Here is a 113,912-nt window from a genome sequence, read left to right as displayed (position 1 = left end):
GCAGCATCGACGGACTGGTGAATAACGCCGGTGCCAACGACAGTGTCGGGCTGGAAGCGGGTCGCGAAGCCTTTGTGAAATCACTCGAACAGAATCTCATCCACTATTACCTGATGACGCATCTGAGCCTTGACGCCCTGCGCGCCAGCCGGGGAGCGATTGTGAATATCAGTTCAAAAACCGCATTAACCGGACAGGGCAATACCAGCGGTTATGCCTCAGCAAAAGGCGGCATTCTGGCGCTGACCCGCGAATGGGCGGCAGCGTTGCTCGGCGACGGCATCCGCGTAAACGCCGTGATCCCTGCAGAAGTGATGACGCCGCTGTACGAACGCTGGATCAAAAGCTTCGATCACCCTGAAGAAAAGCTGCAACAAATCACCTCGCACATCCCGCTGGGGCAGCGTATGACCACGCCGCAGGAAATCGCCAATACCGTGGTGTTTCTGCTCTCTTCACGCGCGTCTCACACCACCGGCCAGTGGCTGACCGTGGACGGCGGCTATATGCATCTCGACCGGGCGCTGACATGAAGCGCCGCTATTGTCAGGCGCTGGATCTGGCGGACGATCCGGCACTTATCGAAGAATATCAGCGTTATCACCGCGAAATCTGGCCGGAAATTACCGCGCATCTGCGTCGTTATGGCATCGCAGAGATGGAAATTTACCGGCTGGGCAACCGGCTGATGATGGTGATGGAAACCACGGAAGATTTTGACAGCGGGCTGTTTGAACGCCGCAGTCTGGAGGATCCCAAAGTCTGCGAGTGGGAAGCCCTGATGTGGAAATATCAGCGCCCCACGCCGTGGACACCCGCCGGTGCAAAGTGGGTGGAAATGGAGAAGATTTTTTCGCTGGCTGAACAGAAATAGCAAAAACCTCCCTGCTATGAGGGAGTTAATCACGTTTTTCACGATATCTGACATAAAAAAATCAGCCACCTGAGCTGAACCCCTACATGCGTTACCAGATACTGAGGAATACACTATGCTCGCCGATAAAACTGCCGCTCCTGCTTATGCGCAGCGCAACACGACGTCCGGTTTCCGACTGGCGTTCATTCTGGTCACCACGCTGTTTTTCCTGTGGGGTTTATCCTACGGGCTGCTGGATGTCCTGAATAAGCATTTCCAGGAAGTATTGCACGTCAATAAAGCCCAGTCCGGCCTGTTACAGGCCGCGTATTTCGGGGCGTATTTCATCATCGCCCTGCCCGCCGGTTTCTTCATGGACAGGTTCGGCTATAAAGCCGGGATCCTCGTCGGGTTATGCCTGTATGCGCTGGGTGCGCTGTTGTTCGTCCCCGCCGCGTCTGCAGGCAGTTTCGGCATGTTCCTGTTTGCGCTGTTCGTGATTGCCCTGGGTCTGGGTTGTCTGGAAACCGCCGCTAACCCGTTCGCTACCGTCCTGGGTGACCCTGCCGGTGCGGAACGTCGCCTGAATCTTTCTCAGTCATTTAACGGGTTAGGTCAGTTTATCGGCCCGATCATCGGTGGCTCGCTGTTCTTCTCCGCCACGCAGGGCACCACGGCAGATGGCCTGTCCTCGGTCAAAACCACTTACGTCGCTATCGCGGTGTTAGTGCTGCTGATAGCTTTCCTGTTCGGGCGCACCAAATTGCCGGACATCCGCGAGCAAAGTACGTCGGAAGATCACGGCATCGCGAAAGGATTGTGGCAGCACGGGCATTTCACCGGCGGCGTAATCGCACAATTTTTCTATGTCGCTGCACAGGTTGGCGTCGGCGCGTTCTTCATTAACTACACCACCGAACACTGGCACACGCTGTCGAACCAGAATGCGTCATACCTGCTTTCGGTCGGCATGATCAGCTTCATGGTCGGGCGCTTCTTCAGCACCTGGTTGATGGGCTTTGTCCGCCCTGCCACGCTGCTGGTAGTCTACGCCATTATCAATATTGTGCTGTGTGGCGTGGTGGTGGCGGGAATTGATAATGTCTCGGTGATTGCGCTGGTGGCGATTTTCTTCTTCATGTCGATCATGTTCCCGACCATTTTCGCCATGGGCGTCAAGAACATGGGCAAACAAACCAAGCGCGCCAGCTCAGTGATGATCATGGCGATTGTCGGCGGCGCGGTGATGCCGTATCTGATGGGTGCGATTGCTGACCACTACAACACCGCCGTTTCCTACGCCCTGCCAATGGTGTGCTTCGCCGTGGTACTGATTTATGCCGTGAAACAGCGGGCAAAAGCGGCTATCTGAGGACGACTGCTGCACCTCACTCCATCCCCTTCCCGACACCTTTCTGGTGTTAAGAAGGGGATGCAATTCTGAAAGCCACGTCCTGAGTTTTAACATTCCTGTCATCCCGGATGAAAAAAACCTGCTTATACTTCATCGCGTATGAAACTGGTTACTAACGCTGAAGGGTAAAAATATGTCGATTCGTTCATTGCAGGCACTGTGTTTAACCAGTTTTTTTATTGCGGATGTTCGTGACGGGCTGGGGCCTTTTCTGGGGATATTTCTGACGCAACGTCACTGGCAGCCCGATGATATCGGATTGCTGATGACTGCCGGCGGTGTGGCAGGTTTGCTGGCGACGCTGCCTGCGGGGTTCATTACTGACGCATCGAAAAACAAGCGTCTGATTCTGGCGCTGCTGTGCGTGCTGATCACCGGCACGACGCTCCTGCTATGGCTCAGTCAGGCCAATGCCGTGGTGGCGTTTTCGCAGATCGTGAGCGGAATATGTGCTGCTTTTGTCGGTCCGCTGATAACCGGCATCACGCTGGGTCTCACAGGGCAACAAGGCTTCAGCGCGCAGATGGGCAAAAATGAGGCGTTTAATCACGGCGGGAATTTTATCACCGCGCTGATTGCCGGAGGGATCGCCTGGTACTGGGGCATCGGCGGTATTTTCATCCTCATGACCTGCACCATGCTGTTAACGCTCATTGCACTGACGGGCATTCGCAATAGCGATATAGATGACAATGCGGCTCGCGGGCTGGAGTCCGGCGCATCTGCGCAAGTTCCCGACTTCTCGGTGCTGGCTAAAAATAAACCGCTTCTGATAACGGGTCTGACACTTCTGCTGTTTCATCTGGCGAATGCGGCGCTGTTGCCGATGCTCAGCATGAGAGTTGCCGCGGCACCCGGCGCAGTCAATCCCGGCCTGTATGCCGCGGCAACAGTAATTATTTCTCAGATGGTGATGATCCCGGTGGCAATCTGGACCGCAGGGCGCATCGACAGAGTCGGCTACTGGCGGCTGATTATGCTCGCTCTGCTGATCATGCCCGTCAGGGCAGCGCTGGCGGCGAGTTCTGCCGCGCCTTTAATGATGGTGCCGGTGCAAATCCTGGATGGTTGCGCCGCTGGCGTGCTGGGAGTGGTCGTGCCGAGTTTCATTGTCGTGCTGCTGCGCGGAAATGGTCACGTTAATGCGGGACAAAGCGTGGTGATGCTGATGCAGGGCGTCGGTGCGGCTATGAGCCCGGCCCTGACCGGTATGATTGCGGGACATTACTCTTTTGCTACGGCGTTTAGCGTTTTGAGCGTGATCGCACTGACGGCGCTGCTGATCTGGTGGCGGTACGCCCCGTTACTTTCACCACCATCTTGTATGGAGACCCGCTGAATCTTCCGTCGTGCCGGGCAAATAAAACGGGATCATAACCGGCGGGATCAGGTCAGATTCACACCAAACAGGCGGCTCAGAGCCACTCTGCCGCCGCCTGTCACGGTCACTTCGCGGTAGCCCGGCGTACGGGTGATCCACTCTTTTTGCAGTAACAGCGTCATCAATGCCTGCCCTGCATCCCCGCCCAGATGAAAACGTCTTTCGCTCCAGTCCAGGCAGGGACAACAAGGCTTGCGGCGCGGACGCGGATCAAGCACTGCGCCAATCCGTTGAAAATGCGCTTTTCCCTCGAATGTCAGCGCATTGCCGTCAGGCTCAAGCCATCGCTCACGCAGCATAAAATCATAGATTTTTACCGCCAGTTCTCCTGCCAGATGGTCATAACAGGTGCGTGCATAACGCAAAACGACCGGCGTGCTCGGCGTAAAAGAACGCTGACTGCGCATGGAAACGCCCATCAGGTTTTCCAGCAGTCCGGCGATATGATGTCCCGCCAGACTGTAATACCGGTGACGTCCCTGCGTCAGGCAAATCACCAGCCCGTTGCTGAGCAGCCGGGTAAGATGCCCGCTGGTCGTGGAGGCAGCGATGCCCGCTACCGCACTGAGCTCGGTCGCCGTCCACGCGCGCCCGTCCATCAGCGCGCACAAAATACTGACCCTCGACGGGTCAGATATCGCAGAAGCCACCAGTGACATGGACTTTTCCAGAGAATCGTCCGGCTCACTGTCGTATTTGGTATTAAGAAAATTCATGCAGAGAGTATTGCCCATTGTTGGGTGACTTCTGCCGCCCGGATATCGTCATCGGTGAGCAGAATAAGCCGGTTATCGTGATCGCTGTACTGTACCAGAATGTTAATGCCATTCCGGGCGAGTGTCTGTGCGATTTCGCCGAGTTCGCCCGGTTGTTTCTGAGGTAATTTCCTGATCAGCGGGCGGGACAGGTTTCTCACGTCAAAGCCTGCATCAGTCAGAACCTGACGGGCTTTCTCGCCGTCTTCTATCAGGAAATGCGCATGCGCGGCATCCGGCGTGGTAAATACCCCACCGCCTTCCAGGCCCACGCCGTTGAGACCCAGAACGCGTCCGAATGAAGCCAGCGAACCTGCAGTATTATCGAGAACAACGTGAATGTCATACATGCGGATGCGCTCCTTTAGCGGAAGACTGATGGGAAGATTTGTCGGAAGAATAGTCACGAAAGACACGGGCAACGCGAATTCTGTAGTATGAAAAAATCGACTGTTTACCCTCTTTCTGGGCGGCCAGATGCATCAGATTTTGTTTCCATCCGGCGACCGACTCTTCATCTTCCCACCATGACAAAGAGAGAATTTTTCCTGGCGTGCTCAGGCTCTGGAAGCGTTCAATAGAGATAAACCCCGGCGTTTCCGACAAAAACGGCTTCAGCTCTGCCGCCAGCTCAAGGTAGCGCTCACGCGCTTCGGATACTGCGTCTGCCTCAAAAAGTACTGCGATCATCTTTCTGCTCCCTCATGAATTTCACTCAGCTTATTACCGGCAAAAAGGGGATGCTTCGGTCAGCGCCGAAGTATGTCGGTGACGCACATTCAGGATCATGAACTTTGCTCATGTTCAGTGAATTTAAATCACTTTTTTTCACTCAATGACTCAGGCATAAAAGAGTCATCGCGATTCACTCTTAAAATATGAAGACTACTGAAATAATGTAGGTTTTTCAGCAGCCGGGACACCTGATAAAAATGAAAAAAGAAATTACATTCACTATTAAGAGCATTCGTTTCGACGAAGATTATAACCCCTCGGAAAATACGCGTATTACCACCAACTTTGCCAATCTGGCGAGGGGCGAGAAACGTCAGGAAAACCTGCGCAACACCTTAGTGATGATTAATAATCGCTTCAATTCTCTCGCGCACTGGGACAACCCAACCAGTGACCGCTACGCCGTTGAACTGGACATCATCACCGCTCAGTTAAATATCAATATTGAAGATAAATCCGACGCGTTCCCGGTGATTGAAATATTAAAAACCAATATCGTCGATAAAAAAACCAACGAACGTTTTGAGGGCATTCTGGGAAATAACTTTTCCTCTTATGTCCGTGATTATGATTTCAGCGTTGTACTGCCTGAGCATAATAAGGACAAAGCCGGATTCAGCCTGCCGGAGAATTTTGGCGTATTACACGGTGATATCTTTAAGCGTTTTATTACTTCAGACATTTATAAAGAGTGCTTTAACAAAACACCGGTTATCTGCCTGAGTGTTTCAAGTAAGAATACCTATTACCGTACCGGCAATCAGCACCCTGTGTTAGGCATTGAATATCAGCAGGATGAGCCTTCCCTGACGGATGAATATTTCGCCAAAATGGGACTGCGCGCCCGCTACTTTATGCCCGAAAACAGCGTTGCGCCGCTGGCGTTTTACTTCAGTGGCGATTTGCTGAGTGACTACACCAATCTTGAGCTGATCAGCACCATCAGCACAATGGAAACATTCCAGAAGATTTATCGCCCTGAAATTTACAACGCGAATTCACCGGCTGGAAAACAGTATCAGCCAAGTTTGAATTTCCAGGATTATTCATTAACCCGGATTGTTTATGACCGGGAAGAACGTAGCCAGCTGGCTGTTGAACAGGGCAAGTTTACAGAAGAGCAATTTATTAAACCTTACCAAACTGTTCTTAAACAATGGTCTGCCGAACCCGTTCTCTGATTTACCCATAAAAATATAAGGTCACCTGTGATGAAAAAATTATTACCGACATCGACTGCGGGCAGTTTACCCAAGCCCTCCTGGATTGCGCAGCCAGAGACACTCTGGTCGCCATGGAAACTGGAAGGTCAGGAATTAGTTGATGGCAAACTCGATGCGCTGCGTTTATGTCTGGAAGACCAACAGCAGGCAGGGATTGATATTGTCAGCGATGGCGAGCAAACGCGTCAGCATTTTGTCACCACGTTTATTGAACATCTCGAGGGCGTGGATTTCGAGAAGCGGGAAATCGTTAAAATCCGCAACCGCTATGAGGCGAGCGTGCCGACAGTTGTAGGTCCGGTGAGCCGCAAGAAGTCCGTTTTTGTCGAAGATGCGAAGTTTTTACGCAAGCAAACCACGCAGCCGATCAAATGGGCCCTGCCGGGACCAATGACCATGATCGACACGCTCTATGACAATCACTATAAGAGCCGCGAAAAACTCGCCTGGGAATTCGCCAAAATTCTCAATGAAGAAGCCAAAGAATTAGAGGCGGCGGGTGTGGATATCATCCAGTTTGATGAACCGGCCTTTAACGTGTTTTTCGACGAAGTGAACGACTGGGGCATTGCCACGTTAGAAAGAGCCATCGAAGGGCTGAAATGCGAAACGGCTGTCCACATCTGCTATGGCTACGGCATTAAAGCCAATACCGACTGGAAGAAAACGCTGGGTACGGAGTGGAGACAATACGAAGAGATCTTCCCGAAACTGCAGAAATCTAATATCGATATTATCTCGCTGGAATGCCATCACTCACATGTTCCGATGGAGCTGATGGAGCTGATCCGTGGAAAGAAAGTGATGGTCGGTGCCATTGATGTAGCCACCAATACTATCGAAACACCGGAAGAAGTTGCCGCAACGCTGCGTAAAGCACTCCAATTTGTCGATGCGGACAAACTCTATCCGTGCACCAACTGCGGCATGATCCCGTTACCGCGCGGCGTTGCGCGTGGCAAGCTGGATGCGTTAAGCGCCGGTGCAGAAATCGTGCGTAAGGAACTGCTGGCGAAATAACGTGGTCAGCCAGCACAAAGCTGAAGAGAACATAGTCTGAGTTGAGCGATCAAAACGGTCGCCAACTCACTACCTCGCTATCGCTCCCCTCCGTTTAATTTTCTTTAAATTCAGGACACCGGCAATTTGTCCAGAATCGCCTGGGCGGTATTCACATCTGTCACCAGCGAATTGATCATTCCTGAGCGCACCGCGCCAATGATCCCCGCGGCTTTTTCAGGCGTGGCGGCCACACCAATTGTTAGCGGCGTTTTGCGCAGCTGTTCTGCCGAAGCGGCAATCATTCTTTCTTCCCCTTCCCAATGCAGTAAATCGCCGGATTCGGTGAAGTAATGACGCAGCACATCACCCGCTGCATCACTCAGCGCCTGCTCACCCGGTGTTGCCGTGGTGGATTCACTCGGTTTTGGGGTATGAGTCAGGCCGATGCCCACAATTGCCGCATCCAGTTTGTCCCACAGGGAAATAATTTCCTGTACGCTGCGGTCGGCAAGAAACGCATCACGTAATTCCGCCGATGAAAGATAAGGGGCATGCAGAAAATACGGCGTGCCTTCCATCTGTTCTGCCGCACGGCGCACGAACTCGGTGATCTGAAAATGCGGAGCAGACTGCTGCATGCCACCGTTGAGCGCCACGGTCAGGATACCGGGCAAACGCGGCATACCGGCCAGCGTCACTTCGCGTACTGCCCTTCCCCAGCCAATGCCCAGTACCGAGCCGGCACCTAATCCGGCTTGCTGTAACAACGCAGCCAGCGGGGTCGACAGCGCGCCAAGCACATTTCCCGGCGGCGCATCAACCACGTAGGCCTGTTTCAGACCGAGGCGTTTCATCAGGTCAGATGTCATGTCTTCCGGCGACGATAATCCCACCACTTCAATACGCACAATGCCTGCCGCACGGGCTTTATTCAGTAGCCGGGAGATGGTCGCCGTGGAAACATCCAGCTTGCGTGCGATCTCCACCTGAGACATATCAGACTCGTAATGCAACTTCGCCACCAGATGCATCATGGCACGCGTTGCTGCAATATCTTGCAAAATTGGCTCTTTCAGCTTGAAATTCCTTTCAGTAATGAATTACACTCAAATCGTCGATTGAGGGATTATTGCGCAACACCTGTAAAAATGCAATGTGCCGCAGCGGGCTTCACCCCTTGTAAAACGGCGTGTTACGCGATTTTCCACCCCCTTTCAGTTCGGGGGTATAGACAGAACGTCCAGTGTAATCGAGATTTTTTCATCTGTAATAAATTTCACGCAAAGGAGAGTTCCATGTCAAAAATGTCTACTTCAGAATTACGCAGTTATCAGCAGATTTGTGGCAAGAACGGCGCGATGCTGGTGATCGCCTGTGACCAGCGCGGCGCCATGCGCAGTCTGCTGGCCAGTGACCCGCAACAACAATCCGCCATTTCTGAACACGAACTCGGGCTTATCAAAGCCGACATCACCCAATATCTCGCCAGTAAAGCCTCCTGTGTGCTGGTCGATCCGGTCTGCGCCGTCCCGCAACTGGTGGATAACGGGATTATTGCCCGCGACACCGCGTTGCTCATTGGCCTTGATGCTTCTGGCTGGGATAACTCGCCGGAAGGTTATCGTCTGTCACGCCTGGTCGCTAACGTAGATGCACGCCGCGTACGTGAACTGGGGGCGACCGGCGGCAAAATCATGGTCTATCTGCGCTCAGATCAGGAAGCCGCTAACCGACATAACATTGATATTCTGCGTCAGTGCATTGAGGACTTCGCCCGCGAAGACCTGCTGCTGGTGGTGGAGTTTCTGACCTATAAACTCGACAACGAAACCGAGGAAGAATATAAAGAAAAAGTCCCTTCCCTGGTTTATGGCGGCACGAAGATTTGCCTGGAATGCGGTGCGAAGGTACTGAAACTGCCTTATCCTGGCTCGAAACAAGCCTGCGCCGACATCACTAAACTTGCAGGAGACGTGCCCTGGGCAGTGCTTTCAGCGGGTGTAGACCATGCCACTTTCCTCAAACAAGTAGCGGATGCCATGAGTGAGGGCGCGTCAGGCGTTATCGCAGGCCGTTCATTGTGGAAAGACTGCATTTCGCTGGATCGCAACGCAACGAAATCCCGTCTGGAATCGCTGGCGGTACCGCGTCTGAACGAACTGCAGGCCGTTATTCAGCAATATTTTCATGCTCCGGCACACAACCAAACTGAACAGGTGGAACATGTCTGAAAACAGAAGCACCTCACGAAATGGCTTTACCGGCAAACGCGTTATCCTGGTGAACGGGATCCCGGCGTCAGGTAAAAGCCGGCTCGCCGTTGAGCTTTCTGCATACAGCGGCTGGCTGCAACTGTCGCTTGATGGCATTAAAAACCCGTTTCTTCAGCGTCTGGAAAATGTCGATCGTCCGTTTAACCGCGTGCTCGGTCAGGCCAGCTATCAGGTTATCTGGGACATCATCGGCGGCGCACCACAGGGCAGCACTTTTATTGTCGATGCGTGGTTTGGTTTTCAGCCCCAGGAAGTCTTGCAGGATTATCTGCAACGGGCGGGCGTCACGCAGGTCGTGGAAATCTGGTGCCAGATTGATGCTGAACTGGTTGCCGGACGTTTTGCCTCACGACTGGGCGAACGTTTACCGGGACATGTCGGGGCAGAATATATTCCCGAATTAAAAATTCTCGCAGGAAATGCACGGCCAATAACATCAGGACCAGTTTATTCTGTTGATCAGAATGTTATTGGACAAAATAAGCCTGTAAATATTGTTGATATTCATCAGTGGATAATGAATTCATTCGACACACAAATTCAATGAAAGCTGACCAAAGGAAATATTCGTTTACCGAAAAGTAAGTTAATTCTGATATCAGGACGTTGTTAAACCTCTGCTATCATTCATTCTTTCAGGTCGCCTGAAATTATTATCTTTCATTGATGGCTAACAGGACTGGATAGATCACAGTTTTTATTTTAATAAAATATCATACTGAGAAAATACCCTACTCTTATGAAGAGGCATTATGTTAAGCGACTGGATTAATGAAAATAACACGCAAATCATCAGTAAAATAGAAGACTGGAAAAGTGCAGTGGCATTTGCCGTGCAACCGTTAATTGATTCGGGTGCAGCGGAAAGTCGCTATCTTCAGGCTATATATGATATGCACCGGGAGATTGGTCCTTATTATGTTTTGGGTGAAGGTATTGCCATGCCACACGCCCGGCCAGAAGAAGGGGTTAACCATACGGCACTGTCCCTGGTGATTGTTTCAGAAGGCGTTGAGTTTGGCAGTGAAGATAACGATCCGGTTTACGTCATCTTCGCGCTGGCCGCTGTGGACAGCCATTCGCACATAGAAATGATTGCCAGCCTTTCCCATCTGTTCTGTGATGACGAGGCGGCAGAGCGGTTAAAACGCAGTAAAAACAGACAGGAAGCTTTAGATATTATCCGGCAGTTTTAAACGTGAAGTGAAAAGAGATAAACATAACCCTTTATGAACACCTACAAAGAACGTAAGGAAAAATGATGAAAAAGCTATCAATCCTGGCGGTATGCGGTGCGGGTCTGGGCAGCAGTTTTGCCTGTGAAATGAGTATCGAAGCAGCGTTAAAAGATTTGGGTGTGGAAGCCGATTTATCACATTGTGATATTTCCAGTGCCACGTCATCGAGAGCCGACATTATTATGACCGGCGAAAACTTCAGATCGCAATTCCAGCATTACACAATCAACGCCAACATTATTTATCTGAAGCGTCTGGTTGATAAAAATGAAATAAAGACCAAGTTGACTCCTATCCTTCAGGAAATGGGACATCTGGCCATTTAATAAATTATTATTTAAATTAAAAACACTTATAAATCGACAGAACAATTACCGTGAACTCTACAGGGGACGCTTATGTCTTTCCTTCACTTTATTGTCAATGATGTATTAGGCCAGGCATCAATATTAATATCACTGATCGCCATGATTGGTCTGATTGCGTTAAAGAAAAGTGCCGGGCAAGTTATTACCGGTACGTTAAAAACGCTTCTGGGCTTTTTAGTGCTGCTTTCCGGCGCAAGCATTATTGTTAATGCCCTAACCTTTCTGGGAGAAATATTCCAGAAAGGGTTCCATATGCGCGGGATTGTCACCGATGTCGGTTCCATTGCCGGGATTGCACAACAAACACTCGGCCGTGAAACCGCATTAATTATGGTGCTGGCATTTATCGTCAATATTCTTATTGCCCGTCTGACCCGGTTCAAATATATCTTCCTGACCGGCCAGGCTTCCCTGTGGATGGCGACGGTATGTTCGGTCATCGGCTATATGGGTGGACTGCGAGGTACAGAGCTGATCCTCACCGGCGGGATTATTGCCGGGGTGATGGCGGTGGGTATGCCGGTTCTGGCGCAGCCGATTGTGCGCAAAATTACCGGTTCTGATGACATTGCCCTCGGGCATTTCTGCACCATTGGCTACCTGGTGCAGGCCGGCGTGGCGAAAGTCACCGGGGATGTCAGTAAAAGCACCGAAGACTTCGAACTGCCTCAGTCTTTCTCTTTTCTGCAGGATACCTACCTGTCGATGATGGTGGTAATGATCCCAATTTACCTGATCCCCGCCATTGCCGCAGGCCCTGAGGTGGTCGCGCCTTACGCTAACAGCGTCAACTATCTGGTCTATTCCTTCCTGCAGTCGATTCAGTTTGTGGTCGGGGTATACGTACTGTTGTCCGGCGTACGCCTGCTGCTGGCGGAAATCGTGCCGGCATTTCGCGGCATCGCCCTGCGCATTGTCCCGAATGCTATCCCGGCGCTCGATTGCCCGGTGCTTTTCCCCTATGCACCGAACGCCGTCATCATCGGTTTCATCTCCACGACGATCGGTTCGGTGATCGGCATGTTCCTGTTCCCGAGTCTCGGGCTGGCGATGATTTTACCGGGCATGCTGACGAACTTCTTCGCGGGAGGTACGGCGGGCATCTTCGGTAATGCTGTCGGCGGACGTCGTGGCGCGATTATCGGCGGGATCTTCCATGGCCTGTTTATCACCCTGCTTCCGGCGCTGCTGCTGCCACTGTTGGGCAAGTTCGGCTTCTCGAACGTGACGTTCAGTGACTCTGATGTCATCAGCGTCGGGCTGGTATTTGGTCATATCCTCAACTTCTTCCACTAAGCGAGCCGGAGGTCATCTTTATGGATACACGTATTGAGCAGATTTTGGCGCAACATCTGCCGCCGCAGGAGTCGGCGAAAGCGCTTAATGAGCTGGGAAAACAGTATCAGGAGCAACAGGATCTGGATGCCGCCATCACCTGCTGGGAGCAGAGTATGGCGTGCTATGGCAAGCCGGGCTTTGCACAAGCACAGTTGATGAAAGCCTACAACGCGCGGCGTCGTCAGTGCTCAGAGGCGGGTGACGGCAAAGGGCTGGAAGCCTATTCAGAAAAAATTGATGCGCTGATGCAGCAAAGCAAAGATGCTATCCGTTACGGATTTTAAGCCACGGTAAATCCGGGATATCTGGTCAGATAACCCCTTAAGAAGCCGCCGCGGATAACGCCGCGGCTTCTTTATTTTTTCCTAGGGGTTAACGCCCTTCACCAGCTCCGGCTGTTCACGATAATCGGCCGGGAAATGCTGTTTCAAGTCTTTAATTTTCGGCAGATCGTTCACCACAATGTACGGGTAGTCCGGATTATCGTTCAAAAAATTCTGGTGATAAGCCTCTGCCGGATAAAAGTGTGCATTGTTTTCCACTTTTGTCACCAGCGGTTCACTGTAACTGTGGCTGGCATCGAGCTGGGCAATGTACGCTTTCGCCACGTCAGCCTGCGCCTGATTGAGCGGGAAAACCGCCGAGCGATACTGACTGCCGGTATCCGGTCCCTGACGGTTTAACTCCGTCGGGTTATGCCCTACCGAGAAGAAAATGTGCAGCAGTTCGCCGTAAGTCACCTGCGTCGGGTCAAAGGTGACTTTGACCGATTCTGCATGGCCTGTATCGCCGTTGCTCACCTGCTCATAGCTGGCCGTTTGCGCCTCGCCTCCGGCATATCCCGACACCGCGCTGGTCACGCCTTTCACATGCTGGAATACGCCCTGAATCCCCCAGAAACAGCCGCCGGCAAACAGCGCCGTTTCGCTGTGCGACGTTCCTGCAGGCTCATCTTTTGCCGGTGCCGGGATCACCACCGCCGGTTCCGCGCCACCGCCCCACGACCAGGCGTTATTTTGAAAGGCAAGGGCCGAAGCCAGCATCAGTCCGGCGATCAGGCTGTAATTACGCAAGCTGCGCACTTTTTTGGCTGCATTTTTCATTATGAATGTCCTGACTGATTAAGCTTTCGGAGTGAACGTCATTGCCAGCCCGTTCATGCAATAACGCAGGCCGGTCGGCTGCGGGCCGTCATCAAATACGTGTCCCAGATGCCCGCCGCAGCGGCGGCAATGCACCTCATCGCGCACCATGCCAAACGAGGTATCCCGGCTGGTCAGCGCGGCATTGGGTAACGGCTTCCAGAAACTCGGCCAGCCTGTATGGCTGTCGAATTTGGTCGCTGAGGAAAAGAGAGGAAGATTGCACCCCGCACAGGCAAACTCGCCCGCCCGATGTTCGTTATTTAGCGGGCTGGAATAAGGCCGTTCGGTACCTGCCTCGCGCAAAATGTGGTACTGGTCATCGTTCAGCTTCTGATGCCATTGCTCATCGGTCAGGGTAAATTCAAACGTTTCGGCTTTCGCCTGTGCATCCGCTTTACGCGGGAAAAACGTCGGGAGCAGCCCCATCACAGCGACCGCGGAAACCGCACTGCTGCCCAGCAGGAAATTGCGTCTGTTAATCATTATTGCCACCGGTCCGGTTACTGTCGATGGCATCAGACTACAAGGGGAGGGATTACGGAATCCTCGCGGAGAGTTAACAGTTTTGTGATAACTGGGGGATTGGGTTAACTCCCTCCCCTGCGAAGGGGAGGGTTGGGGTGGGGTGGGGTATTAAGGTCAAAAACTAAGGTCAGAGTGTATACGAAGATGGGTGTTGTCTGCTAAACCCCCTCCCCGCCTCCCCCTTCGCAGGGAGAGGAGCAGGTCAAATACCAAGTTCTGCTTTCACCTTCGTACCCTCCCGCACAAACACCGGGATTTCACTCATTGGCGCGGCGACCGTAATCGCCCTTCCACCTTCATAGCGTTCACCATTGAGCGCCACCCAAATGTCCCCTGCCGGTAACCACACTTCCCTCTCCCGCAGACCCGCGTAGAGGACCGGCGCAACCAGAATGTCGGCGCCAAGCATGTACTGGTCTTCAACCTGCCAGCTTTCGGGCTGATGCGGATACTGGTAGAACATCGTGCGCATCGCCGGATCGCCATTTTCGTGGGCTTGCTGCATGACGCGGCTGATGTAAGGACGCAGTTTTTCGCGCAGGAACAGGCCGCTTTTCATCAGCTGGTAATTCTCTTCGCCGTAGCTCCAGACCTCATTCGGTGCGCCGCTGTTGCACTGCGCGATACCGTCACGCCACGGTTCTGAGGGCTGGATCTGCGGCTCACGGTAGCCGTGCAGACGCATCACCGGACAGAATACGCCCCACTGGAACCAGCGGATCAGCAGTTCCTGAAACGCCGGATCGTTCACATTACCACCCTGGAAACCGCCGATATCTGTCGTCCACCACGGGATCCCCGCCAGCCCCATGTTCAGTCCGGCGGCGATCTGATTACGCAGCGCGTGGAAGGAAGAATGGATATCACCCGACCACGCCAGCACGCCGTAACGCTGACTGCCAGCCCAGGCGCAGCGCACCAGATTGACGATTTCGTGTTCGCCTTCCTGTTGCAGGCCGTCGTAAAAACCTTGTGCAAACTTCTGCGGATAGATGTTCCCAACCTCCAGCACCGGTCCTAAATGATAGCGATAGTTATCAAAATCATAGGCGCGGTATTCCGGCTCGGCTTCGTCCAGCCAGAAGGTGCGGATCCCCAGGTCGTAATAGTTTTGCTTCACTTTTTCCCAGACAAACTGACGCGCACCGGGATGGGTCGCATCGAAGAACGTGCAGTTGCCGAGGAAATCCAGATTCACTGACACCCCGCGATCGGTATTCACCAGATAACCTTTGGATTTCATCTCTTTATAGTTGTCTGTACGGCTGTCCACCGTCGGCCACACGGACACCATCGTTTCGATGCCCAGCGATTTAAGCTCCGCGACCATCGCTTTCGGATCCGGCCAGTCCACGGGATCAAAACACCAGGTGCCCTGATTCGGCCAGTGGAAGAAATCGATGACAATCACTGAAATTGGCAAATTACGGCGTTTGTATTCCCGCGCCACGTCCAGCACTTCCTGCTGGGTGCGGTAACGCAGTTTGCACTGCCAGAAACCGGTGGCGTATTCCGGCATTAACGGCGCAGTACCGGTCGCGCAACCGTACTGATGCATGATGTCAGCCGGTGTGTCACCGGCGGTTATCCAGTAATCCATCTGCTCAGTAACCTGCGCTTCCCAGCGGGTGATGTTCTTACCGAACGTCGCCTCGCCAATTGCCGGATTGTTCCACAGCATCCCGTAGCCAAGGCTCGAGAGCATAAAGGGTACGCTGGCCTGCGAGTTGCGCTGCGCCAGTTCCAGCGTGCAGCCTTTCAGATCCAGACAGCTCTGCTGATACTGGCCCATGCCGTAGATTTTCTCGTCGGGGCGCGACTCAAAACGCACGGTGAGCTGATGCTTGCCGCCCGGAATGGCCTTGAATTCGCGGGCATCCATCTTCAGCGCGCTGATGTATTTGTCCTGACTTTTCTCCGTCGCGCCGATACCGACCGTCGAACGCTGACGCCAGAACTCCTCGAGGATCAGCTCACCGCGCTGGTTATAAAACGCCAGCTGCCCTTTGATATTCACCGTCGCCGTGATGTTGCCGTTGCGGATACTCAGCGTTTCGGTGCCGCGGCTGATGTCGGTTTGCGGCTGTTCGGTTTGCGGCAGCAACGCCCAGAGATGTTCATTCAGTTCAGGGCGGCAGGTGGCGCGCACGCGCAGACTGTTTTCACCCCAGGGTTCAATCACCAGCGTTTGCTGATCAAAATGCCAGAGGATGCGGTTTTTTTCGGCGATTAATTCGCTCATGCGGACTCCTGTGTATGCAAGGTGGCCTGAGGGACAGGCTCGTGTTCCCGTGAAATTTTGGACTGATTAATCTGTTTCATGGTCGCGTCGTTAAGCTTGTACCAGCGCATCGACAGCGCGCTGAACATCGACAACACGCCCGGCACCAGTGAGAACAGCGCGATAATGGACAGCATCGCGGCGGTATTTTGTTGCGCGGCGTGCGGCACGTAACCGCTCATGCCGAGCGTCCAGCCAACGACGGCCCCGCTCACCGCCATCCCCATTTTCAGGATCGCCAGCAAGGTCGAGAACACCGTGCCGTCCATGCGTTTGCCCTGTTTGTATTCGCCGTAATCCACCACGTCGGACATCATCACCCACATCAGCGTGGTCGTGACCTGATAGAACGTGGACACCAGCAACGTCATGCCGACCAGCAGGGAAATCCACGCCGGAACGAAGAATATCGCCATGCTCAGCACGCCTGTCAGAATGGCGCACAGCGTGAACGCCGCCAGTTTGCTGCGGTTGCGCGTCAGCGGTTTGACCAGCAAACTGCCGAGGCTTTTACCGATAATGTGCGCAGCCAGCAGCCACATAAAGTAGCTGGCATTGCCGAGATAATAGGTGACGTAATACATCATCGCGCCGAGGCGCACGACGCCGAATGAGATGTTGAAGAAGATCAGGGCCGCGACCACACGCCACTGATCGTTTCGTAGTAAATCGCGCAGATCGGAGAGGAAATTCTCGTGCGTTGGCGGTGCGCTGATACGTTCTTTCGTATTGAGAAAACACAGCAGGAACATCACCACGGCAATCGACGCCATGATGGCCATCGCGCCGAAATAGCCGTCGAGTTTATTGCCGCCGCCCATCATTTCTGCCAGCGGCATCATCAGGAAAGTGGACATCGCGCCGCCAAGTGTGGCGAGGAAAAACCGGTAAGATTGCAGAGAAATACGCTGGGTATTATCGGGCGTAATGATCGCCCCCATCGAGCAGTAAGGAATGTTGATGGCGGTATACATCAGCATCATCACGCAATAGGTGACGCTGGCGTAAACCATTTTGCCGCCCAAAGACAGCGATTCAGGCACCGCATAAACCAGTAAACAACTGGCACCAAACGGCAGCGCAAGCCACAGAATATAGGGGCGAAACTTACCAAAACGGGTCTGCGTGCGGTCGGCAATCAGCCCCATTGCGGGGTCAACAATCGCATCCGCAACGCGTGCGACCAGAAACATTGTCCCGACGAAAACCGCCGGTAATCCCACAACATCGGTGTAATAAAACGTCAAAAATATAATCACGTTATCCAGGCCAATATGGCTCGCCATATCCCCCAGACCGTAGCTGATTTTTTCTTTTACGGATAACTTCGCAGTCATTTTTCGTCCTGCCTTTTGTAGGGTTAAACACAAAAAAGTCAGTCCGTCCGTGGCCCGAGGACTTGTTATAGAATGGTTAAAAGGCCGTCACAATTGCGAGATGTTATAAATTTCTTATGTTTTTTGATTAATGTGATACCGGTAACATGGATATGATCAAAAAAAAATGAGGCAGTCCGAAGACCACCTCATTTCTGTTGACTGCACCGACCGGTTAAGGGTCGATAATCACATCACTTTCCGTCAGGCGTGAGTGACAGGTTTCTGTTCTGAACTGGCCTGTGCGTTTTCCAGCATTCTGCGGACAGGAATAATCAGCACGAACAGCACTGCGGCACAGATAAGCAACGCGATGGAACAACGCGCGAAGAGATCAGGCAGCATGTCCAGCTGATCGGCTTTCACGTGACCGCCGATCAGACCCGCCGCCAGGTTACCCAGTGCACTGGCACAGAACCACAGCCCCATCATCTGACCGCGCATTCTTTCGGGTGCCAGTAATGTCATGGTCGCAAGCCCAATCGGGCTCAGGCAGAGTTCGCCGAGCGTTAGCATCAGAATACTGCCCACCAGCCAGAACGGTGAAACACCTGCGCCGCCGCTGTTCAGCACGTTCTGCGCCGCCAGCATCATCAGGCCAAAGCCTGCCGCTGCGCACAAAATACCGATAATGAACTTGGTGATGCTGCTCGGACGGATGTTTTTACGTGCCATCATCGGCCACGCCCAGCTGAATACCGGTGCCAGCAGGATGATAAACAATGCATTGATAGACTGGAACCAGACCGCCGGGATTTCAAAATCGCCGATCATACGGTTGGTGTAGTCATTCGCAAACAGGTTGAACGAGGTCGGTTTTTGCTCGAACGCAGACCAGAAGAACGCGGCGGAAACCAGCAGGATAAAGCAGACCAGCAGTCTGGCGCGCTCTTTGCGGTTAAGTCCGGCGAACAGGAACAGGTAGATAAAGTACAGAGCGACGGAAGCCGCAATCACATAAACCAGCACGCTGGCGACAGCGACCGGATTGATGACGATCACGCCCTGCGCAATCAGCGTCACGACAATAGCTACACCGACGGCCAGCGCCAGTAACCAGGCACCCACACCGTTTTTCTTCGCCACCGGATTATTCCAGGTGGAATCCAGACCGACTTCGCTGTCATAGCGTTTCATTGCCGGTACGGCATACACACGGAAGATAATCAGTGCCACCAGCATACCGATACCACCGATACCAAAGCCCCAGTGCCAGCCATGCGATTTTATCAGCCAGCCGGAAATCAGCGGTGCAATAAACGACCCCATGTTGATGCCCATATAGAACAGCGAGAAACCGCCGTCACGGCGTGCGTCGCCCTTCTTATACAGCGTGCCCACCATGACCGAGATACAGGTCTTGAACAGGCCGGAACCCAGTACGATAAACATCAGGCCGATGAAGAACAGGTTGTCGCCCATAAAAGCCGACAAGGCAATCGACAGGTGACCCAGTGCAATCAGGATCGAGCCGTACCAGACTGCTCTTTGCTGTCCCAGCCAGTTATCTGCCAGCCATCCGCCCGGCAACGCCGCCAGATACATACAGCCAGCAAAGATACCGACGATGGCCGATGCGTTTTCACGCGCCAGTCCCATGCCGCCGTCATACACCGTCGCTGCCATAAACAGGATCAGTAAAGGACGGATACCGTAAAACGAGAACCGCTCCCACATTTCTGTGAAGAACAGAGAACCCAGCGGATAAGGATGACCGAAGAACGTCCGGCTCTCGTTTTTGTGATCAGAGGAATGCATAAACTCTCCAAAAGGTGTGTCGTAGTGTTTGTAAAATCTCAATGCCTGGCGGTTATCATTTCGCCGCTCTTTAACATTCAGAAATTATTATTTGCCATTCGAAACTAGTTTTGTCTGGCGAGAACTGCAGAACTTTTAGAGGAAAAGTCGACAACTGTCTACCTTTACAGAGTTTATGTTGGCAAAAATGCGCAACTATTGAGGAGAAAAAAGAAGGAGGTTTTCAGGGAAATAGAATTTTAACTGATTGATTTCAGGAATTTTCTTAGAGATTACCTAAACTGTTTTTACGCAGAAAATTTATGTTCAGATGAATTCCCGTAAAAACGGCTTATGAAGCTTCTCACCCCCCCTTTTCAGAGGGAGGAGAACGTCACATTACTCCGCCAGAAGTGGCGGGATTGACGGCACCATCGGCGCGTTGTCGATATCGGCCTGCGTCATCTTAAACGCTTCGGGATAATGTTCGCGGCTGGTGCGGCGTAACGGCTCGGTGGAACGCCAGGTGTATAAACAACGCTGGCACTGATGCACGGTCCAGACACCTTTTACCGGGGACACGGCCATCAGTTCGATATGCTCATCGGCACAACGTGGACAAATCATAATCACTCCTTACTATCTTTAATGAATGTTCAGGCTTTGCGCCCGTCCAGCATGGAATTGAGTTTGGCGACCCAGTCTTTGGTTTCCGGTAAATCGCGTACCGGCTGGCTGTAATGACCGCGGTTATCCGGCGCGACCGGCGTGGTGGCATCAATAATCAGTTTGTCAGTGATCCCCGCCGGAGATGACCCCGGATCCAGTTCCAGCACGGACATATTCGGCAACTGAACCAGGTCGCCCGCCGGATTCACCTTGGCAGAAAGCGCCCACATCACCTGCGGCAGGTTAAACGGATCCACGTCCTCATCGACCATAATCACCATTTTCACGTACCCCAGACCGTGCGGAGTGGTCATTGCGCGCAGCCCCACGGCACGGGCAAAACCGCCGTAACGTTTTTTCGTGGAGATAATCGCCAGCAGACCGTGGGTGTACATAGCGTTGACTGCCTGCACTTCCGGGAATTCGGCTTTAAGTTGCTGATACAGCGGCACGCAGGTGGCCGGCCCCATCAGATAGTCGATTTCGGTCCACGGCATGCCGAGATAGAGGGATTCAAAAATGGGATTGTTGCGGTACGACACTTTATCAATACGCACCACGGTCATGTTGCGGCCACCGGAATAATGGCCGGTGAATTCGCCGAACGGCCCTTCGATTTCGCGTTTACGTCCTTCAATCACCCCTTCGAGGATCACTTCTGAACCCCATGGCACGTCAAAACCAGTCAGCGGTGCCGTCGCGATCGGATACGGTGCCTGACGCAATGCGCCCGCCATTTCATATTCCGACTGGTCATATTTCAGCGGCGTTGCGCCCATCAGCGTAATGATCGGGTCATTACCCAGCGTGATGACTATCGGTAAATCTTCGCCGCGTTCTTCCGCTTTATGTAAGTGCAGCGCAATGTCGTGCATCGGTACCGGTTGCAGCCCGAGTTTACGTTTGCCCTTCACTTCCATACGATAAATGCCGACATTCTGTTTATCGAAGCTGTCCGGGTCGGTCGGGTCGCGGGACACTACACAGGCTTTGTCGAGATAGAAACCACCATCGCCATCGTTCAGGCGGAACAGCGGAAGAATGTCGAACAGGTTGATGTCTTCACCGTCGACGGTATTTTCTGCCCACGCCGGATTTTCACGGCGCTCAGGTGTGATCGGAAATGTATCCCAGCGGCGGATGTATTCGGCAATCTGTTCGTTGGTCGACGTGGAAGGCGGCAGTCCCATTGCAATGGCGTGATTAGGCCAGGATCCCAGCGTATTTAGAGCAATACGCGCGTCGGTAAACCCTTCCACATTGTCAAAATACAGCGCAGGTGCGCCCTCGCCGATACGGCCCGTGGCGTTCGCCGCCGCGGCCAGATCCGGCTCCGCTTTCACCTGTTCGGTGATTTTCAGCAGTTGTCCGTTCTCATCCAGTGCGCGCATAAAGCTGCGCAGATCATCAAAAGCCATCTCGATTCTCCTGTACGTAGTAGATTTAACACGTTTTAGAAATTAATTAGTGACACCGTCACTTTTTGCCGATAACCCTGCCCAACGCTTAGCCCGATGATATTCAAGGCCGAACTGGTCGAGCACGCGGGTCACAATGTGGTCTGTCACGTCCTGAATGGTTTCAGGATGGTTGTAGTAAGCCGGCATCGGCAGCACGATTGCGGCCCCCATGCGGGAAAGTGCGAGCAGGTTTTCAAGGTGAATGGTGCTGAGAGGGGTTTCACGCGGAACCAGCACCAGTTTGCGGTTTTCTTTGAGCACAACATCTGCCGCGCGACCGACCAGCCCTTCGGCATAGCCGGCGCGGATACCCGCCAGCGTTTTCATACTGCACGGAATGATAATCATGCCGTCCGTTTTGAATGAGCCTGAAGAAATCGTGGCTGCCTGATCGGCGCAATTGTGCGTGAAGTCGGCCATCGCACTGACTTCCCGTGCGGTGTACGGCGTTTCAAGTTCAATCGTGGTTTTCGCCCATTTCGACATCACAAGATGCGTTTCCACCCCGTCCATATCCCGTAACGCCTGCAACAGCGTCACCGCCAGCGGCGCACCCGTCGCGCCCGTCATCCCTACAATCAGTCTCATTTCAGCCTCACACAGATCATGACTTTGAACATTTTGTTCGTATACGAATGATTTTTACCTTATACTCCTTTTCAAATCACCGCAATGGTCTGTCGCATTCATTCCTCAGTGGTTGCTAAAATAGCCGGAAACCTATAAGAACAGCGGAAACTGATAATGAGCACACAATTGAGACAGGAAGCCTTTCACATAATGCGTAAGGTATTCCAGCAGCACACCGCACGCTGGCAGCAATGCATCCCGGAACTGACCAAACCGCAGTACGCCGTGTTGCGCTCGATTGCTGAAAATCCGGGTATTGAACAGGTACAACTAACCGGTGTGGCGATCAGCAGCAAGGCTACACTGGCAGAAATGTTGTCACGGCTGGAATCACGCGGGCTGTTAGTGCGTCAGGCCGATCCGGCAGATAAGCGCCGGCGTTTTATTACGCTGACCGCAGAGGGAAAAACCGTTCTGGCGAATACACAGCCGGTCGGTGAGCAGGTGGATACCGAGTTTTTAGCAAGATTATCTCCTGACGATCAGCAACATCTGGTGCGTTTACTTAAGCAAATGCTGGAAGCTGAGGATTGAAGGCAGAGGAGTCACGGGAGTTTGTATGATTGAAGAAGTCGTGTTGCTGGATGGACAACATCAGCCATCGGGAACCATGGACAAAGCGCTGGTGCATTCCGGACATACTCCGCTGCATCTGGCGTTTTCCTGTTACATCCGCAATGATCGTGGCGAGATTTTGCTGACGCGCCGCGCTCTGGGCAAAGTCGCGTGGCCGGGAGTCTGGACGAATTCCGTGTGCGGGCATCCGCTGCCCGGCGAGTCCCTGCAGGCGGCGGTTCTGCGCCGTTGTCAGTATGAAATTGGATTATCCGTTGAAAACATCGCCTCGCTGGTTGATGAATTTCAGTATCACGCCACCGATGCTTCCGGCATTGTCGAAAATGAATTCTGCCCGATTTTTACCGCCTTCACCGGCCAGACACCGGTACCGCGCGAGTCTGAAGTGATGGATTATCAGTGGGTGAAACCGGAAGATTTGCTGAGCAGCGTGCGCACGACTCCGTGGGCCTTCAGCCCGTGGATGGTGTTACAGCTCGGTCAGATCACTGAGAAAAACCTCAGTCTGCTGGGGTGAGCGTAAACGCACGAAGCGGACATGCTGCCATGCAGGGTCACGAAGTAATGCCTCATACTGGCGGCGGTTTTTTCTGTAAGTTTTCAGCGTCCACAGAATTATCGACTCCCGGCTGAAAAAGCTTTTGCGAAACGTCTCGTAGTTACCTGTCCCCGGCCAGATTTCCTGTCCGCCCCACGCACGCGTAGCCGCCCGTTTGACTGCCTGAAACAACGTGCGCCCGAACGAATAATCCACCCAAACGATCAGATCAATATTGCGCCATTTGACGGGTTGCGTCCGTTTGTAATTGCCGTCAATCACCCAGCTGTCGCTGGCTGCCATTTTTTCTTCAAGGCGGGCAAAGAATTGTTCGTCAGGCGTACCCTGCCAGTCAGCCCGCCAGAACAACGCATCCAGTTCAATATAGGGAATATTCAGTTTCTGAGAAATGCCGCGTGCCAGTGTTGATTTGCCGCTGCCGCTGGTGCCAATGACGTTAACTTTCACCGCAAGACTCCTGATCTGCTGTTGCAGAATTCGCCGGATAGCGAAAAAAGGGCGCTTATTCTGCCGCACAGGCGGACTGTTGTACAGACGCAAAGAGACAACCGCAGAAGTCACCTTATTTACCATTACATATGAAACTAACGCGTCCTGTGAATGTAACCGCTTTAGAATAAATTGAGCATTTCGTGCTTTTTGAGACATTGCTAGCAACACTATTTAAGATTTTTCGCATCCATACCTGTACAAAATTGTAATCATTGTATAACTTTATTGTACCCCCTGCTTCATCATTAGTCCGTCTTTTACGGGCAATTTCAGCCTGGCCTTTGGAAGAAAAAATTGGATTTCCCTTCTTCCAAAGGTTTTTTTCACGGCTGAATTTATTTTTGTACAAAATAATCACGGGATGAACAGGGAAGGCAATTGTGAAGAAACGCTTCACAATATTCTCTTTTCTGACTGGCAATAGGCACTTTTCCGGCGAGGGTAATTCGCAGAAAAGTTTGAGGAGGTCTACATGCAACTCGAAGCAGAACAAACAGTTACAGAAATCAGTGATTATTTCAAATCCCGTGAAACGCCAACATTAAGCGAAGTCGAGATCCTCGGCACCATCGTTTCAGGGCTGTTAAACAACGGCTATCCGGTAAGCAACAAAGCGATTATTGAAGGGCTGCTGCGCCAGCTGGAGCAGGAGTCTAACGTCAGCAACCAGCAGGGTTGCCGTAATTTGCTGGAGCTGGTGTTGCTCTCCACGCAAGATGACGTAATTTAACAAATACACCGGCCTGTTAAGCCACAGTGCTAGCAGGCCGGTGATCACTTCTTCCGTAAGTTTTTGTGCATTACAGCGATTTTAGTGTCGCAGCAATCACGTCTTTCACCGGCGTTGTCGGACGACCAATCAGTTTGCTCAATGTATGAGAATCATCAAACAGACCGCCCTTTTCTGCGCCCGCGTCAGAATCTGCCAGCATATTCGCCAGACCTTCCGGTAAACCTGCACCCAGTAACGCTTTAGCAAATTCCGCTTCCGGCAGATTCACGTAATCCACTTTCTTGCCGGACTGATGCGCGATTTCCGCCGAGAACTCTGCCAGCGTATAGGATTCGTCGCCCGCCAGTTCGTAGATTTTCCCGCCCTGATCCTCGAGCACCAGAACGGCAGCCGCTGCTTCGGCATAATCCTGACGCGCAGCGGAAGAAATCCGCCCTTCGCCGACAGAACCTATAAAGGCGTTATGCGCCAAAGCCGGTGCAATGCTCGCGGCATAGTTTTCGGTATACCAGCCGTTACGCAGCAGGACAAAAGGAATGCCGGCTTCACTTAACGCTTTTTCGGTCGCGCGATGTTCAACGCCCAGACCGAGCGGGGATTTATCCGCGTGCAGCAGGCTGGTGTAAGCCAGAAGTTTCACGCCTGCGCGTTTCGCCGCCGCGATCACCGCGTTGTGCTGCGCTTCACGCTGACCGACTTCACTTGAAGAAATCAGCAGCAGTTTCTCTGCGCCTTTAAACGCTGAATCGAGCGTCTCAGGCTGACTGTAATCCGCCTGACGCACCTGAACACCTAAATCTGCCAGATCTTTGGCTTTTTCAGGGCTGCGCACAGCGGCGATAATCTGATTAGCGGGCACTTTTTTCAGAAGTGCGGCAATAACAAGGCGGCCTAACTGGCCGGTAGCACCGGTAACTGCGATCATATTTATTCTCCTGAAAGGTTCGACACAATGTTCATGTTCTGGATTTATGTTCTGGAAGACGCGAAATGCGTCGCCGTGAAGACATCCTATGCGATACACTTACTTTTCGTAAGTACGCACCAAAAGGTAAGTATGAAAATAATTCCGTCAGACCAATTTGAATCGCACCTGCCGCTGTCAGAACAAATCCGTCAGGGGAAAATCCTCGATCCGAATTGTCCTTCCCGCGAAATACTGCGCCATGTCACCAGCCGCTGGGGTTTACTGATACTCATTGCCCTGTGCGACGAAACGCTGCGCTTTAGCGAACTGCGGCGCAAAGTCGGTGGCATCAGCGAAAAAATGCTGGCGCAAACCCTGCAGACATTAGAAGAAGATGGTTTTGTGGACCGGCATTCGTTTCCGGTGGTGCCGCCGCATGTTGAGTATAGCCTCTCGCCTCTCGGGCTTGAGATGAAAGACCAGGTTGCCGGGCTGGCCGACTGGCTGGAGTTTAATTTGCATCGCATTCTCAGACAGCGCGAACTGCGCGTAGTCGGTGAAGAATAACCCGCAAAAAAACTTAACAAGAACGCAAAAATTCTCACCTATCATTGATTCAAACTGCCGACTAACATCATTTCATTGATTCGATAAATGCTTTTATTTAAATCAGCTGAGGTGATGTATGTCCCAGTCCCACAAGCAACACGTTACGCTCGTCATTACACATAAAATTGCCCCCGCCAGTGAGGCGCAGTACGAAGCCTGGCTGAACAAAATCATGCCGCAGGCGAGCACGTTCCCGGGACATCTGGGTGTCAACGTCATCCGTCCAAGCCGCAGCGGCGATCCGTACACCATTCTGGTGCGCTTCGACACGCTGGAAAATCTCAACGCCTGGCACAACTCTGAACTGCGTAAACAGCTGGTGGCAGAAGTCAGCCCGTTGCTGTTACAGGATGACAGCACCGAGGTGCGTCCCGGCGCGGAATTCTGGTTTACCCCACCGAGCGCGACCGTTCGCCCGCCTGCCCGCTGGAAACAATATCTGCTGACTTTGCTGGTGATTTACCCTTCAACCCACATTGTGCCCTGGTTTTGGGGGCAATTTTTGCCACAGCTCAAAGGCACGGAAGGCGGTCATTTGCTCAATGACGCCTCCGTGGTTGCGCTGGTGGTTTTCCTCTGGATGCCAATCATTACCCGAGTTTTCCATTCATGGCTGACGCGCACTTCCGCGCACTGACAGGAGCTTTTCCAATGACAAGTTTTGCATCCCTGATCCTGATTAATGGCAAATTTCACACCGTTGACCGGGAGAAACCACTGGCGAACGCCGTGGCGATTAAAGACGGCAAATTTCTTGCTGTCGGTACTGAAAATGAAGTGATGCAGTTCGCGGATGCGTCCACCCAGGTGGTGGATCTGCACGGTCACACGGCGGTTCCCGGTCTGAACGATTCCCACCTGCACCTGATCCGCGGCGGGCTGAACTACAATCTGGAACTGCGCTGGGAAGGCGTGCCTTCTCTGGCCGATGCGCTGAGGATGCTGAAAGAACAGGCGCTGCGCACGCCATCACCACAATGGGTGCGCGTGGTGGGTGGCTGGACGGAATTTCAGTTCGCCGAGCGCCGGATGCCGACGCTGGAAGAGATCAATCAGGCAGCACCCGACACACCGGTATTTATCCTGCATTTATATGACCGTGCCCTGCTCAACCGCGCCGCGCTTAAAGTGGTCGGTTACACCAAAGACACACCAAATCCACCGGGCGGAGAAATTCAGCGCGACAGCAACGGCAATCCGACCGGTATGTTAATCGCCAAACCCAATGCGATGATCCTCTATTCGACACTGGCGAAAGGCCCGAAACTGCCGCTGGAACAGCAGGTCAATTCCACCCGCCAGTTTATGCGCGAACTGAACCGTCTCGGCCTGACCAGCGCGATTGATGCGGGCGGCGGTTTCCAGAACTATCCTGAGGATTATCAGATCATTGATGAACTTCATCAGAAAAATCAGCTTACGGTACGCATCGCCTACAACCTGTTTACCCAGCGTCCGCAGCATGAGCTGGAAGATTTTGAACTGTGGACGGACATGCTGAAACCGGGTCAGGGCACCGATTTCTACCGTCACAACGGCGCGGGCGAGATGCTGGTGTTCTCCGCCGCTGACTTTGAAGACTTCCTGCAACCACGCCCGGATCTACCGCCGGGAACAGAAGTCGAGCTGGAACGCGTGGTGCGTCATCTGGTGGAGCACCGCTGGCCATTCCGCCTGCATGCCACTTATGATGAGTCGATCAGCCGTATGCTCGATGTCTTCGAAAAGGTGAACAAAGACATTCCGTTCAACGGATTGCACTGGTTCTTTGACCATGCGGAAACCATCACCGAGCGGAATATTGAACGTGTGAAAGCGCTGGGCGGTGGCATTGCGGTTCAGCATCGCATGGCGTTTCAGGGGGAATATTTCGCTGACCGTTACGGCATCGAAGCCACCAAACATACGCCGCCAGTAGCGAAAATGCTTTCCGCCGGTTTACCGGTCGGGCTGGGCACCGACGCCACGCGCGTTGCCAGTTACAACCCTTGGACAGCGCTGTACTGGCTGGTTTCCGGCCGCACCGTCGGCGGCATGGCGATGTACGATGACGATGCACGCATCGACCGCGAAACCGCGCTGATGCTGTGGACGCAGGGCAGTTCGTGGTTCTCCAGCGAGCAGGGCAAAAAAGGTCAGATCAAAGCCGGACAACTGGCCGATCTGGCGGTGCTTTCTGAAGATTTCTTCAGCGTGCAGGAAGAACGCATCAAGGGCATCGAATCAGTGATGACTGTGGTGGACGGCAAAGTGGTTTACGCGGCAGGCAGTTTCTCACCGCTCGCGCCTCCTGCAATCCCGGTCTTACCAGACTGGTCACCGGTCACTAAAGTGCCGGGCCACTACCGCTCTGCCCCGCCAGAGGGTGCGGCGCGCGTCGGTTTGGTTCGTCAGGCACATCAGTGCGCCGGTCCGTGTGGCGTGCATAAACACAGCCATGACATCGCCCGTGGATCGGATGTCCCGGTGTCCAACGACAACGCTTTCTGGGGCGCGCTGGGATGTTCGTGCTTCTCGTTCTGATCATGAGTAACTGAATGACAAAAATTAGCGCCCGATAACATTTCGGGCGCTGTACCCGCGCTTCAGCAACACTGCACATAATATTGATGATGCATTTCGATAAACGATCCGGCTCTGTTGCGTCTTGCTCAGTAAACGACGTTATTTTTCCGAGAATCCTGCCCAATTAACACCCCCGGAGAAATATCCCTCAATTGTGTATATATATACGTTCTGTTTAATATTGCCCTGATAGTATCCGCTTGCAATTAATAATAAATCCAGAGAGGACGTGTATGTTAAACGATGAACCCCCGTCGGGTATTCCGACCAACACCTGATTATCCACAGCGCCTGTCAGTGTCTGTAAGGATAATCAGAGCCTCAAGCCCGATTAATTAAGGGCGAAGATTATCTTTATATCGATACTGTTATATCGAGGTGCTTTATGCTGTTAAAAAAATTTGTCTTTCCATTGATGCTGAAGACTACAGGTTCTTCATCTTTCAGCGATACGCTTGCCACTACAGGCATTACGGCGCCGGCCGCCCGGCCGTCACGCGCCCTTCCTTTCGTTCAGACCCTGAAGCAATACTTCTCAACGCATTACCACCGCGCGGTTAAATCGCACATAGACAGTCTTCTCCCCTGAGAGGGCGAGGTTCATCAGGGTAACGGCGTCTTAAAATTGTTACCGTGATGGACATTATTCTAAATTGAATACGGCGTAAAAAATAACTCCATTTATCCGGAGGGATTAATTACGCCCTATTCTCTCTGCTTATCGGTTTTTATCGATATAAAAATTCCCACTGAGAATTAACGTTATGCAGAAGAACACCCCAGTTATAAGCCGGAACAGATTCGGCCTGGATGATCTGATTATCATCTCAATATTGTGTCTGTTAGCGGGATTATTGATTTATGGCTGGCAAGGCATGCACACTCCTTTTGACGGGAGCACGCTGCCGCCAGTCACTCAAGATTATAAAGATTTACCTTATTACGCATTACGTACCACCATGCGCCTGCTGTTTGGGTTAGCGTTCTCACTCATTTTCACCGTGGTATTCGGTGTACTTGCTGCGAAATATGCCGCGATGCGCCGCATTATTTTGCCCTTCGTCAACTTTATGGAATCCGTTCCTCTGCTTGGATTCCTGACCTTTACGACCGCCTTCTTCCTGGGGCTGTATCCTCACAGCGTGATGGGGCTTGAGGGGCTCGCCATCTTTGCCGTATTCACCGGACAGGCGTGGAATATGATGCTGACGATGTATCAGACTTTACGCGTGGTGCCTAACGAACTCACCGAAGTCTCCTGCGCGTTTCAGTGCAATCCGTGGCAACGGTTCTGGCGGCTGGGATTCCTCTACTCTTTCCCTGGTTTACTCTGGAATACCATGGTGTCGCAGTCGGCGGCATGGTTTGCGCTGATTGCCTCCGAGATGCTGACCATAGGTGACAAAAACGTCAATCTGCCCGGTATCGGATCCTGGTTGGGTCAGGCTATTGATGCCGGGAGCATCCACGGTGTGCTGTGGGGTGTGCTGGCTCTCGTCATCACCATCGTGCTGTTTGACCAGTTACTTTTTCGCCCGTTAGTGCGCTATGCCAGTCAGTTTAAATATGAAGATATCTCTTATGCTGAACGGCCAACCTCCTGGTTTTATAACTGCCTGCAGCGGTCATTCACCGGGCATCAGCTGGGAAAACTGGGCAGCCGCTTCTGCCAGTTCTGGCTGTTCACATTGCCTAAGGCGTGGTACCTGCTCGGGTTGCATCGTCTGTTTAATTTCCTGGGGATACTCAACTGGCTATGGGCGAGTCTGTGGTATCTGGCGATTGCCGTCGCCTGCTTGTACTACGGCCATATTTTATGGGGCTATCTGCCCTTCCAGTACCTGTCACAGCTTCCTGAATGGATGGGACTGACGGCGGCGCGGGTGATCATCGCCATGCTGTTAAGCATTGTCATCTTTACGCCGCTCGGCGTATGGATCGGCCTGCGTCCGCGGCTGGTGCGCATTTTCCAGCCGGTGATTCAGATCATGGCCGCCATTCCGTCTAACGTTTTCTATCCGATTGTGACCGTCATTCTGATCACCTGGCACCAAAGTCTGAATGCCTGGACGATTCCGATGATCATGCTGGGCACCCAGTGGTATGTGTTGTTTAACGTGATTGCCGGGGCATCTGTTATCCCAAGTCAGATGGTGGATGTAAGCCGTGTCTTTGGTGTGAAAGGCTGGATGTGGTGGAGCCGGTATATCTTGCCCGCCATTTTCCCTTACATCGTGACAGGCATTATTTCTGCCGCCGGCGGAGCCTGGAACGCTGCCATTGCTGCCGAAGTACTGAACTGGGGCGACGTCACGCTCAAAACCAACGGACTGGGCGCATTCATTTCCACCACCACCGAGGCCGGGCAAAACCCTGAGGCTGCATTGGGCTGCATTGCGATGTGCTTTATGGTTGCCCTTTGCGTGATATTCATCTGGCAGCCACTTTATCGCTTTGCAGAAACGCGGTTTAAATTCGACTAATTCCATGAATTCTAATACGTCGCTCAGAAACCTATTAATACCGGGAAAATGACATGAAACATACTCGTACTGTTTTAGAAATTAAAAATGTGTCCAAGTCCTTTCAAAAAGGACAAAAACATACGCAATGCGTACTGGATAATATCAATCTGGAGGTCAGAGAAAATGAAATTGTGGCTTTGCTGGGAAGGTCTGGCTCAGGGAAATCGACCTTACTGCGGATGATTGCCGGGCTGGTTGACAGCAGTTTTGGCTCCATTGTGTGTAATGATCAACCCGTCACCGGCCCCTGCCCGGATACCAGTATGGTCTTTCAGACATTTGCGCTTTTCCCATGGCTCACCGTGTTTGGCAATGTCTCCTTTGGCCTGCAGGCATTAGGGTTACCCGCAAATGAGGTGAACCGCAGAACGGTAGATATGATCGACCTTATCGGTCTGTCGGGTTACGCGGATGCCTATCCAAAAGAGTTATCCGGCGGAATGCGGCAGAGGATTGGATTTGCACGTGCGCTGGCGGTTGAACCCCAGCTATTGTTGCTTGATGAACCCTTCTCTGCACTCGACATTTATACCGGCAATAAGCTGCGTCAGGATCTGATGGAACTGTGGGAGAAGCATTACATCAAAACGAAGTCGATGATTCTGGTGACGCATGATATTGAAGAGGCGGTGATGCTGTGCGATCGCGTTCTGTTACTGACAGGTTCACCCGGCACCATCACGGATGAATTCAGTATCGATATTCCGCGCAAAACCCGCACGCAGGAAAATACCAAAGTCTGGGTCGATACAATCAGTGATACGTTGAATCACAAGATTGCGCTGACGGCCACGCAGCTTTGAAGCCGCCGGTGATGCTGTAGGTTCATCACCGTCAGACTCTTCATGCTCATATGACCCCCGTTCCTTATTATCAGGGGATAGGGGTCATACCGCGTGTTTACAAAAAGTAATCTCTGGCGATCAGTCGCCAATCTTAATAACGATTTTACCGAATGCGCCACGGGAAAGGTGTCTGAACGCTTCAACCGCGTCGCTAAAGCTGTATACCTGCTCAATGACGGGCCTGATATTATGTTCAGTGAGGAAAGGATTCATGCGATCAAAGGATGAACGTGGTGCAACAGCAATGCCGCGTATCGTTGTCTGCCGGAAAATCAAAGGCATCAGATCAAGCTGTGAGGTCTGACCGGTGAGAAAGCCAACCTGAGCAATCGTCCCGGCCACTTTAGTGGCAGCAACTGACTGATTAACCCCGTTACCTCCCGCAACTTCCACCGTAATATCGGCTCCTTTACCCCCGGTTAATTCAAGAACTTTGTTCTCCCAGTCAGGCGTGTTTTTATAGTTAATTCCCTCATCAGCGCCCAGCGCCTTGATTCGCTCAAGATTGGCATCATTGCTTGAAGTGGCGATGACTTTCGCACCGTACGCATGTGCAATCTGAGCAGCAAAAACAGATACCCCGCCTGTACCTTGTACCAAAACTGTCTGGCCGGGTTGAAGACGACCAATATCCATCAGCGAATACCAGGCGGTCAGCGCGGCGATAGGCAATGTTGACGCTTCCTCATCAGTCATGTTGTCCGGCGCTCTGACGGCGCTGTCTTCGTGAATAATCATATATTCAGCCAGTCCTCCCGGCAGGGGCATACCCATACACCAGGCTGGTTCATCTGCTGCGGGTTCGCCATCCAGCCAGCGCGAATAGAGATGTGAATTGACGCGTTCACCGGTGTGAAAACGTGTTACCCCCTCTCCTACGGCCACAATGGTTCCCGCAGCGTCGGAGACAGGAATAAGAGGTTTGGGAACCAAATGGGGCTCATAAAAACCTTCAACAATCGCTTTATCACGAAAATTCAGGGAGACCGCGCCTACCTTAACCAGAAGTTCACCTGGCCCCGGCGTCGGGGTTTCAACGTCTTCGAGATGCAAATTTTCAAGACCAAAATCTTTCAATAACCATGCTTTCATTTTGTTGCTTCCACTTTGTCTGCATAAGATAAAGTCATGTTAGAGCGTGAAAGAGAGGGGAAAAAGTCATCGCAAAGGATTTCAGTGTTATTGCAGGGGAAACAATTCGGGTAAGGTACCTTCCGCGTTGATGGTCATAGATGTGTAGAATTTACCGGAGGAGGAGAAAACGATGCGCTCTGATATGCTTGAGTTAATGAGTATTTTTGTTCAGGTTGTCGAACTGGGCAGTTTCACCAAAGCCGCAGATGCCTTGCAATTACATCGTCCTGCTGTCAGTAAATCCATTCAACACCTTGAAGATGATTTAGGTGTAAAACTTCTGCACCGCACCACGCGCCGCCTGAGTATGACGGCTGAAGGGGAGGAAATTTATCAGCGCGCCAAAGGTCTTTTAACCGACGTCAATGACATGATGGCGGTTTTTTCTCCCAGTCAGCCGCCGCGCGGGCGCTTGCGCATTGATGCTCCGCTTGCATTGACACACGCTATCCTTATTCCTTCTTTAAGTGAGTTTCAAAACCTTTATCCGCAAATTGACATTGTACTCACCGCATCTGACCGCCTGACTGATCTGATTACAGAGGGTGTTGACTGCGTCATTCGTCTGGGAGAGTTAGTCGATTCCGGTTTTAGCGCGCGCCATGTGGGCAGAGTCAGTATGGCCACCTGTGCTGCGCCGTCATATCTGGATAAACACGGTATTCCGCTGACGCCGGATGAGCTTGTGCATCATAAAGCGGTGAATTTTTTCAGTGAACACAGCCGCGAAGTGATGGACTGGAAGTACGTGATGAACGGAGAAATTATTTCACGGCGACCGGGGAGTAATATGCTGGTTAATAATTCTGATGTACTTCTTTCCTGCGGGCTGGAAGGTCTGGGGATAGTGCATGCGTTACGCACAGCGCTGGAACCTCACATTCAGTCTGGCAGACTCACGGAAGTGCTCACCGATTATGCGCCTGTCACGAAATCTGTGTCTGTTCTGTATCCCGATCGCCGCTACCTTCCTTCAAAGGTCCGCGTTTTTATCGACTGGTTCTGCGATGTCTTTGCCAGAAAGTATCAGGAATAACAGTGACACCGTCACAAAAAGTTCATTCTATCCTGTTCCGACTCATTAGGATGCTTCCCGCAGACTGCGGGTTTCGCCACCCCCTCCGGCTTCGTTTGCGCGCAATCCAGGAAAGCCCGTGCGCAAGGAGACAGGTGACGATGGCCGAGAACGAGTTCGAATTCGGGCTCAGTACCGAACAAGGGATGATAGCTGATTTGATCCCCGCGAAAGCCACTCATACTTTGTGGCACGACGGACACCCCGCCCCCGACAGACACCAGTGACAGCACAGCGTGCATCCCGTGCGCTTCCTGAGTAATCATCGGCACAAAACCTGCGCTGGCACACAGGCGGATCACCTGCAGATGAAAGCTTCGCCCTTCATCCATTGGCCACAGAATAAAGGGCTCAGCGGCCAGATCGGCGAGCGTCAGATTTGACCGCTGACTCAGGGGATGATCTTCAGGCAACGCCATACAGAGACGGTCCTGGTCAAAGCGGGTCTTCACGACGTCTTCCGCGTTTTCAAGAGGCGGGATCAGTATCCCGATATCCAGCATCCCATCGCGTAAAGCAGCAATCTGAGAAGCGGTTGTCGCTTCACGCAGTTCAAGACGCACCTGCGGATGGCTTGCCCTGAATTCACGTATCACATCAGGCAGGCGACCATAAAGCGCACTGCCGACATACCCCAGCCGTAAAACCCCTGTTCGTCCCTCAGCCACATCAACCGTTGCGATAAGGGTTTTTTCGGCCTGCCGGAGCGTTTCACGTGCCTCACGCACAAACATCTCCCCTGCCGGCGTCAGGCCAAGTACGCGGTTACCGCGCTCAATCAGCGTGACGCCCAAATCCTCTTCCAGTTTTCTTATCGCATGGGTCAGCGGCGGCTGAGACATATTCAGGCGCTGTGCAGCACGATGAAAATGCAATTCCTCCGCGACGGCGATGAATTGCTCCATCATCCGTAAAGTTATGCGGGCCTGCTTCTCTGTCGCCATGTCCGGCTCTCCCTGTATTCATTGCGCTGGCTGACTGCCGATACAATTAAAGTATCACAGAGCATCATAGTCAGTATTTTATCTATCGTAAGCGTGACTTTATGCTCTCTTCCCAATGAAAGCGTGTTAACGGGAGAAATGAGATGGTGACGTTTAAAGATCAGGTCGTACTTATCACCGGCGCAGCTCGCGGACTGGGCCTGGCGTATGCCCGGTGTATCGGTCAGCTTGGCGCAACGGTTCTGATATATGACATCGGTACCAACTCAGAGGGCGAAGGCGCCGATCCGCAGGTAGCAGAGCGCACGGCTGATACGTTGCGCTCAGAAGGACTGGACGTACGGGTTATCACGGGAGACCTTGGCACACGTGATGGCTGCCATAAACTGTGCGCAGACGCACTGCGTGTTGCCGGGCGGCTGGATGCCGTGATCCATAATGCGGGCTGGGTGGCTTACGAAAAAATCGGGATGATTGAGGAGCGCTCTTTTGACCGCATGATGACTGTCGCGGCAAAGGCGCCTCTCTGGCTTGCCCAGGCGGCCTGGCCCGCAATGAAAGCGGCGGGCTATGGGCGCATCGTGATGACCACCTCTTGCCGGGCGCTTTATCCACAATATGTTCATCAGGGACTGGCCTCGTACGCGGCAGCCAAAATGGCGGTAGTTGGGCTCATGAATGTCCTGGCGGAGGAAGGCAAAGGTGACGGCATTATCGTGAATGCCGTTTCCCCCGTGGCCAAAACACGTATGTGGGGTGCAGAAGAAGAACCTGATGAACTCCTGCCATCGGCAGTGGCTCCGGGCGTGGCATATCTTGCCAGCGCACAATGTACTGAGGGCGGGTGGATCCTGCGTGCGGCGAACGGGCAATTCCATGCCACCAAAGTGGCGGAGGCCGCGGGGGTAGATTACCCCCGAAATCTTCGGGCGGTTCAGGCATCCACCGCTCTGGAGGTTGCGCAAAACTGGGCGTCAATCGCCATTGCCGCAGTGGAACCGCGCTCGTGAATGGCGGTTCGGTGATAGCTGCAGGCCAGGCCATACTGGGGGAATCTCCTATCTGGAGCCGTTCAAGAGCCAGACTCTTATGGGTCGATACGCTGGGGGCCTCTCTGAACTTTTTCGATCCCGCCACGGGCAGAAATTTCAGCCACCCGATGCCCGCGCCGCTCGGTTTTGTTGCAGAAAAAAGTTCGGGTGAGTTACTCCTTGGCATGGGTTGTCATGTTGAGCAAATTGACGCAGCAGGAAACAGATACCGAATCGCCACCGCGCCACACGCACAAGAAGGCTTTCGGCTTAATGACGCGTGTATGGACAGCGCAGACCGCCTGTGGGTCGGACTGATAGATGAAGAACTGAAGGACGGAACAGGTTATCTGTATCGTCTGGATCCTGATGGTCACTGGCACACCCTGGATTCAGGTTTCACACTTATCAATGGCATGCGGTTCAGCCGCGACGGCAAAATACTCTATGTGACGGATTCCCGGCGTGGAGAAATTTATCGCTATGAGTGCGATCCGACATCGGGCGACGTCAGCCATCGGCGCGTCGTTATCAGTATTGATCCCGGCAAAGGCAAGCCTGACGGACTGATCGTCGATCAGAATGGATTTCTGCTCAGTACGCTCTTCGATGGCGCGGCCATCGCGCGGATATCTCCGGAAGGAGAAATTGCCCACCTGATCCCCCTTCCCGTTCAGCGGCCGACAAGCTGTGCGTTTGGTCATAATGAACAATCACTGTATGTCACCTCGGCACGACTTGGGTTTTCGGAAAGGCAGTTAGAACATATGCCATTTGCAGGGGCACTGCTGAAAATTGACTACCAACGCGAAATACAACAACAGGCGATACGGGGGATGAGCCTGCGGTAAATCCATCACAGCGGATGCGAGTGTCATCATATAACACCAATTAAACAAGTAAACGCTTGTTTAATTGCTGGAGGATCGTATAAGTTAGGTGTTCATTCACTTCAGGAAGGACACTGACATGGCTGTTTTACCTACGCATCATGGGGATATTGATTATCTGGATATCGGTCAGGGCGACACGACGCTGTTCCTCATGCCGGGCTGGTGTCAGCCAAAAACCGTCTTCAATGACTTCGCTGAACTGGCCGCCGAATTCTTCCGTGTCGTCATCATTGACTGGCGTGGCCATGGTAAGTCATCGACCGATGGTCAGGATTTTGACGGTGCGGCGTTATTAACCGATGCGTTGACCCTGATTGACCATCTTGGCCTGACCCGCGTTGTGCCTGTTTCCGTCGCGCATGCCAGCTGGATAGCGGTTGATTTAGCAGAAAGTTTGGCGGATCGCGTGCCTCAAGTCATATTTCTTGACTGGATCATGAATGAACCTGCGCCGGCGTTCTTCACGTCGATCAAAGAGATGCAGCGTGAAGACAGCTGGCAATCTGCGCGGGATGAACTGTACGATTTTTGGTTAGCGGGCAGCGACTCGGCCATTATGAATGATCATCTAAAAATCGGGATGTCTGAGTCTGGTTACACACTGTGGCGCCTTGCAGGACAGGTGATTAGCGACGCCTATCATCAATATGGCTCACCGCTCCAGCGTCTGGAAAAACTCAAAAATCCCCCCATGGCTACCCATATCTATTCCCTCAACAGAGATGACGGTTATTTAGCCTTACAGCAGCGTTTTGCTCAGGCGCATGATTTCTTTGATGTGAAACGTCTTGAAGATGCGAGAACTCATCTGGCTGTGCTTGAAAAACCGGGCGATGTGCTGGCGGCGATAATGAATAAGTAAGGGCAAACGTCCCACTTTTAAGAAACAAGACCGTTGATAGTGATCACGGTCTTATCCGACGCTGGGTTCAGTGCTGTATGAACAGGAGAATTCAGGTCAGTTATCGCGTATATCCGTACAAATTAATCCTGCCCGAAAGATATTCACCTAAGTAGACTTCACTGATTTTTTTGAAACCTTGCTCCGCGATCCTGGCTTCTAACCATTCCGCGTCTTTATTAATTATCTCAAGCAGATCGAAGTTTGCTGATCCATCCACGATGATGGGATAACGAATATTCTCGTCGCCGATTTGGATAATCGTTAACTGACCATTCTGTTCGAGGACCACGCGTTTAAGCTGCTCAACTTCATAGATGCCATTAGATCTTAACTTAAACATCAGATCATTAGCTGAAACGCCATTTCTCAAACATTCTTTAACATCCACATTGCCGTTATGTACCAGCGTAATGGGTTTACCATCAATAATCCGCTTCACAAACCGGTTATTTTCTTTCAGAAATTTAAGAATGAAGACCAGCAACGTCCAGATAATTAAGACCAGCACAAATTGCAGTACCGTTATTGATTCATTGTAGATGACACCCCCGATGATACCGCCCAAAACGTAGTTCTGAACCTGATCCATTGCAGATGTCGGGGCAAGATTGCCTTTACCCATAAGGTTGATTTGGACAATCAGGCACAGTATCCCCAGTCCCAATTTGATGATGATAGGTGTGTATATAGGCATTTGATTTCTCGTTATTTTATGATGTTAACTTCCGGGTTTGTTAACCAGACGTCTGTTAAGTTATAGGTGTTTTGATCTGAACTTAAGTTAACCCGGTAATAGCCGTCGTTAACTTTAACGATCACGCCATCGGATAACTGCACTGAGCTGGAATAAATATCATTTATGCTGACATTCTTCTGCCTTGATAATAACGTGACAAAATTAACCATTTGCGACGACTGGGAGTGAATATTTTCACTGTCTGCATAATCTGCATACTGAACACCTGAAACGAACAGCAAAAACAAAAAAGCAATAATCGTTAAATCCCGATATCGGGTCTGCAGGCGATGACGCATATACAAGCTGAAAACGACAATCAAAACAAACAATGTACTAAAAATAATCACATACTTCAGATAATCATTTATATTTGACTGCGTTTGCAGGTAACTTATCCCATAAAAATTCATAGTAAAACCATTCCTTGTTGATTAAGGCTCTCTGCTTTTTATAATTATAGCTATGTATTGTCAATTATCTTGATGATGATTTGGTTTTTTGTTAAAATTAAAGAGTAATTGTCAAATACCTTGAGTGTTACACGGACGTTATTTATACATTAATTTCACAAATTCAAGTAATACAACGACATTCTCTTCTGACTGCCCCGCCTGACAGGATTGAATAAAGGGGCATAACGCATTAACTCTCTTTGCGTACAATTGAATTACAGAATGCTCTTCTCTTTTTTCTCTAATCTGATATCAGCATCATTAATAGCCGTTTCATTACCCCAACCGAGATGTCTGTAAAATTTCGCAGCACGGCTGTTCTTATCGGTTTCCAGCCAGACTACATCATGGTGTTTAAATAACTCTTGCTCAGCAGCCATGACAAGCTTACGCCCTGCCCCTTTATTTTCATATTCCGGGCGAATAAATGCCGCAAAGAGGCAGCCTTCATCCTGTAAAATCATCGAGAAACCGATAATTTTTTCATTATCAACTGCGACCCAGGCACAGGGGTTTTTCAGGATCATATCTGCCACAACGCTTTCAGTGATCCCCATCAGCCGCATTTCCTCACGACTGAGATGATTTTCAATCACCGACGTTCTCACATCGAAAATACTCCCGACATCAGAAACAAGTGCCGGTCTTATGTTTATACCCATCAGATAAGGTCTCAGGCATGATTTAAAATGTGATGATACCAAATATATCAACCAGATACTCACCCGACAGGTTCGTGGCAGAAACGAAAATGGATTTTTCAGCCGCCCTGCGGACGGCTCTCCGCTCAAACTCAATCGTCAGGAGCAAATCTCAAGTTATCGGCAGTTGCCAGAGTCACAAACGGCCCGGCCAGCGTGACATTGTGATGAGCAATAATTTCATTTGCTGATAAAAATTCGTTATCCATAGTTGTATGCGCATCTGAAATCAGCACGGTCCTGAATCCCAGTTCCGAGGCAACCCTGCAGGTTGTGTCGACACAAAATTCTGTTTTCATCCCGGCGATAACCACCCGCTTCACGCCTCGCTGGATGAGCTGAAGCTGCAGGCCGGTATCGCGGAAACAGCTGGGGTGCTTTTTAATAAATACGATATCCCGCTCAACGTTCACGTCCATTTCAGGTATCAGTTGTGTTAACGGACTTTGTTCAGATAAGGGGGAGTCATCGGGTCCGGTGTGGCGGGCGAAAAAGACGGGCACCTGAGCCTGTCTTGCTTTTGCAATCAGCAGACAAATATTTGACAGAACCGCTCCGGCTGAATGCGGAGATGTCGGGCCACGGAAAAGTCCTTGCTGCATATCGATAACGATAAGTGCATTTTCAGATGAAATCATAATGTTTCTCCATTCAGAATATTATGAACGGAGAGATTTTCTTCCCCGTCCGGATTGGCGGGGAGTGAGGATCTGTTTTGTCAGGAGTCAGTCACAGATACGCCCACACCGCCGCAGGTTCCGGTAGTGGTGGTGACTGTGGTTGTTGGCTGAACTGACTTAATCATTTTCTGACCTTAATTTATTTGATGAAAATCAGGCACTGGAAACAGCAGAAATCATAAATACTGATCATTTCTTATAACACTGAGCAAATACCGGATTCAATATATTTAACCTGAATGAAATACAGCCCTTGTTGCCACGAAAAAGAGCCTATACCGGCTTTTGCTCAAAGCTGGCGGTAAGATATTTCATCTCACCAGATGGACGGCCGGAACATGCTTTAGTGCAAGTGGCAGAGCAAAACAGAAAAAAAGCTGGGATTTTGGATTTACGACTGTATATTTAAACAGTTATTTATACAACGAATAGGCCATTTGAAATGAATAGCACTGTTGAAGAGATAAGTTTTGAGATTTGTGAAAATGCTGATGCTGAACAATTATTGCCCATTGAAGAAGGGCTTAATGATTTCAACGATTTAATGACGGGAATCAGTGATCGTAAGCCATTATCGGTATTACTAAAATCAACGAAAACGGGTGAAGTTCTTGGAGGAATGCAAGGACGTTCCTCACTGGGCCTCCTTTTTATAGATCTTTTCTATCTACCACCAGAGCTGCGGAGAATGGGGCTTGGCACAGATATCCTAAATCGCTTCGAGGATGAAGGGCGAAGAAGGGGCTGCACTGCAGCATTTTTGTATACGATAAGCTTTCAGGCTCCTGATTTTTACAAAAAACACGGTTGGGAAGAGTTTGGGCGTATTGACTGCGCGCCGGAAGGAACAAGCCGGATATTTATGAAGAAATCCTTTTAAAATCCAATTTTATCTTTCCGCTGGACGTCCGCTTTTCGCTCTTCGAAATATACAGCTCCTGAAATATCCTGTGAGGAGCTGATTTTGTAATTTCAGCAAAGGGTTGTTAAAATTTATGTTAATTAACGGCCCACAGCAGCGATGCTGCGTCCTTTACCTGACCCAAAGTTGATCAGAAATGAAAACGAATATCCCCTCCTGGCTGCAGCAAACTGCGATCCTGCTCTTATGGGGGCTGGTTTATTATTTATCAGGATTGATGTCTCTCAAATTTGACGACACAAATTCTGCGATTGCTATCGTGTGGTTTCCTCCTGGCGTGGCGGTAGCGGCCTTTTTATCTGCCCGCTGGCGCCATTATCCCGCGCTTATCCTTATCTTTGTTCTGGCGAGCGTACTACAGGACCGGGCCTGGCAGAATCTCCCCACTTTTCTTATCTCAGTGGGTTATTCACTCCTCGAAATGCCAGCCAACGTTCTCATTGCCTGGATCGTCCGGCGCTTCGCGCGGCCAAATGATGATCTGCACGTCATTATTTTGTGGATATGCTCCACTTTTGTCATCAGCATGTTGGATGCGCTAATCGTGGCGGGAGGTTACGCGTTCCTCAGCGGACAGCCGATAATGACAACTATCTGGAACGGTTTCGTTGCTGACGTGACCGGGATTTTCTTTGCCACAACTGTGGTGATGGGTTTCGTGAACAAGCGTGGGCATCAGGCTTTCCTCCCCTGGACGAAGCAGCTGGGAGGCCTTGCCTTGTTGCTATCGATCTGTGCCCTGACAGTATTTATTTTCGGCTATAGTGACACATGGCTTAAAACCGAAGCTCCCGCGCTCTATTTCGCCCTTTCCTGCTTGCCTATTGTCCTGAGTTTGATGCTCGCCCTGGTATGGGGCAACCGTGGAGGATCCATCGGCCTGCTGGTATTGGGGCTGATTGTCATCCATTTTACCGACATGCATCAGGGTCCGTTCTTTCTGCGCAACCTTAGCCTCGTCGAGTCACTGCTACTGGCGCTAAGCTATCTATCTGCGACAGCATTGCTCATCGTATTTGTACGCGTATTAAGACGCTCGACAACCCGTTTCAATCCAGATACAGGCAGGCTTTCAGGTAACGGCGTACTTTACAGACTTGAGCCTGAAACTGGCAAGTTTACCTGGGAAAATGATCTCTCTTCGCTGCTGGATTCTGCTTCTCTGACAGAGTTCGATACGGTTGAGAAAGTGCTAAGTCATGTACATCCTTCAGACAGAGAAAAACTCAATCAACACTGGTTTAATTCGATGTCGAGCCAGCACGATACCGTCATTTTTCGTATTAAGTCGAATAATGATGAGTGGCTAACGCTGGTAGACAGCGGCGGTATCACCATGGCAAATGCTGACTCGTTGATTATTGTCGGGAACTGGCAGTCCAGCCATTACGATTTGGCTATTTAAACTCAGACGTCATGATTTAATAAAGAGAGACCGACTTGTGATACAGATTGCATTATTATTGTTCGGCGTTGATTTTATGCGTTACTGGGGCAAATATCTGATCCTGTTTGGGAGCCTGTGGAGCCTGTTCGGATTGGCCATCTTCCTCGACGGTCTGGACGGAGTGACGTACTTCCCTCTACGATTTTTTGGCTTGCTTTTGCTCACGGAAAGTTTAGTGACGCTAAGCATAGCGTCGGGAGGCATCGGTGCACAAAAAGCGCTCCTCTACTTTAAGGGGGGCATCTTTTGTTTCGTCTCGCTTCTTATCTTATCAAACCAGTCTTATAGCAATTTGCTCCTGGCGATCGTATTCGGATTTGCCTATTTCGTGATTGGTCTGTTTGTGATTTTCTCAGCGTGGATTGTGCGTTTCCCGAACTGGAAGAGTTCTTTTTTCAACGGCATGGCACAAATCGTTTTTGCCATTTTCATATTCAGTCCCTACCCAACACATTACAAAGCTACGGTCTCTTTCTTCCTGGGAACACTGATGGTTTTCAGCGGTATTCATACCGTACGCCTTGCTCTTCGGGTTATGCGACTGCAGGAAGGGACTTCTGTATTCGAACTTTTAGCGCCTGAAGGTATAGGTTTTGAGTTGAAAAAAAGTGGCACGTTAAAGTCAGACGTTACTTCGCAAGTGATTACTGATTTTCGCGAACCCCTCACCGTTCATATATGGACGCCAGAAGGAACAGCCAGCGCATCAACTATTCCGCGCCCGTTGATCAACCGTTACATAGCCGCAGTAGACTCAGAAGGTGTGATATCAACCGGCCACGCTGCGCTGGAAGTTCCTGACAGTATTTACATCAGCCTTTACCCAGCGGAAGATATCGACCGTTCGCCATCGGAGTTTTTGAATACACTTAAAGCAACACGTGATAACGATGTTTTGGGAAGGTTCCAGCCTGACTATGCCACCGAGGCGGCTGAATGGTGCCACTCAGATCGGAAAATTTGTTTCACCAGATATAACGGAAAAGCTTTACACCGTTTTTGGAGTGACTACAAATTAACAAAAACCTATAACCTGACCTATCGCAACTGTTCAAGCAGTGTTGCCTACGCGCTGGAAAACGCCCTGGATGGTGTGCTCTCCGGACGTACTGAAAGCTGGCTATCCATAATCAGAACGCTCACTATGCCTGAGCTTTGGGTTGCCGCTCAGTTACGCAAACGCGCTATCTCAATGGCCTGGACGCCAGGTCTGGTGATGGATTACTCCAGGGCGCTGCGCAGCATCATCCATCCTGTACCAAAGCCCTGGTACCAACGCGTTCGCTTCAAACGGCATGACAACAGCGAGGGCGATGAATAGCGCACTGACGGGATATCTTGGGAGTCAGTCAGTGGGTAACGGATTTAGAGAACAGCTGGATAATCAAAATTCCCACAGCAATAAAAACCATGCCCATGATGGCAGGAAGATCGAGCTTCTGCTTATAAAACAGAAATGACATTATGGAAACCAAAAAGATCCCCATCCCCGCCCAAATCGCGTAAGCGATACCAATATTCATGGTCTTGACCACCTGGGAAAGACCATAAAAAGAAATAGCATATCCCACCACCACAACCATGCTTGGGATTATTCGGGTAAAGCCATCTGAAGCTTTCATCATGGTTGTGGCCAGCGTTTCAGCGCAGATAGAAATGGCGAGAATAATATAAGTGTTGAGCATCTTCTTTCCTCTTATGCAAAATATTTGGAAGAGTATATAACCCGACTCAATCTAAAGTTTAAACAACCGGGAAATCATCCGCTATTAAACACGTCGCGGCGGCAACCGAAGCTCAGGGCCTACATCCACGCCACGTCTGGACATGAATTTTGTTTCTGATGCTTTGGTTGACGGGCGACGACTTCGTCTGTAGACGGAGATCGACCTTTTTACCCGCAAATGCCTGGGGATATGCGGGTGGCGTAATCGGCGCTCGTCAGAAGTGACCCGGATGCTGCACAGGATAGCGCTCAGTCTCCTTTTACCGCAGTTGATGAAAACCGCTAATGGTTCTGAATATGCAGCCAGAATGAAGCCAGGTATTCCTGATTATGGCTGGTTCACATACGGGGAGCAGGTCAAGATCCTGCATGACTCACTGAGCGTTGTATCAAATCCTGAGTGCAGGTCATTTTAAATAAACCTGGTTAAAATTGTTCCATTTTTTTTCCACATAATTAATAAAATCTAAAAACAGAGGGGAATAATAGGGTCTATGCATCCAGACGAGATAGACGGGTATATTAGCCAGTTTCCAGTCAGGAATGATCTGCACAAGCTTTCCGTCGCGGATATGTGTTAATGCTAGCCATTTGGGTGTACCCAGAAGCAGCCCTTTCCCTTCAAGGAGTAAGTTGAAAAGAGCCAGAAAATCGTTAGATTTAATAGAAGGTTTGTGATTTTTGTCCAGAAAAACAATTTCATCCCCTTTTGAAAAAATCATATTATCTTTTAGATTACAATTATCCACCATCAACAGGGTATGCCCTTCGAAATTGTCGGGCCTGTCTAAAGCATTAAATTTTTTAATGTATTCAGGAGAGGCACAGCTAATAAGCTCAACAGAGCTTAGTTCTCTATGTACCAGTTCTGGTCTTTGAATATTCCCGTATTGAAGTGCTACATGATCGAAGTTTTTTACATCATGATTGAATTCAAAAAGCTCCTGTGATTTTATCTCAATCCTGGCCATAGGGTTTTGGATTATATATTCACTTGTCCAATGATTAGCAAGCAACTGACATACTACAGAGGGTACGGAAAATTTTATGTCCCCCTGAATTAAGAGTTCAGGATTCTGCAATTCAGACAGCAGGGATTGAAAGGATTCAGTAATATTCTTCGCTTTACTATACGCAATATGACCCGCAGAAGTGATTTCAAAATTACGAGCATCCCTCTTAATCAGCATCGTTTGGACATAATCCTCTAACCTGGATATAGCCTTACTCACGGTGCTGACACTGACACCGAGCTCACGAGCAGCAAGAGAAAGGTTCTCCTTCTCAATTGTCTTTATAAAAATCACCCAATCACGAAGCTCGCGAGTGTTATTATATTTCAAGTTTCACCTGCAAAGAAATAAAAACAAAATTTACTATAGCATGAAATTTTAAATAAGGGATAAACATGATGCTCTGGTAACTATATAGCATAATTCTCTATTATGTTATTTTATTGTGTAGCTAACTACATAATTCCTATTTTTCCAATTTGGAAAAGTTAATTTTCTCATTTGTTCATTCACTTGTTTGAAATGTAAATGTATTATAAACAAATTGATTTTTTTAGGTTTAACATTTGAATAGAATGAGAACTAATCATGAAAAAAAAGCATTTAATACCTTTAGGTTTACTCATTGTTTTTTCTCTTTCTCAGGGGTTAAGTTATTTCAAAATCTGTATCCCTCATGCTATTAAGAGAACTGCAAGAGCAGTCGCCAACGGGTACTTCATAAAAATATTTGTATTGATTGCGTTATATTGAAAATTTAAATTATTTTAAAAGATTGAAATTATGAATAAAATGCTTAAGAAAATATTTGGCTGGGAATGTTCTTCATTCGACATATATCAACAGAGTTATTACAAGTTTGGAGGGAGTGTCAATACACACCCTAAAATATTGCAGTATCTTTTAGATAAGAAAATATGCGAAATAGATTTTTATCATTATAAAGAGAAAGGTACCGTTCAAGGCTGTTTTTTTGAAATCAGTAACAAGATTGGCGTTAATCTGTGGAGAACATATCCCATAACGAGTGATGAAATCATATTGCCTGTAAATATAAATAAAAAAGTATTCCTCCCTGGGCGTTCAAATAAGATATCCTCTGCCCATTCCAACCATTTTTATAACGCAATTTTCACGAAGTTCAGACCAAAAAAGAAATTTATATGTCTGGCCAAAGATGATTTTTCAAAAAAGAGCCATAAAAACCGAAGAAATGAATTCAATAAATTCATTAAAGAGGGAGGGGTCGTTAAAAACGTAAACGAACTACAACCAGAACAACTTGCCAATATATATGTGCTTCTTTTCAAAAAAAGATTCCAGGATAATGTGAAATGCTACAATGAAGAAATTTTGATAGATTTTTTCACATACTTTAAAGATATGATTTTTGGTTATGTTCTTTTTATTGATGGTTCGTTACCCTGCGCATATGATTTCATACTTAAGGCAGAGTCGGATAAATGGATATATTTTGATGTGCCTAATGGTGGTGTAGATCCGGATTACTCACATCTGAGCGTCGGAAGTATACTTATGTGGCTGAATATAAATGAAGCAGACAAGTTATGTAATGATAAAAACAAAAAGAGGCTATTTTCAATTGGATTATATGATCCCAAGTGGGATTATAAAACGCGTTGGTGCAATAAGGTGCCTGTGGGTAAAACAATCTTCATGTAAATAGGACCTCAGTTGTCGCCGGTTCGCATTTTATACTGCAACTGCAAACAGACCCGTTTTTGTTCCACGCACTTTTTGAGATCACGGCCAGATTGCTCCCTTCCCAATATCAGTGCCAGGATAAATCAGAGGTCCGGGCGAGATATACCTGCTGATCAAAGCCTTGCTCAGATTTGAGTCAAATCAATAAACGCGCAGGTATTGTTGCGGATGTGGGATCGGAACTGTAATTTTCCATTGAGCGGGATTCGACGAGAAATTTATTACTTTACTAACATCCTGTTATTCGGTGCATTTTCGGGTCTGCGATTGCCCAGTTTTGTAGGATAATGATGTACGGTTTACGGGATACAACGCTTTATTAACAGGATAATGGGATGCTTGAACTGTTTGATGTGAGCTATGAAGAGCTCAGAATGACCAGAGTAGATGAACTTTACCGGCTAAGAAAAACAACCTTCAGTGATCGCCTGGGATGGGAAGTAGTTTGCCAGCAAGATATGGAGTTTGATGAGTTCGACAATGACTCAACACGCTATATTCTCGGACTGTGTAAGGGGAAACTCGTTTGCAGCGTGCGCTTTACCGCTCTCGACCAGCCAAACATGATAACCCATACGTTTCGGGCGTGTTTTGATTCGGTTCCACTTCCTTCTGCGGGAGTTGAATCGAGCCGGTTCTTTGTCGACAAATTGCGCGCCCGGGAGCTTCTCGGCGAACGATATCCTGTCAGTCAGGCACTTTTTCTTGCCATGATAAACTGGGCTCAGGATAACGGACACACCGGTATTTATACCATCGTAAGTCGCGCCATGTTGAAGATATTGAAACGCTCAGGCTGGCAAATTCAGACACTTAAAGAGGCATTTCTTAGTGAGCGGGAACGCATCTATCTGATCTATCTTCCTGCCGGGCAGGAAGATCAGCTGAACATGGCCAGAGGACTTAACAGCCAAACAGACTCTTTGTTTACCTGGCCGCTGACGCTGCCGGTATAATCAGCTCCAGTTCAACGCCCAGCCTGATTGCCTGGCGGGCGTTACTGACACCCAGCTTAGCAACGACATTTCCCATATGAAACTTTATCGTACTGACTGAAACGCCGATAATAGTCGCAATTTCTGCATAGGTCTTCCCCATGCTGGCCCAGTAAAGCACCTCATTTTCACGTATTGTGAAAATGTTATTTTCCTTTCTTGCCGTCATCTGACGCCCACGGGCTGGTATACCACCAACAAGCCGATACATTTGTTCATTTATATCGATGAGAAGCATCTGCAAGTTCCCACGTTCAGAAGTAAGTCGCTCTTCCAACTCTTGCTGGCTATGGTCGGCAATGATAAAAGACAGCAATGCCAGATTACCCATCTGGTCATGCAGCACAAAGGTATAGCCATTCAGAATGTTGTACTGTCTGGAAAGGGAAAAGATTTTTGTAAATTTCAGTTCAGACATCAGCGTGATGTTTTCATCCCACGCAAAGGGAGAGGTTCTTTTGAATGCGGTGAGTATTACCGGGTCGGTAAGCTGAAAATTGTTGGTCCGATAGAGATTGACCCACTCATCAGGATAACTTGAGATGATGAGGACTTCTGCAGGATTTTTTTTCCGCACCACTGTATAGGCGTAGTCAGGACTTCCAAGGGGACACAGTTTACGGTCGATATAATCTTTCAATGTTTCAGTGATCGTGTGATTTTGTTCAAAAGCACTAAACATACTGACTCCCTGAGGGCTGCTTATCCCTTAATGCCGACATCTATACTTAAGTACAGGTTTTTTCAGGACTTAAGTACAACTTACGGCCCATTACAATCAATGATACCTTCTTTTACGAAAAAGAAACCTCACACACTGCTCCGAACAATGTGTGAGGAGGCCAATGGACGGCCAACACCAGGGAAACACTCGTACTAAAAAACTATAATAAATTAAATTTTAAGAATATAAAATTTTTTTGATGAAAGCGCCCGCTGGGTGCTTTTTTTTTACCCGATCAAGCCGGATAACAAGGCCGGCAGAACCGGCCATTATGCGGGGAGGTGATGAACAAACCTTTTTGCCTGCCCGACATTTATGCAGAAACCTTCTCATCGTCAGGGCGGATCCTGAACCAGATTGCATACATTGCAGGTAAAAAGACGAGAGTAATAATGGTGCCGCCGAAAGTACCGCCAATCAGTGTATATGCCAGCGTTCCCCAGAACACCGAGTGCGTCAGGGGAATAAAAGCCAGAATAGCTGCTAGTGCTGTCAGTAAGACGGGTCGCGCGCGTTGTACGGTGGCTTCCACGATGGCACGGAAAGGGCTAAGGCCTTCCTGCTCATTGTGATGAATTTGGCCTATCAGAATCAGTGTGTTACGCATCAGAATGCCGGACAGTGCAATGAGCCCTACCAGTGCGTTGATGCCAAAAGGTTGCTGGAAGAGAAGCAGCGTAGGCACCACCCCCACCAGCCCCAGCGGCGCCGTCATAAACACCATGATCATTGCCGACATCGATCTCACCTGCACGATGATAATGAGCAGCGTAAGGGCAATCATTATCGGGAATAGCGGCAACATTGCCTGGGTGGCCTTGCCTGACTCCTCGATGGCCCCCGCCTGCTCAATGTGATACCCCGGCGGCAAGGAGGCGATGACAGGCTGAAGCTTGCGCGTGATGGCTGCCGACACATCTGGTGGCTGCAATCCGTCGGCGATATCACCACGAACCGTAATCGTCGGCATTCTGTCGCGACGACGCAGCAGCGGATCCTCCATGCGAACTTCGGTTTCACCCAGTTGCGAAAGGGGGATGCGCTGCCCCCCGGCACCAGCGAGCGTCAGTGCGCCAAGCTGAGCCGGATCGAGACGTACCTCTCCCGCCGCCCTGCCTGTGACCTCCACAGAACGAATATCTTCACGGATCGCCGTGACAGGCGCACCGCTGAGCAGAAACTGCAGCTGCCGGGCTGCGTCGGCGGGTGTCAGTCCCATAGCCTGCAGCCGGTCCTGATTTAACGCGAAATGTATCACCGGTACCCGTGAACCCCAGTCGGTATTAACCGTACGCATCATCGGGCTGGCTTGCATCAGGGCTTTCACCCTGGTGGCGAGCTGGCGAAGAACGTCAGGATCGGGTCCTGTTACCCGATAAGCAACCGGGTATGGGGAGTAAGGACCAAACACAAGCTGGGTAACACGCACCTGTGCCTCAGGCGCGAGCCCGTCAGCCACGGTTTCACGCAGGCGTTGTTTTAGCGCATCGCGTTCATGCTCACTTCTGGTGAGCACCACAATTTTCGCGAAAGACGGATCCGGCAGCTCTGGTGCCATCGCCAGATAGAAACGCGGCGCGCCCTGGCCGATATACGCAGTTACCGTCTGCGTCTCTTTTTGCTCACGCAGCCAGCGCTCAATTCGGGCAGCCGTGATACTCGTTTGTTCAATTGAGGTGCCGTAAGGCATCTGGACTTCAACCAAGACTTCCGGGCGATCGGAGGTGGGGAAAAATTGTTTCTTCACCAGCCCCATACCGAGTATGGCGATGATAAAGCAGCCAATCACCGCGCCTGCAACCCACCACTTACGCCGGATAACCAGAGTCAGCCATTGTCTGAAGCGATTATAATGACGGGTGTTGTAAATCGCCGTGTGACCGCCTTCTACTGGCTTAATATCAGGCAACATTTTCACACCGAGATAAGGGCTAAAGATCACCGCTACTACCCAGGAGGTGATCAGCGCAATCCCCACAATCCAGAACATGTTGCTGGTGTATTCCCCGGCGGTCGACTGCGCAAATCCGTTGGGCATAAATCCGACAGCAGTGACCAGCGTCCCCGCGAGCATTGGGGCTGCCGTATGGCTCCAGGCATAGGCCGAGGCCTTGATACGGTCGTAGCCCTCTTCCATTTTGACCACCATCATCTCCAGCGCAATGATAGCGTCATCGACCAGCAGGCCCAGCGCGAGGATAAGCGAGCCAAGCGTAATGCGATCGAAATTTTTTCCGGTGGCGGCCATCACGACGAAAACCACGGCGAGGGTTAGCGGCACGGCGGCGGCGACTACAATGCCAACCCGCCAGCCCATGCTGATGAAACACACGACCATCACGACCAGAAGAGCCACGAAGAACTTGATCATGAACTCATCGACAGCAGCACTGATATTGACGGCCTGATCGGAAACGTTAGTCAGCGTCATGCCCAGCGGCATCTCTTCATTAATCGTACTGACTTCTTGTTTTAGTGCTTTACCCAGTTCGAGGCCGTTCCAGCCCTCACGCATTACCACGCTCAGCATCAGCGCAGGCTCACCATCGTTACGAATAAGAAAATCCGGGGGATCGATATAACCGCGCTCTACCTTAGCGATATCCGCCAGCCGTAAAGTATGATTACCGGCAACAACGGGGGTATTACGAATTTTCTCCAGCGTATCCAGCGCACCGTCAAGACGGATAAAGACTTCAGGTCCGCGTGTCTGTATCGAACCTGCGGGCGACAAAACGTTCTGAGCATTAAGGGCATTAAAAATTTGTTCCGGTGAAATGCCGAGTGTGGCGAGCCGGTCATGGGAAAAAGAGACATAGATACGCTCGGCCTGCTCACCGGTAATGGTGACTTTTTTCACCCCGGGCACATGGAGAAGTTGCTGACGAAGCTTCTCGGCGTCACGCGTCAGAAAGCGCTGTGGCTCCCCTTTTGCCTTAAGGGCATACAGCGCGAACACCACATCGGAAAATTCATCGTTAACCATCGGCGCGGCCACCCCCGCGGGCAGATTACGCGCCTCATCACTGAGCTTTTTGCGCGCCTGATAAAACTGCTCCTCCACTTCTGACGGAGGGGTACTGTCCTGCAGGGAAAGCATGGTGTAAGCCATTCCCGGGCGGGTATAAGTCTCTGTACGGTCATACCACTTCAGCTCCTGCAGGCGCTTCTCAAGAGGTTCCGCCACCAGGTCCTGCATCTCCTGTGCGGTAGCGCCGGGCCAGGCAGTGATCACCGTCAGCTGTTTGACGGTAAACGGGGGATCCTCCGCCCTGCCCAGTCCGAGAAAAGCGATTAGCCCAGCAACGGCTATCAGGATTATCAGGAACAACGTGATTGACCGTTCGCGCACGGCCAGCGCCGACAAATTGAAGCGATGGCGACTCATGGTGCGATCCCCTCAGTGCCAGCCAAAGCCGTTCTCACGGTTTCGCCTTCACGAAGCAGATGTGCCCCCAGCGCAGCCACCTGCTGTCCGGCAGTAAACGCGCCTGAAACGCGCGCGCTGTCGTCGCTGATGCCGAGTATCGTGACCGCATGCCATTTCACTTTTGCGGGGTTGCCTTCCACCACCCATACGCCAGAACCCTGTCCGGCATCCCATACTGCACTGAGCGGCACCGACCACGAGGTTGAGGTCGCTGAAGATTCAGGGATGTGCAGGGTCACGGTTGAGCCTAACGGGGCACTGGCCGCCGCGCCGCTCAGCACATAGCGCGCCTCAAAGGTACGCGTCGCGTTATCCGCGGAATCTGACAGCTCCCGCAATCTGGCTTCACTGACACTCTGACTGCCGTACATGACGGCAGACGCGACCGAACCGACCTGCGGACGCAGCGTCTCCGGGAGACTCACCATCGCCTCGCGCTGTCCGGCACGTGCAAGACGCACTACCGTTTGTCCCGCGCTGACGACCTGCCCGGGATCGGCGAGCGTATCCACCACCACGCCATCAGCATCTGCGCTAAGAACGACGTACTGAGACGCGTTGAGGGCTACGCGCGCCTGCGCCTGAGCGGCACTCAGCTCGGCGCGCGCCGAATCTGCCGCAGCACGAACCTGACTGTAAGCCGAAGCAGAAATCGCACCGCCCCCCACCAGACTGCGATAGCGTTTTTCATCCTCGCCGGTCTGACGGGCGCGAGCCTGCGCGGCGGTCACTGCATCCTGAGCAGCGCGTGCCTGTAGTGCAAGATCAGCAGGATCCAGGCGCAGTAGTGGCTGGCCTCGCGTGACGCTTTGTCCTTTGTCCACCATCCGCTCCAGCACTTTACCTGATACGCGAAAACCGAGGTCCCCCTGAAAACGCGCGGCCACAATACCGTTAAAAACGCGTGATTGTTCCTGAGCAGGCTTTACCCCGGACGTCCTGATAAGCGGTGGCCGGGTGCGGGGATCGTCAGTTGCAGTTGAAGGATCACCGCAAGCGGTCAGCAGGAGCGGAAGCAGACAGGTGGCGGACAAAAAGAGAGTGTGCCGGAGCATGGGTTGCCTTACTTAAAAAAAGTATGAGCAGCCATTCTCTGACTAGTGACTAATTATGTCAATGGTCACTAGTCAGGATTTCAGACTCCTGAGCACCATTGTTGCAAGCAGTGAGGCGTCAGCTTCTGCGGTATCAAGATAGATCTGCAACTGAATCGGATCGGCAAGGGGTCTCAGCACCAGATAAACAGCGGCAGCCGTTTCATCGAGCGGTGATGTCTGCTCAAATTCGCCGGCAGACCGTCCTTCCTGCAAAATGTTGACCACGGTTTCGCGCAACCCGGCCTCATACTCAACCGCCGCGGACCAGCGGTCACGTGATGAGACGGCGGCGATGTCATACAAACGTCTTTCGCGGAAAAAGAGCTCAGTTCCGCCCAGCGCAATCACCTGAAAAAGGTTGCGGATTTTCTCTGTGGCGGAGGATGAAGCCGCCAGCGCGGCCTCCAGACGCCCTGCAATATCCGTAAGGCAATTAGTGCAGATCACTTCACCGATTTCCTGTTTGGAACTGAAAAATTTGTAGATATATGCCTTTGAAAATCCGATGGATCTGGCGAGGTCTGAAACGGTTGTTTTTTCAAAGCCATAATGGCTGAAGTACTCCATCGCAGCCTCAACAATCTGGTCACGGATACTGTGATCAGACGGTCCTCGCGTTGAAGTGGACATTTTTTTATCGGTCATTTTTCAGCCTGGAATTTTGGTTAATTACACATTTAGCTTGTGACCCTATTATATTTTGGTCACAAGTAAAAATCGTTAAAGTCTTTTTTATTTTCTAAACCGCTGAGAAGTGCTGATGAGGTGACAGGGCAATGAAACAGAAATACGTCGGGGTTGTTTCTCAAAACCTGGGCCGGATCCAATATAATTGGGGCGCATCGCCCCCCGGGTTAACAGTTAAGACAAGCCAGACAAGCCTCGCTATGAAGATTACTTACCCTCGAAGAAGTCTGAAGGAAGTTGTCCCGGCGGCATATTGATCACCTGGTCATTATCCGGACCTTCATTTTTCATGTAGGTTACTTTTGCAAACTCTGGGATTACGACGTAAGGATACCCGTGCTGAAGCGGGTGTGAAACTTGATTTTTATCGCGTTGCTTAACGTCTGACGACTTTGTGGTCTGGCTGTAAACTGGCTATTCAATGTCGCCTTCGGTTCAGGGCAAACGCGGTGTTCTGTCCACTTCATAACCCAGGCATACGAAGGCCACACTTCGATATTTATCGAGCTCTCTCACTTACCGTCATTGTAAACACCGCCACCTCATTTCCGTCGTTGGTATAAGCGTGAGGGGCATCCGTTCTGGCAACCGCCGAGCAGCCCTTCATAATGACGTAAGTCTCTTCACTCAGGATCAGCGTCAGTTTACCTTCGCAAACGTGGAGGAGTTCACTGGTCCCTTCAGGATGGCCAGGTGATTCGAACGTTTCCCCCGGATGCAGTATCCACTGCCACAGCTCCACCATATCCGGACCGCTGGTCCCTGCCAGCAGTCGCGCACTGCCACCTTTTTCGCCTTTCCAAAGCACCGGGATATCACTGGCATCAATGAGATGAACCGCAGGTTTACCGGCGACGTTCACAAAATCTGCCACGGACACGCCCATTGAAGAGGCCAGGCGGCAAAGCAACGCAATGCTTGGATTGGCTCGGCATCCCTCAATCTCAACCAGCATTCCTTTGCTCACCCCTGCCCGGCGGGAGAGCTCATCAAGTGACATCTTTTTCTGGCTTCGGTAAAGCTTGATCCGTTCAGAAATGGCTTCGTTTACGATTGCCGCATTGGTATCGGTCATTATATTGACTTTTTTGGTCATCGGTCAGTATTATGCAATAAAATAGTCATTAAAGGATTATCGTATGTTACTCACCTTACCGTCAATCAGCCCTGAGATTTACCGTCTTGCTCCTGGATTTCGTGCGCTCAGTATCAACGTGGAAGCAGCACCACTGACAGATAAAAGAATTGGGGAAAACGCGCTGAAAGAAGCCTGTCAGGCTGTTCTGGCAGGACAACCGGCCTGGGCAGAGTCACATCTGAGTGCCTGGGCTGATGTTTTTCGCGCCTTCGGGGCCAAACCGAAGAGAACGCCCTGTTCCGCAGAAGCCCTGCGAAAGCGTGTTTTGCGTGACGGTGCGATGGCTGCCCTTGATCCGGTCGTTGATTTGTATAACGCCGTCAGTCTGCGTTATGCGGTTCCGGTTGGCGGCGAAAACTTTGCGGCGTATAACGGAATTCCGCAGCTGGTCGTAGCAGACGGAACGGAAATTTTTGACACCATGAAAGACGGTCAGCCGGGAACTGAGTCACCGGACGCGGGGGAAGTTATCTGGCGAGATGATACCGGCGTGACCTGCCGCCGGTGGAACTGGCGACAAGGTGTCCGGACCAGACTGAGCGCAGATGACAGTAAAATGTGGTTCATTCTTGAAAGTCTTCCCCAGATGCCGCTGGAAGAACTGCATGCCGCCGGAAAAATGCTGACGGATGGCCTGAATAAGATGATGCCTGGCGTCCGCTGCCAGACCACGCTCATCAGCGCAGAGTTACACAACGCATAAATCCTTATAAAATCCAATTTTGTCTTTCAACTGGGTGGCCCGCACCTCGCCCCTGGCAGTCCGATGATGGCTTTATGTTTGTTTTCATGCCAAAGGCACAGGGCTGACAGCATGGTATAATCATTAATGGAGAGCAGGGTTTACGTAACCCCCCATTCAGTGGGACCTGCATCCACCGCGACGTCGCACTACCGGCGTCTGACTCATTCTGCCGTAAGGATCCCGACATGACTCCCTTTTATCAACTTTCGGCGACCAGTCTGGATGGTCAGCATATCTCAATGGCAGACTACGCTGGCAAGCTGGTTCTGGTGGTTAATACTGCCAGCCATTGTGGTTTCACACCACAATACGCAGGCCTTGAGGCGCTCTACAGGAAGTACAAGACCGAGGGTTTGGTCGTGCTGGGTTTCCCCTGCAACCAGTTCGGTAAACAGGAACCCGGCGGTGCCGACGACATCGCGCAAACTTGCCACATCAACTATGGTGTGAGTTTTCCGATGTTCGGGAAAGTGGAGGTTAACGGCGAAGCAGCGCACCCGGTGTTCCGTTACCTTAAGGATGAATTGCCCGGCGCCCTGGGCGGGAGGATCAAATGGAACTTCACTAAGTTTCTGATCGGACGCGACGGCAAACCCCTTAAGCGATTTGCACCGATCACTACCCCGGAGAAAATGGAAGCGACAATCCTTGCTGCATTAAAAATGCTGCAATTGAATATTAATGTGTAGTGCAGGTTCAGGATATAATTACGCCGATGCTTTGTTTGCTACCAAACGCCAGCGGATATAATCATAAGTCCAGTTAAAGACTAACGTATAAGGAAGGAAGACAAATATTAATCCTATTTCAACCACGAAAGCCTTGGTTAATGACAAATCGAGTAAAAACATAGCGACTGGCGTCAGAGAAAGCACCAGTACAATTTCAAAAATCACGGCATGCAGAATTCTTACTATAAAATTCCGTTCGAATGCATAACGCCTTTGCAGTGCGTCAAAAGACTTATTGAAGATATAATTCCAGACTGTTGCGGTAATCGCGGAGATAACAGAAAGTTTTCCCGACTGTAATAAAGACACTTTCAGAACAGCAGAAATAAAAATGGCGATAACGACATTGCCAAGCAATTCAAAAAGCACCGCATGGAAAATCCTCTCGGCAGTACTTTTATTCAACTCCACTTTCATCTTACCTGACCCCAGTTTACCGCAAATACCTTAACGTTAAACGGTCTAACGTAAACCAATACACAACGTAGCTTTAATTTATGCAGTCATTAGCTTGCTGACAACATGCCAGCAAAACCTGCACCTATGACAGCGGTAAATACCAGCGCCGCGACGACTAACGTCGTGGCAACTCCGGTGCCGACCGCAGCGGCAGTCTTCCCTTTCGAGATGTCTTTGCGTTTAAGTGAGGCAAGATCAGACAAATTAATTACCCGCCCGTCATCGCTGATAAGGGTCTGAGGGGTGGTTTTTTTTACCGTGATTGTGCCCTTTTCCCCGCTTTGTAAAACATATTGCACGACATCCCCGTTATAAAGCGGCGGGTCGATTTTATAGTAGGTATAAGGCGTTGATGTCTGCGTTGAAACGGCAGGCAATTGCTGCTTACTCAATTGTAATGAGTTATAACTCGTGCAACCGGACAGAGTCAGCGCGGCAATAATCATTGCGGGTAATATTGACGTGTGCTTCATGATTTCTCTTACTTAATAAAATGAATTTTATACCAAAAACCCGGTTACACAGGTGGTTGGAAATCTTACTATTTCTGTGTTTTTCTGAAAAAGAAGGTTACAAAATATATCCAATGACTCAATATGTTATATGTTTTAATGCTGATGTTTTTACATCGAGCCTGACATTTCAGGCGAATTATTATTATCCATAATCGATGTGAGTGTATTATTATAAGAGGCCAATCTCTATCGATAAGCAGTCAATGAAAGATGTTCCTGGGAAATCAGCAATGAAAAGTTTCAGCAAAAGAAATTGGCTTTCACAAGAGCACTCTTCAATATCTAAGGGATCACGCCCTGTACATATTCGCTCCTATCTTATTGAGTCAAATACCTGTGTGTCTCCCCACACACATGAATTTGCACAGTTCCATTCTGCGCGTAAAGGAAATATGCGTCTGGAAACTGCAGATAATTGCTGGATAGTCCCTTCCCATTACGGTATCTGGATCCCTGCTCATATGGAACATACCGTATGGGCTTTAGATAATGTTTATCTGGAGAGTCTGGATATTGAAACGGAGCTTTTAGACGATTCGATTTCTATGTGCCAGGCCGTCACGATCAGCGATGTGGCTAAAGAGCTCATACACCATGCGGCGGAAACTATTCCTGAGTTATACGAAGAACATGGGAATGACGGGAAACTGGTTAGTGTATTACTCGATATTATTTTCAACTTACCGCAAGTTGACTTTGTACTTCCCTGGCCAAAGAATCCGGTCCTTAATGATATGTGTCATACAATCCTGGAATCCCCTGGCGCAGAACATTACATCGAGTTTTGGTCTGCGAAAGTAGGAATGTCGACCCGTAATTTTTCCAGAAAATTCAAATGTGAAACGGGGTTATCCTTCGGTCTCTGGAAGCAAAAAATGCGCATTTTTGAGTCAGTCATTATGCTCAAACAAAATAAAAGCGTGACCACCATTGCCCTCGAAATGGGCTACTCAAGTACCGCAGCGTTTAGCTATTCATTCAAAACTATTTTAGGCGTCCCTCCCACTGAGTACTCAGGGCAAAGTTGAATGCCATCATAAGTGACTGGCTGGCTACCCGGGTGCGTAAGCCTCGCGGTTAGCCAGCCCTCACCACTGTGACGGCCATTGTTTTTACTGCATAGCTATTGTTGTGTCACGACAGAGACACTGGGTTTTCCTGTTTCGATTTCTGTTGAATTCATTTTTTTACGCCTATGAATTTCTTCAATAATTTTGGCGAAACGCTCTTCGGTTAGTTTATAAAACACACCCATAATCACGGCCGCCATCACAGCCAGTGCGCAGGGCCAGATAAAAATAAGTTGCCGTAAACCGAGTAATGTCGCACTGCTTTGCATCACGTTAGGGATGTAACCGATTTGCGTCAGCATAATTCCTGGCAGAAAACCCGCCAGCGCGGCGGAAATTTTGCGCGAAAAGGTGTAACCGGTATACACCGAGCCTTCAGCGCGGATGCCGGTTTTCCATTCGCCGTAATCGACGGTATCCGGTACCAGCGCCCAGTTCAGGCTGTTGACAAAGGCGGTGCCAAAGAACGCCATGCAGGAAAACAGCACAAAACTTAACGAGCTGTTTCCCCAGAGGAAATTAAAAATATCACCCGTCGCCCACAACAGTAATCCGCCCAGATACACCTGCTTTTTGCCAAATCGTTTCACACAACCGGGCACCAGAAATACACCGAGCAAAATACAGCCCATGCTGAAAAAACCCATCCAAGAGAGCAGATGAATATCGTTCAGTACGTACTGGGTGTAATAAACCTGTATCGTCAGTTTGATATTAAATGCCGCCAGCGTACACAAGTTGGCGAGGCACAGTACCAGTAACGGCGGGTTGCGAAATATGGCGCGAAACGATCGCATAATGCCGGATTTATGCCCTGCGGGCGTCAGCTCAACATAGCGTTCTTTAACTCCGCGATAGCACCAGCCCATACATAACAAACCACAGGTGGCGAATATCAGTGCCGCTGCAAAATAGCCCACCGAAGCCGAATGACTGAATAAGGACTGCAAAGGTATGAATCCGACCGTACACAGGAGCAGCCCAAGCGTCGCCCCGCCCTGACGCCAGGCCGCAAGTTGTGCCCGTTCATGTGGATTTTTGGTGATAGCGGGCACCATCGCGCCGTACGAACAGTTCATCAGGCTGTAGAACAGGCCGAACAACATAAACAGCACCGTGGCGAGCGCCGTCTTAACCGGCAGGCCGAAATCATTCGCCATAAACTGTGCCGTCGCCACCAGTCCGACCGGGACGGAGGCATACAAAATAAACGGCCTGAATTTGCCCCGCGCACCAATATGGCGGCGGGAATCGAGCAATACGCCGGTCAGCATGTCGGTAAAGGCGGTGAAAAATTTCGCTACCAGAAAAATAATGCCGCCATAAAACGCCGGCATCCCCAGTTCATCGGTATAAAATTTCAGCAGATAAAGTGTCCCGATGCACAGCATCAGATTCGAGCCAAAATCGCCCATTCCATAAGCGCACTTCTCACGCAGGGTCAGCGGATCAGGGTGATGTAAATTCTTCATTGTCGATCCTCACAGCGCCCCGCAGGGCGCTGACACAGGGAATGCATTACGCTATCCGCTTACGGGTTTCTATCTCAGCAACGATACGCATGTACATATTTTCATTGAGGTTATAGAAACAGCCCATCGCCACAATGGTGATCGCTGCCAGCGCACTGGGATAAATGAAGATCAACTGACGCAACCCTTCCTGCGTTCCGGCGGATTGCACAACGTTGGGTACATAGCCGATTTGTGTCAGCATCAGGCCGGGGAAGAAACCGGCCAGCGCCTGCGACACTTTGCGAAAGAAAGTGAAACCTGTGTAAACCGTGCCTTCGGAACGCACACCGGTGCGCCATTCGCCGTATTCCACGGTGTCGGACACCAGTGCCCAGTTCAGGCTGTTGACGAATGCTGATCCGAAGAAAGCCAGACAGGAAAACGCAACAAAACTGACAGATCCGCCGCCAAAAAAGTAGTTCAGCAGGTCACCGATAATCCACAGCGCCAGACCGCCGATATACACTTTTTTCTTGCCGAAGCGGCGCACGGCTGCGGGCATCAGGAACACGCCGATGAAAATGCATCCCATGCTGAAAAAGCCCATGTAAGAGAGCAAAATGGGATCGTTAAGTACGTACTGGGTGTAATACACCTGGATCGCCAGTTTGACGTTGAACGCGCCGAGCGTGCAAAGGTTGGCGATGCACAGGATGAACAGCGGACGGTTACCGGCTATCGCGCGAAACGACTGCAACAACCCCGGCTTTTGCGCAGGATCCTGCGGCTGCGCCTCGACATAACGCTCCTTCACACCGGCATAACACAGCCACATAAACAGCAATCCGAGCAGCGAGAACAGTGTCGCGGCAAAGATATAACTACGCTGAGAACTGCCTTCGAGCAGATTCATCACCGGCACAAACCCAACGGTACACAGCAACAGCCCCAGCGTGGCACCGCCCTGTCGCCACGCCGCGAGTGAGGCGCGTTCGTCGGGATTTTTAGTGATGGCGGGCACCATTGCGCCATACGAGCAGTTCATCATGCTGAAGAATAAGCCGTACAGCATAAAGAGCAGCGTCGCCACCACGGTCTTACCGGTGATATCAAACGGCGTGCCGACGAAATTGGCGACAGCCAGCAACGTCACCGGAAATGCAGCGTATAACACGAAGGGGCGAAATTTACCTTTCGGTCCGATTTTACGGCGCGAATCCAGCATAATGCCGGTGCCCATATCGGTGAACGCGGTAAAGAATTTGGCGATCAAAAAGATAATGCCACCGTAAGTCCCCGGCAGGCCGAGCACATCAGTATAGAATTTCAGCAGATAGAGCGTGCCGATATCGAGCAGGATATTAGATCCTAAATCCCCCATTCCGTAGGCCAATTTTTCTCTGAAAGGCAGGCGCAGCGTCGCAGGGTTTTCCGGTGTTATCTGACTCATTATTATTCTCCTTCACCTGCCGGAGCGATGTCCTGAACCCCGGCGGATGAGCCTTATCAGAGGTAACGTAATTCGCCGAACAGCGCTGTCCACTCGCTGTCTGCACGATAAAAGACCGGCGGTTTGCCTAACGGCGCTGCCACTGTGATATCGCCGCCGTAATGGGTTTCACCGGTCCAGGCGTTGATCCAGGTATCCTGCGGCAAATACAGCGACCACTCGCTGCGCCCTTCTTCATGCACCGGCGCCACCAGCAGATCGCGGCCAAACAGGTACTGGTATTTCAGCGTATAGGTGCGGGCATCGTCTTCGTAATGCAGGAACAGCGGACGCATCACCGGTAAACCGCTCTGGCTGTTGTGCTTCACGGCCTGTCTGATGTAAGGCTTGAGATGAGTGAACACGCTGGTCATACGGGCAAAATGCGCAATGGTTTCGGCATCGCCGTCAAACTGCCAGTTGTCGCCCGGACGGTTGCCTTCGTGGGTGCGCATCATCGGCGTGAAAGCGCTGAAATCGCACCAGCGCAGCAGCAGTTCTTTGCTGCGTTTCATATCGAACAGCGTGGTATAACCGCCGATGTCGCTGTGATGCAGACCATGGCCGCTCATTGCCAGCGATAATGCCGCCGGGATCACCGAGGCCAGCCCGTCGTCCAGGCTCCAGTCAACGTTCTGATCGCCCGCCCACATCATCGTCGAATATTTCTGGCTGCCGGTGTAACCGGCGCGCATAAAGAACAGCACCTCGCCGAGCTTGCCGGTTTCCTGCAAGGCTTCGTAGTTGCACTTCGCCCACAGCGCGGGCCAGGCGTTATGCATGATTTCCGCGCTGACGCCGTTATGCAGGAAAGTATCGGTTGGCAGATATTCCCCAAAATCGGCCATCCAGCCGCCACAACCCAGCTCAATCAGGTTCTTTTTAATGACGTTTTTAAACCACTCATAGGCCTCCGGATGGGTCAGATCGACCACGCCTGCATAGAATTCGCCAAATTCAACGTGGTAATCTGCGCCACTGGCGTCTTTGGTCAGATAGCCCTGTTCGGACGCCTCTGCGCACAGGTCACGATCGCTGGCGACATACGGATTGATGTAAGAAAGAAACTGCACGCCCTCGTGTTTCCACTGAGCAATACGTTCGTCGAGTTGCGGATAGAGGTCGCGGTTCCACTTCCAGTTCCACATCACGCGTTTGCCGAACGAGGTCATGCGGATACCTGACCAGTCCTGCGCCCAGATACCGTTAACTTTCACACCACCTTCGCGCATGACATCAAGCTTGTGCTGGCAGACTTCTGTTCCGCCCTGAATGCCGAGCGTCACGCCGTCATACACCCAGTCCGGCAATTCCGGCTGGCGGCCTAACAAGGCGGTGAGTTTTTCCAGCAGGCTGATATAGCTGTCAGCGCATTCAAAACGCAGCGTGGCGTTATCTTCCCAGAAGGCCAGTTCGTGATAGTCCGCCGCACTGAAATCGAAATTCATATAGCCGCTGTTTTCGACATGGCAGTAAAACTTCTGCGTGCTGACAAACGTCGGCTGCGGGAAGAACGTCCAGTAATAGTCGCCGCCGGCGTTCTCTTTGCAGTCGGCCTGCCAGGTGACAAAGGTTTGTTTGTTGCGCCCGACGCCTTGTTCGCTGGTCCACAGCGGGAAGGGTTTGCCGCGTAAATCGAAGTAAGAAAACTGTTCGCCACAGCCGTAAATATGATCTTGCGGTTGCGCCGCCATTCGTAGCCAGATGCGGTTATGCGCACGGTTGTCGTTTTGTACCTTTAGCTGTAAACGTCCGCTGTCATCCGTGGTGAGCACCAGCGAGGCGCTGAGTGTGTCGCCCCGGCTGAAATGCAAATCCCATCCCGCAGGCTGCGCGGTGATTTTTACGTCCGTCAGGGCGACCTTTTCATCCAGGCGATCTTTAATGCTGAAATTGCCACGGAACATGTCGATATCCGCCTCGCCTTTGCCCATCCATAAACACGGCGCTTGCGCGGTATGACGTAAAATCAGGCGCTGCTGATAAATCAGCGAAAATTCATTATTACCGGCGATAAATTCAATCTGAGTATTTTTATTTTGTAGGGTACTCATGATGCTCTCCGTGATTTTTATTTTGCATTGATGTCCAGCAGACCGGCGGCCACGGCGGGTGCCAGCCCCGGCGCCAGCGGCAGACGCGGGATCACCAGACAGTGCAGGAGATGATAAATATCCTGTTTACCGTCCCACACTTTAGTGGTCACTTTGTTATCGGTATCCAGCTCCTGCCACCACGAACCATTTTCGTAATCCATCAGGTACTTCACACAGTATTCCCACCATGTCTGATACCAGCTTTCGTATTGCGCTTCGCCGGTCACACAGTGCAACGCATATGCGGTACCCATCGCCTCCACAATGGGCCAGCGCACGCGTTCGCGCACGATAGGCTGCCCGTCCCAGTCCACGGAATAAACAAAACCGTCTGCGCCATCCGGCGCCCAGGCGTCGCGGATCGTGGCGTGGAACAGTCCTTTGGCATCCTCCAGCAACCAGGCAGGAGGCATTTCAGATCGGGCTTCGAGCGCGGCATGAAGATGCAGCATCAGGCGTCCCCATTCGATCCAGTGCCCCGGCGTGCCACCGTAAGCGCGGAACCGGTGCGCCGGATTGTCTTTGTTGTAATCGCGGATCGGATTCCACTGCGTATCAAAATGTTCATTTACGCGATACTCACCCCGGCGGGCGACGTCATGAATGATCACCGAGGCAATTCTCAGTGCGCGATCCAGCCATTTGCGCTCTTGCGTGACGTCGTAAACGATCAGGAAGGCCTCGACCGCGTGCATATTGGCATTGCCGCCGCGATAGGCCTCGGTTTCGCTGAAGGCTTCATCCCACGACTCGAGACACATCTGCTCGTCTTCACTCCAGAAATACTTTTCGATCACGCTGATGGCCTGACTGAGTATCGCTCTGGCCTCAGGATGGCCGGTGGTGACTGCGCTGGCCGCGCCCAGCAAAACGAAGAAATGCTGATAACCTTGTTTCGAGGCATCTACCACGCCTTCATCATTGACGCAGGCGTACCAGCCGCCGTGTTTTTTATCCGCCAGCGCGCCGTTGAGCGCACGGATGCCGTGATCCACCAGCGAATACGCACCGGGACGTCCCATGCCTGCGGCAACGGAATAGACGTGCAGCATGCGGGCGGTGATCCATAAATGCGTGCCCATATCTGCCCGCACTTGCCCGTTATTACCCAGCCAGCCAAAGCCGGTGGGCACGGCGGCATTTTTGCCAAAATCGAAAATCCGGTCGGTTTCCTGCTCAAGCCAGCGATGATGGCTCAGGGTGTTAAACCATTTCATTTTCCACTCCTTTCGTTAGCGGCGGCGCGCCATCATTTCGTCCACAATGTCGCCCAGACGCTGCAATTTCGGCGCGGAAATATCCCTGAGCATGAGTTCGGTATCGGGTAAACCGACCACAGATGACCAGACCGCTCGGCCTGCGAGGAAACCGGACGCGCCTGCCGTCATGGCGACACTGACCGCACGGGGGAAGAGTTTTTCATCAACACCGGAGGAGAGGATCACCCACGGCATATGAATATGTTCATTGAGGTGCTGCGAGGCGCGCAGCAGTTCAGCCTGCGAGCCGCGCCCGCTGAGGGGCATTTCGACTTTATAAAGGTCAGCGCCGCTGTCACCGAGTTCTTTCGCGGCATCGATAATCGCCTGTTCCCGGTCAAATTTATCGCCACGACGCGGCGGCCTGACCACCGGCTCGATAATGCTCAGCAACCCGTGCGCATGGCAGCGCTGATTGAATTCTTTCACCATCTCAAGACGCTGCTGCGGGTCTTCATCGCTGCGCCACAACACCAGTAATTTCAGCGCCTTGCCGCCGTTTTCCCTGACCTGTTGCGGATCCACATTTTTGTCAATCACCACGCTGTCGACCGGAATGCCGTTGCCCGGAATAAATTCGTCTGCCGCGACAATCATCGCGCAGTTTTTTGCAATAGCCTGCTGCTCAACAATCTGGCGATAACAGAACTGCTGATCGACCAGAATCGCTGAGGCGTAAGGAGATAAGATCCGCGCCGCATTAACTTTAAAATCGGTAAGAACCTGATCGGCGACCGGCGCTTTCGCACCTGCGGCCACAAACATCAGGCGCATCGCTTCCCGCTGATCGACCGCCAGCATTGCGAATCCGCCGGAAGGACGGGTGATATCGTTAAGGCTGTAATGAGTCATTTAACTTTCCTTGGTTGATGCGTTACGGATGTGTTTTCCGGGTCAGTCCGGCACTGGTGCGCACCTGCTCAAGAATGGCGCTCCAGTCCTGACGCCCGCGCCCGGCGGCACGCGCCTGGTTGTAGACTTCGCGGGAAGCCGCACCGAGCGGCATCGGCACATGTAGCTGATTTGCGACATCCAGCGCGATACCGAGATCTTTATGGGCCAGATCAATCATGAAAGCCGGTGACAGATCGCCCTTCAGCACTTTGTTCGGCCATGAAGTGGTGAAGTGGCCTTTTCCGGCAGGCGTTCCGCTCATGACCTGCAACGCCACATCGAAAGAGAGATCCAGTGCTTCGCACAGTACGGCGGCTTCGGCGGAGAGCGCATTCAGGGCGATACTCATGTAGTTGTTGATCAGCTTGACGCGGATGCCTTTGCCCGGCCCGCCCGCATTAATCAGTTCAGACCCCATCGCCATCAGCACCGGCGTCGCCCGCGCAATCTGTTCCTGCGTACCGCCCGCCAGCAGCAATAAAGTCCCGGCTACGGCATGATCCGAGGTTCTGCCGACCGGCACATCCATCAGGCTGAAACCTTTTTCGCGCATCTGTGCGATCAGCTTGTCAGTTTGCAGCGGGTGAATGGTCGACATGTCGATAACCAGCGCCGACGGGCTCAGGGTTTCGCAGATACCGTCGCGGCCAAATAAAACATCGCGTACCAGATCGCCATTGGGCAGCATGGTGATGACAAATTCTGCGCCCTCCGCTGCTTCCGCCGTACTTTTAGCGCCCGTTGCCCCCTGTCGTACCAGTGTTTCAACCGGCTGCGGATTAAGATCGAACACCGCTAACCGGTGCCCCTGTTTAATCAGGTTGGCCGCCATCGGAGCGCCCATTTGCCCCAGACCAATAAATGCCACATTTGCCATGTGTCTCTCCTTTGAGCTGATCAGCCGTGTCACTTTTTGATAATCAGCGCTGTCTTTGTTTGTCGTTTTTTGATCGTATTTGTAATTTCAGGTCAAAAAATTGACAGACATCACTTTTTTAACAATTCGCTGAATTAAAATAACCTCATCAAAACACGCTTAAGGAATAGCCATGATTCGCATTGCCTGTGTCGGGATCACCGTAATGGACCGTATCTATTACGTGAATGAATTACCTGCTGAAGGAGGAAAATATGTCGCTGAAAAATATCATGAAGTGGGTGGCGGCCCGGCGGCTACTGCTGCGGTGGCGGCGGCAAAACTGGGCGCAGAAGTGGACTTTATTGGCCGCGTGGGCGATGACGATACCGGCAACCGGCTGCTCGCGGAGCTGGGATCCCTGGGGGTAAATACCCGCTATGTCCGTCGCATTGAGCAGGCCCGTTCGTCGCAATCGGCCATTCTGGTGGATCAACAAGGTGAGCGGATCATTATCAATTATCCCAGCCCGGACTTACCCGTTTCTGCCACATGGATGCAGGCCATCGACTTTTCGCAGTGGGATGTGGTACTGGCCGATGTGCGCTGGCACGACGGCGCGAAGCAGGCGTTTACACTGGCGCGTCAGGCCGGTGTGCTCACCGTGCTGGATGCAGATGTCACGCCGCAGGACATCTCAGAACTGGTTGCATTAAGCGATCACGCGGCCTTTTCTGCGCCGGGTTTGCAACGGCTGACAGGTAAAACCGACGCCGGTGCTGCGTTAGCTAAAGCCCAAATGCTCACAAAAGGTCATGTGTATGTCACGCAAGGCGGGCAAGGATGTCTCTGGCTGAAAAATGACAGTCTGCATCATCAGCCAGGTTTTGCCGTTGAGGTGGTAGACACCACCGGCGCAGGGGATGTTTTTCACGGCGCGCTGGCAGTGAGTCTGGCGCAGGGCGCGGAGTGTGAGGAAGCAGTACGCTTTGCCAGCGGCGTTGCCGCACTGAAATGTACGCAGCCAGGCGGCCGTGCCGGTATTCCTGACTGTGATCAGACGCGGTCTTTTTTGTCACTTTCTGTATAGAATACGACTCAGACGCTCATTTTGGAGGTATGCCCATGAGTCTTACGGAACTGACAGGGAATCCGCGCCACGATCAGCTGCTCGGGCTGATTGGTGAAAACGGGTATATGAACATTGAAGAACTGGCAGCCTTACTTGATGTCTCGACACAAACCGTACGCCGGGATATCCGCAAGCTCAGTGAACAGGGGCTGGTATCGCGTCATCACGGCGGCGCGGGTCGGGCCTCCAGCGTAGTCAATACGGCCTTTGAGCAGCGGGAAATGTCGTGGACAGAAGAGAAAAAAGCGATTGCGCAAGCGATCGCCGATTACATTCCTGACGGGTCGACGGTGTTTATTACCATTGGGACAACGGTTGAACAGGTGGCACATGCCCTGCTCAATCATAACCATCTGCGCATTATCACGAACTGCCTGCGTGTCGCCCATATTCTGTATAAGAATCCGCGATTTGAGGTAATGGTACCGGGCGGAACGCTGCGTCCGCACAACGGAGGAATTATCGGGCCTTCGGCAACGGCTTTTGTAGCAGGATTCCGCGCGGACTATCTGGTCACCAGCGTGGGCGCGATAGAAGGCGACGGCGCGTTAATGGAGTTTGATGTCAACGAGGCCAGTGTGGCAAAAACCATGATGGCCCACTCGCGGCATATCCTTCTGGCCGCAGACCATACCAAATATCATGCCTCCGCTGCCGTTGAAATCGGCAATGTCTCTCAGGTGACGGCATTATTTACTGATGAACTTCCTGCGGCGGGTCTGCACAAGATATTGAAAAACAATCAGGTCGAAATTGTTAAAGCCAGCTCATCGGATTGAAGGGCATAATCTCCTTCTGTGAAATTTTTATAAGTAATGAGTCTGCATATGACAAATACGGATGTTTTTTCAAACAAATTTAATATTCAGCCTCAGGGCGACATTGTTTGCCATGTGAAAGATGAATACGGGGACATCATCGTCGCGGACACAGAAGATCACCGGATTCTGCGTTTTGAAGGCATTAATGAGCAGAGTAAAATGTCCAAAAAAGACGTTAACTTGCCTGTTCACCATTACTCCAAAGCTATGCTGATGGCGACCGCTTTCACTTGCGGGCGCACAGCCCTTCTGCTCGGACTCGGCGGAGGCGCATTACTGCGCGCACTTCATGCTCTTGATGAGCAGCGGGTTATGGATGTCGTTGAGCTGAGAGCGCACGTTTTATCCGTGGCGCGTGAATGGTTTACGCTGCCCGGATCAGACAAAATCTCTTATCACATTGAAGACGCAAAACACTACCTGCGCAAAGAATGTACATATCCGTACGACCTCATTTTCTCTGATCTGTACACAGCCTTTTCGATGGATCCCAGTCAGGGGACAGAAGCTTTTCTGAGATTGTGTCTGGAAAAACTGAGCGATCAGGGCTGGCTTGTCCTGAATTATTACGAGGTGCCACGAGCCGGAAGCGCATTATATTGCGCATTGCGGGAGGTATTTGGTGAAGTGCTGTACTGCCGTGTGCCGAGTGGAAACGTCGTCATTTATGCAGCCAGAAAACCCCATCTGCAGACGATAAGTGAATTAAGAGAGCAGGCTAAATTAATGCTTTCCCGTCTGAACATCAGCAACGAGATAAGTGATCTGTCAAAAAATATTGTCCCGTTGTTCCCATAGTCATTTCTGTGGTTGCCCCCTTTCTCTGACCTTTGCATCAGAGAAAGGGACAGTCAGGTCATAAGTCCTGTTCACAAATCATAAATCTTTAAACGATCCCAGCCGGAATCCGCGTTCCGCAATGGCTGATTGCAACGCTTCTGATGTCAGCACATCCAGTTCTGCCAGACGCGGGTAGCAATATTTGCTCGCCAGAATGGTGTTATCAATAAACGAAGGATGCGTCATGATCTCCACCGAGCGGTCGCCGCGCTCTGTCGCACTGTCCAGCGTTTGCAGAAACAGCGCTTCTGAAATCGCATCGCCGTAGAACGTGCTGTCGAAACCGTCGGTGCTTTTTGCGCCGCCCAGCGCAATTTCACCCCTGCGGATTTCGTCACGGTCGATACGTACCGGGATGCCCTTTTCTTTCGCAAAAGCTTCCACTATCGGGAAAATTTCCCCGAACATATGCACGTGGTGATGACTGTCGATATGTGTCGGCATTTTGCCAAACAGCTCGATAAAACGTCCGAACTGGCATTCCAGCTCACGGGCGATTTCATCCAGCGGCAGGGTTCCGGCTTCGGCCATTTCCCAGATCCATTTGCCCAGTTCGCCTTCACGGGTCAGATTTGGCATAGGCGAAAGCGGACGGCCTAACGTCAGAACAAAATGCATCCCGACGCCCAGCTGCGGACAGGCCTTGCTGAGAACAGCGGCATGTTCAATACCCGCCGCATTCATCATCGCGGTGGTGGATCGCACCACGCCGTGAGTAAACGCCTCAATAATCCCGTAGTTTTGCGCCTTGCAAAGCCCGAAATCGTCCGCATTCACAATCAGTAATTTATCCATAAACACCCCTGCTGGAGTGCCTTCCCTTGCGGGAAGGCGGCGGGTTATTTTAACGCGGCAATGGTTTTTGCAAAATTCGGCAGCAGTTTTTCATGTGCCAGCAACATTTCGCGCGCCAGTATTTCAGCATCTTTATCGGAATGGATCAGCGGGCTGAGGTTCATCGCCAGCAGCACATCATTGAGTTCACCGCTGATAGCGGCATTGCTCGCGGCAATCTCAAAACCTTTGATGGTGTAGATAAGCCCCAGCACTTTTTCGTCGAAATGCGTGATGCGCGGATGCGGTTTTGCGCCGTCACGCCCGATAGTACAGGTCATTTCCACCGCCCAGTCCGCCGGAATATTATCAATATGCCCGTTGTGCGGGAAATTGACGTACTGCTCAGTCTGCTTATCGTTATAAATCGCGCTGATCACTTCGCAGGCCGCATCGGAATAATAGGCTCCGCCACGCAGTTCCAGCTCTTTAGGCTTCACGTTGAGGTCCGGATTTTTGTACAAATCGAACAGTTGCTTCTCGACTTTCTGCACAACGGTGGCACGCGCACCGCCTTTGTAGAATTCACCCATTTCAATCGCCAGCATCTCTTTCTGCTTGAAGTAGTACAGCAGGTAAGAACACGGCAGCAGGTTCAGGGAACGGATCAGGCCTTCGCTGAACGGCAGGTCGAAGATGTTTTTCACCGAACCGGCGGTAAGCGTGCCGGAGGCCACACCGTCGAGCAGTTCAGCAAAGCGTGATTCGCCATTCACGATGACGTCTTTGATGAACACCATGTGGTTCAGACCAAACAGATCGATGGACAAATCGTACTGCGGGGTCAGTTTCAGCACATCCTGGATGAACATTTTCATGCCGACAGGAATATTACAGACGCCGATGAATTTCTTGAATTGGGTGTGACGGAATACCGCCTCAGTGACCATACCGGCCGGGTTGGTAAAATTGATCACCCAGGCGTCCGGACAGATTTCTTCGACATCTTTAATGATGTCAAAAATCACCGGGATGGTACGCAGCCCTTTAAACAAACCCCCTGCCCCGTTGGTTTCCTGCCCCAGATAGCCGTGACTCAGCGGAATACGCTCATCGAGTTCACGCGCTTTTAACTGGCCGACGCGCAGCTGCGTGGTGACGAAATCAGCGTCTACCAGCGCCTCGCGGCGGTTCAGCGTTTTATGCATCACAATCGGCACACCGGCGCGTTCCACCATACGCTGGCAGAGATTAAAAATAATATCCTGTTTCTCTTTTCCGCCTTCGACATCCACCAGCCATAATTCAGTAATTGGCAATTCGGCGTAACGTTTAATAAAGCCTTCCAGTAATTCCGGGGTATAGCTGCTCCCGCCACCAATAGTGACGACTTTCAGTTTTTTACTCATAGGAACTCCCGTGCAATAATCATGCACTGCAAATTAAGACAGAAATATTTATGAATGAAGCGGTATTAATTAATACTGCATAACTTCTTCCGGTAATGGTTCGGCGTAAAAGAAGTCAGCTTTTTAAAGTTCTTAATAAACATACTCGGACTGCTATAACCGGAATCAAAAGCAATATCCGTGACCGAGTAGTTGGTGATCTCCAGCTGTTTTTTGGCAAAATCAATACGGATTTCATTTATAATCTGCATCGGCGTTTTGCCGTAATGTCGCTGCGTCGCGCGGGTCAGGTATTCCTGCGATTTTCCGGAAAGCTCGACCATGTTCGATAATGCTTTATCACCGAAGCGCGATTTATCATGCATTTTCTCAATCGCCGTTTTCAGCCAGCCGGGAATATCATGCGTCACTTCAGATTCACGGTGATGACGTAAACGGTTAACAATATAAAACGTCACCATTTCCAGAAATTCATTGAACTCACCGTTGCGGAAATTCAGTGAAGCAATAACTGACTCAATATAAGCCAGGAATTCCGTTTTTACCTGATATACCTGCGAGGCAACAAATCTGGCAGGTAATAAAGATAAATAATGCTGCTCGAAAAAAGCTTTACTGATCCCGACATTTAAAATCCGCGTGGCACCAAATTCATAAAAGCTTTGATGATTGGAACCTAACGGGATGAAAACGAAATCGCCACGTTCTAACAATACCCGTTTACCGTTAACGTTTTGGAAATACCTGCCGGTCAGGACAATGGTGAACTCATAGTAGTCATGCTCATGCAGCCCGGAGATGCTTTCTACTTTGTTGTAGATAAACATGTGGAAATTCTGACCGTCGAAGAGTTGATTTTCGCGCGCTGTCTTAATTTCCATACTCAGTACCGGTGGCTGCATTATGGTTCCCTACGTTATTTTATTTTCTCATGAAGCTCAATGAGTTCTGCAATCAGTTCACGTGCCAGCATAGAGGTCATCAGGTGATCCTGCGCGTGAACCAGCACCAGACTGACTTTGGTTTTGCCTTCACCCTGATCTTCTTCAATCAGTTTGGTCTGTATCAGATGCGCTTCGTTAAGCGCCATTCTCGATTGCGCCATGACTGAGCGTGCCTGCTCAAAATCGCCTTCTTTGGCTTTTTTCAGTGCCGAATAAGCCAGGCTGCGGGCCTGTCCGGAATTAATGATTAACCCCATCACCACTTCTTCGAGATCCTGCATTTCGCTTTCGGTATCCACAATGCTGTCTAAATCCATCATTTTTATCTCTCCGTGATTTGCCCGGTAGCGGCAGGCAGATTGCCCTGCCGCTGTCCGTTCAGATTAAAATTTCAGTGCTGCGGCAATGTCTTCTTCGCTTTCTTCTTCCTCGATAATCGCCTGCGCTTTGTTAGACAGGATAACGAAAGGCATATAAACCAGTGTGGCGATACCAAGGTTGAACAGTGCGACTAACAGAGCAGCGATGCTGCCGTTACTGTTAAAGAAGGCGCCCAGACCGGTCGGCATAGTCCACGGCGCGAGGTTCGTCACCGGTGGAATAATCCCCATGCTGTAAGCCGCCAGCGTAATTGCCGCCAGAATCGGCTGAACCAGTACGAACGGGATAAACATCACCGGGTTCATGATAATCGGCAGACCGAACAGGATAGGCTCGTTAATCTGGAAAATACCTGATGGAAGCGCCAGCTTCGCAACCTGGCGGTGATCAGCGCGGCGTGATGCGATAAAGATGGCGATAATCAGACCCAGCGTCGCACCGGAACCACCCAGCAGGATATAAGAATCCAGCATCGGTTTGGCCCAGAAGTGGAAGGTTTTACCGGCATCAATCGCCGCACTGACAGAGCCGTATTCGGTATACAACGCGATGTTTTCCAGCGCCCACGGCGTCATGATGCCGTTGTCCAGCGCAGTCAGCGCCAGTGAACCGTGCACACCGAAGAACCACAGCAGGGAGTTGAAAATCACATACGCCCAGCCGACTACGCTGCCCATTGCCGCCAGAGGTTTGGAAATAGAATCCATAATAATCTGGTGGAAGTTATGGCCATACAGTCCCAGCAACCAGGAAATGACCCCGAAGAAGAACAGAATAATAAAGCCCGGAATTAATGCGGAGAAGGAACGGGAAACCGACGTGGGAACGCTTGCGGGTAACGTAATCACCCAGTTTCTGCGAATAACAAAGGTAAACATTTCGGCGACAACCAGACCGATGATCATGCCGGAAATAATATTCGCGCCACCTAACCAGTTTGCACCGACCGCATAGGCTTCACCCACGCTATAAGGGGTGACGGTCATGAAAGCAGCAACGGCTAGTAAGCCTGCGGAAAGCGAATCGACTTTTCGCTCTTCTGCTAATGCCATTCCGATAAAGAACGGTGCCATCAGCGACATAATACCTAATGTGCCGTTATAGACATTAACACCGATCGTTTTTAATCCGGCCAGCGTTTCAATGGTTGACGGATCCAGCCGCACGCCTAAAGAATAAAAGAAGGAACCGGCACCGAAGTTCAGAAATACGTTATTAATTAAAACGAACATGGCGCCCGCCAGGGTCAGCGGCATTAATTTAATAAAGCCATTTTTAATGGCATTAATATGGGGTTGTTTACCTATTTTAACGGCAAAAGGAAGCAGTATCTTTTCAAGTGAATCAATGGCTTTGCTCATTGGATTTTCCTTTAATGCCGCCATCCGACGGCCAGGGTATGAAATTCGCTCTTTGACTGGAGTTCTCTTTGACTTAAAAATTTCAATATAAAGATGTTCAATTTAAAAATAAGGGAAAACGGAAAATTACTGCGCTGCTGCTTTTTTGATCGCAGCCACTGCTGCTTTCAGTACACCCAATCCATCAATTTTGCCGTACAGAACAGAATCGATAACTTCAACCGGCTTGCCCGGTAATACTTTTTTGATTTCGTCGAGCATGTAGGCAATTTGCGGCCCGAGCAATACCACATCTGCGGCGGCACCTTTTTCGGCAGCCAGTGTTTCTGGAAATGCTTCGATAATGACCGGTACTTCGTATTTCTCGGCCTGGACTTTCATTTTAGAAACCAGCAACGAGGTAGACATTCCGGCGGAACAAAACAAATAAATGACTTTCTTTTCCATGATGAAACCCTCATATCCCGAATAAATTACAGCTCAGACAACGGTTCCTGGTAAACCAGTAAGAATGCTTCCAAAGCCAATCGATGAAAGTGACCTATTGTCTCTGCTTGAGTTGAGTATACGGCATCGCTTAAGCAGGGGATAATTCTTAACTAACTGAAATTGTCTCTCCTTGACCAACGCCTATGACTGTCTTCACGTTTTGGGTAAATAATTCGCGGGAATAAATAAGATTTCGTCGGACCACGACGCAACAATGAATTAACACTTAACCCTACCTAAGCCTGTTCTGTTATGAGAAACTGAGAATGTTTGCGCAAACATTCTCGTATCGGCCCCCGGATATCAGTGAACAACGTTTTGAATACTAAAATAAAAACCCAAAAAGGCCGTTCCCGTACGGCTACGCTCGAAGATGTCGCCCAGGCTGCCGGACTTTCTCCGATGACAGTCAGCCGCGCCTTAAACAATCCCAAAGTCGTTCGCCCTGCGACCATCGCGCGCGTGATGGAAGCGGTCAACAGCACCGGATACATCCCGAATATGCTGGCCGGTGGACTGGCGACCAGCCGCACCAAACTCATTGCCGTGGTGGTGCCACAAATTAACAACAACATGTTTGTCGATACCGTTCAGGCGATCAGCGATCAGCTGGCGGCACGCGGTTACCACATGTTGCTGTGTATTGTCGGCTACGAGCCGGAAGACGAAACCGACATTGTTTCCACGCTGCTGTCCCGCCGCCCGGACGGCATCGTGCTGACCGGTATTCATCACACGTCAGAACTGAAAAGAATCATTCTTAATGCCAATATTCCGGTGGTAGAGATTTGGGATCTCACGCCAACACCGATTGATATGCTGATTGGCTTCTCGCATGAAAAAGTCGGTAATGCCATCGGGGAATACTTCGCCGCTAAAGGGTTTACGCATTTTGGTTTTATCTGCGCCTCAGACCGCCGCGCGATGGTACGTAAAAACGGAGCGATCAGCGTATTGCGGGCAATTCCTGAGCACGACATAAAAGAAGTGATTGTCTCACGTCCCGCTAATATGGAAGTCGGACGCCAGGCACTGCGCCAGTTGCTTGAGAGCGGTCACCGGTTCGACGCCATCATTTGCAGTTCCGACACCCTGGCCCAGGGCGCCATTATGGAAGCTGAAGCGCATGGCTTACGTGTTCCCGATGATTTCTCGGTGATCGGTTTCGCGGATTTGAATTTTGCTGCACACAACCGCCCTGCCATTACCACCGTCAGCGTCGATAAATGGGATTCAGGCATCCGCGCGGCGGACATGCTGGCGGATAAAATCGAAGGCATCGCGGTTGAGGAACCTATAGTCGATATCGGCTACCGGCTTGTTATCAGGGAATCAGCCTGATGCCTTTTGTCGACTCTCCGTGCGAAGGAGGGCATTTTGAAACTGCCCCGGCGTCTTTCCAAAACGTTGCCGGAAGACGTCGATATAAGCACTGACGTTGCTGTAACCACTTCTTAATGCCACCTCGCTGACCGGCAAGCCGGCAAGCACCCATTGCAATGAAGTGACAACTTTTGCCTGCTGTCTCCACTGGCTAAAACTGAGGCCGGTTTGTTGAGTAAACAAACGACTCAGGCTGCGAACGCTGAGTCCCCATTGTTTGGCAAGCTGCGTCTGGTCCAGCGCGCACGCGGGGTTTTTCAGTAATTCATTCGCGACATTACGCGCCCGGCGATCGACGGGCAACGTCAACTGAAGCGGCAAGTCAGGAGCTCCGGCAATTTCAAAGCCTAATAATTTGAGAAGATGACGTTGATATTCCGCAGGGGATGAAAAATCACCTTCCCGGCACAGGCGTTCCAAAATCGCCATCACGAAGGCATCTGCCCCATAGACACCCGGATGAGCGGGAAACGGTGGGCAGGAAGCAGGTTCAAGGTAAAGGCTTTGACCTTTCACGCCTGCCGGAACCCAGGCCCTGTGGCTGACATCAGCGGGAAACCATCCCAGTGATCCCGGTGTAACAGTCCACTGTACTGACGTCGTTTCAATGACAAGAATGCCATGATTCAACCAGTACAGCTGACCGGATGCGTGTTTATGCCAGGGCGTCGAATGCAGACTGTCGTAGTCGAATTTTTCAATTTTCATCTTCTGGCCGGTTAACCGTATATCTTGTCCAGATACGGATAATACCCTCATCCGCTCTTCCCGTACTCTTTCTGCTCTCAAAATGGAGGAACCGATGAAAAAGACAACTCAGACAGTCATTGATGCATTGCAAAACGTGGTCTGCAGCCCTGAACACAGCGAGCATGACATTGCCCTTTACTTTGACCCGGGCTATCAGCAGGTGGTCGATGGTCACCGGCTCGATTACCGCGAATTTATTCAGCATATGGCGCTGCTTAAATCACAGACCACACAAATAAACGTCTCTGTTCTGTCCGCCGTCACGGAGGATCAGACGGTGTTTACACACCATCATGTCAACGCAGCAAAAATTCAGGGAGAACACTGTGAATTTGAAGTTTTTGCCCGCTTCACGTTGTCATCTGGAAAGATCATCCGTTGTGAAGAACTCACCCGGATGATTCGCGGCACATCAGGCGACCGCGATCTTGGGGGCAGACATTAACAGTCCCCTACTTTTTGCTTAGGGGTGGGGACCACCACCCGATAACCAGGCTTAATTGATAGGTTACCCTTCACTCGCTACCTGGTCTGGTGGTCAGGTCAGCGCGACCCTCACCTTTAGTCCAATAACGAGCGTGGCAAAAAACATGATGCAACCGGCGGTGATGAAAACACCTGTTACACCGCTGATACCAAAGAGTAATCCTCCCAACGCCGCACCCGCAGCAATTGAGGACTGAACGGCTGCGACTACCATGCCGCCAGCGGTTTCAGCCTGATCGGGAACCGAACGCGCTACCCAGTTTGACCACGCAACCGGTACGCCACCAAATGCCATCCCCCACAACGCGACGAAAAACATTAATCCCTTTTCCTCCAGTGGCAGCAAAATCATGCTTAATGCCGCGAAACCGACAAGTGCTGGCATGAGTATCAGGGTAAGACGCAGGCTTCTCTCCATCAGCCACCCGGCCAGCAGCGTACCGATAAAATTAGCGATGCCAAATCCAAGCAGTATCAAAGACAAACGATCCACATCGAGTTGGGCAATATTTTCAAGCGCCGGGCGAATATAGGTAAACAGCGCATACTGACCCGTATGGGCGATCACACACCCCGTCATTCCCATCGCAATGCCTGGGCGGCGGAGTAAATCCATGACAGATGCCGTTATCGTCATTCTACGCGGCGCCATTCCAGGAAGGGTAAACAGCTGAAAGATCAGTGTCAGCACGCCGACTGCGGTGGCAGCGATAAAAGCACTACGCCAGCCATAAAGCCCACCTAAATAGCTCCCCAGCGGGATCGAAACCACAGTACCGACAGCAATACCGCTAAAAATAATGGAGAGAGCACGCGGAACGCTTTTAGCAGGGACCAGCCGCATCGCTACGGCAGCAGCCATACTCCAGAAGCCTCCCAGCGCGATGCCCAGCAAAATGCGCATGACTAACAGAACAGCCAGACTGGATGAAAGTGCGACAAGCAGGTTGGAGGCAATCATCAGCACGGTAAAACCCAGCAAAACATTTCGGCGATCATAATTACGCGTCAGGCGGGGAACCATCAGACCCGCAAACAGGGCCACCACCGCCGTTACCGTTACAGACTGACCAGCCAGAGCTTCGGTCACACCGAGATCGGCGGCCATGGGTGTCAACAGGCTGGCAGGAAGATATTCCGCAGTCAGCAAGCCAAACACGCCCATCGTCAGTGAAATAACGGCCATCCATGCGGATTCTTTGGGTTCCGGGCTATTCAAACTCGCGGATACAGCTACAGTTGCTTCATTTCTCATAACACACTCTTCCTGGGAAAAAATCACAACACCAAGTCTAGAGTTGAGCAGCTGGACGATCTATGATGCCACATCCTGATTTTTTACCCGAAACGCCGGTTATGCATGTGAATAAACATTTTGCCCTGTCATCCGAGCTCATCAGTGAACTGCTGCTGGAAATGCGCCTGCGTGGCGTGCAGTATCGCCGTTTACAGACTGGCTCTGAATTTGGCGTCGGTTTTAGCAACAGACCGGGACATGCCTATTTTCATTACATCGCTGTGGGCACTGCTGTGCTTCGTACGCGCGACGGGACGTTGCACGAACTGAAAGCCGGAAGCATGGTATTTATGCCGCAGGGTGAGGAGCATCAGCTTTTATCGGATGTCAGCTGTTCATTTCAACATATCGACACCTTAGGCTCTGCGCCTTTGGGCGAGGCCGTCAGCGGAATCAATACTTGTCCAAGTTCGCATCCGACACCCAGCACGGTTCTGTTTTATGGCTGTATGGCGTTCGATCTCGGTGGAATGCAGGGTCTTGGTAAACTGATGCCGCAAGCCATAGTGGTTGAGGCAAATGAACAGATCTATCCGGGACTGGTTCCCATACTGGGCGCGATGAAATTTGAAATCTGTTCGGGACGCGCCGGATTTGCGGGCATTCTGGCACGCCTCGCAGAAGTGGCGGCCGCCATGATTGTGCGTGGATGGATCGAAAACGGCAGCGAGAACGCCGCAGGCCTGATCGCTGCGTTACGTGATCCCCGACTCGCCCGTGCTATTCTGGCCATTCATCGCGATACGGGGCGGGAGTGGTCTGTTGCAGAGCTTGCTGCACAGTCGCATGTGTCACGTTCTGTTTTTGCTGAACGCTTCAAATCAATCATCGGCATACCTCCCCAGCGCTATGCAAGGGAGGTGCGAATGCGCATCGCAAGTCACTGGATTATTCACGATAAGATCTCAATTGACACCGTGGCTCTTCGCCTCGGCTATGCCTCACAGGCAGCGTTTAGCAGAGCTTTCAAGCGCATCAATGGATATCCGCCGGGCGCTATGCGTCAGCGACCCGCGAGACAAAGGGGAATCGCATCAATCACCCATCCGGGCTCTGCCGTTTAAATGGATAAGGAGCCTTTACCGCTGCTGGAAGACCAGAACCCACAACGACGAAGCGAAATACGAGAGGCGAGAAAGGGTTAAAGGAGAAATCGGGTACTCCGTGCCGATATGAAAAGCTATTTGATCTGTGCATTTGCCAAAAGCACTTTCACTCCACTCAGAGGTGTCGCAGTTCGCTAAAAAGCACGCCTCCAGGCTGACGTCATCTCTATTAGGATGGATATACCCACGGGGATCCGTTCCATCCTATTAAGAAATGAGTTATCCGTATTTATGGGAACGTCGCCGAACCCCCGAATTCCAGATAGATTTTTGCCAGATTTTGGAACTGATCAAAGCGGTTTTCATCCAGTGATAGCTCAACCTGGCGGCGCTTCTCCTGAGCATCAAGCCAGAATGAGACAGGCACAGCGCCCTGGCGATATCGTACTTCGTTCAGTCGCTCAGACTCCCTTGCCAGTTCAAGTCCTTCATGCAGCCTTTTTTCCTGCGCCAGTAACTGGTTACGCAGGGACAGCTCGTCTTCAATACTGCTCATCGCTTTATAAAGCGACTGCTTAAACTCCAGTAATCGCTGTTCGTAGTCGTTGCGGGCAATTTTTACTTCCACGCCCTGTTGTCTCCACTCGAGAAACGGCAGTGTCAGGTTGGCGCCAACGGAACCGACAGGATTTTGCAGGAACGCCATCAGCGAGCTGCTGCTGGTACCCAGAGAACCGGTCAGACTGAAAGCGGGATAGAATTCGGTGCGCCTGATATCAACGGTGGCCAGAGCTTCACGCACCCGCCACTCTTTAGCACTGATATCGGGTCGGTGTCTCAGCACGCTGGCCGGAATGTTCGCATTAACCGCAGGCATTGCCCCTTTGGGCAACGTCATCGGTTCAGCCACGGGACTGCCTGGCGCGGTACCCAGCAATACCGCCTGCTGATTCAACGCCTGCAAACGTTCACGCTGCAGCCCGGTGAGCCTGTTCTCCTGGGTCAGCAAGCTTTGCCGGGCATCAACCACATCAAGTGATGAAGCGCCACCCGCCTGGTAGCGGGCCTTCGCCAGGCGTAGCGTTTCTTTTGCGTAACCGATGCTCTGCTGAAGGACGCTTATCTGTTGGTTGATAAAACCAATGCGCCAGTAGTTGACACTGGCCTCTGAGAGCAAGGTCAGGCGTGCTGCGCGCAGATCCTCTTCTGTGGCCTGACTTGCCCAAACCGCGGCATCGCGCTGCCGGGCCATTTTGCCCCACAGATCCAGTTCATAACTGGTATTCAGGGTGGCGGAACTGCCCTTTTCCCAGCCTGATGAGCCGGTAAGTGGTTTTCTGCTGTCCACGCCCAGCGTCCCTTTTAACCCAGGATCGCTTGCAATGCCTACTCTCTCGGCGTCAAGCCTTGCCCGGTACACCCTTAACACGGCCAGAGCCACGTCATTATTGCTTGCCATCACCTGGCGTAACCAGCTATCCAGCAGGGGATCATTAAACGCGTACCAGTCAAACGGCGCGGGCTCCCCGTCGGCACTGTCGTGATACCAGCTGGCCGGATACTCCACGGCAGGCGCGTGATAGTCGCTTTTTAGTAAGTTTGCGCAGCCTGCGCTGAGCGTGGCGGCAAGGCATAAAGCCAAAGGTGATAATATTTTCATAGGTTACTCGCTGGCCAGTGAAGCGACCGGATCCATCCTTGCCGCCTTGCGGGCGGGGAGATAACCGAAGATCATGCCAATGATTGTTGAACAGACAAATGCGACAGCAGCAGCCTGCCAGGAATAGATGGCGGTAAACATTCCGCCTGCCAGCGCGGTGAACAGAGCGCCTGCGGCAAACGACAGCGCGATGCCTAATGCCCCTCCCATCAGGCACACCAGAACGGCCTCAATCATAAATTGCTGCATGATATCGCTTCGGCGCGCTCCCACCGCCATGCGCACGCCGATTTCATGGGTACGCTCGGCAACGGACACCAGCATGATGTTCATCACCCCAATACTGCCGATCATCAGTGAGATGCAGGCAACCATAAGAATCAAAATGCTGAACGTCATCGAGGTGCTTTCGATGGATTTTCTTATCTGTTCAAAATTATAAAGCTGGAAGTCTTTTACGCGGTGACGCTGAGTCAACAGCTGAGATATCGCACTGACAGCGGCCTCGTTAGCCACATTGTCCTTCAGCCGGACGCTGATGCTGGTCAGTACCGGTGTACCTGCCATTCGGTACATTACTGTACTGTAGGGCATCCACACGGTAATACGGTTAGGTGCATAACTACGGTTATTGCTCTTAGCGATGCCCACAACGCGAGCAGGAACGGAACCGAGGAATACAATTTGCCCCAGCGCCTTTAACCCCGCCTCATCAAATAACGCTATGCGGGCGTTTTCATCGATGATCACTTCCTGCAGGGCGTTACGATCGTCCCTGAACGTTGCCCCCTGCAAAATCTCGATGCCATTCACGCGGAAGTGATCTCGCCCAACGCCATTGATTGCGGCGGTTGCGGATTTTCCGCGAAAACGGATGGTGTCTGAGGCACTGACTTCCGGGCTTACGCTGTCAATAAACCCCTGCTTCGCCAGTGCTGCAGCATCTGCAGGCACCAGCGTACGAATGCTTTCGGCGCTGTCGTCGAAGAAATCGCTCCCGGGGTAAATGCTCACCACGTTGGTGCCCAGATCTTTAATATTCTCCAGCGTCCGCTGCTTCGCCCCTTCACCGAGCGCCACCACCGTGACCACGGCAGCGATGCCGAAAATAATTCCGGTCATGGTTAAGGTTGTGCGTAAACGGTGTGCGTTCATCGCTTTCAGCGCCATTCCCAGCGATTCACGTGTACGATCGAGAAAACTTTGCCAACGACTTTGCCGGGTCCTGTTGGGAGGCGGCAGTTTTTCCATAGTGGTCAGGCGGCTGCCGCTGTCTGAGATAATTTCGCCGTCGCGCAGTTCGATAATCCGCTGAGCATGTTGCGCCACCTTCATGTCGTGGGTCACTATCACCACCGTATGACCCCGCTGGTGAAGTTCGCTGAGGATGGCCAGCACTTCCTGCCCTGACTGTGAATCCAGCGCACCGGTCGGTTCGTCCGCCAGAATTATCTCTCCGCCATTAATCAGCGAGCGGGCAATACTGACGCGCTGTTGCTGCCCGCCGGAAAGTTCACCAGGTTTATGATGCTCCCGCCCTTCCAGACCGAGCCTGCCCAGCAATGCTGCGGCCCGCAGCCGACGCTGGTCACGCCCGCTGTTGGCGTAAATGGCAGGGATCTCAACATTGCCCAGTGCGCTGAGATCTGGCATCAAATGATAGCGCTGGAAGATAAAACCGATATGTTCCCGGCGTATTCTTGCAAGCTCATCCGGTGAAAGCTGGGCAGCATTTTGCCCGCCGATGTAATAATCCCCGCTGTCGGGGACATCAAGGCAACCCATGATGTTCATCAGGGTCGATTTACCCGACCCTGAGGCGCCGATAATCGCCACCAGCTCACCTGCCGCGATCGTCAGACTCACCTCTTTGAGGACGGTAAGCGTCTGGCCACCATTACGGTAGGTACGGCTAATACCGTTAAGCTCAATAATATTGCTCACAGCACGAACCCATCCCCAGGTGCTTTTTCACCCGGCTGCGACAGCACCACCTTTTCCCCGACTTTCACGCCATCAAGGATCTCAATATCCACGCTGTTGGTTATTCCGGTTTTTACCTGTCGGGTTTCAAGCTTGCCGTTATTTGTCAAAATCTGCACCTGCTGCTCATTCCCGTCTGCTTTATGCACCGCCTGAATGGGCACCAGAAGCGTATTTTTACCTTCGCCGGCAAGCAGCGTGACCTGAGCAGTCATGGCAATTCGCAGCCGGTTTTCCGGATTGGGCACGTCCAGCAGCGCGTTGTAGTAGACGGACGCATTCGAGGTACCTGAGCCTGATGCCGAACCGCTGCTGGCAAGGGTGTCGTCTTTCATTACCGATTCCGGCGCCAGTTCAACGGTGCGCAGTATCGCGTCATACTCTTTGTCCGGTTCCGAGAAAATGGTGAAGCGCGCTTTTTGGCCAATGAAAATACGGGTGATATCGGCCTCAGAGATCTGAGCCTTAATGGTCATCACATCCAGTCGGGCAAGCTTGATAATCGTCGGTGCACTTTGGCTGGAGTTCACCGTCTGCCCTTGCTGGGTCACCACTGCGATAACGATGCCGTCCATCGGCGCGACGACACGTGTGTAGCTCAGGTCGACCTTTTTCTTATCCACCTCGATCTGCGCCTGCACCAGACGCGCGTTAAGCGACAGTAGCTCCGCACGCGTGGTCGCCAGCGTGGCTTCTGCGGACTCAAAATCTTCACGTGAGCTGGCTTCTTGGTTAAGCATCTGCCGCTGCCGTTTGTAACGGAGTTCAGCCTGTTTTAAGAGCGCCTGCCTGGCTTGCAGATCGGCTTTGACCACGTTGAGTGCGGCTTCTGCGGTGCGCAAATCATTACGCTGCGGTACATCGTCAATGTCAGCTATCGGTTGCCCTTTAATGACCTGATCGCCAGGCTTAACCTTCAGCGATTTTACCTGGCCTGAGACCTGAGCACCGACGTTAACGCGCTCAATCGCATCGATTCGACCGGTAGCCAGTACGGTATTTTCAATATCCCCTTTACGCACCGGAGCCGTGACATACTCCGGGACCGGCACGCTGCGCAGGAAGAACAAGGAGACGGTGATAAGAACTGTAAGCATCACCGCAGCAAAAATGGCGACGCGACGTGAAGGGAGTTTCATTAACATTGTGCGGGTTTTCCATAACATTAAAACGCAGCGATCTCAGATATCATTTTGCCCCCCTGAGTCTCTACAGGAGTTAAACACGGGGTTAGCGGTAAATGCACGTGTTACAAATCCTGGACTGGCGTTCCATTTCTGCGGGCCTGATCTATTTTAAAATAAATATCGGCATAAGGAAGGCAAGCAATGCTCTCTGACAAGAGCCTGACCCAAATGAGGCTGTCTGATAAGCCACTAAAGGAGTTGTGCCGGCTTTGCGAAAGCGGACAGGGATCTTCTCAGTCTCACAGCCGACAGCTTATCGAACATATTCCCGTAAGAGAATGGTTAATAATTTCGGTAGTCAGCGGCTATCCCCTTGCACAAAGTCAGAGATAGCCCATTCAATGATCCCTTTTTTGGATTAAAGTGATCCGGGTAGCCTCATTGGAGGTTGTCGTTAATCATCTTCACCCTCTCTTTTCCAGGGAGCATGTTAACTTGTTGCTTATTTCAACGTCTCTTTTGTCCCGCAAATAGATATCGCCCTAATTGAAATCCATTCTTATTTGTTAAAAATGTTAGCTAACATTCATAACAACAAATAACAGACACTTTCCGTGCGGAATTATATTAATCCAAATTCAGCCAAAGGAATTATAAAGACACCTTTGATAAACAATGCTATTCCCCCTCTCATTTATCATAATTAAAAAACATCTTATCCTGCTGTTTTTAATGAAATTTAAATCAAATACAACCTTCAAAAAACATTAAGATATTTCCCACCTCATACTTCTTGTGGAATTTATTCATTTATTTTAGATGTAGCGGTGATATTATCGATTTGTACCCAGAAAATAATAATAATTAACCCAAACTTAACATCAGGCATGTGAGAGTCGTAATTCTATGCTCCTTCAAAAAAAAACAACCCGTCGCAAGTTTTTACTTGGGTCGCTGATGGCTTTGCCTGTCGGGACCATCATGATGAAAGGGCTGTCAGCGGCACAAGCTGCGGAAATGGCTGCCCCGGATTTGCTCGATTATAAACCGATCTTTTTCAGCGCCGATGAGTGGCAATTTATTATGGCCGCCGCTGACCGCCTGATCCCTGCTGGCGGCAAAGGTAAAGCGCCGGGCGCGCTCGAAACCAACGTGCCGATCTTCATCGATCAGCAGATGCACGGCGATTTCGGTGAAGAAATTTACATGCAGGGACCGTTCAACGTGCATGCTCCGGCGACGATGGGGTATCAGATCCCGTTACGTCCGCAGCAAATCTACAAAACCGGCATTCGCATCGCGAACAGCTGGTGTCAGCAAAATCATCAGAAAGCCTTCCATGAGCTGAACGATCAGGACAAAGACAACGTTCTGACACAGCTTCAGAAAAACGGCATCAAGTTTGCGGACGCAGGCGAAGAAAATCTCGTCGCTTCGCAATTCTTCAGTGAGCTGCTTTCAGACACCAAACACGGTTATCTGGCAGATCCGATCTACGGCGGAAACAAAGGGATGAAGGCGTGGATCGCCATCGGATTCCCCGGCGCACGCGCCAGTTTCACCGAGTGGGTTAAGCAGCACAACGTCCCGTATCCGCTGGGGCCTGTGAGCCTGCAGGGCGCGCGTGCCTGAGTGCCTCGCCCTATTCCCCTTTTCTGATGACTGACAGGATTTAAGATGGCAAAAGTAACGAAACCAGAAGTCGACGTCGTTGTCGTCGGCCTCGGCTGGGCTGGCTCGCTGATGAGTATCGAGCTGGCAATGGCAGGCCTGACCGTTCGCGCGCTCGAACGCGGCGGCGATCGCGGCTACGAAGAATTTGCATACCCGAAACCGGCGGACGAGTACGCCTACGCGGTGCGCAACAAAGTCATGGCGACGCCGGCAGAAGCCGCGGTCACCGTGCGTTACAACATGAGTGAAACCGCCCTGCCGACCCGTAAATGGGGCGCGTTTGCGCCAGGTACGGGCGTGGGTGGTTCCGGTCTGCACTGGACGGCGGTTCTGATCCGCCCGACGCCGACCGATTTAAAACTCAAAACCTACGCCGACGAAGCGTACAAACCGGGCATCCTGCAGGAAGACATGCGGATCATGGACTTCCCGTTCACCTGGGACGAAATCGAGCCGTATTACACCAAGTTTGAGCACATCTGCGGTCAGTCCGGTAAAACCGGCAACCTGCGCGGCCAGATTATGGAAGGCGGCGATCCGTTCGAAGGGCCGCGTTCCGAGCCTTATCCGCTGCCTGCGCTGGAAGATACGCTCAACAGCAGCATGTTTGCTGAAGTCACCAAAAAGATGGGCTATCATCCGTTCCCGAACCCGTCGGCCTGCGTGTCCCGCGCCTGGACCAACCCGTACGGCAACCAGATCGCGCCGTGTAACTACTGCGGTTATTGCAGTAAATATCCATGCCTGAACTACTCGAAAGCCTCGCCGCAAACTGCCGTGATGGACGCGCTGAAACGCATGGATAACTTCTCCTATGAAGTCCATGCCAACGTGCTGAAAGTCGAGTTGCACGATGATAAGAAAACCGCCAAAGGCGTGATCTACATGGATGCAGACGGCAACGAATGCTTCCAGCCGGCAAAAATCGTGGTACTGAGCAGCTTCCAGTTCTGTAACGTGCGCCTGATGCTGCTGTCCGGCATCGGCAAACCTTACAACCCGATCACCGAAGAAGGCGTGATTGGTCGTAACTACGCGTTCCTGAGCAATGGCGGCTCGACGCTGTTCTTCAAAGACAAAAACTTCAACCCGTTCGCCACCGCAGGCGCCACCGGCCAGATGTTTAATGACATCTCTCCGGGCAACTTTGATGGCCCTTCTTTAGGTTTTATCGGCGGCGCGAAAATCCACAGCTCTCAGGCCACCGGCACGCCAATCAGCACCTCGCTGCCAAAAGGCACGCCTGCGTGGGGCACCGGCTGGAAAGAAGGGATGGAAGAATGGTACGGCCATTCGATGAAAATCAGCATCACGACGACCTGCCAGTCTTACCGCGACATTTATCTGGATCTCGATCCGAACTACAAAGACGAATACGGCTATCCGTTGCTGCGCATGACTTTCGACTGGAAACAGAACGAACTCAAATTGCAGCAATATCTGAAAGGCATCGTCGGCAATATCACTAAAGAGCTGAACCCGGACAGCTACAGCGAAAGCTTCCTGCCGATGGACGCACATTTTGACCTGACCAAATACGTTTCCACGCACAACGTGGGCGGTGCGGTGATGGGCGATAACCCGAAAACCTCGGCGCTGAACAAGTTCCTGCAAAGCTGGGATGTGCATAACGTCTTTGTGCCGGGAGGAAACGCGTTCCCGCAAAACTTCCAGGCCAACCCGACGGACACCATCGGCGCGATAACACTGATGGCAGCGCAGGCAATTAAAGATCAGTACCTGAAAAACCCTGGCCCACTGGTTCAGGCATAAGCGGAGATGAACAGGATGAAACTCAAAAGTTTATTTATCGCTAACGCCTTGCTGCTCGGTGCGGGTTTTATGGCGAATGCGCAGGCGGATACCAACACACAGTCCGGTAACGCAGCGCTGATCAAACAGGGCGAATACGTGTCGCGTCTGGGCGACTGCGGCGCGTGCCATACGGTAGCGGGCAAACCGGCGTTTTCCGGCGGACTGGCGATCAACTCTAATCTGGGCACCATTTATTCGACCAACATTACGCCGGATAAAGACCACGGCATTGGCGGGTATACCGAAGCGCAGTTCTCCGATGCGGTGCGAAAAGGTGTTCTGCCGGACGGTACCCGTTTATATCCGGCGATGCCTTATCCGGATTACGCCAAAATCAATGATGAAGATATGCATGCGCTCTACGTTTACTTTATGCAGGGCGTAAAACCGAGCGCGGAACAACCGCCGGAAACGGATCTGAGTTTCCCGTTCAGCCAGCGCTGGGGCATGCGTTTCTGGAACTGGGCGTTCGCGTCTGATAAGCCTTTCAAGCCAATCGGGGGCGCTTCTGAGCAAGTAAACCGCGGCGCGTATCTGGTGGAAAGTCTGGGTCACTGCGGCAGTTGCCATACTCCGCGCGGTTTCGGTATGAACGAGAAAGCGCTGGACAGCAGCGACTCTGATTTCCTGGCGGGCGGCAGCCTGAATAACTGGGACGTCCCTTCCCTGCGCGGCGTCGCGCACTGGAATGAGCAGGAAATCGTCGATTATCTGGGCAAAGGACGTAATGACAAAGCGGCAGTTGGCGGCGAAATGACGTCTGTGGTGGAAAACAGTACCGCCCACATGACCGATGACGACCTGAAAGCCATCGCGGCCTACATCAAATTCCTGGGCGGCAACCCGCCGGTTCCGGCAGAGGACACGCAGAAAGCCAGCGCGACCGAAGCCAAACTGACCACGGCGAAAAACCTCAGCGAAGGCGAGCGTTTGTATCTGGATAACTGCGGTGCCTGTCACTTCGTGACCGGTAAAGGCGCACCGGGCGTGTTCCCGCAGCTGGATCAGGCCACCATTGTAAACGCCAAAGACCCGACCGGATTGATCCACACTATCCTTGCCGGGGCTCAGCAACCGTCTACCGCACGCGCACCGTCCACGCTGGCGATGCCGGGCTTTGCCAACCGTCTGACTGACGAAGAAGCGGCGCAGCTGTCGACCTTCATCCGTCAGGGCTGGGGCAATAACGCACCGGCAGTCACGGCGAAAGACGTCAGCGAAGTCAGAAAAACCCTGACGAAGTAATCAGTCTTGCAGGCTCAAACGGCTTTCCTCGCGGAAGGCCGTTTTTTTATACGTGCTCAGGCGGCGGGCGTTTCATGCAAATGCCGCCACAGAATTTTCCCTTGTGCATCCACCTCAAATACCACCGTGGAATAACGCAGCGTTTCCGGCTGGCCGGGCAACTGCTGGCGTTCCTGATACGCGATTACCGCGCCTTTTTCACTTTCAGCAATCACTACCGGCTTTTCGACCTCAATCTTCAGCCCGCTTTTCGCGCCCCGCTGCGCCCTGAAAAACGCACACAATGCCGGATAATCCAGCCGGTGGCCGGTAATAGTCACCATCGAATAGGCCGGACTAAACCGCGCCAGCAGCTCATCACAAACCTGCTCAGGTGAGGCGGAGTCTGAAAACCAGCGCTGGATTAACTCATGCGCATCAAATACTTCTTTCACAAAACGATTCATATTCTTTCCTGTTAATGGTCTGGCTGATGCAATTCCTGCACAATTTCACGGCCCTGCAACCGCAGACACAGCAATACCGGAACAATAACGCTGGCGGCGGCAAAAATGAACGCCAGCCTGAAGGCAGACTGCGGAAGGTAAATCTGCAAAATATTGAGCATCACGCTGACCAGCGTCACGCCCAGACAAAAACTCAGCTGGCGGTTGATGTTCCAGAGCGCACTGGCATCCGCCAGTTTCTCCGTCTGAATATGTAAGAACGCGCCACTTTGCGCCGTGCTGCTGCACAAACTGCTGCCCGCGCCCATCAGCGTGAACGCGGCGATCGCCAGCCACGGTGCTGCGGGAAACACACTGAGCAGCGCCAGCAAGCCAATACCCCCGCCCTGAATCAGGCAGCCCGGAATAAATAACGCCCGCGGCCCGATGCGGTTAAACATTTTTCCGGTAAAACTGATGGCCGCAAACGACGCCAGCGACCACGGCAACATTAGCCCGCCTGACTGCGCCGCCGAAAAATGATGCTCATTTTGCAGATACAGCATGGCGATCAGGCTGACGCCGGTAAACACACCGGGAATGCACTGATAAACCAGCATGCCGGTGCGCAGCAGCGGATCTTTCATCAACGTCAGATCCAGCAAAGGCTCTGGCTGTTTTCGGGATACGCCAACAAACATCGCTATCAGCCCTGCGCCCGCCAGCAAGAATGCGCTGCCGCTCAGCCATTCACTGTTTTCACCCAGCGACGTCAGCCCCCATAACACCAGCGTCAGCCCGCCGTTAAGCAGCGCAAATCCCTTCACATCAAACCGCTCTGCCGGTTCCCGCGCCGTTTGTGGCAGCCATAAAAGCGCCAGCATCCAGGCCAGCAGTGCCAGAGGCAAGCTGGCAATAAACACCCAACGCCAGCTGAAACTGTCCACGATAATGCCGCCGATGGCCGGAGAAAGCGCCGGTGCCAGCAGCCCGACCAGCATGATCACTGCCGAAAGTCTGGCGCGTTCATGGCTGCGATAAAGCGCGTACGTCAGCGTCTGCCCGAGCGGGATCAATAATCCGCCGCCCAGCCCCTGCACAATGCGCCATCCAATCAGCGTGGTCAGATGGGTGGCGCTTGCTGCCCCAAAAGAGGCGAACATAAAAATTGTCAGCGAAAGGATAAATACCCGCCGCGCCCCGAAACGGGCGGCCAGCCAGCGGCTCAGCGGAATAACCAGCGTCAGCCCGAGAATATATCCGGTACTGACCCACGCCAGCGCGCTGACCGGTGCATCAAACTGCCGTGCGATGCCGGGATAGGCCACGTTAGCGATAAACATGTTGATCAGATCAACGAAAAAACCGAGCAAATACACCGCGGCAACCCGCGCTCTGTGACTCATCTGCACTCATCCACGATTAATTAAGGCGTGCAATCTAACGGAGATATTGTCCGGGATAAACCGGCGCTGCGCAGTTACACTGTCAAAAATATTTTGACAATCAGGAACCATAAAATGCTGAATTTGCAGCGGCTGGAGATTTTCGTCGCGGTGGTTAACGCAGGCAGTTTTACCGGCGCGGCGGCCTCGCTCGGACTGACCAAAGCGGTGGTCAGTTTCAACATTAAACAGCTGGAAAGCGAAACCGGCGTCGCGTTGCTGACCCGCAGCACACGACGGCTGTCACTGACCGAATCGGGCGAACGCTTTTATCAGCGCTGTCAGGATTTATTGCAGGAAGCCGAAGCGGTGCTTGACGATGTGCGCCGGGACCACGGCGGTCTGAGCGGACAGCTGCGCATCACCAGCACGCCGGAATATGGCGCGCGCGTGGTGGTTCCGGCACTGGCGGCGTTTTCTGCGCTGCATCCGCAATTACGCATTCAGCACGTTGCGTCCTCGAATCACGATGACCTGATTGCCGGACGCTTTGATCTGGCGATCCGCCTCGGACAGTTAGCCGATTCCAGCCATCATGCCGCCACGCTGGGAAATTTTGAAATCCTGCCGGTGGCCTCGGCGGCGTACTTGCAGCGTTCGGGAAATATTCAAACGCCGGAACAGCTGGCTCAGGCCTCATGGATTGCCCACAGCCGTCTGCCGCTGCCGATGAGCTGGCCGGTGACCAATACCCGTGGAGAAAAGATCCCCTTTCGAGTTGCTTCGCCTCCGGCCGTGACCGCCGACAGCGCGTCGGCGTTGTTAGCTTTCGCGCTGGCTGGAGCAGGCGTCGCGTTGCTGCCCGACTGGCTGGTGCAACCGGAAATCGACGCACAGCGTTTATGCCATTTGCTGCCCGATCACCGGTTCCCGCCACAGGGTATTTTCGCGCTGTATCCCAACACCCGCCATGTGCCGGAGAAGGTACGGCGGTTTATTGATTTTTTGCAAAAACACATGGCGGAGTTTCCTGCTCAGTCTAAGATTTACTTCAGCTAACAGAAGGAAAACGCTGACTATGCTCCTCGAAACATCGCGGTTGTTGCTCCGGCCTGTAGAGGCTGATGACATCGGTTCATTTTTTGCTATTTACGGCGATCCGCAAACTAACCTGTTTAATCCGCGCGGCCCGTTAAAAGACATGGCGGCAGCGAAGGAAAAACTGAGCGGCTGGTTACAGGAATGGCCGGAACACGGTTTCGGGCACTGGGCGATAGCGCTGAGTCATAAGCCTGATGAGATTATCGGTTTTGGTGGGCTTGGAGTTCGTGAAGGCTACGAAAATCACCGGGTATTTCTCGGCTATCGCTTTGCGACCATCGCGTGGGGAAAAGGGCTGGCAACGGAATTTGCCAGCGCATCGCTGAACGCAGGTTTCGAAAAACTGCATCTTGAGCGGATCTCCGCCACCGTGCGCGAAAATCATCTGGCTTCGCAGCGCGTGCTGGAGAAAATCGGCATGCAAAAAGTTGGTTTTGAAGGTGATCCGGTACATGGCACAGGCAGTTACCTTTACCGGCAGACAGATCACCGCACAATCCGCTGATCGTCAAAATCAGCAGGCGGCCAGCGCATCAACGTCACCAGCGGTGATCAACGCCAGATGGGCAGATATCTTCTCAACCGGCCAGTTCCACCAGGCGATCTGCTCCAGGCGGGCGATTGTCTCACTGTCGAAACGGTATCTGATGACCTTAGCCGGATTACCTCCCACGATGGCGTAAGCAGGGACATCGCCGGTGACCACCGATTTCGATGAAACGATGGCGCCGTTCCCGACCTTAACGCCGGGCATAAACAGGGCTTCATAGCCAATCCAGACATCATTCCCGATCACCGTATCGCCTTTATAAGGCAGGTCTTCTGCCGCAGGCATCACCTTTTCCCATCCGTTGCCAAATATCTGAAACGGATAGGTCGAAATGCCCGAGAGCTTGTGATTCGCCCCGTTCATGATGAATTTCACCCCGCGGGCCAGCGCACAGAACTTTCCAATCACCAGCTTATCGCCAATAAACGGAAAGTGATAAAGCACGTTGCGCTCGAAATCTTCTGAATCGACAGGATCGTCATAGTAGGTGTAGTCGCCAATAATAATATCGGGGTTGCTGACGGTGTTTTTGATGAAGCAGACCTGAGGAAATCCCTCCATCGGATGCTTGTTATCGGGGGACGGACCAGACATGTTATCTCCTTATATAAATGCCCCGGCGGGATATGATGCAGACCCCACTAAGAGTCATGGTGCGCGCACTCTATTTTAGAGGATAATCGCAGGTAATCGATTCACTATTCAGGAAATCCGCGAATGACACAACACCTCGCACCAGAAGACTACTACACCGAAAAATACGGTCTGACCCGTACCCATTCTGAAATTCTCAACGCAGTAAATTACGTGCAGCCCGGCAAAGCGCTGGATTTAGGGTGTGGCAGCGGACGTAACTCGCTGTATCTCAACCTGAAAGGCTTTAATGTCACCGGCTGGGACAACAATGCGATGAGCGTTGCGAAAGTGAATGACATTATTGCGGCAGAATCCCTGCAAAATATCGACATCAGCGAACAGGATCTGAATACGCACCGTTTTACCGGCGAATACGATTTTATCTTTTCAACGGTGGTGATGATGTTCCTGCAGCGCGACAGCATTCCGCACATTATTCAGGACATGCACGCTGCGACGAAAACCGGAGGCTACAACCTGATTGTCGCCGCGATGGACAGCCCGGATTATCCGTGTCCGCTGCCCTTCCCGTTCACCTTCCAGCCTGAAGAATTGCGTGATTATTACCGTGGCTGGGAAATTGTGAAGTACAACGAAAACGTGGGCGAGCTGCATAAACGCGATGAAAACGGTAACCGCTATAAGCTGCGCTTTGCGACGCTGCTGGCGAAAAAGATTTGATGTGAAAATAAGCTGGCGGGAACGCCGCCAGCCCTGTAAATCTGCCGAAGCCGGATGCTAGTGTTTAATCATCACATGCCGGATTGCCGTGTAATCTTCCAGTCCGTACATGGACATATCTTTGCCGTAGCCGGACTGTTTTTGTCCGCCGTGCGGCATTTCGCTGACCAGCATGAAGTGCGTATTCACCCAGGTGCAGCCGTATTGCAGACGGGCACTGAGTCGATGGGCACGACCGATGTTTTGCGTCCAGACCGATGAAGCCAGCCCGTAATTTGACTCGTTTGCCCAGTCGAGAACCTGCTCTTCAGTGTCGAATTCGGTGATGCTAACCACCGGCCCGAACACTTCACGTTGCACAATTTCATCTTCCTGACGCGCCCCCGCCAGCACGGTGGGCTGGAAATAATAGCCTTCGCCGCGCACGCGTTCGCCGCCGGTGACCACCTGAATATGCGCCTGCTGTTTTGCACGTTGCACGAAACCTTCCACCCGTTCTAAATGTGCTGCCGATACCAGCGGTCCCATTTCTGCGCTTTCATCCGTCCCAAGTTTGAGAGTAGAAACCGCTTCGCCCAGCGCGTTGACCAGCCGCGCATACACACCTTTCTGCACGTAGAGGCGACAGGCTGCGGTGCAGTCTTGTCCGGCGTTGTAAAAACCGAACGTGCGCACGCCTTCGACGACCTGATCGATATCCGCGTCATCAAACACAATCACCGGCGCTTTACCGCCGAGTTCCATATGCGTGCGTTTGATGCCGCTGGTTGCCTGCGCGACAATTTTCTCGCCGGTTGCGACCGAACCGGTCAGGGAAATCATCCGCACTTTATCGTGATGCGTCAGCGCGTTACCGACGGTCTGACCGTCGCCAAACAACACATTCAGCACGCCCGCCGGGAACAAATCCTGCGCCAGTTCGCCCAGCTTCAGCGCCGTCAGCGGCGTGATTTCAGACGGTTTGATCACCACGCAATTGCCCGCCGCCAGCGCCGGCGCAATTTTCCACGCGGCCATCATCAGGGGATAATTCCACGGTGCGATAGAGGCAATCACCCCCAGCGGATCACGGCGGATCATGGAGGTATGTCCGGTCAGATACTCGCCGCTGGCCAGTCCGTTCAGGCAACGGCTGGCACCGGCAAAGTAACGAAATACATCGGCCACCGCCGGAATTTCATCGCCCAGCGCCAGATGAAAAGGTTTACCGCAGTTCAGCGATTCGAGTTTTGCGAGGGCTTCAGCATTGCGTTCAATGCGCTCGGCCAGCGCCAGTAACAACTCAGAACGGGTTTTCGGCGTGGTCTGCCCCCAGTCGGTAAAAGCTTTGTGCGCCAGATCGACAGCCTGTTTGGTCTGCTGCTCGCTGGCCTGCGCAAGTCGCACTATTTCCTGCCCGTTATGCGGGTTGTAAACCGGCAACGACGTTCCTTCTCCGGCAACCAGCTCACCATTAATCAGCATGTTCGTTTGCATTAGTGTTTCCTTATTATTTGCCGTCACCGGCCACATCAGACCCGTTTCTTGTCAGATACCACGCGCCCAGGATCGGGATCATGGTCAGTACCATCAGACACAGCGCTACCACGTTGGTGACCGGCACTTCACGCGGACGTCCCAGCTGATTGAGCAGCCAGATAGGCAGCGTGCGCTCGTGTCCGGCGGTGAAGGTAGTGACGATGATTTCGTCGAAAGACAGCGCAAAGGCCAGCATTCCGCCCGCCAGCAGCGCGGTGCTCAGGTTGGGTAAAATGATGTAGCGGAAGGTCTGCCAGCCGTCGGCGCCTAAGTCCATCGATGCCTCAATCAGGCTGTGGGTGATGCGGCGGAAACGGGCAATGACGTTGTTGTAAACAATTACCATGCAGAACGTGGCGTGACCGATAACGATGGTCAGCATACCCGGCTCGATCTGCGCGGCATGAAAGGCATTGAGCAGTGCCAGCCCGGTGATAATCCCCGGCAGGGCAATCGGCAGCATGAACAGCAAGGTGATGCTGTTTTTGCCGCAGAAATTGCGCCGGTACAGCGCCGCAGCCGCCAGCGTGCCCAGCACCATGGCAATCACCGTGGCGTAACAGGCGATTTGCACCGAGAGCCAGACAGCGTCGAGGATGTCATGCCGCCCGGCAGCCACTGCAAACCAGTGCAGCGTGAAGCCTTTCGGCGGAAAACTGAATGCCGCGTCTTCGGTGTTAAAGGCGTATACCGCGATGATCAGCAGCGGGAAATGCAGGAATACCAGCCCGCCCCACGCGGACAGTTTGAGTAACCAGGGTGCGCGTTTAGAGTGCATCGAAAGCTCCCAGTCGTTTAACCATCGACAGATAAACAGCAATCAGCACGATCGGCACCAGCGTGAACGCCGCCGCCATCGGCATGTTGCCAATCGACCCCTGCTGGGAATACACCATATTGCCGATGTAATACCCCGGCGGTCCCACCAGCTGCGGGATGATGTAATCGCCCAGCGTCAGGGAGAAGGTGAAAATCGAACCGGCCGCAATGCCCGGCACCGCCAGCGGGAAGATGACATAGCGCAACGTTTGCCAGGGTTTCGCGCCCAAATCTTCGGATGCCTGAATAAGCGACGGCGGCAGACGTTCCAGCGCCGCCTGAATCGGCAAAATCATAAACGGCAGCCAGATGTAGACGAACACCCAGAAGCGACCTATCCCCGACGTTGACAGCGTATTGCCGCCGATACCCGGCAAACTCAGCATCCCGGTCAGCAGCGGTTCCAGCCCGAGATGTTCGAGGAACCATTGCAGCACGCCGCCTTTGGAAAGCAGCAGCGTCCACGCATAGGCTTTGACGATGTAACTCGCCCACATCGGCAGCATGATCGCGACATAGAAGAAGGCTTTTTTCTTGCCCGTAATGTAGCGCGCCATGTAATAGGCAATCGGAAACGCCAGCACCGCGCTGAAAAACGACACCAGCAGCGCCATGCTCACCGTGCGGATAATGATGTCAGCGTTCACCGGATCGAACAGCGCGCGCAAGTTGGCGGTGGTCAGCGTCGAAGACACCGTCATGGTGAAATCGTCGAAGGTATACAAACCCTGCCATAGCAGCGCAAACAGCGACCCTAGATAGATGGCACCGAACCACAACAACGGCGGAACCAGCAGCAGCGCCAGATAAAAACCGGGGCGATGATGCAGAAAGGTGATCAGCGCCCGGCCACGCCGCGCCCGCTTCTCGTAAGGAGTCATACTGATATCCATCGTTTAACCCTCAAGCAGCGCCACCATGGCGTCCCGGTTCCAGCACGCCACCACCGGTTGCCCGGTCTGGAAGCGGGTTTGCAGGCTGGCCGCCAGATTATTCGGTTCGCTGACAAACAGCCGCTCGCCGCCAGCCAGCGCCAGTTCGTAGCGCGTGGCTGCACCCTGAAAATGGATATCTTTCAGGATGGCGCTGACCTGCACAATATTGCTGTCGGTTTGCGGTTGCGGCGTCAGGCGGATATGTTCCGGACGAATCGAACGGCTGCCGGCAAGGCCGGTGAGCCTGAGGGAGAGATCAGAATTAAGCACATTGGCGGTACCGACAAACTGCGCGACAAACGCCGTGCGCGGATTGAGATACAGCTCGCGCGGTGAATCCACCTGCTCGATGCGCCCGTTGTTAAACACCGCCACGCGATCCGACATCGACAAGGCTTCACTCTGGTCATGCGTGACGAAAATGAAGGTTATGCCCAGTTCGCGTTGCAGTTTTTTCAGCTCGCCCTGCATTTGCTCTCGCAGTTTCAGATCGAGCGCGCCGAGCGGTTCATCGAGCAGCAGAACGCTGGGCTGATTTACCAGCGCCCGCGCCAGAGCCACGCGCTGACGCTGACCACCGGATAAAAACGCGGGCTTGCGCGCAGCGGTAAAACCTAGCGCCACCCGTTCCAGCGCTTCCATCGCACGGATATTGCGTTCTTTTTTGCCCACGCCTTTCACCATCAGGCCATACGCAACGTTCTCCAGCACGGTCATGTGCGGAAACAGCGCGTAATCCTGAAAGACGGTATTCACATCCCGCTCATACGGCGCGAGTTTTGTGGCCTCTTTTCCATGAATGCGGATGGAACCGGATGACAGCGTTTCAAACCCGGCAATCAGGCGCAGGCAGGTGGTTTTACCCGAGCCCGAAGGCCCGAGCATGGAAAAGAATTCGCCGTCCTGAATATCAATCGACACATTATCGACGGCTTTGGTTTCCCCGAATATTCGGGAAACATTGATAAATTGTACGGCGGGCATAGTCAGCTCCCGGGGTTTCATTTTTGAAAAAACCAATTCCACTGGAATACGCAAAATCATTTGTGTTGTATCAAGGCGGCAAACTCACGAATCCCGATGAGCTGACACAGGTCAGTGATTCGGGTGAGAGAGTGCAGCCAACGCAGAGACAGCGCAAAGGATGCCGCGTATTAACGACCGCCCATGATAGCGATATAGTCTTGAGTCCATTTGCTGTATGGAACGAACTTACCGCCTTCCGACTGTGGCGTTTTCCAGAATGAAATCGATGTAAATTTATCGAAGCCGTTGGTCTGACAGCCTTCTGCGCCTAACAACGGGCTGGCTTTACATCCCGCCGGTACCGCGGGTACGGAACCAAACCAGGCGGCGACGTCGCCCTGCACTTTCGGTTCAAGCGACCAGTTCATCCACTGATAAGCGCAGTTCGGGTGTTCGGAATCCGCCGCTAACATGGTGGTATCCGCCCAGCCGGTGACGCCTTCTTTCGGGAATACAGTAGCAATCGGCTGTTTCTCGCCTTTTAGTGAGTTGGCCTGATACGGCCATGAGGAACTGGCGACCACGCCTTCGTTTTTAAAATCGCTCATCTGCACGGAGGCGTCGTGCCAGTAACGGTGGATCAGCGGATGCTGGGCGCGCAGCAGTTTCAGCACCGCCTGATACTGGGTGTCGTTGAGCTGATACGGGTCTTCGATTTTGAGATCCGGCTGCGTGGTTTTCAGGTACAGCGCGGCATCGGCAATGGCGATAGGACCGTCATACGCCTGAACGCGTCCCTGATTCGGTTTACCATCCGGCAGATTTTGCGGCACAAAAATCACCGCCCAGCTGTCCGGCGGCGTCGGGAACGTTTTAGTGTTGTACATCAGCAGGTTAGGACCCCACTGATAGGGCGTGCCGTACACTTTTCCGCCGACGTTAAACCATGCGCCTTTGGTCAGGCGCGGGTCGACGTTTTTCCAGTTAGGGATCAGCGCAGGATTAATAGGCTGCACACGTTTACCGTAAATCAGACGCAGCGAAGCATCGCCGGACGCCGTCACCAGGTCATAGCCGCCTTTCGCCATCAGGCTGACCATTTCATCGGACGTCGCTGCGGTTTTTACATTCACCTTGCAGCTGGTTTGCTTCTCAAACTGCGTTACCCAGTCGTAATTTTTGTCGCTCTCGCCGCGCTCGATATACCCCGGCCACGCGACAATATTTAACTGGCCTTCGCCTTTGCCAAGACTGGTGGGTGCGTCTGCGGCCAGCGCGCTATTAAAAAAACTCAGCAGGCCCAAACAAATAGCAGATAAAGCGTAAACACCTTTGTTCTTATTCATCGCTTACTCCTGTCCTGTCGTCGTAAATGTTGTTTTTAGAATTGAGGTTTAAACTTCGCCATGATGTGTCTGACTACGCTGTAGTCCTGTAAGGAATAACTGGAAAGATCGTTGCCGTAGCCGGAGCGTTTGAGTCCGCCGTGCGGCATTTCACTGACCAGGGAAAAGTGGGTGTTAATCCACGTGGTGCCATATTGCAGATGCGAGGATATCTGCATGGCGAGGTCGATATTTTGTGTCCAGACTGAGGAAGCCAGTCCGTATTCAGATTCGTTGGCCCAGCTGACGACCTGTTCCAGCGAGTCAAAACGCGTCACGCTGACCACCGGCCCGAACACTTCGCGCTGGACGATTTCATCAGTTTGCAGGCAGCCCGCCAGCAGCGTCGGCTGGTAATAAAAACCGGAACCCGAATGGGATGCCGCGCCGGTAATGCGTTCGATATGCGGCTGACTCAGCGCCCGCTCGACAAAGCTGGAGACGCGGTCGCGCTGTCGGCTGCTTATCAGCGGTCCCATAAAGTTTTCGCTGTCATTCTTTTTGGCGAACGGCAACTGAGCAACCGCTTCGCCCAGTTTTTCCACCAGACGTTCATAGATCCCAGCTTGCGCATATACGCGGCAGGCGGAGGTGCAATCCTGTCCCGCGTTGTAGTAGCCCCAGGTGCTGACGGCGTGGACCACATCGTCAATATCCGCGTCATTACACACAATTACCGGCGCTTTACCGCCCAGCTCAAGATGAGTGCGTTTTACGGTTTTAACTGCGGCCTGCAAAATCCGCTGTCCGGTGACGATATCGCCGGTCAGGGAAATCAGACGAACGTGAGAATGGCTGACCAGTGCGTTACCGACCCCCTCTCCGCTGCCGGTGATCACGTTGAGAACGCCCGGCGGCAGAATGTCCTGCAAGGCAGGCAGTAAGGCAAGAATGGTCAGGGGAGTATGTTCGGAAGGTTTGAAAACCACGGTGTTGCCGGCGGCCAGCGCCGGTGCGATTTTCCACGCCGACATCATCAGCGGATAATTCCACGGCGCAATCGAGGCGACGACACCAAGCGGATCGCGGCGCACCATCGAGGTATGACCGGGCAGATATTCACCGGACAACTGCCCCTGCTGACACCGGACAGCTCCGGCGAAAAACCGGAACACATCCACGGCGGCTGGCAGATCGTCATTCAACGCCTGATGCAGCGGTTTGCCGCAGTTCAAAGCTTCGAGACGCGCCAGCTGCGGCGCCTGCTTTTCGATAGCATCGGCAATCCGCAACAGGATAGTGGCGCGTTCGGCGGGTGTGGTGCGTGACCAGCGGGTAAACGCCTGACTGGCGGCATTCACCGCCATATTCACCTGCGCCAGTGACGTTTCGGCCACTTCTGCAATCACCTCGCCGGTGGCGGGATTAAAAATACTCTGCGTTGCGCCATCGCCATGCAGAAGGTCGCCGTTGATCGCGTGTTTATCAGAGAAACTGGCAACAAATTCTGCATCCGACATCGTACTGCCCCTCAGAGAAGTCAGTCATGGTGAATTAACAAAAATGTTATTAGCTGGTAACAAAACTGCTAATTCACATTAGGTAATTTCTCTGAGGGCAACAAATAGCAATTACTGAAGGCAGCGTTCGGAAAAAACGAATGCTCCGGTTAAGACGGTTTTCTCTTGGCACTGTTTTCGCGGGCAATCGTCAGAAACGGCGTCACCAGTTCGGGCCGCGCGCTGCCGCGACGCCATGCCAGCCCGATGTCCAGCGGTTCGATAGAATCCTCGAGCTTGCTGGCTTCAATCATATTTCCTTCCAGCGACCAGGCGCGGTAAGCCATGTCTGGCTGTACTGATACGCCCAGCCCGGCAGCCACCAGACTGCGCACCGCCTCGGTTGACGCGGTTTTCATCGCAATGTTGGGCTTCAGCCCGGCACGCGCCCACAGCCGCTGCGCATGTTTTTCCATCTCATCCACGTTGAGCTGGATCAGCGGTTCATTCGCGATATCGGCGAGCGAAATACTTTCACGCTCCAGCAAAGGATGCAGCGGCGGCAGCCACAGACGGTACGAAGAATGCGTCAGCACCTCGGTTTGCAGCGCGTCACGATCTTCCAGATTTGAGAGGATTAGCACACCGATGTCGATCTCGCCGCTGACCAGCAGATGCTCGATGTACTGGCGTTCATCCTCCACCACTTTCACTTCGACATTCGGGTAATAGGCGTTGAATTGCTTGAGTAAATCCACCAGAAAGTATCCGGCCACCAGACTGGTCACGCCCAGCGTCAGCTGACCGGTAACATTTTCGGTCCCCATTTGCAGGCTGCGTTTGGCGTTATCAACGGTGGCGAGAATGAGATATGACTGGCGTAAAAACTGATGCCCCTGATGGGTCAGCGTCATCCCTTTGGCGTGGCGGTCAAACAGACGCGCCTCGGTTTCCGTCTCAAGTTGTTGGATCGCCTGTGTCAGCGAGGACTGCGAAACAAAAGAGGCCTGTGCAGCAGCGGATATCGATCCGGTTTCAGCAACGGCAATAAAATGGCGGATCTGGCGCAGGGTCAGCATAACGGCTCTCTCATCGCATTAAAAAACCGAATCCTGTGCGGCAGCATTCGGTTTTTGGGAATGATCAAGTAATGGCAGAGGGCGGATTTTTGTCAAACCGGGGACAGGCGTTTTGCGAGGCATACCGGAGAATGGGAAACTTACTTTGCAAGCAGTCTTTAAAAGAACTATATTTAGACTGAGAAACTTGGCGGAGAAATTAAACATGCAAATACAGACTATCAGCTTCGTAAAGAAGCATGCTGCTGTACTTGATTTATCACAACCGATACTGGTCACTCAGAATGGTGAACCGGCTTACGTGATTGAATCCTTTGAAGACAGACAAAAAAGGGATGAAACCATTGCTTTACTCAAGCTGCTTACACTGGCAGAAAATGATAAAGCAGAAGGCCGGACATTCACGAGAGAACAGTTGTTAGCAGATCTTGCCAGATGAATCTCTCATCTGATCTGCTGATTATTGGGATCAATTTATGTCTGCAACGAAAAGTAAAATCACGATTGAGTACCTGCAAACTGTAAAGTTGTCTATTGATGAAATTGCGTCGTTCCAGACCTCACAGGGAAACGATGCGCTAAAAATCATCAACGCAGTGTTGGATGAGTTTGAAGCAAAAGTGAAAGTTTTTCCTTTATCCTGCCCGGTTGCACCCGATCTCGCCGCGCTGGGTATCATCAAATTTCGCGAATGTAATACATTGAATGGTTACCGTATCATTTATACCTATGATGAATCGGCAAACCTTATCTCCGTGTACGTGCTTCTTTCGCAGCGGCAAAATGTTCAGGAACTGTTGTTTAAAAAGTTGATCATGGGCTAACAACAGAAAAGCCACGCAAACTTCGCGTGGCTTTCAGATTCAAAACTTCAGTCTTTCATCAATTTTCTAGCTGATACGTCAGCGTGATTTCCGCGTTCAGTACCTTAGATACCGGGCAACCGGCTTTGGCTTTTTTGATGATTTCGTCGAATTTGTCTTTATCGATACCCGGCAATTTCACTTTGCTGTCGAGCGCGATTTTAGTGATCGCAAAGCCGCCATCCACTTTATCCAGTGAAACGTCTGCGACGGTATCGATACTTTCAGGCGTGTGCCCTGCTTCGCCAAGCATCAGCGAAAGTGCCATCGAGAAGCAGGCAGAATGCGCTGCTGCTATTAATTCTTCCGGGTTGGTGCCGGGTTTTCCTTCAAAACGGGTGTTGAAACCATAAGGCTGGTCCTTCAGCGCGCCGCTCTCAGAAGAGATGTGACCTTTACCGTGTTTAATGTCACCTTCCCAATGCGCCTGCCCTTTCTTATGAATGGTCATGTTTTCCTCCTGTTTGTATTACATTACTTTTAAGTATAGCTTCAGATCCGTGTTTCGCGAGGATGGCGCGGCTATGCGGCCTGCGGACACATTTTTCCATCATTACAACATCATTGAAAACAGAGGAAAAAATATGTTTAAACCCCAAGATATCGTTCAGTCCAAAACCGGCGGCCCGAAACTGGTCGTGCAGCGTGTTGAAGGCGACACCCTGTGGTGTACGCGTCAGGACGACTTCGGCGCAACGGAAATTGAAGTGAAAGCGGATACCGTGAGCCTGTATCACGAAGAAGGCGATTTCGGCGTTTGCTGATTTTGAGCCTGAAACAAGTATTATAATCCTGAGATTTCACAATCTCAGGATTCAATGATTTCCGCCTTGCCTGACCGCTCTTACCAGCCTTTCACCGCATCGCCGTGATAAATAGCATCTGCCGCTTTGATAGTGGCGTCAGTCTGATAGGCCTCCACCAGTTCCTTCACCGCCTGACTGTCTTTGTTATCTTCACGCGCCACAATGATATTCACGTAAGGTGAATCTTTGTCTTCCACAAAGAGCCCGTTTTTACCCGGCGTCAGTCCGACCTGGCCTGAATAGGTGGTATTGATGATCGCCAGCTCGATCTTGTCATCGTCAATCGCGCGGGTGAGCTGAGGCGCTTCGATCTCAACAATCTTCAGGTGTTTTGGATTTTCGATAATATCCAGCGACGTCGGCAGCAAACCAACGCCCTCTTTCAGTTTAATCAGTCCGACTTTTTGCAGCAGTAACAATGAGCGGCCCAGGTTAGTTGGATCGTTTGGCACTGCCACCTGCGCGTTATCACTCAACTGGTCGATGGATTTTATTTTTCGCGAGTAACCGGCAATCGGATACACGAAGGTTTTACCCACTTCTGCCAGCTTATAGCCACGCTCTTTAATTTGTTTATCCAGATAAGGACGATGCTGGAAGGAGTTGACGTCGATATCGCCGCTGCTCAGCGCGGAGTTCGGCAACACAAAATCGTTGAACGTCACCACTTCGACATCCAGATTGTATTTGTCTTTGGCGGTTTTTTTGATGGTTTCCCACATCTGCTGATCGATACCGGCACTGATCCCGACCTTGATGTGATTCTCATTGGATTTCTGATCACAGGCAGTCAGCACCAGGGCACCCGCCAGAGATAAAGCCAGAACTGATAGTTTTAATATTGTGCGCATAAAGGTTTACTCTTTCCGTGAATAAATTTTCAAGTTGAAACAGACTGTTAAGCCGACAGTGTTTCAAATCGCTTCACGCTCGGCAAATACGAAAAAGAAATAACCTAATGCAAACCCGCCAGAAAAAAACAAAGCCCGCAATATGCGGGCTTTGGAAAGGCAGAAATTTCAAATGTGGAAAGATTTCCTGATCGTTATCCGGTCATTCTGAAGCACCCTGCAGCCTTACTGGCTGCGGACGGGAGAGAAAAATCGTAATACCCGCCAGCAATGTCAGCACACCGCCAAGCAGGAAGGCGCTGCTCACGCCCGAATTGTCTGCGAGGATCCCGCCAAACAACGCGCCCAGCGCCAGTGAAGTCTGGAAGACACACACCAGCAGCGCCGAACCGGTTTCGAAAAGCGCAGGCGACGCCTGATACGTCCAGATATTCAGACACACCGGCAGCGCGCCAAACGCGAGTCCCCACAGGATGACCAGCGCACAGGCCAGCGCCAGCGGCACCTGGAACAGCGAAAGCGCCAGCACGGAAACACTGAGCAGCAGCATATTGAGCATAAACGCTCTCCTGACGCCAAACTCGCGAACACTGATTTCAGTCGTCAGCGTACCCACCAGACCAGCAACACCGTAGCCCATCAGCAACAACGAGATATCGCTGGCGGAAAGATGCAGATTGAACCGCAGCCAGGGTTCGAGGTAGGTATAGGCAGCAAAATGACCACCCGCCATGAAGACGCCGATGATCAGCGCGTAACGGATCCCCGCCACTTTGGTGACGCCCAGCATGGCACGCAGGCCGATAGATTGCTGCGCGGGCAACGACGGCAGCGCCAGCCATTGCAATACGAAGAATACCAGCGCCAGCACGGCGTTCAGGGTAAATGCCATACGCCAGCCAAACAGATCGCCGATAAACGCACCCGCCGGAACACCTGCAACTGTACCGACCGCCACGCCTGCGGTGATCAGCGAAATCGCCCGTGCGCCCTGCTCTTCCGACACCAGCCGCCGGCCGGAGGGAATAGCAAACGACCAGAAGCCGCCCACGCCGATGCCCAGAATAATGCGTCCGATCAGCAAAATGTTGAACGACTGCGCCATCACGGCAATACCGTTAGCCACAATGACCGTCGCGGAAAGCAGCAACAGCAGGTTGCGACGGTCCATTTTGCGGGCAAACAGCATGATCAGCGGCGCAGAAATCGCCGCCACCAAACCGGGCAGCATCACCGCCAGTCCGGCATGACCTTCAGTCACACCCAGAGATTGCGCGATAGGTGAAAGTAATCCGATCGGCAGAAATTCCGTGTTAACCAGCGCGAACGTGCCGCACGCCAGTGAGAAGACCGCCAGCCAGCGGCGGAAAGCAGAGGTTTCTGGCCGGGTGTCCAGCGATGAGCACTCAGTCATTATTTTTTCCTTATATATAGCAAGGTGAATTATTTCAAAACGGTAGAATCATCGTAATAAACGTGATCACTATCACAGGGTCAAGGCATTTTCATAATGACTGTTAGGGTATTTCTTATCCGTTACGCAGATAAGCCAGTCCCCGCCTGCGATGCGGCCTGCAGAGGCGCGCGGAGGCTCAAACGAAAAAGGCACATACAGATAACTCGATCAGAAAATTCCTCCACATATAAGTATGTTGTAACTAATGCGTGTAACAGGATCCCGGTATTCTAAAATCCTCTCAGCAGGATCCATTTGTTCTACGCTTTAGCTACGACTCAACGCGTGGAATCTTTCCCGAGGTCACTGTGTCTCCTGCTAAATTCTTTCTACAGCTGCTGGTTTGGTGCCTGCTCTATTTTTCCCTCGGGTACATCTCCTTGTTTCTGGATGACCCAGCGAGCCGGGTTTCGTTTGTGTGGTTTCCTGCCGGACTTGCGGTCGCCGCGTTTCTGCTGACACCCCGCCGCTTCTGGCCTCCGCTGTTTTTGGGGCTTTTTTTCGTGCGTACGTTGCTGGATGTCACGATGCGGCACTCGCTGGAGACTTCGCTGGTGCATTCGGTGATTTCACTCGGAAATGATTTCGCCATCGCCTGGGTTGTGCGGCGCTTCAGACGCCCGCATGACATGCAGGTCAACGTGCTGATCTGGCTGGCTGCCACGGTGGTAATCAGCGCAGTCGCTGCAGCAGCTGGCGCGGGATGGGTGCTGTTTCGTCACAATATCAATTTTGTTCAGACGCTGTGGATCTGGTGGTCAGCTAATGTTGTAGGCACCATTTTGCTGACGACTATCATCATGGGTTTATTCTGGAAGCCGGAGCCCTTTGCTCTGCGCAAAATCCTGACCGGTGGTGGCTTATGGGTGGTGTTATGTATCAGCGCGGCCTGGGTTTTCAGTCAGCCCTTTGGTGATGCCCGCAGCGAAGCGCTGCATTTTAGCCTGGCCTGCATTCCGGTCATGATTATGATTGCCATCCCGGTTGTCAGTGGTAACCGGCCCGGCGCGCTCTCCTTTCTCACCTTTTGTGTGATTGTTATTTATTGCTCCTGGCACCGTCTTGGTCCGCTGTTTATTCCGGGCTTACGGTCGGGAGAACCTCTGTTACTGGCGCAATGCTATCTTTCAGGCACGGCCCTGCTGCTGAATTTTGTGTATGTGCTTAAGCGGAATGTGCCGGGCATGGTGTCCTCTTATTATCTGATCCCGCAAAGCGGCCGTCTGACCTGGGACCAGACTTCAGCCACATCGCTGACGCAGCATCTTCTGAAGATCCATCATGTGGATCAGCTGCTGGCGCTGCTTTCTCCTGAAGATCAAAAAAGGATGCGCGACCGCTGGAATACGATCAGCTGCGGCGGCAACGTTACAGACACCTTCTCTTTCCTGCTTCAGCTCTCACCGGCAACCAAAATACAGCTTCAGGAAACGAAGCTGACCGGGCTGCCGCAACCGGAAGGTGTGGTCATCATTGGCTCCTGGTCAGAAGAATTGCCCAACCGGCCATTCACCCGTACGGTCAGGGAGGCGTAAACCATGCTGCAACTTGCACTGTTATTGATGGGTGCCAATTTTGTGCGTAAATCCGCGCCGGTTCTGGTCATTATCGGTCTGTTATGGGGCGGGCTTGGCGTAACTGTTTTTATGGATGGTCTGGAAGGAATGCGCTACTTCCCTTTTCATGTTTTCGGCCTGATCCTGCTGGCAGAAAGTCTGGTAACGCTTTTTCTGGCCGGGGGAGCGGCCGGGGCGAAGAAGTCAGTGTTCTATTTTAAGGGCGGCATATTTTGCTTTATCGCCGTGCTGATCCTTTCAGGACGTGAGAGCAGTAATCTGCTGCTGGCCATTTTGTTTGGTTTTGCGTTTTTCATCACCGGTCTTTTCGTCATGGCGTCGGCCTGGGTGGTGCGATATGACCGCTGGCGTCAGGTTTTTTTCAGCGGCGTTGCGCAGCTGATTTTTGCCCTGTTTCTGTTTCTTCCCTATCCCACTCATCACCACGGCACCATTTCGCAGTTTGTCGGCATGATCATGATCCTCGGTGGGATCCAGTGCATTCCGCTGGCCTTTCGCGCCTTTAAAATGCGGGATGGCATCACGCTCTCCGCCATGATGGCGCCGCCCGGCCTGATCCCCGTTAGCCCGCCGGCAGCAGTCACTGACGCCTGTGAAGGTTTGCTCATTGTGCATATCTGGACGCCGGAAGGTTCGGCGGCGAACTCGCCGGTGCCACGCCCGGTGTTTAACCGTTATATCGCCGCCGTCGACGTGCATGGGGTAATTTCTACCGGTCATGCCGCGCTGGAAATGCCACCCTCGCTTTACATCAGCCTTTATCCGGCGGTCGATATTGAACGTTCACCTGCCGAGTTTTTCAACACCCTGAAAGCTATTCAGGAAAACAACGTGCCGGGGCTTTATCAGAAGAGCTATACCAGCGAAGCCGCAGGCTGGTGTGAATCAGACCGTAAAATTGTGTTCAGTGATTTTAATGCGCAGGCGTTGCAGCGGTTCTGGGACAGTTATCGCCAGCTGGTGATTTACAACCTGACCTGGCGCAACTGCTCCAGCAGCGTGGCCTGCGGCCTCGAAGCCGCGCTTGAGGGCGTTATTTCCCGACACGGAGGCTGGCTGCGTTTCCTGAAATTATTTTTTATGCCTGAATTGTGGATTGCTGCCCAGCTGCGAAAACGCGCGACGACGATGGCCTGGACACCGGGGCTGATGCTCGATTACGCACGGGCATTGCACGCGCTGGTACATCCGGTCCGGCATTCGTGGTTGAGACGCTGGCGGCAGCTGGATAAATCGCAATCATAATTGCACGAAATGCCCAGCGCTGACTTCACGGTAATGACGCGCTGGCGGCTCATAAGCGGCCGCGCGCAGCGGGCTGGCGAGTTCTTCGGGAATGACAGTACGTTTACGGTGTACATCCGGATCGGGCACCGGCACAGCGGCCAGCAGTTTGCGGGTATACGCGTGTTGCGGGTTTTCGAAGATATCGGCACGCGAACCGATTTCCACAATTTCGCCCAGATACATCACCGCCACACGGTGGCTGATGCGCTCAACAACGGCCATATCGTGCGAAATGAACAGATACGCGAGGCCAAGCTCCTGCTGGAGATCGAGCATCAGATTGATCACCTGCGCTTTTACCGACACATCCAGCGCTGAAACCGCTTCGTCGGCGATGATCATTTTCGGCTCCAGCGCCAGCGCGCGGGCAATACAGATGCGCTGGCGCTGTCCGCCGGAGAACTGATGCGGGAATCGCGTCGCCATATTGCTTTGCAATCCCACCTGTTTCAGCAGTTGCGCCACGCGGCGCTTCGCGCTTTCGGCATTGTGCAGTCCGAGGCTTATCATCGGTTCGGCAATCGCCTGACCGATGCGCATTCTCGGGTTCAGGCTTTCGTACGGATCCTGAAAAATCATCTGCGCCTGGGTGCGGATTTCCGCCAGCCGCGCACTGTCTGCACGGCGGATATCCTGCCCGGCAATCAGCACCTCGCCGGAAGTCGCTTCGGTCAGGCGTAAAATCGTGCGTCCGGTGGTGGATTTTCCGCAGCCGGATTCGCCTACCAGCGACAGCGTTTCGCCCGGTTGCAGGCTGAACGACAGGTCTTCGACCGCATGCACGCGGGCAGAAACACGGCGCAGCAGGCCGGATTTCACATCAAAACGTGTCACCAGATTTTTAACGTCCAGCACCGGCAGCCCTGCGCGCAGCGTATCAACAGACTCCGCCACCGGCTGCGGTTCGCCGGTTTGCATGTCGGTGAGCGGGAAGCGTTTCGGCAACGCCACGCCGTTCATTGCGCCGAGTCGCGGCACGGCTGAAAGCAGCGCCCGCGTATAAGGGTGTCGGGGACGATGGAAGATTTCCCGCGTGGTGGCCTGCTCCACCGCTTCGCCACGGTGCATGACCAGGGTGCGATCCGCCACTTCCGCCACCACGCCCATATCGTGCGTAATGAACAGAACCGACATGCCCTCTTCTTCCTGCAACGATTTAATCAGTCCCAGAATTTGCGCCTGAATGGTCACATCCAGCGCGGTCGTCGGCTCGTCTGCGATCAGCAAACGCGGGTTACAGGCCAGCGCGATGGCAATCACCACGCGCTGACGCATGCCGCCGGAAAAGCTCAACGGATATTCATTGAGTCGTGAGGCGGCCGCCGGAATACGCACTTTTTCCAGCAGATGCACCGCTTCGGCGCGGGCGGTTTTATCGTCCATGCCGCGATGACGTTTGAGCACTTCGGTAATTTGTACGCCGATTTTCAGCACCGGATTCAGGCTGGTCATTGGCTCCTGAAAAATCATGCCGATGCGGTTGCCGCGAATGCTTTGCATCTGCGCACGGTTCAGGCTGAGTAATTCCTGGCCGTCAAACCGGATGCGGCCTGAATAGCGGGTCTGCTTTTCATCCAGCAAACGCATCACGGACATCGCCGTCACACTTTTGCCGGAACCGGACTCACCCACCAACGCCAGCGTTTCCTTCGGGCCAATCGAGAAGGACAGATCCCGCACCACATTCAGCCATTCGCCGTCCACGGAAAACGCGGTATTCAGCTTATCGACCTGTAAAACCGGGTTGTGCATCATCAATCCTTATTACGCGGGTTGAGGATGTCGCGCAGGGCGTCACCGACTAAATTGATGGCGACGATCAGCACCAGCAGCGTGACGCCGGGGAAGAAGCTTATCCAGTAATCGCCGGACATCAGATAATCAAAACCGTTAGCGATCAGCAGACCAAGCGAGGGTTCGGTGACCGGCAGACCGATGCCGAGAAACGACAGAGTGGCTTCAAGCATGATGGCGTAAGCAATGCGCATGGTCGCCACCACAATCAGCGGCGGCAGGCAGTTGGGCAAAATATGACGGAACAGAATACGCGGATTAGACAGTGCCATGCTGCGGGCGGCATCCACATAACTGCGGCGGCGTTCGAGCAGCGCCGAGCCACGAATGGTGCGTGCGTAATACGCCCATTGCGTGACTACCAGCGCCAGAATAATTTTATCGACGCCCTGCCCGAGCACCGCCAGTAAAATCAGCGCGATCAGAATCGGCGGAAAGCTCAGCTGGATATCAACAATGCGCATGATCAGCGCATCTGTTTTGCCACCCACGTAGGCGCTGATAAGCCCCAGAGCCGCGCCAATGGTCAGCGCAATCACCGCGCTGGAAACCCCGACCAGAAGGCTGGTGCGCGTGCCATACAAAATCGCGCTGAGTAAATCGCGCCCCTGATCGTCGGTGCCCAGCCAGTAAATCATGCCACTCAGGCTGGCGGTGCCCGGCTTCAGGCGACCATCCATGATATCGAGCTGCGATAAATCGTACGGATTTTGCGGGGAAATCCACGGCGCCAGCACGGAGAACAGAATGGCGATACCTAGAATGATCAGCCCGCACAGAGAGAATTTATTGCGCAGCAGCGCACGCACGGTGTGGTAAAACGCCGAATGTGGTTTGCCCTGTACAGTGCTGCGCGAGTGAACGGAATCAGAAGCCATCAGTTTTCGCCTCCCAGCCTGACACGCGGATCCACCAGCACATACAGCACATCCACCAGCAGGTTAATCAGGCTGAACATCACGACCGTTATCATCAGGTACGCCAGGATCACCGGGCGATCCAGCACGGCGATGGAATCAATAATCAGCTTGCCCATGCCCGGCCACGCGTAAATGGTTTCGGTGACTACAGCGAAAGCAATCAGCGAACCCAGCTCAAGACCGATGACGGTAATCAGCGGGATCAGGGTATTTTTCAGGACGTGAACCAGCACGATGCGGCTTTCCGAAAGCCCTTTGGCGCGGGCAAAACGGATGAAATCCTGTTGCAGGCATTCGAGCACACCGGCGCGCGTCAGACGGATGATCAGCGAGATTTTAAACAACGCCAGATTGAACGCGGGGAGGATGAGATGCGCGAGGCCGTCGGCGGTAAACAGGCTGACCGGCACGCCGAAAACGTCCACGGTAGCACCCCGTCCGGAGGCCGGAAGCACGCCGAGTTTGACGCTGAACAGCATGATCATCATCAGACCAATCCAGAACGTCGGCAGGCTGAAACCTAAAATTGAGACGGTCATGATCGACTTCGATAACCAGCCGTCAGGGCGCAGACCGGCATACACGCCGAGCGGAATACCAATCACCAGCGCCAGTACGAACGCGACCAGCGCCAGTTCGAGCGTAGCGGGCATACGCTGAAAAATCAGGTGCAGCGCTGGCTGGTTGTAGATAAAGGAGTTGCCCATGTCACCATGCAGGGCATTGACCAGAAACAGGCCATATTGCTCCCACACCGGTTTATCGAGACCAAATGACTGGATCACGCTCAGGCGTTCAGCAGGCGTCGCGGTAGTGCTTAACAGCAGGTCAACCGGATTGCCAACCAGATACACGCCGCCAAAAACCAGTAACGACATCACCAGCAGCGTCAGCAATGTTTGTCCGAAACGTCCGAGCAGATAACGGCTCATGCCTGTGCATCGCCATCACGGCTGCCGTATCGCGAGAAAACACGACGCAGCAGGCTAAAGAAGCCGTATTCATCCACTTTCTGCATGACCGTGGCATTAGGCGGGGTCGACAGTTTGTTCCAGAAATCCGCGTAAGTATAACCGGCGGTTTTACCGGAGATTTCGACGCCCACGTGTGCAGACTGACCTTCAAACAGACCAGGTTGCAGCAGCCACGCGATGGTGGTGGCATCATGCACCGGCCCGCCTTCGCGGCCAAACCGGTTGAGGTCACTGCGGTCAAACGCATTAAGTAAAGCCGCTACCGACTCGCCCGGCAGTCCGCCGTCCTGTCTTAACGCCTCAATATCATCTTTGCTGATCAGCGCCTGGAAGGTCATATCCAGTGGCATGATGACGAGCGGAACGCCGCTGTTAAACACTTTTTCGGCGGCGTGCGGATCGGCATATACGTTAAACTCTGCCCACGGCACACGATGCCCGAGCGCGGTAAACGCGCAGCTCATGGTGACGATGCGTTTAATGCCGCGCGCGACGTCGGGGTGCATCCCCAGCGCCAGCGCGATATTGGTCATCGGACCGATGACGCACACCGTGATCGGGCTGTTATCTTGCGCGGCCTGACGTAAGGTGCGCACCAGAAAATCA

The 113,912-nt window shown here is 52.1% G+C and carries 113 protein-coding genes and 1 pseudogene (2 of these 114 cut by a window edge); 49 read left to right on the top strand and 65 right to left on the bottom strand.

Features of this window, described 5'->3' with window-relative positions; translation table 11 throughout:
- The 4 genes from J1778_RS10445 to J1778_RS10430 form a co-directional block, all read left to right on the top strand.
- Positions 1 to 533: the 3' portion of an L-fucose dehydrogenase gene (locus J1778_RS10445; protein WP_217173126.1), read on the top strand. 244 nt of this gene lie to the left of the window's left edge; 533 of the gene's 777 nt are visible here — the last part of the coding sequence; its start codon lies beyond the left edge, outside the window; it ends in the stop codon at positions 531 to 533.
- Complete coding sequence (locus J1778_RS10440; protein WP_217173125.1) at positions 530 to 874, top strand: L-rhamnose mutarotase; 345 nt, start codon at positions 530 to 532, stop codon at positions 872 to 874. The genes J1778_RS10445 and J1778_RS10440 overlap by 4 nt, the downstream gene beginning before the upstream one ends.
- Positions 875 to 989: 115 nt before the next feature.
- On the top strand, positions 990 to 2,228 hold the full coding sequence (fucP, locus tag J1778_RS10435; RefSeq protein ID WP_217173124.1) for an L-fucose:H+ symporter permease: 1,239 nt from the start codon (positions 990 to 992) through the stop codon (positions 2,226 to 2,228).
- A gap of 175 nt (positions 2,229 to 2,403) precedes the next feature.
- On the top strand, positions 2,404 to 3,609 hold the full coding sequence (locus J1778_RS10430) for an MFS transporter (protein ID WP_217173123.1): 1,206 nt from the start codon (positions 2,404 to 2,406) through the stop codon (positions 3,607 to 3,609).
- Between the two features lie 47 nt (positions 3,610 to 3,656).
- Here the strand turns inward: J1778_RS10430 and J1778_RS10425 are convergent, their stop codons facing one another.
- From J1778_RS10425 to J1778_RS10415, 3 genes are read right to left on the bottom strand one after another with little or no spacing between them, the layout of a single operon-like run.
- On the bottom strand, positions 3,657 to 4,367 hold the full coding sequence (locus tag J1778_RS10425) for an ArsR/SmtB family transcription factor (protein WP_217173151.1): 711 nt from the start codon (positions 4,365 to 4,367) through the stop codon (positions 3,657 to 3,659).
- Complete coding sequence (locus J1778_RS10420) at positions 4,364 to 4,756, bottom strand: amino acid-binding protein (protein ID WP_217173122.1); 393 nt, start codon at positions 4,754 to 4,756, stop codon at positions 4,364 to 4,366. Before J1778_RS10420 ends, J1778_RS10425 begins: the two co-directional genes overlap by 4 nt.
- Entirely contained in the window at positions 4,749 to 5,096 is a 348-nt protein-coding gene (locus J1778_RS10415; protein WP_217173121.1) for an antibiotic biosynthesis monooxygenase family protein, read from the bottom strand. Before J1778_RS10415 ends, J1778_RS10420 begins: the two co-directional genes overlap by 8 nt.
- 242 nt (positions 5,097 to 5,338) lie before the next feature.
- On the opposite strand from J1778_RS10415, the gene J1778_RS10410 reads away from it, so the two are divergent.
- Positions 5,339 to 6,322, top strand: coding sequence for a DUF1852 domain-containing protein (locus J1778_RS10410; protein ID WP_217173120.1), 984 nt, complete (start codon positions 5,339 to 5,341; stop codon positions 6,320 to 6,322).
- Positions 6,323 to 6,352: 30 nt separating this feature from the next.
- Entirely contained in the window at positions 6,353 to 7,384 is a 1,032-nt protein-coding gene (locus J1778_RS10405; RefSeq protein WP_113876461.1) for a methionine synthase, read from the top strand.
- Between the two features lie 110 nt (positions 7,385 to 7,494).
- Here the strand turns inward: J1778_RS10405 and J1778_RS10400 are convergent, their stop codons facing one another.
- Complete coding sequence (locus J1778_RS10400; RefSeq protein ID WP_217173119.1) at positions 7,495 to 8,427, bottom strand: sugar-binding transcriptional regulator; 933 nt, start codon at positions 8,425 to 8,427, stop codon at positions 7,495 to 7,497.
- Between the two features lie 234 nt (positions 8,428 to 8,661).
- Between J1778_RS10400 and J1778_RS10395 the strand changes: the two genes are divergently transcribed.
- The 6 genes from J1778_RS10395 (at position 8,662) to J1778_RS10370 (ending at position 12,867) form a co-directional block, all read left to right on the top strand.
- The gene (locus tag J1778_RS10395; protein WP_217173118.1) at positions 8,662 to 9,597 is read left to right on the top strand and encodes a tagatose-bisphosphate aldolase; all 936 of its coding nucleotides are present in this window, start codon (positions 8,662 to 8,664) and stop codon (positions 9,595 to 9,597) included.
- Positions 9,590 to 10,186 (top strand): P-loop nucleotide/nucleoside kinase family protein, encoded by a 597-nt coding sequence (locus J1778_RS10390; protein WP_217173117.1) that lies wholly within the window; start codon positions 9,590 to 9,592, stop codon positions 10,184 to 10,186. The genes J1778_RS10395 and J1778_RS10390 overlap by 8 nt, the downstream gene beginning before the upstream one ends.
- A gap of 205 nt (positions 10,187 to 10,391) precedes the next feature.
- Entirely contained in the window at positions 10,392 to 10,835 is a 444-nt protein-coding gene (locus tag J1778_RS10385) for a PTS sugar transporter subunit IIA (RefSeq protein WP_217173116.1), read from the top strand.
- A 65-nt stretch (positions 10,836 to 10,900) separates the two neighbouring features.
- Positions 10,901 to 11,203, top strand: a complete 303-nt coding sequence (locus tag J1778_RS10380; RefSeq protein ID WP_113876466.1) for a PTS sugar transporter subunit IIB — start codon at positions 10,901 to 10,903, stop codon at positions 11,201 to 11,203.
- A gap of 72 nt (positions 11,204 to 11,275) precedes the next feature.
- On the top strand, positions 11,276 to 12,541 hold the full coding sequence (locus J1778_RS10375; RefSeq protein WP_217173115.1) for a PTS sugar transporter subunit IIC: 1,266 nt from the start codon (positions 11,276 to 11,278) through the stop codon (positions 12,539 to 12,541).
- A 20-nt stretch (positions 12,542 to 12,561) separates the two neighbouring features.
- On the top strand, positions 12,562 to 12,867 hold the full coding sequence (locus J1778_RS10370) for a hypothetical protein (RefSeq protein ID WP_217173114.1): 306 nt from the start codon (positions 12,562 to 12,564) through the stop codon (positions 12,865 to 12,867).
- Positions 12,868 to 12,948: 81 nt separating this feature from the next.
- Here J1778_RS10370 and msrA read toward each other — a convergent pair whose 3' ends face one another.
- The 8 genes from msrA to J1778_RS10330 all read right to left on the bottom strand — a co-directional run bounded on the left by msrA (position 12,949) and on the right by J1778_RS10330 (position 22,364).
- The gene (gene msrA / locus J1778_RS10365; RefSeq protein ID WP_217173113.1) at positions 12,949 to 13,686 is read right to left on the bottom strand and encodes a peptide-methionine (S)-S-oxide reductase MsrA; all 738 of its coding nucleotides are present in this window, start codon (positions 13,684 to 13,686) and stop codon (positions 12,949 to 12,951) included.
- 18 nt (positions 13,687 to 13,704) lie between these two features.
- Positions 13,705 to 14,211, bottom strand: coding sequence for a peptide-methionine (R)-S-oxide reductase MsrB (msrB, locus tag J1778_RS10360; RefSeq protein WP_217173112.1), 507 nt, complete (start codon positions 14,209 to 14,211; stop codon positions 13,705 to 13,707).
- Positions 14,212 to 14,455: 244 nt separating this feature from the next.
- Complete coding sequence (locus J1778_RS10355) at positions 14,456 to 16,495, bottom strand: glycoside hydrolase family 31 protein (RefSeq protein WP_217173111.1); 2,040 nt, start codon at positions 16,493 to 16,495, stop codon at positions 14,456 to 14,458.
- Positions 16,492 to 17,871: a glycoside-pentoside-hexuronide (GPH):cation symporter gene (locus J1778_RS10350; RefSeq protein WP_217173110.1), complete on the bottom strand. Its 1,380-nt coding sequence runs from the start codon at positions 17,869 to 17,871 to the stop codon at positions 16,492 to 16,494. The genes J1778_RS10355 and J1778_RS10350 overlap by 4 nt, the downstream gene beginning before the upstream one ends.
- Positions 17,872 to 18,114: 243 nt before the next feature.
- Entirely contained in the window at positions 18,115 to 19,668 is a 1,554-nt protein-coding gene (locus J1778_RS10345; RefSeq protein WP_217173109.1) for a peptide MFS transporter, read from the bottom strand.
- 378 nt (positions 19,669 to 20,046) lie between these two features.
- Positions 20,047 to 20,274 (bottom strand): non-oxidative hydroxyarylic acid decarboxylases subunit D, encoded by a 228-nt coding sequence (locus tag J1778_RS10340; RefSeq protein WP_112289696.1) that lies wholly within the window; start codon positions 20,272 to 20,274, stop codon positions 20,047 to 20,049.
- Positions 20,275 to 20,303: 29 nt separating this feature from the next.
- The gene (locus J1778_RS10335) at positions 20,304 to 21,734 is read right to left on the bottom strand and encodes a non-oxidative hydroxyarylic acid decarboxylases subunit C (protein WP_112289695.1); all 1,431 of its coding nucleotides are present in this window, start codon (positions 21,732 to 21,734) and stop codon (positions 20,304 to 20,306) included.
- A gap of 42 nt (positions 21,735 to 21,776) precedes the next feature.
- Positions 21,777 to 22,364, bottom strand: a complete 588-nt coding sequence (locus J1778_RS10330) for a non-oxidative hydroxyarylic acid decarboxylases subunit B (protein ID WP_217173108.1) — start codon at positions 22,362 to 22,364, stop codon at positions 21,777 to 21,779.
- A 156-nt stretch (positions 22,365 to 22,520) separates the two neighbouring features.
- On the opposite strand from J1778_RS10330, the gene J1778_RS10325 reads away from it, so the two are divergent.
- Positions 22,521 to 22,940 (top strand): MarR family winged helix-turn-helix transcriptional regulator, encoded by a 420-nt coding sequence (locus J1778_RS10325; RefSeq protein WP_217173107.1) that lies wholly within the window; start codon positions 22,521 to 22,523, stop codon positions 22,938 to 22,940.
- Positions 22,941 to 22,965: 25 nt separating this feature from the next.
- A complete protein-coding gene (gene idi, locus J1778_RS10320; protein ID WP_217173106.1) occupies positions 22,966 to 23,499 on the top strand; it encodes an isopentenyl-diphosphate Delta-isomerase in 534 nt (177 codons plus the stop codon).
- Here the strand turns inward: idi and J1778_RS10315 are convergent.
- Positions 23,452 to 23,988 (bottom strand): AAA family ATPase, encoded by a 537-nt coding sequence (locus J1778_RS10315; protein WP_217173105.1) that lies wholly within the window; start codon positions 23,986 to 23,988, stop codon positions 23,452 to 23,454. The two genes, idi and J1778_RS10315, sit on opposite strands and share 48 nt — an antisense overlap.
- A gap of 115 nt (positions 23,989 to 24,103) precedes the next feature.
- Positions 24,104 to 24,430, bottom strand: coding sequence for a hypothetical protein (locus J1778_RS10310; protein WP_217173104.1), 327 nt, complete (start codon positions 24,428 to 24,430; stop codon positions 24,104 to 24,106).
- Between the two features lie 75 nt (positions 24,431 to 24,505).
- Here J1778_RS10310 and J1778_RS10305 point away from each other — a divergent pair, with 75 nt between their 5' ends.
- Positions 24,506 to 24,763 carry a biofilm/acid-resistance regulator YmgB/AriR gene (locus J1778_RS10305; protein WP_217173103.1) on the top strand — a complete coding sequence of 86 codons (258 nt, stop codon included), beginning with the start codon at positions 24,506 to 24,508 and terminating at the stop codon, positions 24,761 to 24,763.
- Positions 24,764 to 24,833: 70 nt separating this feature from the next.
- Here J1778_RS10305 and J1778_RS10300 read toward each other — a convergent pair whose 3' ends face one another.
- Positions 24,834 to 25,691: an SDR family oxidoreductase gene (locus tag J1778_RS10300; RefSeq protein ID WP_217173102.1), complete on the bottom strand. Its 858-nt coding sequence runs from the start codon at positions 25,689 to 25,691 to the stop codon at positions 24,834 to 24,836.
- 132 nt (positions 25,692 to 25,823) lie between these two features.
- Between J1778_RS10300 and J1778_RS10295 the strand changes: the two genes are divergently transcribed.
- The 5 genes from J1778_RS10295 (at position 25,824) to J1778_RS10275 (ending at position 32,175) form a co-directional block, all read left to right on the top strand.
- Complete coding sequence (locus J1778_RS10295) at positions 25,824 to 26,240, top strand: winged helix-turn-helix transcriptional regulator (RefSeq protein ID WP_217173101.1); 417 nt, start codon at positions 25,824 to 25,826, stop codon at positions 26,238 to 26,240.
- 118 nt (positions 26,241 to 26,358) lie between these two features.
- Positions 26,359 to 26,919, top strand: coding sequence for an antibiotic biosynthesis monooxygenase (locus tag J1778_RS10290; protein WP_217173100.1), 561 nt, complete (start codon positions 26,359 to 26,361; stop codon positions 26,917 to 26,919).
- Positions 26,920 to 26,933: 14 nt separating this feature from the next.
- On the top strand, positions 26,934 to 28,805 hold the full coding sequence (locus J1778_RS10285) for an amidohydrolase (protein ID WP_217173099.1): 1,872 nt from the start codon (positions 26,934 to 26,936) through the stop codon (positions 28,803 to 28,805).
- Positions 28,806 to 29,722: 917 nt separating this feature from the next.
- The gene (locus J1778_RS10280; RefSeq protein ID WP_238484652.1) at positions 29,723 to 31,330 is read left to right on the top strand and encodes an ABC transporter permease; all 1,608 of its coding nucleotides are present in this window, start codon (positions 29,723 to 29,725) and stop codon (positions 31,328 to 31,330) included.
- A 53-nt stretch (positions 31,331 to 31,383) separates the two neighbouring features.
- The gene (locus J1778_RS10275; protein ID WP_217173097.1) at positions 31,384 to 32,175 is read left to right on the top strand and encodes an ABC transporter ATP-binding protein; all 792 of its coding nucleotides are present in this window, start codon (positions 31,384 to 31,386) and stop codon (positions 32,173 to 32,175) included.
- 120 nt (positions 32,176 to 32,295) lie between these two features.
- Here the strand turns inward: J1778_RS10275 and J1778_RS10270 are convergent, their stop codons facing one another.
- Entirely contained in the window at positions 32,296 to 33,309 is a 1,014-nt protein-coding gene (locus tag J1778_RS10270) for a zinc-dependent alcohol dehydrogenase family protein (protein WP_217173096.1), read from the bottom strand.
- Positions 33,310 to 33,481: 172 nt separating this feature from the next.
- Between J1778_RS10270 and J1778_RS10265 the strand changes: the two genes are divergently transcribed.
- Entirely contained in the window at positions 33,482 to 34,387 is a 906-nt protein-coding gene (locus J1778_RS10265; RefSeq protein WP_217173095.1) for a LysR family transcriptional regulator, read from the top strand.
- 11 nt (positions 34,388 to 34,398) lie between these two features.
- Here the strand turns inward: J1778_RS10265 and J1778_RS10260 are convergent, their stop codons facing one another.
- Positions 34,399 to 35,370, bottom strand: coding sequence for a LysR substrate-binding domain-containing protein (locus tag J1778_RS10260; RefSeq protein ID WP_217173094.1), 972 nt, complete (start codon positions 35,368 to 35,370; stop codon positions 34,399 to 34,401).
- A gap of 143 nt (positions 35,371 to 35,513) precedes the next feature.
- Here J1778_RS10260 and J1778_RS10255 point away from each other — a divergent pair, with 143 nt between their 5' ends.
- From J1778_RS10255 to J1778_RS10245, 3 genes are all read left to right on the top strand, one after another.
- A complete protein-coding gene (locus tag J1778_RS10255) occupies positions 35,514 to 36,380 on the top strand; it encodes an SDR family NAD(P)-dependent oxidoreductase (RefSeq protein ID WP_217173093.1) in 867 nt (288 codons plus the stop codon).
- Positions 36,377 to 37,252, top strand: a complete 876-nt coding sequence (locus tag J1778_RS10250) for an SMP-30/gluconolactonase/LRE family protein (protein WP_217173092.1) — start codon at positions 36,377 to 36,379, stop codon at positions 37,250 to 37,252. The genes J1778_RS10255 and J1778_RS10250 overlap by 4 nt, the downstream gene beginning before the upstream one ends.
- Before the next feature lie 118 nt (positions 37,253 to 37,370).
- The gene (locus tag J1778_RS10245; protein WP_217173091.1) at positions 37,371 to 38,156 is read left to right on the top strand and encodes an alpha/beta fold hydrolase; all 786 of its coding nucleotides are present in this window, start codon (positions 37,371 to 37,373) and stop codon (positions 38,154 to 38,156) included.
- Positions 38,157 to 38,256: 100 nt separating this feature from the next.
- Here J1778_RS10245 and J1778_RS10240 read toward each other — a convergent pair whose 3' ends face one another.
- From J1778_RS10240 to J1778_RS10225, 4 genes are all read right to left on the bottom strand, one after another.
- Positions 38,257 to 38,892 (bottom strand): DUF421 domain-containing protein, encoded by a 636-nt coding sequence (locus J1778_RS10240; protein ID WP_217173090.1) that lies wholly within the window; start codon positions 38,890 to 38,892, stop codon positions 38,257 to 38,259.
- Positions 38,893 to 38,903: 11 nt separating this feature from the next.
- Positions 38,904 to 39,347: a DUF3290 domain-containing protein gene (locus J1778_RS10235; RefSeq protein WP_217173089.1), complete on the bottom strand. Its 444-nt coding sequence runs from the start codon at positions 39,345 to 39,347 to the stop codon at positions 38,904 to 38,906.
- Positions 39,348 to 39,604: 257 nt separating this feature from the next.
- On the bottom strand, positions 39,605 to 40,051 hold the full coding sequence (locus tag J1778_RS10230; protein ID WP_217173088.1) for a GNAT family N-acetyltransferase: 447 nt from the start codon (positions 40,049 to 40,051) through the stop codon (positions 39,605 to 39,607).
- Positions 40,052 to 40,182: 131 nt separating this feature from the next.
- Positions 40,183 to 40,728, bottom strand: a complete 546-nt coding sequence (locus tag J1778_RS10225; protein ID WP_217173087.1) for a cysteine hydrolase family protein — start codon at positions 40,726 to 40,728, stop codon at positions 40,183 to 40,185.
- Between the two features lie 484 nt (positions 40,729 to 41,212).
- Between J1778_RS10225 and J1778_RS10220 the strand changes: the two genes are divergently transcribed.
- From J1778_RS10220 to J1778_RS10210, 3 genes are all read left to right on the top strand, one after another.
- Positions 41,213 to 41,650, top strand: coding sequence for a GNAT family N-acetyltransferase (locus J1778_RS10220; RefSeq protein ID WP_217173086.1), 438 nt, complete (start codon positions 41,213 to 41,215; stop codon positions 41,648 to 41,650).
- A 178-nt stretch (positions 41,651 to 41,828) separates the two neighbouring features.
- The gene (locus tag J1778_RS10215; RefSeq protein WP_217173085.1) at positions 41,829 to 43,097 is read left to right on the top strand and encodes an MASE1 domain-containing protein; all 1,269 of its coding nucleotides are present in this window, start codon (positions 41,829 to 41,831) and stop codon (positions 43,095 to 43,097) included.
- A gap of 37 nt (positions 43,098 to 43,134) precedes the next feature.
- On the top strand, positions 43,135 to 44,460 hold the full coding sequence (locus tag J1778_RS10210; protein WP_217173084.1) for an HdeD family acid-resistance protein: 1,326 nt from the start codon (positions 43,135 to 43,137) through the stop codon (positions 44,458 to 44,460).
- Between the two features lie 28 nt (positions 44,461 to 44,488).
- Here the strand turns inward: J1778_RS10210 and J1778_RS10205 are convergent, their stop codons facing one another.
- The gene (locus J1778_RS10205; protein ID WP_217173083.1) at positions 44,489 to 44,824 is read right to left on the bottom strand and encodes a DMT family transporter; all 336 of its coding nucleotides are present in this window, start codon (positions 44,822 to 44,824) and stop codon (positions 44,489 to 44,491) included.
- A 448-nt stretch (positions 44,825 to 45,272) separates the two neighbouring features.
- Positions 45,273 to 46,208 (bottom strand): LysR family transcriptional regulator, encoded by a 936-nt coding sequence (locus J1778_RS10200; protein ID WP_217173082.1) that lies wholly within the window; start codon positions 46,206 to 46,208, stop codon positions 45,273 to 45,275.
- Positions 46,209 to 46,661: 453 nt separating this feature from the next.
- On the opposite strand from J1778_RS10200, the gene J1778_RS10195 reads away from it, so the two are divergent.
- Positions 46,662 to 47,561, top strand: coding sequence for a GNAT family protein (locus J1778_RS10195; RefSeq protein WP_217173081.1), 900 nt, complete (start codon positions 46,662 to 46,664; stop codon positions 47,559 to 47,561).
- Positions 47,562 to 47,938: 377 nt separating this feature from the next.
- On the top strand, positions 47,939 to 48,559 hold the full coding sequence (locus J1778_RS10190; RefSeq protein WP_217173080.1) for an acyl-homoserine-lactone synthase: 621 nt from the start codon (positions 47,939 to 47,941) through the stop codon (positions 48,557 to 48,559).
- On the opposite strand, the gene J1778_RS10185 is transcribed toward J1778_RS10190, so the two are convergent.
- From J1778_RS10185 to J1778_RS10160, 6 genes and pseudogenes are all read right to left on the bottom strand, one after another.
- Complete coding sequence (locus J1778_RS10185) at positions 48,531 to 49,280, bottom strand: helix-turn-helix transcriptional regulator (RefSeq protein WP_217173079.1); 750 nt, start codon at positions 49,278 to 49,280, stop codon at positions 48,531 to 48,533. The genes J1778_RS10190 and J1778_RS10185 overlap by 29 nt on opposite strands.
- A 355-nt stretch (positions 49,281 to 49,635) precedes the next feature.
- Positions 49,636 to 52,710, bottom strand: coding sequence for an efflux RND transporter permease subunit (locus tag J1778_RS10180; protein WP_217173078.1), 3,075 nt, complete (start codon positions 52,708 to 52,710; stop codon positions 49,636 to 49,638).
- Positions 52,707 to 53,807 carry an efflux RND transporter periplasmic adaptor subunit gene (locus tag J1778_RS10175; RefSeq protein ID WP_217173077.1) on the bottom strand — a complete coding sequence of 367 codons (1,101 nt, stop codon included), beginning with the start codon at positions 53,805 to 53,807 and terminating at the stop codon, positions 52,707 to 52,709. The genes J1778_RS10180 and J1778_RS10175 overlap by 4 nt, the downstream gene beginning before the upstream one ends.
- A 72-nt stretch (positions 53,808 to 53,879) precedes the next feature.
- Positions 53,880 to 54,494, bottom strand: coding sequence for a TetR/AcrR family transcriptional regulator (locus J1778_RS10170; protein ID WP_238484651.1), 615 nt, complete (start codon positions 54,492 to 54,494; stop codon positions 53,880 to 53,882).
- Positions 54,495 to 54,743: 249 nt separating this feature from the next.
- A pseudogene (locus J1778_RS10165) lies at positions 54,744 to 54,869 on the bottom strand (phenolic acid decarboxylase); the annotation flags it as partial.
- A gap of 166 nt (positions 54,870 to 55,035) precedes the next feature.
- Positions 55,036 to 55,632 (bottom strand): helix-turn-helix domain-containing protein, encoded by a 597-nt coding sequence (locus J1778_RS10160; RefSeq protein ID WP_217173076.1) that lies wholly within the window; start codon positions 55,630 to 55,632, stop codon positions 55,036 to 55,038.
- A gap of 43 nt (positions 55,633 to 55,675) precedes the next feature.
- Between J1778_RS10160 and J1778_RS10155 the strand changes: the two genes are divergently transcribed.
- Positions 55,676 to 56,377 carry a B3/B4 domain-containing protein gene (locus J1778_RS10155; protein WP_217173075.1) on the top strand — a complete coding sequence of 234 codons (702 nt, stop codon included), beginning with the start codon at positions 55,676 to 55,678 and terminating at the stop codon, positions 56,375 to 56,377.
- Positions 56,378 to 56,604: 227 nt separating this feature from the next.
- On the top strand, positions 56,605 to 57,108 hold the full coding sequence (locus J1778_RS10150; RefSeq protein WP_217173074.1) for a glutathione peroxidase: 504 nt from the start codon (positions 56,605 to 56,607) through the stop codon (positions 57,106 to 57,108).
- 18 nt (positions 57,109 to 57,126) lie between these two features.
- Here J1778_RS10150 and J1778_RS10145 read toward each other — a convergent pair whose 3' ends face one another.
- Both J1778_RS10145 and J1778_RS10140 read right to left on the bottom strand, forming a co-directional pair.
- Positions 57,127 to 57,567 (bottom strand): PACE efflux transporter, encoded by a 441-nt coding sequence (locus J1778_RS10145; RefSeq protein WP_217173073.1) that lies wholly within the window; start codon positions 57,565 to 57,567, stop codon positions 57,127 to 57,129.
- A gap of 89 nt (positions 57,568 to 57,656) precedes the next feature.
- Positions 57,657 to 58,082 carry a hypothetical protein gene (locus J1778_RS10140; RefSeq protein WP_217173072.1) on the bottom strand — a complete coding sequence of 142 codons (426 nt, stop codon included), beginning with the start codon at positions 58,080 to 58,082 and terminating at the stop codon, positions 57,657 to 57,659.
- A gap of 245 nt (positions 58,083 to 58,327) precedes the next feature.
- On the opposite strand from J1778_RS10140, the gene J1778_RS10135 reads away from it, so the two are divergent.
- Positions 58,328 to 59,152 carry a helix-turn-helix domain-containing protein gene (locus J1778_RS10135; protein WP_217173071.1) on the top strand — a complete coding sequence of 275 codons (825 nt, stop codon included), beginning with the start codon at positions 58,328 to 58,330 and terminating at the stop codon, positions 59,150 to 59,152.
- Positions 59,153 to 59,247: 95 nt separating this feature from the next.
- On the opposite strand, the gene J1778_RS10130 is transcribed toward J1778_RS10135, so the two are convergent.
- Genes J1778_RS10130 through yihU form a run of 6 tightly spaced genes read right to left on the bottom strand, consistent with a single transcriptional unit; the run spans position 59,248 to position 67,263 of the window.
- Positions 59,248 to 60,666 (bottom strand): MFS transporter, encoded by a 1,419-nt coding sequence (locus J1778_RS10130; RefSeq protein WP_217173070.1) that lies wholly within the window; start codon positions 60,664 to 60,666, stop codon positions 59,248 to 59,250.
- 46 nt (positions 60,667 to 60,712) lie between these two features.
- Positions 60,713 to 62,098 carry an MFS transporter gene (locus J1778_RS10125; RefSeq protein WP_217173069.1) on the bottom strand — a complete coding sequence of 462 codons (1,386 nt, stop codon included), beginning with the start codon at positions 62,096 to 62,098 and terminating at the stop codon, positions 60,713 to 60,715.
- A 56-nt stretch (positions 62,099 to 62,154) separates the two neighbouring features.
- Positions 62,155 to 64,191 carry an alpha-glucosidase gene (locus J1778_RS10120; RefSeq protein ID WP_217173068.1) on the bottom strand — a complete coding sequence of 679 codons (2,037 nt, stop codon included), beginning with the start codon at positions 64,189 to 64,191 and terminating at the stop codon, positions 62,155 to 62,157.
- A 17-nt stretch (positions 64,192 to 64,208) separates the two neighbouring features.
- A complete protein-coding gene (gene yihS, locus J1778_RS10115; RefSeq protein WP_217173067.1) occupies positions 64,209 to 65,450 on the bottom strand; it encodes a sulfoquinovose isomerase in 1,242 nt (413 codons plus the stop codon).
- Positions 65,451 to 65,465: 15 nt separating this feature from the next.
- Entirely contained in the window at positions 65,466 to 66,344 is an 879-nt protein-coding gene (yihT, locus tag J1778_RS10110; RefSeq protein WP_217173066.1) for a sulfofructosephosphate aldolase, read from the bottom strand.
- A 22-nt stretch (positions 66,345 to 66,366) separates the two neighbouring features.
- Positions 66,367 to 67,263 carry a sulfolactaldehyde 3-reductase gene (gene yihU / locus J1778_RS10105; RefSeq protein ID WP_217173065.1) on the bottom strand — a complete coding sequence of 299 codons (897 nt, stop codon included), beginning with the start codon at positions 67,261 to 67,263 and terminating at the stop codon, positions 66,367 to 66,369.
- Positions 67,264 to 67,435: 172 nt separating this feature from the next.
- On the opposite strand from yihU, the gene J1778_RS10100 reads away from it, so the two are divergent.
- From J1778_RS10100 to J1778_RS10090, 3 genes are read left to right on the top strand one after another with little or no spacing between them, the layout of a single operon-like run.
- Positions 67,436 to 68,332, top strand: a complete 897-nt coding sequence (locus tag J1778_RS10100) for a sugar kinase (protein WP_217173064.1) — start codon at positions 67,436 to 67,438, stop codon at positions 68,330 to 68,332.
- A gap of 35 nt (positions 68,333 to 68,367) precedes the next feature.
- Positions 68,368 to 69,153, top strand: coding sequence for a DeoR/GlpR family DNA-binding transcription regulator (locus J1778_RS10095; RefSeq protein WP_217173063.1), 786 nt, complete (start codon positions 68,368 to 68,370; stop codon positions 69,151 to 69,153).
- Between the two features lie 48 nt (positions 69,154 to 69,201).
- Positions 69,202 to 69,993, top strand: coding sequence for a spermidine synthase (locus J1778_RS10090; RefSeq protein ID WP_217173062.1), 792 nt, complete (start codon positions 69,202 to 69,204; stop codon positions 69,991 to 69,993).
- 78 nt (positions 69,994 to 70,071) lie between these two features.
- Here the strand turns inward: J1778_RS10090 and chbG are convergent, their stop codons facing one another.
- The 6 genes from chbG to J1778_RS10060 all read right to left on the bottom strand — a co-directional run bounded on the left by chbG (position 70,072) and on the right by J1778_RS10060 (position 75,351).
- Positions 70,072 to 70,830 (bottom strand): chitin disaccharide deacetylase, encoded by a 759-nt coding sequence (gene chbG / locus J1778_RS10085; protein WP_217173061.1) that lies wholly within the window; start codon positions 70,828 to 70,830, stop codon positions 70,072 to 70,074.
- A gap of 44 nt (positions 70,831 to 70,874) precedes the next feature.
- Entirely contained in the window at positions 70,875 to 72,218 is a 1,344-nt protein-coding gene (locus J1778_RS10080; protein ID WP_217173060.1) for a 6-phospho-beta-glucosidase, read from the bottom strand.
- A gap of 65 nt (positions 72,219 to 72,283) precedes the next feature.
- Positions 72,284 to 73,120, bottom strand: a complete 837-nt coding sequence (gene chbR / locus J1778_RS10075) for a transcriptional regulator ChbR (RefSeq protein WP_217173059.1) — start codon at positions 73,118 to 73,120, stop codon at positions 72,284 to 72,286.
- Positions 73,121 to 73,134: 14 nt separating this feature from the next.
- On the bottom strand, positions 73,135 to 73,482 hold the full coding sequence (gene chbA / locus J1778_RS10070) for a PTS N,N'-diacetylchitobiose transporter subunit IIA (protein WP_217173058.1): 348 nt from the start codon (positions 73,480 to 73,482) through the stop codon (positions 73,135 to 73,137).
- A 63-nt stretch (positions 73,483 to 73,545) separates the two neighbouring features.
- Positions 73,546 to 74,904: a PTS N,N'-diacetylchitobiose transporter subunit IIC gene (gene chbC / locus J1778_RS10065; protein ID WP_217173057.1), complete on the bottom strand. Its 1,359-nt coding sequence runs from the start codon at positions 74,902 to 74,904 to the stop codon at positions 73,546 to 73,548.
- A gap of 126 nt (positions 74,905 to 75,030) precedes the next feature.
- Positions 75,031 to 75,351: a PTS sugar transporter subunit IIB gene (locus J1778_RS10060; protein ID WP_217173056.1), complete on the bottom strand. Its 321-nt coding sequence runs from the start codon at positions 75,349 to 75,351 to the stop codon at positions 75,031 to 75,033.
- A gap of 348 nt (positions 75,352 to 75,699) precedes the next feature.
- Here J1778_RS10060 and J1778_RS10055 point away from each other — a divergent pair, with 348 nt between their 5' ends.
- Complete coding sequence (locus tag J1778_RS10055; RefSeq protein WP_120163301.1) at positions 75,700 to 76,734, top strand: LacI family DNA-binding transcriptional regulator; 1,035 nt, start codon at positions 75,700 to 75,702, stop codon at positions 76,732 to 76,734.
- Here J1778_RS10055 and J1778_RS10050 read toward each other — a convergent pair.
- On the bottom strand, positions 76,726 to 77,484 hold the full coding sequence (locus J1778_RS10050) for an AraC family transcriptional regulator (RefSeq protein WP_217173055.1): 759 nt from the start codon (positions 77,482 to 77,484) through the stop codon (positions 76,726 to 76,728). The genes J1778_RS10055 and J1778_RS10050 overlap by 9 nt on opposite strands.
- A gap of 94 nt (positions 77,485 to 77,578) precedes the next feature.
- Between J1778_RS10050 and J1778_RS10045 the strand changes: the two genes are divergently transcribed.
- Positions 77,579 to 77,971, top strand: a complete 393-nt coding sequence (locus J1778_RS10045) for a nuclear transport factor 2 family protein (protein WP_217173054.1) — start codon at positions 77,579 to 77,581, stop codon at positions 77,969 to 77,971.
- A 93-nt stretch (positions 77,972 to 78,064) separates the two neighbouring features.
- Here the strand turns inward: J1778_RS10045 and J1778_RS10040 are convergent, their stop codons facing one another.
- On the bottom strand, positions 78,065 to 79,267 hold the full coding sequence (locus J1778_RS10040) for an MFS transporter (RefSeq protein ID WP_217173053.1): 1,203 nt from the start codon (positions 79,265 to 79,267) through the stop codon (positions 78,065 to 78,067).
- 62 nt (positions 79,268 to 79,329) lie between these two features.
- Between J1778_RS10040 and J1778_RS10035 the strand changes: the two genes are divergently transcribed.
- Entirely contained in the window at positions 79,330 to 80,373 is a 1,044-nt protein-coding gene (locus J1778_RS10035) for an AraC family transcriptional regulator (RefSeq protein WP_217173052.1), read from the top strand.
- A 271-nt stretch (positions 80,374 to 80,644) separates the two neighbouring features.
- Here J1778_RS10035 and etsC read toward each other — a convergent pair whose 3' ends face one another.
- The 3 genes from etsC to etsA are packed head-to-tail and all read right to left on the bottom strand — an operon-like array spanning position 80,645 to position 85,143.
- Complete coding sequence (etsC, locus tag J1778_RS10030; RefSeq protein ID WP_217173051.1) at positions 80,645 to 82,015, bottom strand: macrolide efflux RND transporter outer membrane subunit EtsC; 1,371 nt, start codon at positions 82,013 to 82,015, stop codon at positions 80,645 to 80,647.
- A gap of 3 nt (positions 82,016 to 82,018) precedes the next feature.
- Positions 82,019 to 83,959, bottom strand: a complete 1,941-nt coding sequence (locus J1778_RS10025) for a MacB family efflux pump subunit (protein WP_217173050.1) — start codon at positions 83,957 to 83,959, stop codon at positions 82,019 to 82,021.
- Positions 83,956 to 85,143, bottom strand: a complete 1,188-nt coding sequence (etsA, locus tag J1778_RS10020; RefSeq protein WP_217173049.1) for a macrolide efflux RND transporter periplasmic adaptor subunit EtsA — start codon at positions 85,141 to 85,143, stop codon at positions 83,956 to 83,958. Before etsA ends, J1778_RS10025 begins: the two co-directional genes overlap by 4 nt.
- Before the next feature lie 888 nt (positions 85,144 to 86,031).
- On the opposite strand from etsA, the gene J1778_RS10015 reads away from it, so the two are divergent.
- From J1778_RS10015 to J1778_RS10005, 3 genes are read left to right on the top strand one after another with little or no spacing between them, the layout of a single operon-like run.
- Positions 86,032 to 86,757 (top strand): gluconate 2-dehydrogenase subunit 3 family protein, encoded by a 726-nt coding sequence (locus J1778_RS10015; protein WP_217173048.1) that lies wholly within the window; start codon positions 86,032 to 86,034, stop codon positions 86,755 to 86,757.
- 45 nt (positions 86,758 to 86,802) lie between these two features.
- Positions 86,803 to 88,572: a GMC family oxidoreductase gene (locus tag J1778_RS10010; protein WP_095925350.1), complete on the top strand. Its 1,770-nt coding sequence runs from the start codon at positions 86,803 to 86,805 to the stop codon at positions 88,570 to 88,572.
- Between the two features lie 15 nt (positions 88,573 to 88,587).
- Entirely contained in the window at positions 88,588 to 89,859 is a 1,272-nt protein-coding gene (locus tag J1778_RS10005) for a c-type cytochrome (protein WP_420804074.1), read from the top strand.
- 56 nt (positions 89,860 to 89,915) lie between these two features.
- On the opposite strand, the gene J1778_RS10000 is transcribed toward J1778_RS10005, so the two are convergent.
- Together J1778_RS10000 and J1778_RS09995 are read right to left on the bottom strand one after the other, a co-directional pair.
- Positions 89,916 to 90,305: a DUF4440 domain-containing protein gene (locus J1778_RS10000; RefSeq protein ID WP_217173046.1), complete on the bottom strand. Its 390-nt coding sequence runs from the start codon at positions 90,303 to 90,305 to the stop codon at positions 89,916 to 89,918.
- 11 nt (positions 90,306 to 90,316) lie between these two features.
- Positions 90,317 to 91,690 carry an MFS transporter gene (locus tag J1778_RS09995; RefSeq protein WP_217173045.1) on the bottom strand — a complete coding sequence of 458 codons (1,374 nt, stop codon included), beginning with the start codon at positions 91,688 to 91,690 and terminating at the stop codon, positions 90,317 to 90,319.
- 114 nt (positions 91,691 to 91,804) lie between these two features.
- Between J1778_RS09995 and J1778_RS09990 the strand changes: the two genes are divergently transcribed.
- Positions 91,805 to 92,728, top strand: coding sequence for a LysR family transcriptional regulator (locus J1778_RS09990; RefSeq protein WP_217173044.1), 924 nt, complete (start codon positions 91,805 to 91,807; stop codon positions 92,726 to 92,728).
- A gap of 19 nt (positions 92,729 to 92,747) precedes the next feature.
- Entirely contained in the window at positions 92,748 to 93,275 is a 528-nt protein-coding gene (locus tag J1778_RS09985) for a GNAT family N-acetyltransferase (protein ID WP_217173043.1), read from the top strand.
- A gap of 9 nt (positions 93,276 to 93,284) precedes the next feature.
- On the opposite strand, the gene J1778_RS09980 is transcribed toward J1778_RS09985, so the two are convergent.
- On the bottom strand, positions 93,285 to 93,914 hold the full coding sequence (locus J1778_RS09980; RefSeq protein WP_217173042.1) for a Vat family streptogramin A O-acetyltransferase: 630 nt from the start codon (positions 93,912 to 93,914) through the stop codon (positions 93,285 to 93,287).
- A gap of 123 nt (positions 93,915 to 94,037) precedes the next feature.
- Between J1778_RS09980 and tehB the strand changes: the two genes are divergently transcribed.
- Positions 94,038 to 94,637, top strand: a complete 600-nt coding sequence (tehB, locus tag J1778_RS09975) for a tellurite resistance methyltransferase TehB (RefSeq protein ID WP_217173041.1) — start codon at positions 94,038 to 94,040, stop codon at positions 94,635 to 94,637.
- A 57-nt stretch (positions 94,638 to 94,694) separates the two neighbouring features.
- Here tehB and J1778_RS09970 read toward each other — a convergent pair whose 3' ends face one another.
- The 7 genes from J1778_RS09970 to J1778_RS09940 form a co-directional block, all read right to left on the bottom strand.
- Positions 94,695 to 96,113, bottom strand: a complete 1,419-nt coding sequence (locus J1778_RS09970; RefSeq protein ID WP_217173040.1) for a gamma-aminobutyraldehyde dehydrogenase — start codon at positions 96,111 to 96,113, stop codon at positions 94,695 to 94,697.
- Positions 96,114 to 96,126: 13 nt separating this feature from the next.
- The gene (locus tag J1778_RS09965) at positions 96,127 to 96,933 is read right to left on the bottom strand and encodes an ABC transporter permease (RefSeq protein ID WP_217173039.1); all 807 of its coding nucleotides are present in this window, start codon (positions 96,931 to 96,933) and stop codon (positions 96,127 to 96,129) included.
- Positions 96,923 to 97,855: an ABC transporter permease gene (locus J1778_RS09960; protein ID WP_217173149.1), complete on the bottom strand. Its 933-nt coding sequence runs from the start codon at positions 97,853 to 97,855 to the stop codon at positions 96,923 to 96,925. Before J1778_RS09960 ends, J1778_RS09965 begins: the two co-directional genes overlap by 11 nt.
- A gap of 15 nt (positions 97,856 to 97,870) precedes the next feature.
- Entirely contained in the window at positions 97,871 to 98,893 is a 1,023-nt protein-coding gene (locus J1778_RS09955) for an ABC transporter ATP-binding protein (RefSeq protein WP_238484649.1), read from the bottom strand.
- Positions 98,894 to 99,063: 170 nt separating this feature from the next.
- Positions 99,064 to 100,221 (bottom strand): putative ABC transporter substrate-binding protein YdcS, encoded by a 1,158-nt coding sequence (gene ydcS, locus J1778_RS09950; RefSeq protein ID WP_217173037.1) that lies wholly within the window; start codon positions 100,219 to 100,221, stop codon positions 99,064 to 99,066.
- Between the two features lie 35 nt (positions 100,222 to 100,256).
- A complete protein-coding gene (locus J1778_RS09945) occupies positions 100,257 to 101,720 on the bottom strand; it encodes a gamma-aminobutyraldehyde dehydrogenase (protein ID WP_217173036.1) in 1,464 nt (487 codons plus the stop codon).
- A gap of 149 nt (positions 101,721 to 101,869) precedes the next feature.
- On the bottom strand, positions 101,870 to 102,778 hold the full coding sequence (locus tag J1778_RS09940; protein WP_120132388.1) for a LysR substrate-binding domain-containing protein: 909 nt from the start codon (positions 102,776 to 102,778) through the stop codon (positions 101,870 to 101,872).
- A 205-nt stretch (positions 102,779 to 102,983) separates the two neighbouring features.
- On the opposite strand from J1778_RS09940, the gene J1778_RS09935 reads away from it, so the two are divergent.
- Positions 102,984 to 103,217: a type II toxin-antitoxin system Phd/YefM family antitoxin gene (locus J1778_RS09935; RefSeq protein ID WP_120508618.1), complete on the top strand. Its 234-nt coding sequence runs from the start codon at positions 102,984 to 102,986 to the stop codon at positions 103,215 to 103,217.
- A 37-nt stretch (positions 103,218 to 103,254) separates the two neighbouring features.
- Positions 103,255 to 103,602: a type II toxin-antitoxin system RelE/ParE family toxin gene (locus J1778_RS09930; RefSeq protein ID WP_120508617.1), complete on the top strand. Its 348-nt coding sequence runs from the start codon at positions 103,255 to 103,257 to the stop codon at positions 103,600 to 103,602.
- A gap of 58 nt (positions 103,603 to 103,660) precedes the next feature.
- Here the strand turns inward: J1778_RS09930 and J1778_RS09925 are convergent, their stop codons facing one another.
- The gene (locus tag J1778_RS09925) at positions 103,661 to 104,092 is read right to left on the bottom strand and encodes an OsmC family protein (protein WP_112289575.1); all 432 of its coding nucleotides are present in this window, start codon (positions 104,090 to 104,092) and stop codon (positions 103,661 to 103,663) included.
- Between the two features lie 133 nt (positions 104,093 to 104,225).
- Between J1778_RS09925 and J1778_RS09920 the strand changes: the two genes are divergently transcribed.
- Complete coding sequence (locus J1778_RS09920) at positions 104,226 to 104,405, top strand: YodC family protein (RefSeq protein ID WP_217173035.1); 180 nt, start codon at positions 104,226 to 104,228, stop codon at positions 104,403 to 104,405.
- An 80-nt stretch (positions 104,406 to 104,485) separates the two neighbouring features.
- On the opposite strand, the gene metQ is transcribed toward J1778_RS09920, so the two are convergent.
- Together metQ and J1778_RS09910 are read right to left on the bottom strand one after the other, a co-directional pair.
- Positions 104,486 to 105,298, bottom strand: coding sequence for a methionine ABC transporter substrate-binding lipoprotein MetQ (gene metQ, locus J1778_RS09915; protein ID WP_217173034.1), 813 nt, complete (start codon positions 105,296 to 105,298; stop codon positions 104,486 to 104,488).
- 202 nt (positions 105,299 to 105,500) lie between these two features.
- Entirely contained in the window at positions 105,501 to 106,712 is a 1,212-nt protein-coding gene (locus J1778_RS09910; RefSeq protein WP_217173033.1) for an MFS transporter, read from the bottom strand.
- A 458-nt stretch (positions 106,713 to 107,170) separates the two neighbouring features.
- On the opposite strand from J1778_RS09910, the gene J1778_RS09905 reads away from it, so the two are divergent.
- Together J1778_RS09905 and J1778_RS09900 are read left to right on the top strand one after the other, a co-directional pair.
- Complete coding sequence (locus tag J1778_RS09905) at positions 107,171 to 108,289, top strand: hypothetical protein (protein WP_420804073.1); 1,119 nt, start codon at positions 107,171 to 107,173, stop codon at positions 108,287 to 108,289.
- 3 nt (positions 108,290 to 108,292) lie between these two features.
- The gene (locus tag J1778_RS09900) at positions 108,293 to 109,576 is read left to right on the top strand and encodes an HdeD family acid-resistance protein (protein WP_217173031.1); all 1,284 of its coding nucleotides are present in this window, start codon (positions 108,293 to 108,295) and stop codon (positions 109,574 to 109,576) included.
- Here the strand turns inward: J1778_RS09900 and J1778_RS09895 are convergent.
- The 4 genes in view from J1778_RS09895 to J1778_RS09880 are tightly spaced (at most 2 nt apart) and all read right to left on the bottom strand, a layout consistent with a single transcriptional unit that may run on beyond the window.
- Positions 109,571 to 111,370, bottom strand: coding sequence for an ABC transporter ATP-binding protein (locus tag J1778_RS09895; protein ID WP_217173030.1), 1,800 nt, complete (start codon positions 111,368 to 111,370; stop codon positions 109,571 to 109,573). The genes J1778_RS09900 and J1778_RS09895 overlap by 6 nt on opposite strands.
- 2 nt (positions 111,371 to 111,372) lie before the next feature.
- Positions 111,373 to 112,290 carry an ABC transporter permease gene (locus tag J1778_RS09890; protein ID WP_217173029.1) on the bottom strand — a complete coding sequence of 306 codons (918 nt, stop codon included), beginning with the start codon at positions 112,288 to 112,290 and terminating at the stop codon, positions 111,373 to 111,375.
- A complete protein-coding gene (locus J1778_RS09885) occupies positions 112,290 to 113,264 on the bottom strand; it encodes an ABC transporter permease (RefSeq protein ID WP_217173028.1) in 975 nt (324 codons plus the stop codon). Before J1778_RS09885 ends, J1778_RS09890 begins: the two co-directional genes overlap by 1 nt.
- Positions 113,261 to 113,912 carry the 3' portion of a nucleoside hydrolase gene (locus tag J1778_RS09880; protein ID WP_217173027.1) on the bottom strand. It continues 311 nt past the right edge of the window, so the window shows 652 of its 963 coding nt (coding positions 312-963); its start codon lies beyond the right edge, outside the window; the stop codon is at positions 113,261 to 113,263. Before J1778_RS09880 ends, J1778_RS09885 begins: the two co-directional genes overlap by 4 nt.

Origin of the sequence: Rahnella bonaserana (assembly GCF_019049675.1) — a bacterium.
GTDB lineage: Bacteria > Pseudomonadota > Gammaproteobacteria > Enterobacterales > Enterobacteriaceae > Rahnella > Rahnella bonaserana.
The sequence above is the reverse complement of the archived record's forward strand: the minus strand, read 5'-3'. Positions and strand labels throughout refer to the sequence as shown.

Bases quoted from the DNA above. Each gene is read 5' to 3' on its own strand.
- J1778_RS10440 (WP_217173125.1), top strand. From the start codon at position 530: ATGAAGCGCCGCTATTGTCAGGCGCTGGATCTGGCGGACGATCCGGCA.
- fucP (WP_217173124.1), top strand. From the start codon at position 990: ATGCTCGCCGATAAAACTGCCGCTCCTGCTTATGCGCAGCGCAACACG.
- J1778_RS10430 (WP_217173123.1), top strand. From the start codon at position 2,404: ATGTCGATTCGTTCATTGCAGGCACTGTGTTTAACCAGTTTTTTTATT.
- J1778_RS10425 (WP_217173151.1), bottom strand. From the start codon at position 4,367: ATGAATTTTCTTAATACCAAATACGACAGTGAGCCGGACGATTCTCTG.
- J1778_RS10420 (WP_217173122.1), bottom strand. From the start codon at position 4,756: ATGTATGACATTCACGTTGTTCTCGATAATACTGCAGGTTCGCTGGCT.
- J1778_RS10415 (WP_217173121.1), bottom strand. From the start codon at position 5,096: ATGATCGCAGTACTTTTTGAGGCAGACGCAGTATCCGAAGCGCGTGAG.
- J1778_RS10410 (WP_217173120.1), top strand. From the start codon at position 5,339: ATGAAAAAAGAAATTACATTCACTATTAAGAGCATTCGTTTCGACGAA.
- J1778_RS10405 (WP_113876461.1), top strand. From the start codon at position 6,353: ATGAAAAAATTATTACCGACATCGACTGCGGGCAGTTTACCCAAGCCC.
- J1778_RS10395 (WP_217173118.1), top strand. From the start codon at position 8,662: ATGTCAAAAATGTCTACTTCAGAATTACGCAGTTATCAGCAGATTTGT.
- J1778_RS10390 (WP_217173117.1), top strand. From the start codon at position 9,590: ATGTCTGAAAACAGAAGCACCTCACGAAATGGCTTTACCGGCAAACGC.
- J1778_RS10385 (WP_217173116.1), top strand. From the start codon at position 10,392: ATGTTAAGCGACTGGATTAATGAAAATAACACGCAAATCATCAGTAAA.
- J1778_RS10380 (WP_113876466.1), top strand. From the start codon at position 10,901: ATGAAAAAGCTATCAATCCTGGCGGTATGCGGTGCGGGTCTGGGCAGC.
- J1778_RS10375 (WP_217173115.1), top strand. From the start codon at position 11,276: ATGTCTTTCCTTCACTTTATTGTCAATGATGTATTAGGCCAGGCATCA.
- J1778_RS10370 (WP_217173114.1), top strand. From the start codon at position 12,562: ATGGATACACGTATTGAGCAGATTTTGGCGCAACATCTGCCGCCGCAG.
- msrA (WP_217173113.1), bottom strand. From the start codon at position 13,686: ATGAAAAATGCAGCCAAAAAAGTGCGCAGCTTGCGTAATTACAGCCTG.
- msrB (WP_217173112.1), bottom strand. From the start codon at position 14,211: ATGATTAACAGACGCAATTTCCTGCTGGGCAGCAGTGCGGTTTCCGCG.
- J1778_RS10355 (WP_217173111.1), bottom strand. From the start codon at position 16,495: ATGAGCGAATTAATCGCCGAAAAAAACCGCATCCTCTGGCATTTTGAT.
- J1778_RS10350 (WP_217173110.1), bottom strand. From the start codon at position 17,871: ATGACTGCGAAGTTATCCGTAAAAGAAAAAATCAGCTACGGTCTGGGG.
- J1778_RS10345 (WP_217173109.1), bottom strand. From the start codon at position 19,668: ATGCATTCCTCTGATCACAAAAACGAGAGCCGGACGTTCTTCGGTCAT.
- J1778_RS10340 (WP_112289696.1), bottom strand. From the start codon at position 20,274: ATGATTTGTCCACGTTGTGCCGATGAGCATATCGAACTGATGGCCGTG.
- J1778_RS10335 (WP_112289695.1), bottom strand. From the start codon at position 21,734: ATGGCTTTTGATGATCTGCGCAGCTTTATGCGCGCACTGGATGAGAAC.
- J1778_RS10330 (WP_217173108.1), bottom strand. From the start codon at position 22,364: ATGAGACTGATTGTAGGGATGACGGGCGCGACGGGTGCGCCGCTGGCG.
- J1778_RS10325 (WP_217173107.1), top strand. From the start codon at position 22,521: ATGAGCACACAATTGAGACAGGAAGCCTTTCACATAATGCGTAAGGTA.
- idi (WP_217173106.1), top strand. From the start codon at position 22,966: ATGATTGAAGAAGTCGTGTTGCTGGATGGACAACATCAGCCATCGGGA.
- J1778_RS10305 (WP_217173103.1), top strand. From the start codon at position 24,506: ATGCAACTCGAAGCAGAACAAACAGTTACAGAAATCAGTGATTATTTC.
- J1778_RS10300 (WP_217173102.1), bottom strand. From the start codon at position 25,691: ATGATCGCAGTTACCGGTGCTACCGGCCAGTTAGGCCGCCTTGTTATT.
- J1778_RS10295 (WP_217173101.1), top strand. From the start codon at position 25,824: ATGAAAATAATTCCGTCAGACCAATTTGAATCGCACCTGCCGCTGTCA.
- J1778_RS10290 (WP_217173100.1), top strand. From the start codon at position 26,359: ATGTCCCAGTCCCACAAGCAACACGTTACGCTCGTCATTACACATAAA.
- J1778_RS10285 (WP_217173099.1), top strand. From the start codon at position 26,934: ATGACAAGTTTTGCATCCCTGATCCTGATTAATGGCAAATTTCACACC.
- J1778_RS10280 (WP_238484652.1), top strand. From the start codon at position 29,723: ATGCACACTCCTTTTGACGGGAGCACGCTGCCGCCAGTCACTCAAGAT.
- J1778_RS10275 (WP_217173097.1), top strand. From the start codon at position 31,384: ATGAAACATACTCGTACTGTTTTAGAAATTAAAAATGTGTCCAAGTCC.
- J1778_RS10270 (WP_217173096.1), bottom strand. From the start codon at position 33,309: ATGAAAGCATGGTTATTGAAAGATTTTGGTCTTGAAAATTTGCATCTC.
- J1778_RS10265 (WP_217173095.1), top strand. From the start codon at position 33,482: ATGCGCTCTGATATGCTTGAGTTAATGAGTATTTTTGTTCAGGTTGTC.
- J1778_RS10260 (WP_217173094.1), bottom strand. From the start codon at position 35,370: ATGGCGACAGAGAAGCAGGCCCGCATAACTTTACGGATGATGGAGCAA.
- J1778_RS10255 (WP_217173093.1), top strand. From the start codon at position 35,514: ATGGTGACGTTTAAAGATCAGGTCGTACTTATCACCGGCGCAGCTCGC.
- J1778_RS10245 (WP_217173091.1), top strand. From the start codon at position 37,371: ATGGCTGTTTTACCTACGCATCATGGGGATATTGATTATCTGGATATC.
- J1778_RS10240 (WP_217173090.1), bottom strand. From the start codon at position 38,892: ATGCCTATATACACACCTATCATCATCAAATTGGGACTGGGGATACTG.
- J1778_RS10235 (WP_217173089.1), bottom strand. From the start codon at position 39,347: ATGAATTTTTATGGGATAAGTTACCTGCAAACGCAGTCAAATATAAAT.
- J1778_RS10230 (WP_217173088.1), bottom strand. From the start codon at position 40,051: ATGGGTATAAACATAAGACCGGCACTTGTTTCTGATGTCGGGAGTATT.
- J1778_RS10225 (WP_217173087.1), bottom strand. From the start codon at position 40,728: ATGATTTCATCTGAAAATGCACTTATCGTTATCGATATGCAGCAAGGA.
- J1778_RS10220 (WP_217173086.1), top strand. From the start codon at position 41,213: ATGAATAGCACTGTTGAAGAGATAAGTTTTGAGATTTGTGAAAATGCT.
- J1778_RS10215 (WP_217173085.1), top strand. From the start codon at position 41,829: ATGAAAACGAATATCCCCTCCTGGCTGCAGCAAACTGCGATCCTGCTC.
- J1778_RS10205 (WP_217173083.1), bottom strand. From the start codon at position 44,824: ATGCTCAACACTTATATTATTCTCGCCATTTCTATCTGCGCTGAAACG.
- J1778_RS10195 (WP_217173081.1), top strand. From the start codon at position 46,662: ATGAATAAAATGCTTAAGAAAATATTTGGCTGGGAATGTTCTTCATTC.
- J1778_RS10190 (WP_217173080.1), top strand. From the start codon at position 47,939: ATGCTTGAACTGTTTGATGTGAGCTATGAAGAGCTCAGAATGACCAGA.
- J1778_RS10185 (WP_217173079.1), bottom strand. From the start codon at position 49,280: ATGTTTAGTGCTTTTGAACAAAATCACACGATCACTGAAACATTGAAA.
- J1778_RS10180 (WP_217173078.1), bottom strand. From the start codon at position 52,710: ATGAGTCGCCATCGCTTCAATTTGTCGGCGCTGGCCGTGCGCGAACGG.
- J1778_RS10175 (WP_217173077.1), bottom strand. From the start codon at position 53,807: ATGCTCCGGCACACTCTCTTTTTGTCCGCCACCTGTCTGCTTCCGCTC.
- J1778_RS10170 (WP_238484651.1), bottom strand. From the start codon at position 54,494: ATGACCGATAAAAAAATGTCCACTTCAACGCGAGGACCGTCTGATCAC.
- J1778_RS10160 (WP_217173076.1), bottom strand. From the start codon at position 55,632: ATGACCAAAAAAGTCAATATAATGACCGATACCAATGCGGCAATCGTA.
- J1778_RS10155 (WP_217173075.1), top strand. From the start codon at position 55,676: ATGTTACTCACCTTACCGTCAATCAGCCCTGAGATTTACCGTCTTGCT.
- J1778_RS10150 (WP_217173074.1), top strand. From the start codon at position 56,605: ATGACTCCCTTTTATCAACTTTCGGCGACCAGTCTGGATGGTCAGCAT.
- J1778_RS10145 (WP_217173073.1), bottom strand. From the start codon at position 57,567: ATGAAAGTGGAGTTGAATAAAAGTACTGCCGAGAGGATTTTCCATGCG.
- J1778_RS10140 (WP_217173072.1), bottom strand. From the start codon at position 58,082: ATGAAGCACACGTCAATATTACCCGCAATGATTATTGCCGCGCTGACT.
- J1778_RS10135 (WP_217173071.1), top strand. From the start codon at position 58,328: ATGAAAGATGTTCCTGGGAAATCAGCAATGAAAAGTTTCAGCAAAAGA.
- J1778_RS10130 (WP_217173070.1), bottom strand. From the start codon at position 60,666: ATGAAGAATTTACATCACCCTGATCCGCTGACCCTGCGTGAGAAGTGC.
- J1778_RS10125 (WP_217173069.1), bottom strand. From the start codon at position 62,098: ATGAGTCAGATAACACCGGAAAACCCTGCGACGCTGCGCCTGCCTTTC.
- J1778_RS10120 (WP_217173068.1), bottom strand. From the start codon at position 64,191: ATGAGTACCCTACAAAATAAAAATACTCAGATTGAATTTATCGCCGGT.
- yihS (WP_217173067.1), bottom strand. From the start codon at position 65,450: ATGAAATGGTTTAACACCCTGAGCCATCATCGCTGGCTTGAGCAGGAA.
- yihT (WP_217173066.1), bottom strand. From the start codon at position 66,344: ATGACTCATTACAGCCTTAACGATATCACCCGTCCTTCCGGCGGATTC.
- yihU (WP_217173065.1), bottom strand. From the start codon at position 67,263: ATGGCAAATGTGGCATTTATTGGTCTGGGGCAAATGGGCGCTCCGATG.
- J1778_RS10100 (WP_217173064.1), top strand. From the start codon at position 67,436: ATGATTCGCATTGCCTGTGTCGGGATCACCGTAATGGACCGTATCTAT.
- J1778_RS10095 (WP_217173063.1), top strand. From the start codon at position 68,368: ATGAGTCTTACGGAACTGACAGGGAATCCGCGCCACGATCAGCTGCTC.
- J1778_RS10090 (WP_217173062.1), top strand. From the start codon at position 69,202: ATGACAAATACGGATGTTTTTTCAAACAAATTTAATATTCAGCCTCAG.
- chbG (WP_217173061.1), bottom strand. From the start codon at position 70,830: ATGGATAAATTACTGATTGTGAATGCGGACGATTTCGGGCTTTGCAAG.
- J1778_RS10080 (WP_217173060.1), bottom strand. From the start codon at position 72,218: ATGAGTAAAAAACTGAAAGTCGTCACTATTGGTGGCGGGAGCAGCTAT.
- chbR (WP_217173059.1), bottom strand. From the start codon at position 73,120: ATGCAGCCACCGGTACTGAGTATGGAAATTAAGACAGCGCGCGAAAAT.
- chbA (WP_217173058.1), bottom strand. From the start codon at position 73,482: ATGATGGATTTAGACAGCATTGTGGATACCGAAAGCGAAATGCAGGAT.
- chbC (WP_217173057.1), bottom strand. From the start codon at position 74,904: ATGAGCAAAGCCATTGATTCACTTGAAAAGATACTGCTTCCTTTTGCC.
- J1778_RS10060 (WP_217173056.1), bottom strand. From the start codon at position 75,351: ATGGAAAAGAAAGTCATTTATTTGTTTTGTTCCGCCGGAATGTCTACC.
- J1778_RS10050 (WP_217173055.1), bottom strand. From the start codon at position 77,484: ATGAAAATTGAAAAATTCGACTACGACAGTCTGCATTCGACGCCCTGG.
- J1778_RS10045 (WP_217173054.1), top strand. From the start codon at position 77,579: ATGAAAAAGACAACTCAGACAGTCATTGATGCATTGCAAAACGTGGTC.
- J1778_RS10040 (WP_217173053.1), bottom strand. From the start codon at position 79,267: ATGAGAAATGAAGCAACTGTAGCTGTATCCGCGAGTTTGAATAGCCCG.
- J1778_RS10035 (WP_217173052.1), top strand. From the start codon at position 79,330: ATGATGCCACATCCTGATTTTTTACCCGAAACGCCGGTTATGCATGTG.
- etsC (WP_217173051.1), bottom strand. From the start codon at position 82,015: ATGAAAATATTATCACCTTTGGCTTTATGCCTTGCCGCCACGCTCAGC.
- etsA (WP_217173049.1), bottom strand. From the start codon at position 85,143: ATGTTAATGAAACTCCCTTCACGTCGCGTCGCCATTTTTGCTGCGGTG.
- J1778_RS10015 (WP_217173048.1), top strand. From the start codon at position 86,032: ATGCTCCTTCAAAAAAAAACAACCCGTCGCAAGTTTTTACTTGGGTCG.
- J1778_RS10010 (WP_095925350.1), top strand. From the start codon at position 86,803: ATGGCAAAAGTAACGAAACCAGAAGTCGACGTCGTTGTCGTCGGCCTC.
- J1778_RS10005 (WP_420804074.1), top strand. From the start codon at position 88,588: ATGAAACTCAAAAGTTTATTTATCGCTAACGCCTTGCTGCTCGGTGCG.
- J1778_RS10000 (WP_217173046.1), bottom strand. From the start codon at position 90,305: ATGAATCGTTTTGTGAAAGAAGTATTTGATGCGCATGAGTTAATCCAG.
- J1778_RS09995 (WP_217173045.1), bottom strand. From the start codon at position 91,690: ATGAGTCACAGAGCGCGGGTTGCCGCGGTGTATTTGCTCGGTTTTTTC.
- J1778_RS09990 (WP_217173044.1), top strand. From the start codon at position 91,805: ATGCTGAATTTGCAGCGGCTGGAGATTTTCGTCGCGGTGGTTAACGCA.
- J1778_RS09985 (WP_217173043.1), top strand. From the start codon at position 92,748: ATGCTCCTCGAAACATCGCGGTTGTTGCTCCGGCCTGTAGAGGCTGAT.
- J1778_RS09980 (WP_217173042.1), bottom strand. From the start codon at position 93,914: ATGTCTGGTCCGTCCCCCGATAACAAGCATCCGATGGAGGGATTTCCT.
- tehB (WP_217173041.1), top strand. From the start codon at position 94,038: ATGACACAACACCTCGCACCAGAAGACTACTACACCGAAAAATACGGT.
- J1778_RS09970 (WP_217173040.1), bottom strand. From the start codon at position 96,113: ATGCAAACGAACATGCTGATTAATGGTGAGCTGGTTGCCGGAGAAGGA.
- J1778_RS09965 (WP_217173039.1), bottom strand. From the start codon at position 96,933: ATGCACTCTAAACGCGCACCCTGGTTACTCAAACTGTCCGCGTGGGGC.
- J1778_RS09960 (WP_217173149.1), bottom strand. From the start codon at position 97,855: ATGACTCCTTACGAGAAGCGGGCGCGGCGTGGCCGGGCGCTGATCACC.
- J1778_RS09955 (WP_238484649.1), bottom strand. From the start codon at position 98,893: ATGCCCGCCGTACAATTTATCAATGTTTCCCGAATATTCGGGGAAACC.
- ydcS (WP_217173037.1), bottom strand. From the start codon at position 100,221: ATGAATAAGAACAAAGGTGTTTACGCTTTATCTGCTATTTGTTTGGGC.
- J1778_RS09945 (WP_217173036.1), bottom strand. From the start codon at position 101,720: ATGTCGGATGCAGAATTTGTTGCCAGTTTCTCTGATAAACACGCGATC.
- J1778_RS09940 (WP_120132388.1), bottom strand. From the start codon at position 102,778: ATGCTGACCCTGCGCCAGATCCGCCATTTTATTGCCGTTGCTGAAACC.
- J1778_RS09935 (WP_120508618.1), top strand. From the start codon at position 102,984: ATGCAAATACAGACTATCAGCTTCGTAAAGAAGCATGCTGCTGTACTT.
- J1778_RS09930 (WP_120508617.1), top strand. From the start codon at position 103,255: ATGTCTGCAACGAAAAGTAAAATCACGATTGAGTACCTGCAAACTGTA.
- J1778_RS09925 (WP_112289575.1), bottom strand. From the start codon at position 104,092: ATGACCATTCATAAGAAAGGGCAGGCGCATTGGGAAGGTGACATTAAA.
- J1778_RS09920 (WP_217173035.1), top strand. From the start codon at position 104,226: ATGTTTAAACCCCAAGATATCGTTCAGTCCAAAACCGGCGGCCCGAAA.
- metQ (WP_217173034.1), bottom strand. From the start codon at position 105,298: ATGCGCACAATATTAAAACTATCAGTTCTGGCTTTATCTCTGGCGGGT.
- J1778_RS09910 (WP_217173033.1), bottom strand. From the start codon at position 106,712: ATGACTGAGTGCTCATCGCTGGACACCCGGCCAGAAACCTCTGCTTTC.
- J1778_RS09900 (WP_217173031.1), top strand. From the start codon at position 108,293: ATGCTGCAACTTGCACTGTTATTGATGGGTGCCAATTTTGTGCGTAAA.
- J1778_RS09895 (WP_217173030.1), bottom strand. From the start codon at position 111,370: ATGCACAACCCGGTTTTACAGGTCGATAAGCTGAATACCGCGTTTTCC.
- J1778_RS09890 (WP_217173029.1), bottom strand. From the start codon at position 112,290: ATGGCTTCTGATTCCGTTCACTCGCGCAGCACTGTACAGGGCAAACCA.
- J1778_RS09885 (WP_217173028.1), bottom strand. From the start codon at position 113,264: ATGAGCCGTTATCTGCTCGGACGTTTCGGACAAACATTGCTGACGCTG.